Source organism: Psychrobacter sp. NPDC078929, assembly GCF_050267985.1.
Lineage (GTDB): Bacteria > Pseudomonadota > Gammaproteobacteria > Pseudomonadales > Moraxellaceae > Psychrobacter.
Genome location: NZ_JBNNFX010000001.1, coordinates 1 through 115,343, shown reverse-complemented (window position 1 = coordinate 115,343; position 115,343 = coordinate 1). Strand labels below are relative to the sequence as shown.

The following is a 115,343-nucleotide window of genomic DNA, read 5'->3' as shown; positions in this document are numbered from 1 at the left end:
TGATGGCACGATCTTTTAGCTCAGGTGCTGCGTTTAAGATATTGTAGAACTTATCGCCTGTCCAGCGGATGTGCTCGTACATATCGTCTGAAGCTACATAAACTTGTGGATGCTTTTTTAATACTTCAGCGATGGCCTTTAGCTCATCTAATGTATAAATCATACCCGTTGGATTCGATGGGCTATTTAATACCAACAATTTAGTCTTGTCAGTGATTGCTTCTTCTAGCTGCTCAGGAGTAATTTTGAAATCTTGTTCAGCTGGGCATTTGACGATGACTGGCACGCCTTCTGCAATGATAACCATGTCAGGATAGCTGACCCAATATGGTGCTGGTATGATGACTTCGTCGCCAGGATTGATAAATGCTTGAGCAAGGTTAAAGAAAGACTGCTTACCGCCGACCGATACTAATATTTCATTTGGCTCATAGCTGATGTCGTTGTCGCGCTTGAATTTCTCGATGATGGCTGTTTTTAGCTCTGGCGTACCATCGACAGCCGTATATTTAGTAAAGCCATCATTGATTGCATCGATTGCTGCTTTTTTGATGTGTTCAGGGGTATCAAAATCAGGTTCACCAGCGCCCAAACCGATAATATCTTTACCAGCTGCTTTTAGCTCTTTGGCTTTATTGGTAATCGCTAGCGTAGGTGATGGTTGGATGTTGTTGACGCGGTCAGACAGTTGCAACTCGCTCATGAGAGATCCTTTTTTATATGAGGGTGGGGTTGGTGAAAATCTGATATTAATTATATAACGTTTTCATTGCTATCAGGACAAGATGTCAGATAGTTTTAAAAAAGATAGCGTTATCTTACCGTGATACGGCGGTCATTCGACTATAGACGATGGTGATGATGCTTCGGCAAACGACGCGATTGCTAATTTTTGCATTGTAGCATGCTGATATTGAGCTGTCTTATGACGCTAGTAACAGAATATTGTGTTGTTGCTTGTGATAGCAGGGTACTTGTGGAAATGACAAATAACACGCTGAGCTTAAGCTTAAGCCCATATGATTGCGAAGACACAACAATAAACCTATAGCTGACCACTACAATTATTTAGATTTGTTAAATAAAATGGCCTATAGCTTAATGAAATGCGCCCAATGATATCTGCGAAGAATAATGATAATAGCTAGCTGTTATCAAAGATTTAAGCTTTCATTCAGCAAACAGTTTAAGAGCATTAATGCCATATTATGAAAATACTTAAAAAGATAAGAATACTCAAAAAGGATATTTACGATGACAGATTCTACTGAAAAATTACATATTCTCATTACTGGGGCGACGTCAGGCATTGGTAAGCAGTTGGCAAAAGACTATCTGCTAGCAGATCATCATGTATATGTAGTTGGCCGTGACGACGAAGCGTTGGCTGAACTTCAGGCGTTAGGTGCAGAAACGATTGATTTAGACCTAATGGAACGAGAAAAAGTCATCGAAGCTTTTGAAAAAATCGACAATGTTGATTTAGCGATTTGCGGCGCTGGTATGTGCGAGTACTTAGATATGCCGAACTTTGATAGCGGTGTGTTTATGAAAGTCATGTCGGTAAATATGGGTACGTTGTCGCATGCGATCGAAGGAGTGCTGCCAAAGCTAATTGCGTCTAAAGGTCGCTTGGTCGGTATCGGTTCAGCGTCTGCTTATGTGCCTTTTGCGCGTGCTGAGGCCTATGGTAGCTCAAAAGCTGCTATCCATTATCTAATGAAGACACTACAGATTAGCCTTGCTCCGCATGATGTGTCAGTCAGCTTAGTCGTACCTGGTTTTGTTGAGACACCGATGACCAAACAGAATGACTTTCCGATGCCATTTATCCAGACGCCAGCGCAGGCCAGTCAAGCCATACGTGACGGTATCGAAAGTGGGCATGACGTGATTGAATTCCCAAAAAAACTAACCATGCCTTTAAAAGCATTGGGTACGTTGCCTGATTTGGTCTGGCAGCAAGTTAGCGAAAAACTTAATAAAAAATAATCTACCATTAATAGAACTCTTAGCCATCATATCGACAGAAAAACACAGAAGGGAATGCTTTTATGCCGTTTACTCGTTTCAAGCGTGCAAGTAACCAAAAAAATGCTACCAATGCTGCAACAGATTCTGACCATCAGACTACCCCAAAACGTATTGCTATCATCGGCTCAGGTGTGTCAGGACTGACATGCGCCCATTATTTAGGTACGCAACATGATGTGACGGTATTTGAAGCCAATGATTATATCGGCGGGCATGTAAATACGATTGACGTGGCACTACAAGACGGTAAAAAAGCAAAGAGTAGCAATGTAGAGAGTAGTGCGATAGATACAGGATTTATTGTTTTTAACGAGCGCACATACCCGAACTTTTTTCGTTTGCTTCATGAGTTGCAGGTGCCATTTCAGGCAACGGATATGAGCTTTTCTGTCAAGAATACTGCACGTCATTTTGAATACAACGGTCATACGCTCAACACTTTATTATCACAGCGCAAGAATGTACTCAATCCAAAATTCTGGCAGTTTATCAAAGATATTCTGCAGTTTAATAAGCATATCAAACAGCTACGCCAAGATTACGATAGTGCGCGTTCTCAAGGACAAGATGTCAGTAGCTACGCAGAGCAAACGCTTGGCGGTTATTTGGCACAAAAAAAATACGGTCAGCTATTTACCGATAACTATCTACTGCCAATGGTCTCGGCTATTTGGTCAACCAGTCTAGATGAAGTACAAGAATTTCCTTTGGTGTTTTTTGCACAGTTCTTTGACAACCACGGGTTGCTGGATGTGGTCAATCGTCCGCAGTGGTTTACGATAAAAGGCGGTTCAAAACAGTACGTCAATAAATTGATTCCACGCTTTATCAAAGCGGGTGGCAAGATACGGGTCAATAGCCCAGTACAGTCTGTAGTTCGTGATGGTGAGCAAGTAACTTTGACAGTACAGAATGCTTTGACAGTGCAGGATAAAGGTAACGCTGACAACCGTAGAGAAAAACTTGTATTCGACGAGGTTATTTTTGCTTGTCATGCAGATACCGCACTAAAGATATTAAAGGATGCGAGCACCGATGAATCTGAAGTATTAGGTCATTTCCGCTTTACCAAAAACACGGCTGTACTGCACACCGATACCAGTGTTTTACCTAAAAAACCACTGGCATGGGCAAGCTGGAATTACTTAATAGATGAAACAGTTTCAGGCAATGCTAAGGATGAGCAAGCGTCTGGAAACGCACAGATACCTGCAAAGCCAGTGCTGACTTATCACATGAATATCCTGCAACGCTTGACCAAAAAACACAATTATTTGGTAACCCTAAATCCAGCTGTAGACAATAAAAGCGTCGATGATAAGCAGATAATTAAGAGCATTGATTACAGTCATCCAGTGTTCGATCTTGCGATGATTGATGCGCAGACTAAATGGTCGAGTATCTCTGGTAACGGTTTGCACACGCATTTCTGCGGGGCTTATTGGTTTAATGGCTTTCATGAAGATGGCGTACGCAGTGGATTACGTGTCTGTCAGGCGCTTGGTCTTGATATTGATATAAAAGACGAGGTTGACCCAGCTCATTTACCTGATGTTGATAGTGCGCATACGCCGTTTCGTTATAAAGATCTACCTATAAAAGGGGATACCAAATTACGTAAACTGAACAAGCGCGAAGTCACCATAGCGACGACCAATCAGGAGCTGGTCGAGTATGCTAATCGTTTGCAGAGTTCAACTGCTGATACGAGCCAATATAAGAAACGTGGCTTATTCGGTCGCCGTAAAACCAAATAATATGAGGATTAATGCCGTTATGTATTCTAAGTATTTTGAAATATTCGCCATATAAAAAGTACGCCGTTACCCAAGAGACTATTTATGACCACGTTCGCTCAAGATACCAATGCTATGCCAAGTCATGAGTATTCTTATGATACCACTGCATTGCCGCATCAGCTGTTTGAGGGTACGACATGGCACAGTCGGTTGCTACCTAGTGTGAATAAATTCGTTTACTCTTATCGCTATTGGGGCGTCAATATTAGTGCACTGGCGGCAGGGCAAGAACTTCCTGAAATTAGTACGGCAGCATTTGATGAGAGTAAGTTTTTAGAAAAATTACCATTACGTAAAATATTGCCGAAAAAGCTGCTAGCGAAAGGTCTACCTCTATTTTCAGCAAAGAAAAAGGCGCTACAACAATTCTGTCCTGATGACTATTTACAGCATATTAATCTACAGAGTAATAATAGCCTAAGCGATGATAGAAAACCTGATAGTAATGGACAGTCTGTTCAAGCACTAGAAAAACGCCTAAGCCGAGCATTTGAAAAACATGCAGGAAGCGCGCCTGAAGGCGATATGTTGGGACTGCTTGTCTGCCGTAATGCGGGCATGTACTTTAGCCCAGTTAATTTTTACTTGGGGTTTGATGCGCAGCAGACGCCAACTCATCTGCTGGCTGAAGTGTCTAATACGCCTTGGGACAAGCGTCATTATTACGGGTTTCTATTAGAAGGAGAGGATACTGAGTTCTGTCATGACAAGGATTTTCACGTATCACCTTTTAACCCTATCGATCAGCTGTACCGCTGGCAGGTAACGGTAAAACGTACAAAGACAGACGATCAACCTAACGCTGGATTACAAGTTCGTATTGCTATCAATATCAGTGATGAGCGCGGTGAAGTGCTAAAAACTGGTATAAAGATATCAGGCGTACCGATGACAGAAGAGGCTGTTCGTCATAGCTTGCGAAAAAATCCTCTGATGAATATAACGTCCTTAACACGTATTTATTGGCATGCGTTTAAGCTCTATGCGATAAAAAAAGTGCCATATATCAACTACGATGAAAAGTTGGCCGACAGTCAACAGAAAAGCGGCCATCAGAAAAGTAGACAAAAGGAAAGCAGCTAGCAGTATCGAGCGCAAAAAATGTCTTATAGTTCTAGCAATTTTTGAACATTAAAAATCTTGTCAGTGTATGACTGAAAATGAACCACTAAAAAATAAAGCATTTAAACAAGGATAAATACACGATGCCAGCACGACCGACCGATCGAGCACCAGTCACAAAACTAGAGAAGTTAACTGCTCGTGTGAGCAAAGTAGTTAATGAAAGTGCTGTACTACAGCCAGTCAGCAATAGTGTGAACAACTTAGCTAGAAAGCTTATATTTCGTGCGTTACAGCATGTTCAGTTTGGTAGCCTCACGCTGATTGAAACGTTTGACGAGCAGGAACCTAAGACAAGAAGTTTTGGTAAAGTAGCTACTAACGATGCTAGTAGCTCGGCGGTTGGTCGCCATTCGCTACATGTGACGCTACAGATTCATGATAGCGCTGTCTATCGTCAGCTATTACTTGGTGGCTCTATCGCGCTAGCAGACAGTTATATCAATGGTGAATGGGATGCGGATGATCTAACAGGTTTGATTCGTTTGGCGGCTCGTAACTTAGCAGTGCTCAATAAACTAGAAAATCGTTTTGCTGGTATTAGTAAAGCATTTGAAAAAGCGAAGCATCAGCTTCGTAGCAATGACAAATCTGGCTCCAAATCCAATATCCTAGCGCATTATGATTTGGGTAATGACATGTATGAGCGGTTTTTGGACGATACGATGATGTACTCATCAGCAGTTTATCCTACACCTGACGTGACGCTTAGCGATGCTCAGCAGCATAAACTATCGCTTATATGTCAACGTTTACAGCTTAGTGCTGATGATAATGTGATCGAAATCGGTACAGGGTGGGGTGGCTTTGCTATCTTTGCAGCCAAGCATTACGGCTGCCATGTGACCACCACGACTATCTCTGATGCCCAGTATGATGAAGCACAGCGACGAGTCGAGGCAGCAGGTCTGTCTGACAAAATCACACTGCTCAAACAAGACTACCGCGAGCTGACAGGTCAATATGACAAGCTAGTCAGTATCGAGATGATTGAAGCGGTGGGGCATGAGTATTTACCGACTTTCTTTGCCAAGTGTAATAGCTTGCTCAAGCCAACAGGTCTTATGGTATTGCAGGCCATCACTTTTAATGATCAAAATTATCAAGACTATATCGACTCGGTTGATTTTATCCAAACGCATATTTTCCCAGGTGGTTGCCTGCTTTCAAACCAAGAGCTGACGACCCAATTCACTGAACAGACTGATATGGTTGTCAAACAATTGCATGATTATGGCTTTGATTATGCGTATACGCTGCGTGACTGGCGTGCTGCGTTTATGGCCCAGCGTGCAGAGATTCAAGCGCTTGGCTATGACGATGCCTTTATCCGCCTGTGGGAGTTTTACTTTTGCTATTGCGAAGGTGGCTTTTTGGAGCGCACGATCGGTGTGGTACAAGTCACTGCGGTGAAGCCTAACAACATCGACACGCTACATTTTTCCGATTTGCCATCTGCCGTCTTAAATCATGAAACGGTTTTGAACGATGAGACATTTAGTGAAGATAGAACAGACACCGCGTCAGTATAAGTCTGATCATATAGATATGGTTTGTTCATGACATTCATAGGGTCTCATACTGCACAAACAGTTTGGGACCCATATGTTGAGAGGTTGTACATCGAAAGGTTCTACGATGCTTGCAGGGCACGCTTATCACGTAGACCTGAATAGCGTGTGACCGCTAGTGCCATTAAAGAGATAACAGCGCCGATCCAAGCTGTGTCTTGCAATGACATATTTTCAACCACGCTACCACCGATGATTGAGCCCAGTGCAATACCGATATTAAATGCAGCAATATTCAATCCAGAAGCGACATCGACGGCATTTGGCGTATATTTTTCAGCTTGCTTAACCACATAGATTTGTAGACCTGGTACATTACCAAAGGCAAAAGCACCCCATACCAAAATAGTCAGCACTGCGGCAATCTTGGACTGCATAGTAAAGGTGAACAGTAAAAGAATGACACTTAAGGCGCTGAATATAATGCTAAGCGCACTAATAGGGCCGCGTTTATCTGCAAGTTTTCCGCCCCAGATATTACCGATAGCAACGGACACGCCATATACGAGCATGATGAGACCGATGGCTGATGGCGCAAATTTGGTCTGCTGCTCTAAGATAGGTGCTAGGTAGGTAAATGCCGTAAACGTACCGCCATAACCAAGGATCGTCATGAGATAAACCAGCAGTAACTGTGGTTTTACAATGACTTGTAATTGCTCTTTGAACGTTGCAGGGATAGATTTTTTTAGGTTTTTTGGTACTAATATTGCGCTACCAATTAAAGCAATTAAACCCAGTACTGAGACGACCAAAAACGTAGCGCGCCAACCGAAATGCTGTCCAATCCATGTACCTAAAGGTACGCCAGTGACGAGCGCTACAGTAAGCCCAGTAAACATAATGGCAATTGCGCTGGCTTCTTTCTCTTTACTAACAAGGCTAGTAGCAATCATGGAACCAATAGAGAAAAACACACCATGTGCCAGACCGGTCAAGATACGGGCAAGTATTAAGGTTTCATAACTGGGTGCTTGCCAAGCCAGCAAGTTACCGACGACAAACAGACCCATTAAGCTCATCAGTACGATTTTACGGTTCCAGCGGCCAGTGAGTGCGGTAAGTATAGGGGCACCGATGGCAACACCGACAGCATATAGGCTAACGAGTAACCCTGCTGAAGGTAAGCTCACGCCTAGATCTGCGGCAATAGTTGGTACCAGACCAACGATGACAAATTCGGTTGTCCCAATTGCAAATGCGCTTAGAGTAAGCGCCCATAAAGCGAGTGGCATAACGACATCCTAATAATTAAATGATGCGCGTAGTTTGACGGATTTATAGTTTGCAAAAAACAGCACAAATGACAAAATACCTTTGTCGATTTTGTAAAGGTAATCATGATGATGGGACATGCTAAAACAGAAGACATAGAGATATTTTTGACGGTAGTAGACACGGGTAGCTTTACTGGCGCTGCCAACTTACTGAATCAGCAGGTTGCCAAAGTATCTCGTGCGGTGTCCAGACTCGAAGACACGCTGCAATGCACGCTGCTAAATAGAACGACACGGCGCTTGGAGCTGACGGAGGAAGGGCATGTCTTTATAAGATATGCGCGTGAGAGTTTAAATACGTTATATACCGGTGAAGAAGCGATTAAGCTGTTAAAACAAGCGCCGAGTGGGCATTTACGGATTGACGCCGCGAGCCCGTTTGTCTTTCATCAACTGACGCCTTTGGTTGGTGATTTTGTGGCGCAGTATCCACATATCACTCTCGACCTTACCTCGCATGACAATATTATTGATTTGCTTGAGCATAAGACGGATCTAGCTATCAGAATTGGCGACTTAAAAGACTCAAATTTGCATGCACGTCTATTAGGTAAAAGTAAGCTGCGGCTAGTAGCCAGTCCTGAATACTTACACCAGCATAATGAAGTGACTCATATTGATAATTTGAATGTTGATGATTTAAGCACTCATAAATTAATTGGCTTTAACTATGCGTCAAAGCTAAACAGTTGGCCGTTAAGAACACCAGTGAAGCTCAATTTTCACATGACAGCCAGTAGCGGCGAGACCTTACGTCAGCTATGTTTGAATCATCAAGGTATTGCTTTATTGTCACACTTTATGATTGGTGAAGATTTAGAATCTGGACGATTGGTTGAGGTGTTGCCTGAGGCGATAGTCAGACCAAACAACCGTGAAGCCATACAGGCGGTATATTACAAAAACAGTGCCGTATCTTCACGTATTCTGGCATTTTTAGATTTCGTTCAACCAAGACTGACATTATAACTTTTATCCGTTTCTATTCATTTTATAAGAGGTAATATCATGGGTTACGTTTTTATTTATCTCGCCGCTGTGGTTATCTTTTTGGGTATCGATGCTGTCTGGCTAACGACCATGAAAGGCGCCTTTTATGAGTCGCGTATCGGGCATCTATTGGCTGATGAGCCGAACATGATGGCGGCTGGCGTGTTTTATATGTTTTATATATTAGCGCTTTGTATTTTGGTTCTATATCCGCAAATCAAAGCTGGCGCATCCGTTGGTCATATCTTCTTACTCGGCGGGTTAATTGGCTTGATGGCTTATGGAACATACGACTTTACCAATTTGGCACTGTATAAGGGCTTTACGCTAGATACAGCGTTGGTTGACTTTGTATGGGGTGGTATTTTGACCGGTTCGGTTAGCGCCATAGTAGCGTGGCTTGCGTATCGCTTTCACTGGTTAAGCTAATGCTTATATCTTGGCCTATATAACGCTGTTTAAATAGCTCCAATTTACACAATTTAGACTGTCTAATGACAGAGGTCTGTTTGTGCTAGACGGCGACCTGCTGTATAAATGGTAGACATAATAAATAAGTGTCAAACCATTAAGGAATATTATGCCGCAATATAATACCAGCTCCACTGCCAAAAAAGCCCCATTAAACCATGAACTATATATGTCAGTACTTATGACGCCCGATATGGCGAATTTCATTGGCAACGTGCATGGTGGAGATTTGCTGAAGATGCTTGATCAGGTCGCTTATGCCTGTGCCAGTCGCTATAGTGGTAACTATGTGGTGACACTGTCTGTCGATCAGGTGATGTTCCGTGAGCCGATATATGTGGGCGAGTTGGTTACTTTTGCAGCCAGTGTCAATTATGTTGGTAACACCTCAATGGAAGTAGGTATCCGCGTCGAAGCAGAAGATGTGCGTGGTCGTACCGTCCGTCATACCAATAGCTGTTACTTTACGATGGTGGCTATCGATGACAATGGTAAACCAACCTCCGCACCGCCACTCGATATCAAAAACAAGATGCAGCAGTGCCGTGCCGATGCGGCTAAAGAACGAAAAAAGCTGCGTATGGAAAGCTCGCATCGTCCTAGTTGCGACTTCGAAGAAATTAACAAGCAGTTTAGCGAACACGAAGAAAATGCCGAGGTGGAAAAGTAGCCCAAGTTATTCAAAGCTATCTAAAATTGTATAAAGTTATCTAGTTTTATTAAATTAATAATTCATACAACGACTCACTAAAAAGACACTGTTATTGTAGAGCGCTTATTTTAAGCTGATATAGATTTCAAGCCATTCATCTATGGCAAAATTCTACTATCAATACGTTATCTCAGTGAGTCTAGCATGAGTCTAAAGCCATCTATTGCTAATCCCCAGCGCCATTTACCAGCCTCTCCTAAAGCGCAAACACCTCGCGCGCGTGGGGCGGGTAATCCTAAAATTTCAAATGACCCTGAACTAAAACATACCCTTAATCAAAGCCCTGAAACCAATGATGAGCATTCAGGCTCACTGATCACTGTGTTGATTGCGGTCGGGGCCAATCTGGTTATCGCTATCGCAAAAACTGTTGCCGCCTTTATGACAGGCTCAGCCTCTATGATTGCGGAAGCAGCTCACTCATGGGCAGATGCTGGCAATGGCACATTGCTCATCGTCGCAGAAAAAAAATCCATCAAACCTGCTGATAAAAGCCATCCGTTAGGCTACGGCAAAGAGTCTTATGTTTGGTCGATGATTGCGGCTTTTGGTGTATTTACGGCAGGTTCGATTGTCTCTATCTATACCGGTATCAAAGAATGGAACGCTACTGAGTCTGAAGCTAACTATACGATTGGCTTTATCGTATTGGCAGTGGCATTTGTGCTCGAAGGAATCTCATTGATTCAGGCTTACAGACAAAGCAAAAAGCATGGTGAAGCGCTCGATATCAGTGCACTTGGCTATGTTGTAGATACGTCTAACCCAACGTTGCGCGGTGTATTCTTTGAAGATTTAGCAGCGGTCATCGGTTTGGTGATTGCCGCTGCTGCTATGGGTATGCATGCTTATACGGGCGAACCGTATTGGGATGCGTTAGGGTCTATCATCGTCGGTCTACTACTGGGCGTCGTCGCCATATTCTTGATCAGTCGCAACCGAGATTTCTTAGTCGGGCATAGAGTCACTGACCGTATGCATGAATATGTTTTAAGCGAGCTGCTAAATCATCCAGATATCGATAGTGTGTCCTATCTGCACCTAGAGTGGGTCGGTCCAAAGAAGATATTTATGGTGGCGGCAGTAGATATCGCAGGCAATCAAAAAGAAGAGCATATCGCACAGAAGTTTGAAGAGATTGAAAATTTATTCAGAGGTAATCCAGTCTTTCAAGAGGCTATCTTGACACTGTCTGAACCTAACGCTGAGCTCCTAAGTTTAGAGAATATTTGATATAAAGGTTTAATAGATTAAGTAGGTGGTAGAGGAATCATATTGAATGCTTTTAAGTATTCTTTTTAAATTAACAAAACGCTAAACACAAAAAAGCCGTCAATCATGACGGCTTTTTTTATAACTTTATAACTCTAGTACTTAGTGACTAGTCGAATTAAATACTATTAGTTCTTTGGTGCGTTTGCGCCGATGAACCATGCATCTTTATCGACAATGCGACTAGCTTCTGTGAATAAGTCAGCGGTGTCTTCATCACCTGCATCGCCAGCAGTAGCAATCGCTTCACGCAATGTCTCGGCTACTTTCTTGTAGCGGCTTGTTAGCTCACGAACATGCTGATCTACCTCAGTGATGTCGGTTGGGTAGTCATCTAGGATAGACTCTTTTACTACTCGACTTGCTAAACCGTTTGGTTGGCCACCTAGGATTACAATACGCTCTGCGATAGTATCTGATACTTCAAGGATACGATCTGACGTCTCATCTAGTAATTGATGCACACCGATAAAGCCAGTACCTTGTAGATTCCAATGGCACTGTTTACCATCTAAGGTTAAATCGATAACGTTTGCTAGGTTAGCGTTTAGCAAATCAATCATTTTTTTCGCAGTTTCGTCTGAAATACCACTTGCGTAACGTTCTCTCATATTTTACTCCGTCATTTATTTAAAATTATTATATTGAATGAAAGTTCAATGTATTTTTATTGGTCTTCTATTCGATGACAATCAATTCAAAACTAATCATAGGAATTGCTATAAAGCTATCCATTCACTAATACTGATCATTAATACTTGAAAGTCATCAACTTGTTAACTCAAGAACGATAATAGCAGCTTAACTCAGTGTTGGAACCCTTGAGTGTTAGGCTTTGTTGAGTGGTCGTGTAACGAGTTTGTTAACCGTGAAAAGCTTTGTAAATTTATCGAATACTGTGTGCATTTTTTATAACGATGTAAGTTTTATCCGCTAATATTAGGCCTTAACTTTTAATAAATCTTACCTTTATATACTTATATTTTGGGCAGCGAGACAGCGTTTCGACTATAGGATAAGACTCCTTATTCTCCTTTAAAAACCGCTGCTCAGACCCCATATTGTTATAAACCTTAAGAAGAAGAAAGCCATTATGCGAATGCCTGAACCGCGCTCATCGCGTCAGTTAAATCAATTGGCCACTCAGCTCCAAGGCGAAGCTGAAATTAGTGGTGTTAATGCGTCAGGGACGCAAATATCAAGCCGTGCCTTTGAGATGGTTACTGACTTTGAGCCAGCAGGCGACCAGCCGCAAGCCATCAAAAAGCTAGTCAACGGCATCAATTCGGACATGGACGAGCAGTTGCTACTAGGTGTGACTGGTTCTGGTAAGACCTATACCATGGCGAAGGTCATCGCTGAAACTCAGCGTCCGACCATTATTATGGCGCACAACAAAACGCTAGCCGCTCAACTATATGGTGAGTTCAAATCGTTCTTCCCTAATAATGCGGTCGAATATTTTGTCAGCTATTATGATTATTATCAGCCAGAAGCGTATGTCGCTGCTAGTGATACCTTTATCGAAAAAGACAGCGCCATTAACGATCATATTGATCAGATGCGCCTGTCAGCCACGCGTGCCTTGTTAGAGCGCCGTGATGCGATTATTGTCGCTTCGGTATCTTGTATCTATGGTTTGGGTGATCCAGAGAGCTATCTTAAAATGCTCTTGCATGTCGTTGTGGGCGATAACATTGATCGTACAGCAACCATCAAGCGTTTGGTTGAGATGCAATACACGCGTAATGAGCTGGATTTTGGCCGTGGTACCTATCGCTTGCGTGGAGAGCTGTTAGATATCTATCCTGCTGAGTCTGAGCAGCTAGCCGTACGTGTGCATTTATTCGATAACGAAGTCGAGAAGATTACGTGGTTTGATCCCTTAACGGGTAAGACGGTACGCAGCGTGCCACGTATTACCATTTATCCAAAGTCGCACTATGTGACGCCGCGTAATAAGTTAGAAGCTGCCAGCCATACGATTCGTGCTGAGTTAGAGCCGCGTTTAGAATACTTCCGTGACAACAATAAGTTGATTGAAGCACAACGTCTCAAAGAGCGTACTCAGTATGACTTGGAGATGATTCAGCAGCTTGGTTACTGTAACGGTATCGAAAACTACTCACAGCATCTCTCTGGCCGTCCATCAGGGGAAGCGCCGCCAACGTTATTTGATTATATTCCAGAAGATGCCTTACTGTTCCTTGATGAATCACATGTGACGGTTTCGCAGATTGGCGCGATGTATAAAGGCGATAGATCACGTAAAGAAAACTTGGTCAATTATGGTTTTAGATTACCCAGTGCGATGAATAACCGCCCGATGAAGTTTGAAGAGTGGGAACGTATCAAGCCCAAAACCATTTATGTGAGTGCCACGCCAGCCCTATATGAGCTTGAACACAGCGAGCAAGTCGTTGAGCAGGTCGTTCGTCCTACAGGACTAATTGATCCTGAGATTGAGATACGTCCTGTCTTGACGCAAGTTGATGATGTGCTATCAGAGATTACCAAACGCCGTGAAAAGGACGAGCGTGTACTGATTACTACATTGACCAAGCGTATGTCAGAAGATTTGACCAGTTACCTCAAAGAGTATGATGTAAAGGTTGCCTATCTACATTCGGACATCGATACTGTCGAGCGTATGCAGATTATCCATGAGCTCCGTACTGGCGTGCATGATGTGCTGGTCGGTATCAACTTATTACGTGAAGGCTTGGATATGCCTGAGGTATCACTGGTAGCGATATTTGATGCTGATAAAGAAGGCTTCTTGCGTTCAGAGCGTTCGCTTATTCAGACCATTGGTCGTGCAGCGCGTCACTTGAATGGTAAAGCCATTCTCTATGCTGATCGCATTACGCCAAGTATGCAAAAGGCGATAGACGAGACGGATCGCCGCCGTGATAAGCAGATTGCCTTTAACCTTGAGCATAACATCACGCCAAAAGGGGCTCGTCGTAGTATCACGGACAAGATTGATACTGGTGAAAGCTTGGATGCCAATGACAATCAAGCTATCCCAGTTAAGAGTAACTTGCCAGATGTGGATATCAATATCTTGCGTAGTCCTGATTTGCTTGCCAAAGAAATCAAACGATTAGAGAAGCAAATGCAGCAAATGTCTCGTGATTTGAAGTTTGAAGAAGCAGCAAAAACGCGTGATAAAGTGCTAGAGTTAAAAGCACATTTAATCTGATCGCTTGGGTTAAATGCTGAGGCTAAAAAGAGGCTAAACAATAGCGAAGGTGAGGTGCTTTTTGAGTACCTCACTTTTTTGTGGTTTATTCAATATCGGAATGTGTAGAAGGCTTGTAATACAGCGCATTGCCACTTACCATATCCGCATAAACCTCACCATCCATATAACATTTCAAAAATTTAAGTCGTAAGCTAATAAGCCGAGCACGTGTGATGCTCTATTTGGGCTAGGCTTGTTGTTCTCATAGATCACACTGTCAACGTCAACACAGACTAAATTTTTGGAATGGACATAATCTAGGCGTATTATTCACTGTGCTTACCAACAACTTAATAGAATTAAACTCTAACGAAAACTCACTCGGCATGTCAGATGCTGCCAAACAAGCTATTATCGACTCTCTAGACATTGGCTTTCGTTATCCTGATGACCAACGTGCGGCGCTGATTACTAAAGTCGCTGAGATAAACGGTGTGATAGAGAGTCAAATCTCACTGGGCAGTGGCTCTAGTGAAAACATCCGTACTGTCGTCCAAATGCTACAAAATCAAGCATTAGTAGCAGGTAAAAAATTCCAAGTTATCGTGCCGCATCCAACCTTTGCCTATGCTGAGTTATATGCGACATCTATCGATGTACCTGTGGTCAAAGTACCACTGACGACTGAAAATTACGCCTTTGACTTGCAAGGTATGCAAAAAGTGGCTGATGACTTTGACGGTATTAGCTTGTTTTATCTGTGCAATCCAAACAACCCAACGTCGACTATTACTGACACAGTAAATCTCAAAGAATGGGTAGGAAATGCAACAAGTAACCATTACTTTTTATTAGATGAAGCTTATTCGGAATATGTGACTGATCCAAGTTTTGAGAGTGGTGTCGCATGGATACGAGAGGAGTACTCAGAAAATATCGTTGTAGTGCGTACTTTCTCAAAACTATGTGCACTCGCTGGCATGCGTGTCGGCTATGCAGTTGCTAGCCCGCAAACGATAGGCAAACTAGAGGCTTTCATCTCAATTGATAATACCAACTTGGCAGGTGCCGTGGCTGCATTAGCGACTCTCGATGATGAAGCGTTTCTAGTATTGAGCTTGTGTATGGCCAATCAATCGCGTCAACTGGTTGAGCAAACATTAGATGAGCTTGGCTTACGCTACTTGCCATCGCAGGCAAGCTTTATATTTCATGAGATACAAGGCGATGTGCAAACCTATATCGACAGAATGCGTGAGCATGGTATTGCTGTCGGGCGTGAGTTTGCGCCAATCAGTGGCTTTAATCGCTTAACACTTGGCAGACCTGATGAGATGGCAGTATTTGTAGAGGTACTCAAATCATTTCGTGAGAAGGGCTGGGTCTAGCTAAATTAGTTAATGCAGTTCAATAATAAAAAAGGAAGTTGCTTGTTGGTAGCTTCCTTTTTTGTTGAGTCTATTTTTCTAGTTCTATTTTATTGGGTCTATGTCACATCCAAAATCAATCGCACATTTTTACCAACATCAAACGCAGTTTTACATATCGCACCTTAAATAATCTAACGCTATCTTATAGGATAACTGAGTAAAGCATGACCCGTTAATCACACAGATGAATACTGGGTAACAGTCACAGTGCTCGGCATGCTCACGTATCTTATAATTATAAAGTTAGGGATGTACCTATGTTTGATATCAAATCATTTTTTAAACGAGAAGTAGAGAAAAAGCTTATCAATGTAGATGACTATATTTTTATGCCAGAACGCGTAGAGATGGAAATTGAAGGCGGACTATTAAATTGTGTGTTGAATAGTGATGGTCGCGTAGATATTTTTTATAGTAAAGACGGTGTCACTGAAGTGGGTTCAGCGTCGCGCAAGCACCCATTTACAGCATTTGAAAAAGAGCTATATCATGGTATTTATGATGACGTGATTAATGATTTAATTAAGGAAGTAGATAAAATTATTGATAGCACCTCGAAGTATTTCCGTCGTAGCCAATCATTACCTTTTACGGCCTCTATAACGTCTCAAGCATCTGACACAAATAAATTTTAGGCTAATTAATTGAACTAATCTATTAGCAATAAAAAGGGTGCATTATGTATAACGCACCCTCTTTATTATTTTTTATTCTAATAAATAACTTAATTGTTCTATTGAACAAAGCTTGTATAGCAGCTCTGTAGAGATTTGGCGACGACTTGTGCGACTAACTGAGTACGGTACTGAGAGTCAATCGCGGCATTGCCCAGCTCAACAATCGTCACTTGCTGTGGCGCTTGCTCACTCACACAGCCACAAACATTGGTTTTAACAGATTCTTGCTGTGCTTCTGTCATGGCGACGCTTGCAACACGCCATGCGTTTTGTTTTTCAATTTGGCTACGGCATTGGTTGTCGATCGCAGCTCTAAAAACATTCATGCCGATCTCGTTTGCGGTACCGATTGCTGTACCTGTACCGTTGTTTGTAGTACCTGTTGAGGTACATCCCGCCAAGGCAAAAGTCGCTAGCATCATCGTTGAAGCCAAGATTTTTTTCATAAGTTAGTCCTTTAAGGTGTCTGTCATAAATAAAGCTGTATTTTATCAGTAAAACCTAGCAATGACATCATTAACCACAGGCGCATTTTATTTTAGAACTCTATAACCTATATGTATTAACCACAAAAAAGCCAGCTAAGTAATCACTTAACTGGCTTGATATAGACTAAGCTATTCGGCTTATTTATACGTTTTTGCCGTGTTCTTTTTGCTGAATATCTTTCGCCAATTTATAGCATTCGTTGATATGGTCATTAGCGATTTTCTTAAAAATCGTATAGCCCATAGTCGCAGCAACCAATTGACCGCCAAGTGGGATAAACTTAGTCACTTGTTTGGCAGCGATACGACCACCGAAACCTTGAATGGTTTTCTTAACGATACCGCGTGTTGCCATGAGTCCAGCGAAATCTACAGTACGATCTTTTACTGCGCTCCAATGCACTTCGCGAGATTCCAAGTTAATGGCTGATTGACGGTCTTCAATGAGACCAAAACGCTCACTAATCTCTGGAATCAACTGCGTCAACATCCCCGCGTCAACTGCCACATCAAAAAATGGTACTGGCACAACTGCTACACCAGCAGAAACTCTAGCGCGTCTTTTTACCATTCCCTGACATTCTTTTTTAACCTTCTCAAGGTCTAGGTTAGGGTCGATCGTATTTGGAAGTTTTTCAGCAAGTGGCGTGGTTTTCATAAAGTGTCCTTATAAATAATTAAAATATAAATGATAAAAAGTTCAATGAACAACAAATTCTTCAGTTGCTTACTATTTTATGGATTTATGCGTGGCTTACAATCATTGCTTTGTAGCAAAATGAATGAAATTACTCATACTGTGCACCTTTTTTGTAAGTGATTAAACGAAGGCAGTTTACATGAGCTATAAAAATGGCAGTATCAATTATTGCTAATTTACAGGCATTATTCATCAGGTTGCACAATGCCTAATGATATACAAAGGTAGTATAAATTGTCATTGTGAGCCTCTGCTAAAGCCAGTAGAATACGCTCATGCTAAATTTAACCCCCCGTTATACCAGCACTCGCATCGACGAGTTGCCCGCCGCGCTGCAACCATTTGCCGCTCAATCATTCACGCTTGCCCGTCTGTATGCAGGGCGAGGTATCACTGCGCCTGATGAGCTGGAGACTAGCCTGTCAGGTCTATTGCCTGCTGAGGCCCTGCACGGTGTCACTGAAGCCGTGCGCTTATTAGATGTGGCCATTGATGAGCGTCAGCGCATCTTGATCGTTGGTGACTTTGACTGTGACGGTGCCACCAGTACAGCCTTAATGATGCGCGCGCTCACAAAGATGGGTGCGGTCGTTGATTTCCTAGTACCAGATCGTTTTAAGTACGGTTATGGCCTGACGCCAGAGATTGTCGAGTTAGGTATTGAGACTTTTCAGCCAGATATGATAGTGACGGTTGATAATGGTATCTCAAGTCACGAAGGGGTGGCACGCGCCCAAGCTGATGGTATTACGGTGATTATCACAGACCATCATCTCACGACCAAAGAGACGCCACCTGCGGAAGCGGTAGTCAATCCCAATCAGCTAGGTTGTGACTTTGCTAGTAAAGCACTGGTTGGAGTTGGAGTCGCGTTTTATGTGCTCGGACGCTTAGCAAAGCTACGCCGCGAAGCTGGCAAGTCTACGGTACAGGTGAGCCAATATTTAGATTTAGTCGCACTTGGGACGATTGCAGATGTTGGGGTACTGGATAAAAACAACCGTATCTTGGTACATCACGGTTTATCAGCTATTCGTCAAGGCCGCTGCTGTATGGGAATATTGGCATTGCTTGAGCAAGCGGGCCGTGATCCTAAGCAGCTTCATGCGCAGGATTTCGGTTTTGTATTAGGCCCACGTATCAATGCAGCTGGGCGTATGGATAATATGCGCATCGGTATCGAATGCTTATTAACTGAAGACTGGAGCACCGCACAACGTTTGGCACAAGAGCTTGAACAGCTGAATCGTACGCGTCGTCATGTAGAGGGCGAGATGCGTGCGCAAGCTGATAGTATCGTACAAGCACTGGTTAATAAAGATAATAACGACGATAGTACGAATGGTGATAGTGATGATAATGGCAGTAACGATGACACAATTACTCAAGCACTTGTTACTCAGAATGTGGCTACTCAAGCTGTCTCTACTGCTAAGGTCAACAATACAGGTGCTCGTAGTATTATTCTGTACCAAGATGACTGGCATCAAGGAGTCATTGGCATTGTCGCTGGTCGCTTAAAAGAAAGCCATTATTTACCCAGTATCGTTTTTGCACCAGCAGACACTGAACAAATAGATGAAGATAGTGCCATTAAAGGCTCTGCACGTTCTATCGCTGGCGTACATATTCGTGATGCGATTGAACAAGTTGCTGAGCGTCATCCTGACTTAATCAGTCACTTCGGTGGACATGCGATGGCAGCAGGTCTGACCCTCAAGCGTCGTAACTTTGAGGCATTTGTCACAGCTTTTAACGAAGTGATGGCTCAAATGGATGATGAGGTATTTGCAGAGCAAAAATTCACCGATGGACCTTTGCAAGCGAGTGACTTCAGTTTATGGTTTGCCGAGCATTTAGCCGATGCCAGTATTTGGGGTCATGGATTTGCACCGCCAATATTTGATGGCGTGTTTGAGGTTCTGAGCTTTAAGATTTTAAAAGATAAACATCTTAAGTTATCGCTGCGCTATCCAGACGTTCAATATCCGATAGAGGCCATTTGCTTTAACTTCGATAATGAGGCTTGGGATTATCGTGCTAAGCAAGTCCATTTATTATTTCAGCTAGACATCAACGAATGGAACGGCAAACAAAGCTTACAGTTGATGGTCAAGGATTTGGCTGTGGTAGAGCAAGGGTAAAGCGAAAATGTTAAATCGATAATACTAAAAGCCCTCAAATATGGGCGCGTTGGTATTATCAACTTTAATTTAGTCTAGGGCGTGTCTTCAATTCACCCGATAGTCATCTAAATGGGCTAAAAATGGTTAAATCTTGCCAAACAGCGTCAAATAGCTGGTTAATATCCCGATATTATCTGCGCTATTTTTCTTGTTTGACGGCAATTTATCTCATTTTTATCACCATTTTTGAAATGAAGACACGCCCTAGTATCAGTATTTCCACTCTAGTGTGGGGAACTGCCAATCGTAACGAATAGCAAGCATACGCAAAGTAAAAATCGTACTCATCGTAGAGATGTCAGCTACCCAATCTGTCACGCCTAAATTCTTTAGAGCAAAGTACAGCACGCCACCCGTCAACGCTGCCGTGATATAAATCTCTTGCTGTAGTACCAATGGAATCTCATTGCAAATCATATCGCGAATGATGCCACCAACCACGATAGTAATTACACCTAATAATAGCGCTACAGGCACATTGGCGCCCATACTGTCAGCGACTTTGATACCGATCAGTGTAAATGCTGACAGACCAATGGTGTCAGAAAGCTTGAGGAACTTATCCACTCGTCTAGAGTTTGGATGAAAAAATATCTGCATCGCTAGCGATGAAATCGTAATAAGGGTCAGATAGCTCATATCTACCATCCAAAATAACGGATGGCGATCGAGAATGACATCACGTACCGTGCCGCCGCCGATAGCAGTGACAATAGACACGAGAAGACAGCCGAAGACGTCGAAGTTTTTGTGCTTGGCAAGTATCGTGCCCGAAACGCTACAGGCGATAATGCCAATCATATCGAAGAAATATATCAAAGAGCGCGGGTCAAAAGTAGTGATCAGTACGGTAGGGTCCAATACGATAGCCAACATGGGCAGTTCTCACTATTTTCAATTATTGTCAGTCAAACAAAGGCTATCTCAGCAGAGTCTTGCTCAATCAATCAGTCTACGAGTCGAATAGAAGGCAGATGCCAGTCGAATCTGAGCGCGAGCATACGTACTGCAAAGATGACAAACAGCATAATAAATTCGTTGAGACTGGCGTCCACCCCAAAATACTGTAAGCATAAATAAGTCACAGACCCTGCGATACTGGCAGTAATATAAATCTCACGCTGTAGTACCAGCGGAATCTCATTACAAATGATATCACGTAACAAACCACCAATGATGGCGGTCCAAACACCCATCATAATAGCAATAAGGGGAGACATGTCTAGGGTTAAGGCCACCTTAAAACCAATGACACTAAAAGCGGCCAACCCAATGGCATCAAAGAGCTTTAACGCATTATCAATCTTATGATAAAGGTGAAAGAAGATTTGTAAGATAAGGGAGGTCACCGTGATAACGATCACGTAATTAAGATCAGTCATCCAAAATAGAGGGTGACGGTCGAGAGCCATATCGCGTAATGTCCCACCGCCGATGGCATTGACCATCGCTACCAAGATACAACCAGCGATATCGAAGCCTTTATGCTGCGCAAGCAAAGTCCCTGCAATCGCGCAGGCAACAATGCCAACCATGTCCAATAAATATAATAGAATATCAGGAAAAATCAAAGCATTGCCCATGGTTATATTGCCAAATCGAGATCATCAAAGTGATAGGTGTTTTTTAGGTGGCTATTCAATGCATAACTGTGACGAAATGGGCGTAGTGTTATAGTGCCATTTAGCCGTCTTTTGCAAATAATATCAGCCCTACCATAATAAGCCCTATACCGACCAGTCCCATCGCCGAAGGTATGGCGTTACCTAACAATAATATACCCCCAATCAAGGCAAAGATAACCTCACTGGCTTGGGTTGAGTCAACGCCTGCAACCTCGCTTGAAGTAACAGCTTGCTCGCGCGCATACAAAAATATAGTGGTCGCTGCCACGCCTGCTAATAGAGCAACGAGCAACGTATTGATTATTTGTGAGGCGTGGGGCTGGTCAGGGCGCACTATAATGCCCAAAAACAGCCAAAATGGCAAACACCCGAGAGTCATTAGCCACACTTTGTTAAAGGCATTTTGCAGTAGCGTGGTTTCGATAGAAGGAATACGAGCAATTAGATTTTGTAGGGATGAGGTTGCCGCAGTGTTGTTACTTTGAAGTACGCTATCGAGGTCGGTAGCATCATATGTCGTAGCTGGCAAATCATAAGCTTCGGATATGAGTGGTTCATTCTGCTCACTGATATCAATACTAATACTGATGCTAGCTTTTTGATCGTTAAACTCTGCTGCCTTCTGTAATTCAGTATTGCGCTGGCGGGCATTATGAGAAGCCTGCCAAACCAGCTGGTTACCAATTGGGTAGCTAAAAGCAGCGATAAGCGCAGGTAGCGCACCGTAGAGCAGCATGTCAGACATTGGGACGGTGTCGGTTATAGCAGCAGCATGCAGACCTTCACTGATATTGACGAGTGCCACACCGATAAAGACAATGACAGCATATACGATGAATTTTTTATCAAAACGTTGACCAAATGCCAATAGTACAAGTAAACTGGCGACGACGGTAAACATAAAGGTAGCCGCTACCACCCATCCCGCAACATGATCTGCGGCATAGCAAATACCGGTATAAAACAGTCCAAACCCGATACTGCCAGTAATGCACCAAAAGCCCCAATGCTGAAGAAAAATCCTCATTAGCGCTTTAATACGACCAAAGCCATGTTGTATCGCAATAATGACGGTAATAATTAACAGCATAAAGACATAGCGTAGACTCGCTGACCAAAACCAATGTCCACCTGCGCTACTCATAAGCTCATTTAAGATAAATGTCGAGCTAAAAAACGCACCTGCTAGCAAGCCCAATAAAATGAGTTTGATCATACCGCTACCTTATCCATGGCACTCAACGTGTTCACACTTTTTGTTTGTTACTTGCTGATAATTACTTGCTGATAGTTACTTGCCTTTGGCATCTGCCCAAATGATTTTGTGCAATTGCAGCTGAAAGCGAACTGGCAAGGCATCAGCCAACATCCATTCTGCTAGCTCGCGCGCCAATACAGGTACTTCAGGGCTGAGCTGTTCATCGACATCATTTGCGACATTAAACATCGGAGAGAACCATACCGTACCGACCAATTCGTTTAGCTTATACTCGGTCAATTTAGCTTTTGCCCAGTCGTAATCTGTACGATTCATAATGACAAACTTGATTTGGTCATGCTGAGTGAGATAGTCGAGGTTTGACCATAGATTCTTATCGACTTCACCTGAGCTTGGTGTTTTGAGATCCATTACCTTGCTGACTGCTGCTGGCACGTTTTCTACCGTGAGTGCGCCTGCGGTCTCAAGGGATATCTCATACCCATCGCTCAGCAAACGTTTCATCAATTCAATGGCATTTGGCTGTGCTAATGGCTCACCACCAGTCAGACAGATACGCTTGCACGGATAACCTTTGATGGTTTCTATGATGGTTTCTAATGATTGACGTTCGCCGCCAGTAAAAGCATATTCGGTATCACAATAGACGCAGCGCAGCGGACAGCCCGTTAGACGCACAAATATCGTCGGCAAGCCTGAAGTGATTGCCTCACCTTGTAAGGAATAAAAAATCTCAGTCAGACGTAATCCTGCTTCGGGGTCAGTAACAGGGATAGCGGCGGTGCGTAATGATGATTCACTCATAATATTTCAAATACAGTTAAAGGTCGATAAGGCGATGAAGCGCTTATCAATCGTAATAAAAAGGCAGGGGATGGTACGAATGATTTTGTGTTTGTATAAAGACAAACTAAAAGAGGATTATAACGTAACGCGTTATATTAAGCTGCAAAAAAGATGCTGGAGTCATCCCCCAGCATCTTCATATAAAACAATATTATGTACCAAATAATGGTACGTGCCAAATATTTAGGCTAGGCGTAATAGCTCGTTTACTGATGTTTTTGCACGAGTTTGCGCGTCAACTTTTTTCACGATGATGGCAGCGTACAAGCTGTGCGTGCCATCTTCTGACGGTAAGCTACCTGGTACAACAACAGAACCTGCTGGTACACGGCCACGATGAATCTCGCCAGTTTCGCGATCATAGATGCGCGTCGATTGACCGATATAGACACCCATAGAGATGACAGCGCCTTCTTCAACGATAACGCCTTCAACGATTTCAGAGCGTGCACCGATGAAGCAGTTGTCTTCGATGATAGTAGGGTTTGCTTGCAATGGCTCTAATACACCGCCGATGCCAACGCCACCTGATAAATGCACGTTTTTACCGATTTGAGCACATGAACCAACGGTCGCCCACGTATCAACCATCGCACCTTGATCGACATAGGCACCGATGTTGACGTATGACGGCATCAATACTGCGCCTGCTGCGATGAAAGAACCTCTACGTGCGACAGCTGGTGGTACAACGCGTACGCCTGCTTCTTTAAACTGCGCTTCGGTCCAGTTAGCAAATTTAGTTGGAACTTTGTCATAGAACTGTACGTGTTCGCCAGCGGCTTGGACGTAGTTGTCGTTTAGACGGAAAGACAATAGTACGGCTTTTTTGGCCCACTGATTGACAACCCATTCGCCATCTTTCTTTTCTGCTACGCGCAGGCTACCGTTATCTAGTTGCTCAAGTACTTGATTGATAGCATCACGCACGTCTTGTGGCATATTAGCTGGACTGTATTCGTTACGGTTTTCAAAAGCTTGTTCGATGGTTTGTTGTAATGACATAAAGGTTCCTAAAATGAATGAAAGGGAGGGTGATCTTAATGTTATGGTTAAAGACTTATATGACCCAGCCTAAAGAAAATTCAAGGTATGGCTTGGTCCAAAAACTTGCTTGCCGTATTGTCGCTAATTTGACCGCTTTTAGCAAACGCGTTGAGGGTCTTATTGTGACAATATTGAATGAGTTGTTTTCAGACATCCTCTCAAAACAACTCATTTATCATAATTTAATTGTCTGCCGTGTTGGTCTCTATCCACTCTAAAATATCTTGATAAACGGTCTGTTTATCCTTTTCGTGCAGCACTTCATGGCGCATATTAGGATACAGCTGAATATCGACATGACTGAAATGACGTTTGTCCAGACGCGTGACAACCCTACGTATACCGCGACCCATTTCACCAATCGGATCATCTTCACCGCTGATAAACAGCATTGGGAAGTTTTTGGCAATAGTGGTAGCCCAATTTTTATTTAATCCAGTATCCATGAGCGTGAACAATGTCATAAAGCCATTATTGGTAAAGTCAAAACCAGTCTTAGGATCGGCTTCATAGGCTTCAATGTTTGCGGTATTTTCACTGAGCCACGCAAACTGTGAGGACGAATTGCGATCAGATAGTTGGCTGTTAAGGACTTTATTCATCACCTTGGCAAAAATTGTATTCGGTTGTCTTGGAGCAACTCTGGCCAGTAGCTTGTTAATAGGTAATAAAACCTTAGCCAGTGGGTTGGCGTCTGCGGAACCCATTAGGATGGCACCTGTGAAATTATGCGCATGATGCTTGAGTACATTGCGTACGATAAATGAGCCCATCGAGTGACCCATCACAAAATGCGGGACGTCTGGATGACGGTCTTTTAGGCTATCGGCCATCACAATCACGTCTTTCAAAAGTGACTGTACCGGATGCTCCTCACCAAAAAACCCAAGATCGGCCTCAGTCTTGATCGTCTGTCCATGACCCAAATGATCGTAAGTCGCCACAGCAATACCATTATCTGCCAAAAACTGTGCAAAATCGCTATAGCGACCGCTGTGCTCTGCCATGCCATGCACAATCAATAAAGTCGCGCTAATCTCGACGTCTTTGCTACTTGGTTCAAAAAAATTATGATGCAAGTAGTGAATATTGTCAGAAGACAAAATGTGGTCGTTACTGGTATCGATATTGGTACTCATGTAATGTTCCTTGATTACTTATAATTTTCATTAACGTTTTTGACGATGTTGCTCAAGTAATGGGTCAAGCAGCGCAATTTATCATGCGGCTCTTATAATGTCCTATTGTACTGGGCGATGATAAATAATTTCACCTTATTTTATGATTTTAATTCAGGTGTACAAAATATCATTCTACTAATAACGGTTGACGCAGTGACTATCGCTGAATCCGTATAAGTCATTTACGCTCTTACTGTTTACCCGCAATAGACTGGTCTTATTTATATGATACTTTTAAATGAGTTTTTAAAGTCATTTATATCAATCAACATTCGATCAAACACTAATAGCAACTAACCGCCTTGATAAAATCATCTATGACAAAATTTTCATCGAAAAAGACACTACTATTGGCAGGCGCAGGTCATGCTCACATTGGCATGTTGCGCCGACTTGGCACAGCGCGTTTAAAGGACACCGATACGATAGAGGCAGACATTCATTTAATTAGTGAGCAACCGCAAACTATTTATTCTGGCATGTTACCTGGTTGGATGGCAGGACATTATCAATTGCATGATATCAGTATCGATATCAAATCGCTTTGTGTACGAGCAGGCGTGCGCTTTATTCAGCAGTCGCTTGTAAAAGTAAACGCAGCGTCAAACAAGGTGGTTACGACTGGCGATGAACAAACGGATTTTGACTACGATGTCTTGTCTTTAAATACTGGCGCAGATACAGACATGCGTTGGCTATGTAGCCACAATGACTACAACGAGCACAGAAGCGATAGTGACGATAACAATACTGGTGCTGCTAATACCGACGTAATTGTCATACGACCGTTATCAACATTCATCACACAATGGCAGCGGATTCTAAAAGATGCTCAACAGTCTGAAAGGTATCAATTGGCTATTATTGGGGCAGGCGCTGCGGCAATAGAATTGGTGATGGCCGCTCAAGTCGCGCTACGGAACATCAATCGTAATCATCAGGTGACATTAGTATGCGGTGAGAATCTATTGTCAGGGTTTAATTCAGGCTTTCGACAACGGGTCATTAAGCAGTTACATCGTCATGGCATTACGATAATTCGAGAACGAGCGACCGATTATCGTGACGGTAAATTATCGACCACCCATAAATCATTGCCCATAAATGCTGTCATCGCTGCGACTGGCGTCATAGGCTCGGCATGGACGGCTTCTACGGATTTGGAGATAGAAGGTGATGGGTTTGTCGCGGTAAACGATAAGCAACAGAGCGTCTCTCATTCTAATGTGTTTGCGGTTGGTGATGTGGCGACACGAATCGATAAATACGTGGCGCACTCGGGGGTTCACTCAGTGCATGGTGGTGCTATCGAAGCTGATAACTTATTGGCCTATCTGGGTGACAACGTAATGAAGAGTTATCAGCCAAAGTCGCGCACGCTATATCTGCTGTCTTGCGGTGACAAATATGCCATTGGTAGTTGGGGTAATGTAAACCTACAAGGTCGCTGGGTATGGCATCTCAAGAAATATATCGATAAGCGTTTTATCGAAGTTGATAAGAATTGACGAAGCTGATAAGAACTAACGAAGGTTAATGCTCATTTAGAATAAACCATAAAATCCATATGATTAGTTGTCAATGCTTATTGATAATCAGGTATGATTGATTAGATAAACCGTAAAGTGAGCAATCAGGTTTTACATTGTCAAACTTGAAAATAAACAGTAAAAGCAATGCGCTATCTGTGTTTTCTAATATTTAATGTTACGTTGCTATCCTTTTTTAGTTGTACTGCTAACAGGATTTTAGACCACCATGAAATCAACTATCGAGTTACTTGAGCATACTGATTTTCCAGCGATAAAACGACGTCAATTGACGATATTACAAGTCAATATGGGCTACTTATGCAATATGTCCTGCGTACATTGTCATGTGGCTGCAAGCCCTTATCGTACTGAAATGATGTCACGTGAGTTGGTTGAGCTGATACCAGAGGTATTGCAAGCACAAAACATCGATATGCTTGATTTGACCGGCGGTGCGCCTGAAATGCATGAGGATTTTAAGTATTTGGTTAAGGCTGTTCGGGCATTAGGTGTCAAAGTAATAGACCGCTGTAATCTGACTATCCTTATGGAAGAGGGTTATGAGGGTATGGCGCAGTTTCTAGCAGATAACCAAGTGGAAGTGGTGGCTTCTTTGCCTTGTTATTCCTTAGAAAATGTAGACAAACAGCGCGGTAAAGGCGCGTTTGACGACAGTATATTAGGATTACAGAAGCTCAATCAGTTAGGGTACGGCAAGCCTGATTCAAATTTAACATTAAACTTGGTTTACAACCCACAAGGCGCGACGCTGCCGCCCAATCAACAACAGCTTGAAGCAGACTATAAGCGTGAGTTAAAAGCGCACTTTGATATTGAGTTTAATCATTTATTTGCCCTAACCAATATGCCGATTCAGCGTTTTGGGGCGGTGCTGTTGGCAAAAAACCAGTTCCACCCGTATATGGATTTGCTCAAAGCTAATTATATGGCTGCCAATTTAGCCGAGGTCATGTGCCGTTCGACCATTAGTGTCAATTGGTTGGGTGAGCTGTTTGATTGTGATTTCAATCAGCAGTTAGAGATACTTGTCCCAAACAAGTCACGGCGACACCTAAGTGATTTGTTAACGCAAAACCCGTCTGGTGATGACATTGCCATTGCTGAGCACTGCTATGGCTGTACAGCAGGACAGGGCAGTAGTTGTGGCGGCGCGTTAGAAGAAGAGGCAGTAGAGCCAGTGCTAGCAGACACGCCTTAGCCGTTCTAATGTAAGTGCTTTTAATATAAGTACTTTTGGTATAGATAAAAAACAATCAGTATAAACGGAGTAAGCCTTATGTCAGTATCTAACTTTTCAGCGAAGACATTTTTCGCCCAACCAGTGATTGCTACGACTATTTTATTAGCAAGCGTGGCCGCTCATGCTGACTTTAACCATCAGAGCTGGGATAGCTTATTAAATAAGCATGTGACCATGACCAACGGTGGCAAAGCTTCAGTGGTCAATTATGCTGGTATGAAAGCAGATCAAAGTAAGCTGACAAGCTATCTGGAAGCGACAAGCAAGGTATCTCAATCAGAGTTCAATCGTTGGAGTAAAAATGAACAGTTAGCATTTTTAATCAACGTTTATAACGCTGGTACGGTAGATTTGGTATTAACGAAATATCCAAATGTTAAATCTATCAAAGATATCGGCGGACTGTTTGGGTCACCATGGAAGCAAGAGTTTGTTTCGCTACTTGGTAAGACGCGCTCACTTGATGATATTGAGCACAACCTGATTCGTGGTTCTAAACGTTACAACGATCCGCGCATTCACTTTGCGGTCAATTGTGCCAGTATTGGTTGCCCAGCACTGCAAGATGATGCCTTTACTGGCAAGCGTTTAGACAGTCAGTTAGAGCAGGCAACGTCTAAGTTTTTAGCAGACAGTAGCCGCAACAGTCTCAAAGGCGATACGCTTAAAGTATCACCAATTTTTAAATGGTATAAAGAGGATTTTGCAACCAACTGGCGTGGCACCAAAGATTTAGCAGGGTTTTTGGGTCGTTATAACTCGTCACTAGGATTGAGTAAAGCTCAGACAGCAGAGCTAAAACAAGGCAAGATAAAAATAAGCTATACCGACTACAACTGGAATTTGAACAAAAAATAAGCCAGTTTTTAATCTTACTCGCTGATTAACGTGACGGTATATCCATTGAAACTCTCCATCATCATTCCATTGTTAAATGAAGCGGACAACTTGCCTGAGCTTATCGCTCATATTGCCAGTCTCGATCCGGCACCGCAGCAAGTGATATTGGTCGATGGTGGTTCAGTGGATGGTTCGGTTGCTATCGCCAAAAGTGTGCTCAAAAGTACAGAGATTGCTCAATCAATCATTGATTGGCATATTATCGAATCTACGGTAGGGCGTGCACAGCAAATGAATGCGGGCGCTATGTTAGCAACAGGTGATGTGTTGCTATTTTTACATGCCGATACCGAGCTGCCAGCTGATGCGATAGATAACGTTCAGCAGGCAATAGCTCAGTATGACTGGGGACGATTTGATGTGCGCTTAGACAGCTGTGAGCCATTGTTAAAAATCGTCGGGTTCGTGATAAATAAGCGCTCACGCTTAATGAGTATCGCCACTGGCGATCAAGCAATTTTTATCAAAAAATCCATATTCGAGCAGATTGGTGGCTATCCTGATCAGCCATTGATGGAAGATATTGAGCTCTGTAAACGTCTAAAGAAGTTTGCTCGACCAGCTTGTCTAAAAAGTAAAGTCATAACATCCGCGCGGCGTTGGCAGCAATATGGTACATGGCGGACGATTTTTTTGATGTGGCAGTTGCGCTTTGATTATTGGCGCGGCGTATCGCCTAATGTTTTAAAGCAACGTTATTATAAGTAGTGAGATTGTTTGATTTATAAATATGATAGACAAAAGAAGAAAGAGCTCGTCCTTGTACATTTGACCAATTGAGAGACCGTTATAGTGACAGCTGATTTATCTGCAAGACAGCAAGATACCTGCATCATTCTTTTTGCAAAATATCCAGCGCGCAATAAGGCAAAAACCCGTTTGCAGCCAGCGCTAGGGGTAGATGGCGCTGCACGTATGGCAAGGCAACTCTTACTGCATAGTATTGAGCAGGCCGTTGATACGGGCTTTGCTGTCGAGCTATGTGTGAGTCCAGCACCAACAGATCCATGTTGGCAGGCGCTTGATTTGCCTGACTCGTTGCGCTGGTCTGCGCAGGCCGAAGGGGATTTGGGTTTGCGTATGTTGATAGCCAGTCAGCGCGCATTGCAACATTTTGACAAGGTTGTGTTAATTGGTACGGACTGTCCTAGTCTTACGACAGCACGTATTCAGACATCGGTACAGCAGCTAAATCAACACGATGCGGTTATGATTCCAGCAACTGATGGTGGGTATGTGTTGTTAGGATTTAAACAAGTTAATGACAGCATGTTTTCGGACATTGTTTGGAGTACGGCTAGTGTAGCCGCTGTCACCAAGCAGCGCATGGCGGCATTAGACTGGACACTTGCACTATTTGACCCTTTGCACGATATTGATGAGCCTAAAGATCTAGTACATTTGCCGTCAGGCTGGCTAGATTCTTACATCAATATTAATATCAAAGTGGATAACTACTGATAACCGATAAGTGACAACTAGGTTGATAAACTCACTAATGTAGTTGCATATTCTAAGATGATTCACTAAGAATTTTAACTGGATGGCACATTCAATAAGGATATTGTTATGCATGACGTCGTGCAAAATTACTATGGAAAAGAGTTACAGAGTACCAATGATCTAAAGACCTCGGCTTGTTGTGATATTAGCAATATGCCTGAGTGGCTCAAGCCCTTACTCGCAAATATTCACGATGAAGTATTGAATCGATATTACGGCTGTGGTCTGGTGTGTCCAGCACTGCTCGAAGGCTGCCGAATTTTAGATTTGGGCAGTGGCTCAGGCCGAGATGTCTACGCATTGGCGCAACTGGTTGGTGAGAGTGGCCACGTAGTCGGTGTTGATATGACCGATGAGCAGCTAGCCGTTGCCAGACAGCATCAAGCCTATCATGTTGATAAGTTTGGCTATGATAATGTGACATTTTTGCACGGCTATATCGAGAAACTAGATGAACTAGAACTTGAGGCTAATAGCTTTGATATTATCGTCTCCAATTGCGTTATCAATCTATCACCAGATAAAGCCGCGGTTATGGCCAGTGTACAGCGTTTGCTGAAACCTGGTGGGGAGTTTTATTTTTCTGACGTCTATGCCGACCGCCGTATCCCGCGACACTTAATCGATGACCCAGTCTTATATGGTGAGTGTTTAAGCGGTGCATTGTATTGGAATGATTTCAACCGTTTGTCACGAGATGCAGGATTCTTAGACGTACGTTTGGTTGAAGATCGCCCACTTGAGATTACAGATCCTGCTTTAGCAGCCAAAATTGGTGATATTCAATTTTTCTCTGCGACTTATCGCTTATTTAAAATCGACTCGCTTGAGGATGCTTGCGAAGATCATGGACAAGCGGTGATATACAAAGGAACTATCGAGCAGTCACCGCATCGGTTTGATTTAGATAAACATCATGCTATCGAAGCTGGTCGGGTATTTCCAGTATGTGGCAATACGTTTCGAATGCTGAAAGAGTCGCGCTTTGCGCCGCACTTTGAGTTTATCGGTGATGACAGTCGTCACTACGGTATTTTTGCAGGTTGCGGTGAATTAATGCCATTTAATCAACCTATGATGCTGGCATCTGGTGCAGGTGGTTGTTGCTAACATTAAAGTGGTGTATTTAGCATAAATTTAAATATATATGCTTAATTATGAAAAAGGCCATTATTTTAGATAATGGCCTTTTTTGATTCAATGGGAAACAGCTTGATTAAAATTGAACCGATTAGCAGTAATTAGTTTAAAATGGAAAAGACGCATTACAATCATGTTAGTAAGGCGGCCAGTCTGATCTTGGTATGTTCGTCCATCGCATCTATAGGTGTGACTAATGCTTGTGCGATAGCATTGTGAGCGATTGACTCAGGTAATTCGGCAGCAATTAAAGTCACTGCTTCTCGTATCACTTTTTGAGCATTGTCCGCATTTTTCATTAGGTTCTGTATAGCATAGTCGGCACTAACGGCTTCTTCCGTCGGATGCCAGCAGTCGAAGTCTGTCACCAGAGCTAACGTGGCATAAGCAATACTGGCTTCACGTGCCAATTTGGCTTCTGGCATATTGGTCATGCCAATGATATCTGCCTCCATCTGACGATACCATTCTGACTCTGCCCGAGTTGAGAACTGAGGGCCTTCGATGCAGACATAAGTTGCTTTAGAATGACTGCTAGCTTCTGCAATATCTGCTTGGTCATAAGCGCGCGTCAAGATGTCTGCTAGGGCAGGACAAAGCGGGTCAGCCATCGACACATGAGCGACGGCACCTTCACCAAAAAAGGTACTCACTCGCTGCTTGGTCATATCGATCATTTGATCAGGCACGACCATATCTAGTGGCTTAAGATGCGCTTGCAATGAGCCAACTGCTGATACGGATACGATATAGCGTACCCCAAGCGTTTTTAGCGCATAGATATTGGCACGATAAGGCACTTCGGACGGGGTCAGTCTGTGGCCCTGACCATGCCGTGTTAGAAATGCGACGGTCACTCCCTCAAGCTCACCTAAGACAATATCATCAGATGGACTACCATAAGGCGTCTGTATCGTTATACTGCGTTTGTTGGTCAGTGATGACATTTGGTAGAGACCGCTGCCACCGATGATAGCAATATCAGCAGATAACGTTGCCAGTACTTCCGTGTGGGGTATTGTCATAAGGACTATCCGAATGGGTTAATAAAAGAGAGACACAGGCTAGTGCCATGTAATATCCTGAACCAAAAAATAGCTCAGATAAAATATAGCAGAACTTTTGCCCTTATAGTTATAAATCGAGAATTCTCATTAATTTGCTATATCTAAAAATTCCTAAGAAATAATGCGATATGGCGATATTTGCTAGATATCGATAAAGGTTTACAATAGCGACAATTTTTGTTTTAATATTTATTAAATGAAACTTTGTTTCGCATAGCAAAACATACATATATATTAGTACAATTGATGAATGACCTATATTTTCTCTAATAGCTTTAAATATAAGGTATTGAAAGAAAAATAGAAAGTAAGCTAAGGTTTATTTATTGACAGAATTGCTATATTATTACTCGTCTGTAACGTATTTATGTATAAATACGGATATTGTTAAACGTATAAAACCGATTACTTCAAGGATGAATTCAATGCTTAATTCTTTAAAATCCCCATTACTTTTGTCAGCTATGTTGAGTGCTGCGTTAGGTCTAACTGCATGCTCATCTCCAAGCTCAGAGGGCAGTGATACTGCATCTGCAGATAGCGCGGCAACAGATAAGCTTGATACTAAGTTTTTGACCATCGCTACTGGCGGTGCGTCTGGCCCTTATAACATCATTGGTACTTCATTGTCTGAAGTCTATGTCAAAACCTTTGGCGTAAACTCAAAAACTCAAACCACTGGCGCATCAGTTGAAAACGTCAATCTACTGACCCAAGGCAAGGTCGACATGGTCTTGGCACTGAGTGACGTGGTTACGGATGCTGTCGAAGGTAAAAACAACTTTGAGCAGCCAATCACTAACATTCAGCAGATTGCTGTTTTGTACCCTAATGTGGTGCAAATCGTGACTTCGAAAAAATCTGGTATCAAAAATATTGAAGACTTACGAGGCAAGCGTATTGCGGTAGGCGATCAAGGATCTGGTACAGAAGTCAATGCTCGTACTTTACTGGAAGGGTTTGGTATCACGTATGATGATGTCACCGTTGATTATCTAGGCTTTGCTGAAGCTGCTGATGGTATGAAAGCAGGTAAGATCGAAGCGGCATTCTTTAGTAGTGGGCTACCAAACTCATCTTTGATGGAGTTAGAGCAAGGTTTAGATTTACAGATTGTCACTATCAACCAAGACAAGCTAAAAGAAATCATCGCGACCAAGCCTTACTTCAAAACCTTTGAGATTCCTGCTGGCACGTATGGCAATGAAACAGCCGTACCAACTGCCGCAATCATGAATGCATTATTGGTTAGCTCTGATCTATCTGAAGCGGATGGTTATAAACTAACCAAAGCATTGTTTGATAATTTAGATGGTCTAAAAACAGCTCACCAAGCGGCCAATGATATCAGTTTAGAAACCGCTCGTGATGGCATGGTAGCCCCAATCCATCCTGGAGCTAAAAAGTACTATGACGAACAAGCAGCCAAGTAATTCATTATGGTTATCAACTGGCGCGGCATTTATTGCAGCGCTGGTTTTTTTTACGCTATGGTTAGGCTTTACGCTTCAGTCTGTCGTTGAAGTGCGAGTCGCAGGCGTAGACGGTGCTGATGATAAGGTTTGTTACTTCACTGAGCCTGACTTTCAGCTACGTTGGATACATTCTGTAGAAAAACAGTGGTGGGAAGAGCAGTATCAACGCATAGACGGCAGCAGTACAGAAGGTGCGGAGCTGTTATTGACCACGACCTATTTTGAAGCGTTCGGTGCGGGGACACCCTCCACCGAAATGCTCGCTCCTATACAAAAGCCTGGCTATCTGGGTTATCAAATCAACGAAAAACTGCCTCGCCTTAATTGGGTCGTATCTAGACTGACCAAAGGGGAAATGGATTATGGTGGTCATCGTGTCTTGATTCACCAGTGGGTGCCAGACTATTCTGAAGTGGTGATCATGCCTAAGACGTATGATTTAATTGATAGATTTAAAAAGGACTTTTGTCATGAACTCCCAAGTGACGGATCAAGGTAGTGTGACTACCATGCCAGATGCTCAAGTTGATAACGATGCTGAGGCGGATGCGGTCAACCGAGCAGTATTGGAAAAATATGACCGAGAGTCAATCACGCGTCATATCACTCAAGGACCAGTGAAGTATTTTATCGCTGGCATTTGTATACTCTATTCACTGTTTCATTTATACATCACTTTTAATCCAATGCCAGCATTGTTACAGCGCTCTGTGCACGTGGGTGTTGGTTTTGCATTGATATTCCTAATTTTTCCAGCCAGCAAAAAAAGCAGTCGCAAACGAGTGGCATGGTATGACTGGATTTGGTTTGCCCTGTCTCTATCCGGTATGGGTTATCTCATCTATGAATATCAAGATATCGTGACCTCGCGTGGCGGCATGGCCAATCAGGTCGATGTGATATTTTCCTTGATTACGGTAGTCTGCGTACTAGAAGGCAGCCGCCGTATCACTGGTTGGATTTTGCCAATCTTGGCAGGCATATTTTTGGCCTATCCATTTGTTAGCCATTTAGACTTTATGCCCGATAGGCTACTGACTCGTCCTTATGATATGGGTGATATCTTTGGTCAATTATTCTTAAAAACAGAAGGTTTGTACTCTGTTGCGATTGGTGCATCGGTCACCTTTATCTTCTTATTCATTCTCTTCGGTGCATTCTTAGCCCGTTCGGGAATGGGGCAGTTGTTTAATGATTTGGCATTGGCCATCGCTGGTCATAAAAAGGGCGGACCTGCAAAAGTAGCAGTCATCTCTAGTGGTTTTATGGGTAGTATCAATGGCTCAGCTTTATCGAATGTGGTTAGTACAGGTGCCTTTACCATTCCGTTGATGAAAAAGGTCGGCTATCATAAAGATTTCGCAGGTGCAGTTGAGGCCAGTGCTTCGGTTGGTGGACAGATCTTGCCACCGATTATGGGTGCCAGTGCCTTTATTATGGCTGAGACAACAGGCTTGCCGTATAGCACGATTGCCTTAGCAGCATTATTACCAGCGATATTGTACTATTTAGGCGTCATCGCGCAGGTGCATTTCCGCGCTGGACGTCGTGATCTAAAAGGTATTGCTAAAGAAAATCTACCAGCGGTAAAAGAAGTATTAAAAGCCCGCGGTCATATGCTATTGCCGATTGTCTTCTTGATTTTCTTATTAATCAGAAACGTACCTGTAGGATATGCAGCAGCTTATACCATTGGTTTTACTGTTGTTATCAGTATGCTACGTGCCGAAACGCGCATGAGTTTTTCTGATATTTTAGGTGCATTAGAAGATGGTGCGCGCCAGTCGCTAGCGGTTATGGCTGCTTGTGCGGTCGTTGGTATTATCATTGGGGTGGTGAGTCTGACCAGCTTTGGTACGGTGATGACGTCATCTATCGTCACGCTAGGAGCAGGATCGCTATTCTTTACCCTTATCTTAACGATGTTGGCATCAATGGTTTTAGGCATGGGATTACCATCTATTCCTGCCTATATCATTACGGCGACCATGGCTGCGCCAGCATTGGCCGGTTTTGATATTCCAATTTTGTCAGCGCACATGTTTGTTTTCTATTTTGGTATCTTTGCCAATATTACACCGCCTGTGTGTCTTGCAGCCTTTGCGGGTGCAGGTATATCCGGTGGAGATCCAATGAAAACAGGGTTCTTATCTCTCAAACTTGCCCTCGCGGGATTCATCGTGCCGTTCATGTTTATCTATAATCCAACGATGTTGATGATAGATCCAACTGGCCTAGCAGTTACGGCAAAAGATTTCCCGCTGCCACCTATTGTAGATATCATTACAGTGGTAGTGACTTCGGTAACGGGTGTTATTGCGCTGAGCTCGGCACTTGAAGGCTACTTTAGAGGCGGTATGAATACGGTGACTCGTGTCATTTTAGCTATTGGTGCTTTGCTATTGATTTATCCTGAGATTACGACTGGTATCGCAGGTGGTGTGATCGTCCTTGGTATTGCTGCATTCAATATAAAAACAGCTGGAAAGCCGACGCCAACTTTAACCGTGTAAAGCGTTAGGTTTAATCATTCTTAAATCTAACAAAGCTCAAAAAAAGGGTGAATAACAAATTTGTTATTCACCCTTTTTAATATTCTCGAGATGTCGTAATAACTGTCTTAGCTACTGTTCTTCACAATTACTTTCACATCACTTTATTACTAAATTAGCAGCCAAGTTTGCCTTCAGCTTCTAATGCTTTTTTGCTACGGATAGGTGCTGGGCAATCTTCGCCATAGTATTGACGATCTGCAAAGTAGCTTGAGCGTACCATTGGACCTGCCCAAATGCTAAAGAAGCCAATCTTTTTACCGTAGTCCATATAGCGTTGGAACTCGTCTGGATGGACATAACGATCGACAGGCGCATGGTTTTTACTAGGCTGTAGATACTGACCAATCGTGATCATATCCACGTCATGAGCTTTTAGATCATCGAGTAGCGCATAGATCTCTTCTTCTGTCTCACCAAGACCAACCATAAAGCCGCACTTGGTGGCGATATCAGGACGACGCTCTTTATAAATCTTAAGCAAATCTAGCGAATGCTGATAATCAGAACCCGGACGGAAAGCTTTGTATAGACGTGGCACCGTTTCGATATTGTGGTTAAACACATCTGGTGCAGTCTCTGTCAATAAATCCAATGCGATATCCATACGGCCACGGAAATCTGGTACTAGGATTTCAATCAAGCAGTTTGGGCTAAGTGCTCTTGACTCGTTTAGCACTTCCACAAAATGTCCCGCACCGCCGTCTTTTAGATCATCGCGATCGACAGAGGTGATTACGGCATATTTAAGCTGTAGACCTTGAATGGTCTCAGCAGTATGACGCGGCTCATCCTTGTCTAGCTCATTAGGGCGACCATGGCCTACATCACAGAACGGGCAGCGACGCGTACAGATATCACCCATAATCATAAAGGTGGCTGTACCATCAGCGAAGCACTGTGGCAGGTTAGGGCAGGCCGCTTCTTCACAAACGGTATAAAGCTTTTGCTCACGCAAGGTTGCTTTGATACGAGCGACTTCAGCAGGCGAGGACATTTTTACCCGAATCCAATCAGGCTTTTTCTTTGCCTCGACAGTCGGGATCACCTTAATTGGGATACGGGCAACTTTGTCATAGCCACGTAGCTTTTCACCTTGGATGGCTTTTTTTGGTTTGGCCTTAGCAGCAGGTACATGTGTTTGTACGGCAGTTGTCATAATGGAGTTATCTCTTAACCCTTTATATTATAAGGGTTTATGGAATTATCAGAATGTTTTATGAGTGCAGACATTATAGCAGAAATTTGGTCGTCAATTTTTAAACAATATTGTTAAGATTACTATGATTGCTCGGACGACCATAGTTTTAAATATCTATATCGATTTCCAACTCATTCAGTATATCTATGGCAGCGCGAAACGCTTCTTGAGTAGCAGGTGCACCGCAGTACGGCAAGCTGTGCATGAGCACTTCTCTAATCTCGGCGACACTGGCCCCGTTGTTAATGGCACCGCGTATATGACCTTTCAACTCATTTGGGCTTTTTTGAGCAATTAAAAAGGCAATAGTGATTAATGAGCGATACTTGCGTGGTAATACTGAGTCATCTTGCCAAGTGCTGCCCCAAGCGTGTTCAATAATCCAGTCTTGCAGCGGTTGGGTAAATCCTGTGGCCGCATCAAGCGAGCGTTTGACATGCTGCTCACCCATCACCTCAGTGCGTACCTTGAGACCATTATCATAGTTAGGATTGTTGTCCGTATTGCTATCAGTCATATCGTCGTCCTTAATATTTTTACCAAAATGTTTTTACCAAATCGACTGTTAATACATCGATATTGCTACATTTCTTTAAGCGAGATTTTATCGAAGTTGTTTCTTACAAAATCGTATATCAGTCATATGGTGTCTGCTCAGTCATAAAGCAAGCGCTTATTGATAAGCGTAATCAGACAAATGCCAGTTATAATGAGCACTACAATCATATTATTGATGGCACTATTTTTATAATAAATGTTCAATATGGCCTTACTATGCGCCTTTTCAGAGCTGAGCCATTAACATTTAAAGCGTTTTAAGCTATGATTGCACGGATAATTATTTCATATAGTATATAGACGCAGGCAGTCATGCTGACTACCCACGTAATGTGCTACACCCCAACTGACGAGGACGACTATTGTGTTAGAAGCTTATCGTAAACATGTCGAAGAACGTGCTGAGCTAGGAACTGTACCCCTACCACTAAATGAAAAACAAGTAGTAGAGTTGGTTGAACTGTTAAAGAACCCGCCTGCAGGCGAAGATGCGTTCTTGATGAACCTATTAGAAAACCGTATTCCTGCTGGTGTTGACCAAGCAGCATACGTTAAAGCGGCATTTTTGGCTGCTATCTTAAAGGGTGAAACATCATCACCACTTATCAGCAAACAAAAAGCGGTTGAAATTCTAGGTACTATGCAAGGTGGCTACAACGTTCAGCCATTAGTTGCTGCACTAGATGATAGCGAAGTTGCACAAGACGCTGCTGAAGCACTAAAGAAAACTTTGCTAGTATTTGACGCATTCAATGACGTGACTGAAAAAGCTGAAGCGGGCAACACCATTGCTAAAGAAGTTGTTCAATCTTGGGCTGACGCAGAATGGTTCTTGAATCGCCCTGAAGTACCAAAGAAAACCACTTACACGACGTTCAAAGTCACTGGCGAGACCAACACGGATGACTTATCACCTGCGCAAGACGCATGGAGCCGTCCTGATATCCCATTGCATTCACTAGCCATGCACAAAAACTCTCGCGACGGCATCAATGCTGACGAAGAGGGCGTTGTTGGCCCAATGAAGCAAATCGAAGCACTGAAAGAAAAAGGCCATCCGCTAGCCTATGTTGGTGATGTTGTTGGTACTGGTTCTAGCCGTAAGTCTGCGACCAACTCAGTATTGTGGTTGATGGGTGAAGATATCCCTAACGTGCCAAACAAACGTGGCGGCGGTCTCGTACTTGGTAACAATATCGCTCCTATCTTCTTCAACACCATGGAAGATTCTGGCGCATTGCCAATTGAAAAAGTGGCAGTTGATAACCTAAACATGGGTGATGTATTTGACATCTATCCATACGAAGGCAAAATCACTAAGCATGATTCTGACGAAGTACTATCAACGTTCTCACTAAACTCACCAACATTGCTTGATGAAGTTCGTGCTGGCGGCCGTATTCCATTGATCGTTGGTCGTGGTTTGACTAACCGTGCTCGTGAATACATGGGTCTTGGTCATTCAGACATCTTTGCTAAGCCAGAAGAGCCAGCTGATACTGGTAAAGGCTTTACGCTTGCACAGAAAATGGTTGGTAAAGCTTGTGGTCTGACAGGCGTACGTCCAGGTATGTACTGTGAGCCTAAGATGACGACTGTCGGCTCTCAGGATACCACTGGTCCGATGACGCGTGATGAGCTAAAAGACTTGGCATGTTTGGGCTTCCAAGCAGACCTAGTGATGCAGTCATTCTGTCATACTGCGGCTTATCCAAAGCCAGTTGACGTTGAGACTCAGCACACACTACCTGACTTTATCATGAACCGTGGCGGTGTAAGCTTACGTCCAGGTGATGGTATCATTCACTCATGGTTGAACCGTATGCTACTTCCAGATACCGTTGGTACTGGTGGTGACTCGCATACTCGTTTCCCAATGGGTATCTCGTTCCCAGCGGGCTCTGGCCTAGTTGCTTTCGCAGCGGCAACTGGTGTAATGCCACTTGATATGCCTGAATCTGTTCGTGTTCGTTTTGTTGGTGAGCGTCAAGCTGGTATCACTCTACGTGACCTAGTACATGCGATCCCTTACCAAGCGATCAAAGAAGGTTACTTGACGGTTGATAAGAAAGGTAAAATCAACGAGTTCAACGGCCGTATTCTTGAAATCGAAGGTCTAGAAGATTTGACCGCTGAGCAAGCGTTTGAATTGTCTGATGCCTCAGCTGAGCGTAGTGCTGCTGGTTGTACCATCACTTTATCTGAAGCGTCAGTGACTGAGTACCTAAACTCAAACATCACGCTGCTTAAGTGGATGATCTCAGAAGGCTATGGCGATGCACGTACGATCAGCCGCCGTGTTGAGCAAATGCAAGAGTGGTTGGCTAACCCAAGCCTCATGCGTGCTGACGACGATGCTGAATACGCGATCGACATCACTATCGATATGAGTGAAATCAAAGAGCCTATCCTGTGCTGCCCGAACGATCCAGATGATGCAAAAACGCTAGCAGACGTGGCTGGTGATACGATTGATGAAGTATTCATTGGTTCATGTATGACTAACATCGGTCACTTCCGTGCCGCTGGTAAATTGCTACAAGACGTACCAGCAGGTAGCCTGAAGACTCGTCTATGGATTGCACCACCTACTAAGATGGATGCACGTCAGTTGATGGAAGAAGGGTACTACAACATTTATGCACAAGCCGGCGCTCGTACTGAAATGCCAGGTTGTTCACTATGTATGGGTAACCAAGCACGTATCGCACCGAAATCTACTGCGGTATCGACCTCAACTCGTAACTTCCCGAACCGTCTAGGTCAAGGCGCTAACGTATACCTAGCTTCTGCAGAGCTTGCAGCAGTCGCAGCGGTACTTGGTAAATTGCCGACTAACGATGAGTATCAGCAGTATGCTGGTATGCTAAACAGCATGGGTGATGAAGTCTATCAATACATGAACTTCGACCGTATGGAAGACTATACTGAAGAAGCAGACAAGATTAACGTTGCTCAGTTGACCTAATCTTGAGTATATAAGCTTTTAAAATTAGAGGCTTTATACTAAAAACTTTATACATAAAAAATAACCCCGTATCGTCATGATGCGGGGTTTTTTATTAATGACTCTAAGAAAACTAGTATTCATTTACAAACTTTTATTGAGTATCTATAATCAAAGCCAATTGTTGATAATTTTCACTGACTATTTCTACTTTTCACGACTGAGATAAAAAGCCCTATGGAAAATAATATTAAGCTCGATAAAGCAACACCGCCGCCATTGCCCAGATCTACGATGGCTAACAATCATAGCGCTGAAGCAAATTATGGCATCATTGACTGGTTTAAAAAGGGCATGAGAAATTACACGAATTTTTCTGGTCGTGCGCGCCGTAAAGAATATTGGTATTTTTTTCTAGTGCAAATGGGGGTGATGATCGTTGCAATGCTGCTAGACGCAATAATATTCAGCTCAGAGACAGGTTTATTTTACATAGTAGCGGCACTTGGTTTATTTCTGCCTGGTCTTGCCGTGACTATCCGTCGCTTACATGATACTAGCCGCTCAGGATGGTGGTTTTTGATAGGGATAGTGCCACTTGTAGGCTCTATTATATTGCTGGTATTTCTAGTGAGTGATACCAAGCCTGAAACCAATAAATGGGGTCTACCGGCGAAATAGTCCGGTTAAAACAGGCGGTAATCGTTAATAAAACGGCTTACGCCTGTTTACAAATGTCCTCACTGATTTTTGAGTCTGGTTTCTGTATAATATAGGGGCAGGCGGAAACCGTGGCTCTGTACTTTATTTATCTTTTCTAATTCGGGACGGACCGATACTTTGATACGCACCTTGCTGTTTAAATACAGGTGCTTTGGAGTCTTGGTTGATGACCTTATCACCGCTTAAACGTCGCTTAATTTATGTGACCGCCTTCGAAATTATCGCGATTATCTTATCTACCCTTATATTGATGAAACTCAGTCACAGTGATGCATCAGAATCTTTACCAATCGCCGTAATGATGTCGGTAGCAGCCGTCGTTTGGAACTTCATATATAATACCGCTTTTGAAGCGTGGGAACGTCGCAGGCGCATTGTACGTCGCACATTATGGATACGCAGTGTTCATGCTTTTGGTTTTGAAGGTGGGCTGGTGTTGATCTGCTTGCCACTATATATGATTTGGTACGATGTTGGTCTAGTAAAAGCCTTGATGATGGAAGTGGCGCTACTGCTGTTTTTCTTAGTTTATACGTTTACGTTTACTCTGATTTTTGACAAGATATTTACTTTACCTCATCATTCTAAACCCGCTACCGCTTCTTAATTAAAGGCATTGACAAAAAAAGGGCTACCATATTGGCAGCCCTTTTTTGATTGTATCGTTATTTAAGTTATTATTTACCTTGATATACAGGCTTACGCTTTGCTATAAAGGCGCTAACCCCTTCGATAAAGTCATCGGTTTTTGCCATTACGGTCTGTTGCTCAACTTCCGTATCTAACGCTGCGCTCAAACCAGCGAAGGCGTGTACGTTGAAGCTCTCTTTCATAGCGGCCAATGCTTTGCCTGGCAGCTGGCTCAATCGTAGCGCCAATGCTTGTACGGTGGCTTCTAGCTCGTCAACACTTACCACGTTGTTCACTAGGTTTAAGCGCGCCATGTCTTCTGCTTTTAATTTGTCACCTAGCATTACAAGCTCAGTGGCTTTTGCTGCACCTACCAATTGGTTTAATAAGTAAATACCGCCAGCATCTGGAACTAGGCCGATATTAACAAACGCTTGTACAAACTTCGCATTGTCTGCGGCAATGCGGAAGTCACAAGTAAGCGCCAAGTTCATGCCAGCACCTGCCACAGCACCTTCTAATTTGGCAATAATCGGCTTATGGATATGACGTAATTTTAAGCTGACTTCGCCTGCACCTTCTACCATGCCTCTTAATTTGTTTGAAACAATATCCTTGTCTAATCCTTCAGACAACATCTCTTTTATATCGCCGCCGCTTGAGAAGTTACCACCAGCCCCTTGTAAAATAATCACCCGTACTTGATCATCTGCGGCCGCTTTATCTAGCGCTATCAAGACTTGGTTTTTTAAGGGTGTGCCAAAGGCATTTAAGCTTTTTGGATCGTTAAAGGTAATGGTAGCAATGTGCTCTGCAACTTGATAATCGACGAGAGACTGTGACATTTGAGACTTCCTTATTTTAAATGACGGTTTTAATATTCTGTATCAATGACAATACTTTGAGATAAAGGTAAAAATGGTTCAATGCTGATTACTATAGCAGCTTGCTATGATTATAAAAGCGTGTTTTGTGGGCGCTTAAGACACATCTACATACTGGTAAACTTTCCTATTCTATCGTAAAAGCTGATGCTAGCTAATGAGACAAAACGACTGGCTCGTAAAAAGGCTATGACCTAAGGGGCTAATGGATTATGCTAATATGCCAGGTTGAGCGTAAAAGAGTCGTAAAAGACACAAGGGTACGCTCGAACTTTTCATTGATCAAACAAGGATGTGGTTATGCCAACTATCACTGTAAATAACGCTGATATTTATTACGAAGACAGCGCACCGAATGACACACAAAAGCCCGTTATCGTATTTGCTCACGGTCTACTGTGGAGCTCACAGATGTATGATAAGCAAGTAGAGCACTTTCAAACAGACTATCGTTGTATTGCTTTCGATTTTCGCGGGCAAGGTCAGTCTCAGGTTACCAAATCTGGCTATGATATGGAGACGCTGACTGAAGATACGCTTGGCTTACTTGCAGCGCTTGGTATTGATAAATGTCATTTTGTTGGGCTATCTATGGGCGGGTTCGTGGCTCAACGTATCGCGCTTAAACGCCCTGAGCTGCTATTGTCGTTAACGCTGTTAGAAACCTCTGCTGACCCTGAAGATCCAAAAAACATCCCTCAGTATCGCAAGCTGGTGAAAGCCATTCGCTGGCTAGGTATGAAGCGTGTGAGTAACAAAGTGATGCCAATCATGTTTGGCAGTACGTTTTTGGCAGACAAGCTGCGCAAATCTGACCGTAAGCAGTGGCTAACAATGCTACAAAGCAATCGCAAAGGCGGCGTGGTCAAAGCAACAATGGGCGTGATTGAGCGTACAGGTACTTATGAGCAGCTGGGTGAGATTACAACGCCAACACTGATTGTGGTTGGTGATGAAGATGCCGCCACGCCTTATGCCAAATCTGAACGCATGCATTTTGCTATCGCTGGGTCCAAGCTTGCTATTATCAAAGGTGCCGGTCATACATCGACAGTAGAAGAGCCTGATCAAGTGAACCAAGTACTTCGTCAGTTTTTGGAAAGTTGTGCTTAATATAGATATTGTTCGAGAGCTTTGAAGCCTTATATCTATAGAAGTCCTAAGCAAATCTCTATATAAAAAAGCCGCTACCTGTATTTGATAGCGGCTTTTTGTATGGTGCAATTTGTTAAATGGCAGTCAGCCATCATCAGAGATGAAAGCTACATTCGTGAGCTGTATTGGCTATGTCCGTCATCAATGGTACCAAAGGCTTCTGCACGATTAACAATTTCAGTCGCCCAAGCACGGTGCGTCGCAGGCTCTAGCATCGTATTATTGTACTTAAACACTGCTTTGGCCTCAGAGTGAAGGATCGCTTGTGCTTCATCCAGTGTACTCAATGGCACGCAATAAGCTTGCTGTACTAGGGCGATTTGGCTTGGATGAATGACAGTTTTGCCTACCATCCCTAAGCTGACGTCTCGGTTCAGCTCTTGCATAAACAGCGTCGGCTGATCCAAGTACTCAAATACTGGCGCGGTAAGATAAAAACCATGCGGTACAAAACAGCCAAGCATTTGATAAGCCAACGTACCGATAGGCGATTCATAGACAATACTGTTCTTTGGGCGGCGTAAGCGCAGTGCTGCGAATAAGTCATTACCGCCGATACGCAATGCAAAAACTGGTTGGCTAAACGCTTCTTTAAAAGCGATGGCAAGCTCTTGATTGTGATGCGGATTGAATAGCGCTGCGGTTTCGAGCGTCGGCATAAGTAGTTGATCTACTTTTAGGTTCTGACAAGCCATGCGCCAGTTAGATAAGCTATACATATCAACTTTTGGCATAACGAAACCATCGATAAGATCGATATGGGTGTAGTCAGCCAGTTGCTGTAGCATCATCGGGCTACGTGGACGTATAAAAACCAATGGACGTGTCGGGTGCTGAGCATGAATTTTCGCCGATTTAGATGGCGCATTAATGCTATTCACATGCTCAGCCCATGTATCGAGCAGGGTGCGCAAACGCTCAAGCGCCAACTCTACATCCTGCTGACTGACCGCATCCTCTAGACAGATAATAATACTATTAATCGTCGGTAATTTATCTCGCTTGATGACTTGCCAAATATCTTGGCGAGTCGCAGGCATGTATAAGCTAGCACCGAGCTGATATGGATGGTGCGTGTGTGGTTTGACCATCGCATGACGCTCAGTGATCAGATGCGCATAAGATTGGGTATCATTGTAAAGGTCTGACTCGGTTTTTAGCATATCTGACATAATTGGCATCATAAGTAGAGAGTATAAGAGAACGAAAAAGAAAGTATTTAATACCGTTAAATGTATTAAGTGTCTTGGGAGCGCTGCTTGATAAGCGTGATGGCTTGATAAGGCAGTATTCTATCACCTAATACACTGATAGTGATATTTCGTTGCGCACATAAGTGGCGTAGCAGTACGGTATCAGGGTGCTCAGCAGTGGCGAGCAATATACGCTCTGGATCACGGCGTAATATGGCACGTGTTGCCTCGGCAATAGTCGGCTTAATACGGTTGCGATTGATAATCTTATAGTCTGCGGCCAACGTCTCTATCAACGCCGCAGTCTGGTAGCGTGGCTGCTGGTAAGTCGGTAGACGCACTGGAGTAGTAGCCAATGATCGTTTCGCGGCATCGATATGCTCGACGAATGCCAAACTGTGATCTACCTCAATTAAATCATCATAAAAGACACTGCGATGCAGGCCTGATGATGGCTCTGTATACAAGCTACGTGAAATTAATCCCGATACGGTGCTATTTAACAAACCCGATGGGATCAACCAGTCTTCTTCACTTGCCGCGAGCCAAGCAACGCCAGCCGGATCGGCAAGAGTCAGTAACGGAATGACGTCAGCGCCTTGATGGAAAATGTTGGCAAAATTAACATGAGTAGAATCGCTAAACGTCTCTAGACTGCGAGCCAACTCTTGATATATGGCACCTTTACCTGTCCAGCCATCGACGAATACGACTGGACTGTTTGGATAAGCCTCTAGTAGCATTTGCAGGGCCACTGGATCAAGACCACGATCGCGAATGATACTGATGCCATAATGTACACTTGGCAAGCGATAGCTACTGTCTGTATCCGACAGCGCACGCTGCAATAACACACCAATTGGCAGACCAGCTCGCACCAAACTGACCAAAACCAGTGGATGCTCATCACTCACGTCCTGCTGGAACAGCTGATGTAGCGTATGAGACAAATGAGCGATATCAGTCGCGGTCCTTGTTGACCCTTGCTCTAACGCCTGTATGTATAGCTGCTCATGCATTGCAGTAGGTGCTTGCTCTAAGGTCAGCATGTCAGAGTAATGGCGTTGTCCGCTTTGGATAAGTGCTTCTTTTTGACTGACGGGCACATCGGCAACCGCGTCCTTATCTACCATATCGAGTAGGACAGTGACATCGCTTGCAAGATAGCTGCCTGAGCCATAGTTTTTTAAATCGGCTCTTTTTATCTGTATATTAGGTAAAGTCATAGTATGAATAGTAGCACTCTTGATGATAACAGTGGATTTGCGTGGCTGCAGTTTAAACTCGTGGTTTAGCCTGACAATTTAGACTGGTATTGCTCATGCAATTGGCCATGATTGGGCATACCGTACCAGTCCAATAACTGTAAGAAAGGCAGGTCAGCTAAGCTATCACCAAAACCAAAACTGGGACGCTGATGGTCTAAATGATGCTCTAATAAAAACTGTACCGCATGACGCTTATGAACCGCATGGGGCAATATCGCTAGGTTATTGGCATTCACATGAACATAGAAATCTTGATCAAAATCACGTATCAGAGTGGGCAGTTTCTCAGCTAAATCTACGAGCGCTTGATGATCTTTCTGCGCATGTTTGACAGCCAGATAAATGGTTAGCTCTTCATCAACAGAACCATTGTTAAAGCTATCGATATGCGGTGTGAATACTAAATGACTTTGCTCGCTTTGACTATGACTGGCAAATAATTCGCTTAACTTATTAAGCTTATTTTGCAATGGCGCGAGCTTACTATACATATGCTGCTGCCAACTGCTTAGCAGCGCTCCATCAGACGTTAAAATAATCGCCCCATGAGTTAATACTTGCCAACTATCAAAGGGCAGCTTAACGCGTTTGATTTCACTACGATCCCGTGCCGTCACTACAATTAATTCAGTGCTAGCAAGTAACCAATTAAAAAAGGTTGCTTGGCGCTGGCTCATAAAGCTCAAAGGCTCGTCTTGCTTATTGACTGTTGCACATACCAAAGATTCAGGCTCAGTAGTGAGCAAATCCCAAGCGTCGATTTTGCGCTGGGTTTGGAATAACGTATCATCCAAATCCATCAAGGCATAAGGCTTAATAATGTCTGGGCTAGCTTTAAAAAATGAGGTAGTCATGGTGTCGTCCGTAAATAATAGGTTTGAAAGTTAGAGAGCAATTTAAAGACTAGGGCTCACCACCAGCACGTTATCCAAACCTCGCCACATAGCATCCACACTATCAGCTGATGTTTCTACACACAACACTATCAAATCCCAATCACTAGGCTCAACGTTATAAGCAAAATTGGTCATACCAAGCCCGTAATTGTCGCTAAAGCTTAGCATCGTAGTAATCGCTCCACCAAGCGCAATCGGTGAGCGGGTTAAAGCGCTAAAATTAACCATGGACGCTGTATCGTCGTTGAGTTTGTCTGACTCTGTTTCAAGCCATTGAGCCAATAAAAATGGCAACCAAACAAACTCATTGCTACCCAATACTAAGATTCTTTTTGGTAGCTGAGTAACATCAAAGTTTTCTTGGCCATCGAAGCGCGTAAATGCAGTCTGAAAACTTGAAAGATAGTTAGCAAAACCCTCTGTACTGTCTAGCGTTGGAAAACGCCCCCAGTTGCCCGTATCACCGAGCGCCTGACTACCAGCGGCAGTAGTATCAACCGATGGCATCGTGATGGGTTCAGGATTGGGTGCATCTGTCCATTGCCAGGCACCAGACAATAAATGATGGCGATGAAACTCAATACTAGCGAGACGATCGGCCATACGTGCAGGCTTAGCATCTGACTGTGGGTGAGGTTTTTCTTGATCTAATGACCAGTCGACCAATGTTGTTAGATGCACTTGCTCTAACTGGTTCAATCCTGCTTCACGTAGGGCCGTGACGACATTCACACAGGTATTACCCGTTGAGGCTTCATCATCGACCATAATTAGTGTTTTACTGGCCAGTAGCTGCGCTTGAGTAACGCTATCTTTGCTCTGATAAATCAAATGCTGGCTGGCATGGCTGTGATCTTCACAAAACGTCGTCAGTAAAGAGTCGGTATCATTGGCATCACTACCATTTGCATTGTTACTCTCATCGTGCTGTGCATGACGCGTAGAGTTCAATAGCAGAGCTTGAGGATAGCGCGTTTGTAGCGCTTGATGGACACCAGCAGATAGACCAACAGCGGTCTCTGCCATACCAATGACTAGCACTGGTTCGGCCAAGTCACTAGGCACTAAATCAGCCAAATCAGTAAATGCGTTTCGCATAGTGCTTGGCGCAACGGGAATATGACGACCTAGCACTTTTGAGACAAACAGAAACGCCCGTTTTGGATTAATACGCTGTGCAAATCCTAGCAAATCTTCTAATTGATAACGGTCGCGTTGTTCTACGCCATTTTTATTAGTGACTGATTTATTAGTGGCTGAATTGGTTTGGTAAGTCAGATCTAGCGTACCACGGGGTAGGGTGATGGTCGTACTGTGTTGCTCATTTAACATTCATATTCCTTGGCGCTTTTATTTGTATGTCGTCGTAGATTTTTAACCCTGACAGCCAACTAGCCATAAGGCACTGCGACTTTGCTTGCTTAGCTGAGGTGTTGTAAGAGGCGTAGAACTGGTCAAATCAGTCGTGTTCTCCAAACTGATGCCAGCGCTCGCCAGTAGGGCAGATAATAACTGAAATTTCACCGCATAGTTCATATTTTGTGCATGTTCATGAACCAGACTTGATGTGACCATACCGACTACCTCTCCAGTCAGCAATAATAAAGGACTACCACTAGATCCAGGCTGAATGGGTGCGGTGAACTGTATATGACGGATATCGTTATTTAAACCTGTCAATCCTGATATACAGCCTTGAGTGACTTGCAGTTGGCTACTCAGTCCTGATAACGGAAACCCCAGTGTGGTAATGGTCTCACCCAATATATCAACACATTGCTGCGCCAATGGGAGGTAGCTAGGCAAAGGGTCGCTAACTTTAATAATAGCTGAATCGCTTCCGATATCGCTGAATACGACTTGTGCCTCGCGATCAGGCTGACCTTGCTGACGTATGCCAACCATTGCTGCTGACTCAATCACATGATAGCAGGTCAGCAGATGATAGGGATCAATAGCAAACGCTGTTCCTGTCCAAGTCTCGCCTGCTTGTACATGACGGGGAGGGCGAGCTTCGTTGTTTGGTTGAGTACGCTGCTGCTGTTGCGCTTCTTGAATAAGTGTATGTGTGCTAGGTGGACGAATATCCAGACTAACCTGTACATGATGTTCAAGGCTCGCTAAGCCTTGGGTTGATGCCTCGCCAAGCGCACGACATTTGAAATGTCTATTACGTTGATATATTTCTAATATAATCGCCGCTTTGACATGCCGCTCGTTCGTTGTGAAGTTATAGCGAATATCCCCGTTGTTGAGCGTGAGGCTTACGTCATTTAACTCTACCGCTGGCAAGTTTAGGCTTGGATCATGATAAACATAAGCAATCAGTTGTAAGAAACTAACATTATTTTTATCAAATAACTGGGGTAAATCTAACTGCCATGTACTTGGATTATCCTTGCTATCGAGCTGAGCCCAGTCTTTAGACTCATGTAAATAAGCAGGACTACAAACTGCTTTACGATTGGCATCTAATGGCAACCACAATAGTCCAAGCTGCTGTCCAAACTCTAATGATTTAGTAGTAGAAAATGCGATCGAACACTTTGTATTTTCGATAACCGTATTGGCTCCTAGCACTAATTCGACTTGCTTCAACATCACATTTCCTTAGTTTATTTGCGTGATTATAATTATTTTTATTGTTTAATGATTTTATCCTTGAGACTAAAGTCTGACTATACAAAGGTTTTTGATTTTATTTCGAACCTACCATTCTACAAAGAGAAAACATTAATAGATGTTTTAATATACAGTTAAGATTAATTGCATAATAGATATATCAAGATATATAGGTTTAAATAGTTTTGGAATTCCTTTTAATAATTAATTACTTTTAGAAAATAATGATGGGGTTTTATAGTCTAGCCATTTGTCGGCTAATGGAGCCACTTATCGGACAAAGCCATATAGTGTATTGCTACAAAACAGGATTCCGGTGATAATACAATCAAAATCTATTGCTATTTAGTAACTCTACTGTGACCAAATGTTATCTGTAAAGTTTAAAAATAGGATCTGATTCAAAACTATTAATTCTAATCTTATTTTCAAGCTTGTTACTGTTTCGCGATTAATGAATTTCTAGTAGTTAGAGCACTTGTATGCTTAATAACTATAAAAATCGAAATTTCATCTACTGAATATAGTTCATTTCTTATAATATAAAAGATATACAAAAACTATTGTGTGGTTGATGTCTGAATATTTTTTATATTGTGAGAAAGTCAGTTGGTGGACCTTTGAAACGTTATTCACATTAGCTTATCTAGATAGCTTGATATAAGAAAGCGTAACAGTATTTTAAGAAAAGGAGTGCTCTGTGAAATTCTCTTGTGCATTAGAAACGTCTTCTGAACGTATTCGTCTGGTCAATGTTATTTCGCCGCTTATCAAAGCAGGTTATCAGCTAGTCTCCCAAAAGCAAGAACCTTCAGAGAATGGTGGTAATATCATTCATGTGATCGCAAGAAGCCTGGGCTCTAAAACGCAGGAAGATCTAATCGATGACTTGTCTTCAATTGAAGGTTGTACGCTTTTTAATCTAGAAATAGAAGAAGAAGGCGGATCGTCAGCTGCCCCTGCAAAAAAGACATTGGATGAGAAAAGCGTCTTATCAGCCATTGGTGCTTATTACCCTAAAATAGCAGATATTGTCAGCCAGTATGAAGATAGTTTGCCTATTGAGCGACGTGTGACGGCATTGCAAGAATTGGGTCGTAAGGTTGGTGGCGGCATTTACCAGCGTGATTATTCACTTGGTAGTCCACTGAAGATGCCTACTACGATTACTCGTGAGCTTGTGCCAGCACTAAAAGGCCTATCTAAAGTTAAAGCAAAAAACAATGTAATTTATTTAATCAAATGTCCGTTCTGTAAGTCGTCAGATCATACTCACTCAGGATGCCATTTTATTGTAGGTTATATAGAAGGCTTTTTGGCAAGCAACCCTGCTATAGATGTGGTTCAAGTTGAAGAGACTAACTGCGGCGCAGGCAGTACCAATATTTGCGAATTTACCATTGGGTAAGAAAAACTGTGTGTAGATAATTTCATGTCTATGCAAAAAAATCAACGAGTGAATGACGCACCGTGTTGCAATAAAAGTAACGTTATTTGACTCAATTCTTATGATAGATAAAAGGCAAAAAAATGATGGAAGTTGAATATAACTTACTTTTGGTGTTGGTCTCATACGCCATTGCAGTATTTGGTTCTTATGTTGGCTTAAACCTTGCCATTCGAGTACCTTCTGCCAAGCCAGGAACAGATTTGTATTTTTGGGTAGCGCTATCATCGATTGCTATCGGTGGTGCGATTTGGTCTATGCACTATATCGGTATGATGGCAGTAGATATGAAAATGCCTGTGACCTATGACTTAGGGTTAACAATTGTCTCAATGCTACTCGCGATTTGTTTCGTTGCAGTCGGTATTGTCATCGTAGGTCGCGGTGAGCCAAGCGTTGCTAAGCTAATCGGTGGCGGCGTACTTACTGGACTGGGTGTTGCAGCCATGCATTATACCGGTATGGCCTCTATGCAGATGGACGCTACCATGTCGTACAATATACCGCTGCTTATCCTATCGATTGTGATTGCTATCGCAGCTGCTATCGCTGCGCTATGGTTGGCATTCAATCTACGTGGTACATTACAGCGTTTTGGTAGTGCCTTCATCATGGGTCTTGCCGTTTGTGGTATGCATTACACTGGTATAGCCGCGATGGAAATGACGATGACTGATCACACAATGCCTATGGATTATACCCATGCAGGTGCCATCTCTTCATCTATTATGATCTTCATCGGTTCAGCAATCGTATTGAGCTTACTATGGGTCATTGCTTCTAAAAATGCACCTAAGCAAGCGACACTAGCCTTTGGCGAGTAATTTTAAACGCTCATTTTTGATACTTTTCAAGAATGAAGATAGTAAAAAAGGTTTTTAGATATTAATCTAAAAACCTTTTTTTGTGCCTATTCAAATCATTTACTAACCACGTGCATGCCTAGCGGACCATTCATTCGTCATCCTTTTCAATTTTGACACTCATCATAATAGAGCGTACTTGGCATGGTTCAATATGCTGAATATTGGTCTCTAAGTTAGGTTTCTCTGATAGCCCCAACCAATAAGAAAATCCGACTTGCGTTAAGTCGATCCCACTATGAGAAGTATAACCAATACCACCTGATGGACGGCTATTAATCTCAAGAACTCGGTGTTGACCACTATCATCAGCTTTGGTTTGTACACTGACGATGCCATCACAGCCAAAAGCCCTAATCAGTGGGATTACGACATCCATGACAGACTGCTCATAACCAACGTGTTGTATCTTTCCTGTTTTATGACGAGTGACAGCAGCTAGGACTTCGCCATATTCACAGACTACATCGATAGAGTACTCTTGCCCTGACAGATAAGGCATTAGCAGCATTGGAATAGGGCGCTCGTGTACCATTTGGCTGTTGGTATAGGCATTCACAAACTGAGCTGTGTTGATTTTTTTCTCTTCAGTGAAATATAAGTGCTCAAAGCTATCGTACTGCTCGTCATATTCTTTACCAGTGTCTAGTCGCCAAAACCCTTGTGCAAAAATACCGACAACAGGTTTCACGCATAGAGGTTGGTCACCATATTTGGCTAATAAATCCTCAAGCTCCGCCGTATTATTAAAACGCCATGCGTCTGCCGCTGGAATGTTATGAGTGTGACAATGCTGCATAAAAGCAAATTTATCATCGATTGATTCTAGTGCTGTTACGCTGGTTGCGCCCGTCAATAAGCGAATACCAGCAGCGTCAAATTTCTCACGATGCACTTCATAATCAATACCATTGCGCCCAGTCAGCAGTACTTTTACGTTATGCTTTTGAGCTTGCTCCAATACGAACTGCCAGCGTGGTATGGCAGTTTCATCAGTCATTTGGATATCAGTATCTATAATCGAGTCAGATGGCTCACGATAAATCATATCGGCGAATTCGAAAATCTCAGGTCTATCATGACGGTGTGAGGCAAAAACTTGAAAGGGCTTATTTGATCTGCTCTTTAGACTTTGTAAGCTCTTTAACATATCACGCTGGCTAGATTGGCCTTCAGCTAACCACGCTACTACTGGTATTGAAGGGTTACTATTGTCAGCAAGATTATTCATAATTCTCTCAGCGTTATCGTTAGGTGTAGGGGAGTGGGCAAGTCAATATTGCTACTGTAAATCTAGTAGTAGTAGCAAAGGTATACGGTTTAATAGGACGTATTATATACAAATGATATGCGTTATAAACGCCTCTGATAAAATAGTCATAGGGATTTGTAAGGATGACTTTAGCGATTATATCGCGATTGTCTGGTTCAAAATTTTCATAATATCCATGCTACTATATGATGATAGTCGGCATGACAATGACAACAGCATAATAAATAATCTAAAGGACGTATGATGAGTCAAAACCAACCTCAAAAACTAATTGCAGGTGCCAATGCGCCACTACCGACTGACAATATTAGCATTCGTATTTTAAGCCAAAACGCCATTGATTGTGCCGCTTATCGCCTGACTAATGACGGCAAAGTACGCGGTGATGGAGACATGATATTTTATGGTCAGACACGTAGCGATGATGGTAGCCTTAGCTTTCGCGGTCATGACAGTGATGGGTTTTTTGATATTAATTTGTCTGCACAGCCTGCAAGTATTGAGAAAATTGCCCTAGCGTTCTCTAGTGCGCAAACACTATCGCAAGTTGGCGATGTGGATATTCAAGTATTACAGGGCAGTCAAGTGCTGATGACCTGTCAGCTGAGTAGCGCTGGACGTAATGAAAAAGCCATTATATTGGCTGAATGCTATCGCAGACAAGGAAACTGGAAATTTCGTTTTATCGCCCAAGGGTTTGAAGGAGGGTTAAAACCTTTGTCTGAGCATTTTGGTGTGGAAATCGCTGATGACGCACCTGCCCAAAACCATAACCCTGCACAAAGCCAGCCTCAACCTATCAACACGCAGCGACCAATCAATACGCAAAAAGCAGGCAGCATGTCTCAAGCTAACAACCCGCCACCGATTCCTGCCAGTCCTTCGATTAACTTAAGTAAAATAACCTTAACTAAAAACCAATCTAGCATTAATCTAAAAAAACGTGATGACTTTGGCAAAATTTCAGTCAATTTAGACTGGAACCAACGCCCTCAAAGTGATAAATCAGCACCCAAAAAAGGCATACTGGGAGACCTGTTTAAGCAGCATCAATCAAGCGGTATCGATCTAGATGTCTGTGCTATGATTCATCTAAAAAATGGTGAAAAAACCCTGATTCAAGCGTTGGGCAATCGCTTTGGTAGTTTACAATCAGCGCCTTATGTTTGCCTACGTGCGGATGATAGAACGGGGCAGGTAAGTGGCGGTGAATGGCTGGATATCAATGGTCAGCAATGGTCGCAGATTGAAGAGGTATTTATCTTTGCATTTATCTACGAAGGCGCACCTAACTGGGAAAAAACCGATGGGGTCGTGACTATTCATGTCCCAGAGCAATCACCGATTGAGACACGTTTGACCGAAGGTGCGGGTAATCTACCAATGTGTGCCATTGCCCGTTTGGTCAATCAGCAAGGCAGTATCAATGTTGAGCGTATCAACCAATACTTCAAAGGTCACCAAGAAATGGACAAAGCGTTTAATTGGGGCTTTAGCTGGAAGCGTGGACGTAAATAGTATTCTTAACTATAGATAATAAGCATAAAAGAGCGGCCCATCTATTGATAGATGGGCCGCTCTCTTTTGAAATAAACTACTTAACTAGATTGGTAATAATCCAGTTCAAGTCTCAAGTCAATTATGCATGCGGTGTTATAGCAGGCATTAAGTCGTGGAAAGTACGGCCAGAAGCTGTCTCGCCAATCGCATGCATTTTCCACTCATTATTATGACGATAGACCTTTGCCATTACCATCGCTGTATGTCCACCTTGGGCAGACAAGTTATAACGTGCTACTTCGCTGTTATTATTGGCATTAACGATACGGCAAAACGCATTTTCTACTGTCTCAAATGTTTGACCAGTAAAGCTATTGACCGTAAATACCAATGAAACCACATTGGCAGGTACTCTTGAGAGATCGACATTGATGACTTCATCATCGCCATCACCGTCGCCAGTACGGTTGTCACCCGTATGGACGATACTGCCGTCTTTCGATTTTAGCTGACTGAACCAAATGGCATCAACTGCTTGCTTATTGGCATCGAACATGATGCATGAAGCATCTAAATCGATAGAGTCGCCGCCAGAACCGCCGCCGAATAACTTTCCTAGGAAACCACCTTTTTTATCTTGTGGCCCTTGCGCGACATCCCAGCCTAGACCCAATTTAACTTGAGTTAGCTCGCCGCCAGCTTCTTTGCTTAGGGAGATTTTTTGACCTTTTTGAAGACTAACTGCCATGTGAGTATCCTTATAATAATTGTGAGTAAAACCGTTTAAAAATAATGCTAAAGAGTATTATAAATTGCGAAAGGTGTTATAAGATATTATCTAAAAAGCCACCGCCGCCGCCACGTCCACCTGAGCTACTACCTAGAACGCTTTGTATCCAACCTTGATAACTGTCACGATTGCGCGAGCAAATAATGACTTTACCACTTCCTGAGAAGTTTAGAACCATACCTTCGCCACTGGTAACGGAGTTGATGATATTGCTCATGATGCCTTTTTTCTTACTGGTCGAAACTGATAGTTTGTATTCAAGATTTGAATCCCAGCAGACTACATGACCGTTATCAATGATGACGTCTTTGTCTGGTGTGACATCAATCTCAAACAACGAACCAAAACCAGATACCACGACTTGGCCTTGACCTTGGGTCTGCATCACCATAAAGCCGCCTGTATCACCAAACACTGCACCGCCTAAATTGCGCTGAATATTGGCTCTGATATCGACACCAGTTTGGGCTGCGACAAACGCACCATCACTCAATGTATACTGCTGCTTGCCAACTTCTATGATTTGCATATCCCCATCAAGCGTGGGCGCAAGCAAACAGTCGCCCTCACCATTAACCGCTTCAATCTGCTGTTGGAACAATGATTCATCGTTTGCAAAGCGGCGCATCAGTGACTGCATCAGCCCACCTTGTAGCTTACCTTTCAGCTCAAGATTGGACTCCATCATCACCATTGCATTGGCTTCACAATAAATTGAATCGCCTTTTTTAAGATTACAATGCAAAAAAGGTTCAATAGTACCGATTAAACTGAATGTTGCGGCCATGGCTTGCAAATCCTTATTCTAATATCTTTGTTAAGTACTCTTAATATGTGCGTGTGCTTTTAGATGCTCTATAGATTTTAATGATAAGCCAGTTAAATTTAAAGCCATCAAATGCGTTAAAGGGGCACACTTGATGGCTCATTGGATCATAACCAGACGTCTGATTATGATAACTGGCTTGCTAAAGGTTTACGTTGGTTCTAACGTTAAACATTTACGCCATAAGAGGCTGCTAATGGTCCAAGACCACCGCTGAAGCCTTGACCTACAGCACGGAATTTCCAATCACCGCTGTGACGATATAATTCACCAAAAATCATCGCTGTCTCAGTGCTGCCGTCTTCTGATAAGTCGTAACGAGCGATTTCAGATTCGCCATTGTCGTTTACAACACGGATATAAGCATCACCAACTTGACCGAAGTTTTGGTTACGTGCTTGGCCTTCGTAGATGATGGCACAGATAGCTACTTTGTTGACATCAGCTGGAATGCTCGCAAGATTGATTTTGATTTTCTCATCATCGCCATCGCCTTCGCCAGTACGGTTATCACCAGTATGCTCAACAGCGCCGTTGTCTGATTTTAGGTTATTGAAAAAGATAAAATCTTGGTCGTTACGGACTTTGCCTGCTTCGTTAATCAAGAAACCGATTGCATCTAAATCAAACTCTTGGCCGTCAGTGGCACGTGGATCCCAGCCTAGACCGACTGTAATGTTAGTTAAGCCTGGCGCTTCTTTTGATAAGTTTACGTTGCCGCCTTTTGTTAAGCTAATAGCCATACAAATATCCTTTGGATTAATAGTTAAGTGGATTGATTGATAAAAAATAAACTAAAAGTTGTGCAGTGACTGATATTTCAGAGCAAATAATAAAAACTTACCTGTACGCTATGCCCTGCATATCATTAGGTTTTACTATACTAAGCGTTTGCTCACTAAGCAAGGCGTATTTTGTGCACTTACTATATGCTTACTAAGGGACATAATACTTCTGTATCTTTGATAATTTCTAATCAACTTAGCAATAGTCGTTAAGATATTGTTATGAAAAGTAATGTTTCATACAAAAGGGATTTAGCACAAAGGTCGCTTAGATAAAACAATCGCTTTAAAAAGCACCGACTGACTATATGGGCTTAGAATAAACCAACTCATGGCTTCGGTATGCTTCGCAGCTAGTATGAGAGCTTGGCATTATATAAAAAACCTATTTAGACAAATATACATGTATATCTTATTCTGCAAAAACCGACCAGCCAGTTTTTTGTACGAAGCGCTCTAGTGCTTTTAGTCCAAGCTTAGAGTTACCTACATGATCAAGCCCTGGTGACCAAACAGCGATGGATCCTTTACCCGGTGCTATCGTCAAAATACCGCCACCAACACCACTTTTGCCTGGTAAGCCCACACGGTAAGCAAATTCGCCAGAACCATCATAATGACCACACATCATCATCAATGAGTTAATACGGCGTGCTCGTTTTTCATTGATTACACGTACTCCTGAGTGCTTATCAACTCCGTTAGACACTAGATAAAGACCGGCACTGGCCAACTGTTGGCAGTTCATTGCAATCGAGCACTGATGAAAATACGTACCTAATACATTATCCACATCGTGTCTTAAACGACCAAAGGATTTCATAAAGTGCGCCAGAGAGGCATTTCGGTCCTTGTGCGCCATCTCAGAAGCCGCTACTTTATGATCAAAGCGAATTGACTCATCATCTGCAATGAGGTGAACAAACTGCAGGATTTCACCCAGTATTTCTTTGGGTTTATGCCCCATCATAATAGCATCCACCACGGCAATGGCACCAGCATTGATAAAAGGATTGCGCGGTCGGCCAGACTCGTGCTCGAGCATCACAATTGAATTAAAGGGATCGCCAGATGGTTCACGCCCGACATGTGTCCAAAGTGTATCGCCTAGCTTGCCAAGACCAATGGTTAAGGTAAATACCTTAGAGATACTTTGGATGGAAAACAGAGTGCTTGCATCACCTGCTGCATACATATGCCCATCAGGAGTCGCTACGGCTATACCGAACTGGTTCGGGTCGACATGAGCCAATTGCGGGATATAATCTGCTACTTTGCCGCGGGCAGTTTCTCTTGCCATCTCTGCGGCAATATCATCAAGAATTTTTTGCATATCGTTTATAGGGTCTTTTTTCGACAATTTATTTAAGGATGAGGATTTTAACTGAAGATAGGGTAATAGTAACAGGGCAAACGTAATTTTAACCATTGATTGTCTTAATTATGGGTTATTCCGATATTTTGGGGCTTCAATATGACTTAACAGTAAGGCAAAAATAGTATGACAAAAAACAGGCCATACCTGATGATATGACCTGCTTAGATGTATAACTAAACCAAATACAGACTACACTGAGAACATGCCCTAGTTCAGGCTTGCTTTCTCAGCTTTACGATGCTGAAGTGACGCTAGCAGCGCCCAACCAATAAAGGCAATACCAATCAGACCAGTGATAATCTCTGGTACATGGAACTTCACTGACAATAGCATAATCAGTGCCAATGCGCCGATAGCATAATGTGCGCCGTGCTCAAGATAGATAAACTCGTCAAGCGTGCCTTTGTCTACCAAGAAGATAGTCATAGAACGTACGAACATCGCACCAATCGCAAGACCTAACATGATAACAATCACGTCATTGGTGATTGCAAATGCGCCAATCACACCATCGAAACTGAATGAGGCATCTAGGACTTCTAAGTATAAGAAACCAATGATACCGCCTTTCATAATGGCACTGGTCGCCGCAGCGCCCGAACCATTCTCTTCGTTTTCTAGGTCTTCTTCCAGATCGCCCTCAAGCATACCTGATACAACCTGTACGCCCAGATAAACCAAGATACCCCAAACACCTGCGATTAGGACAGCGCTTGACTGCTCTGCATTAGCCCACGATACCGCAATCATCAAGACGATAAGCGCTACAAATACGCTCATGGCATCGACTTTACCTAGCTTGGCTAAACGGCTCTCAAGCCAGTCAAACCAATGTACTTCTTTGTCATCAAAAATAAAGTTCAAGAACACCAATAGTAAGAAGATACCACCAAATGCTGAGATTTCTGCATGGTGTGCCATCAGTCTTGCTGAGTACTCTTCAGGGCTATATAAAGCCAAGTTGATGACTTCCATCATACCAAGGTCAGCAGTAACCGCGACGATGACAATAGGGAAGACCAATCGCATACCGAATACGGCGATTAGGATACCAACGGTTAAAAATATCTTTTTCCAAAATTCGTCCCAGCCCTTAAGGACTGAAGCATTGACCACCGCATTATCAAAAGATAATGAAATCTCCATGACGGCCAAAATAGCGGTAATAGAAAGAGTGGCTATCATGCCACCCATACCGCCATGTGAATATCCCCACCATGCTGCTATTGCCAAAGCAATTGCGGTAAAGATAAAGTCTAAATAAAAATGTCTCATGACACATCCTGTATGGTTGCGTAAAGCTAAGGTCTACCTAGTATAGGCATGAACCGCAAAAAAGCGGTTATTACTAACCACTTTTTATGCATAATTTTAAACGAAACGTAAAGCATTACTAGTCATTTGGCCATTAAAAATTGTGACTATTTGCAACGATGGCAGTTTACTGTTTTGGACGTGATGACGGTGACTAATAACTGACTAAATACCAGTAAATAATGGTTTTAGATATCAACACCGTATTGCTGACACATCGCTTGCAAGCCGCCTGAATAGCCTTGACCAACAGCACGGAATTTCCATTCGCCGTTGTGACGATATACTTCGCCAAACACCATCGCTGTCTCTACAGAGTAATCTTCTGCTAGATCAAAACGTACGACTTCAGTGCCTGTTTCTTCATTGACGACACGGATAAAGGCGTTTGCGACCTGACCAAAGTTCTGGCTACGCGCAGCCGCGTCATGAATAGTCACTGTCACGACTACTTTATCTACATCTGCAGGTACTTGAGTGAGATTTACTTTGATAACTTCATCATCACCGTCGCCTTCGCCAGTACGGTTGTCACCAGTATGCTCAACAGCGCCATTGTCAGACTTCAGCTGATTGTAAAAGATAAAGTCGTGATCACCGCGTACTTTACCCGCGCCATTTAGCAAAAAAACGCTAGCATCGAGATCGAACTCAGCACCAGAGGTGGCGCGCTCATCCCAGCCAAGACCGATAAGTAGCTTGGTTAAATTTGGGTCAGTTTTCGTTAGCGATAAATTACCGCCTTTATTAAGTGATAAAGCCATGGTGTTATCCTTTTTATTAGACGTTAGTGGTTTTATAAGGTCATCGAAAAAAGGCGATGCTTACGCAATAACTGCGCAAATCTATCGCCTAGTAACGCTCTATCATAGCAACAAAAAATGGCCCAATCAAAGCTGATTGGGCCATTGTTATATTTCATATACATTCGGCAAAAAACAGAAGTTTCAGGTACTTATATTGCCCTTATAAATCTATAGTCTTATTTATCAAAATCCTGTTTACGGACTTTAGATTCTAAGCTTTAAATTTAAAACTTCGAATTATAGACTTTGACGATGACGAATCTCAAAGCTTTGATGAATCGGCTTTTTGATATTGAAATCAAAGCCAATGGTTTTTTGCGTGATATCAATGATGTCATAACGCTGAGTCAACTGCTCATCTAACTCAAAACGCGTAAAGTTGTTAGAAAAGTACAAGACACCATCAGAGGTTAGACGGTTCATCGCACGATTAATCAATGCAGCATGATCACGTTGCACATCAAAAGTACCTTGGAATTTTTTAGAGTTTGAGAAAGTCGGCGGATCAATAAAGATAACATCGAACTGTTCGGTATTGTCTTTAATCCACTCAAAGATATCGGCAGCAACGAATTGGTATTTATTGCGGCTAACGTCCAAACCGTTCAAGACAAAGTTTTGTTTGCCCCAATCTAGATAGTTCTGTGACAAATCGACGCTAGTGACTTTTTTCGCACCAGCAAGCGCTGCATGCACACTTGCGGTACAAGTATAAGCGAACAGGTTAAGTACTGCTTTACCGCGACTGTTATCTTTGATACGAGCACGCATATTACGGTGATCGATAAACAGACCAGTATCTAAATAATCTGTAAAGTTGACATACAGGTAGGCACCATCTTCGCGCGCAACATGAAACTTGCCACGTTTTTCTGTGGTGTTCTGCTTGCTGTACTGATCGTTACCAGACTGACGAGCACGCGTTTTGATAAAGATCTGTTCACGGTTAATATCAAAGACTTCACGGATACCCATCAATGCCAAGTTAAAGCGTTTCTTTGCAGTTTCAGGTGGGATGGTCTTTGGCGGCGCATATTCTTGCACATGCGCATAATCACCGTATAAGTCGATCGCGACTTTGAAATCAGGTAAATCAGCATCGTAAACACGAACGTTGCTTACATTGTCTTTTTTGGCCAGTTTCTTGAGTTTAGCAAGGTTTTTTTGCAGACGATTAATAAAGTCTTGACCATCTTCTACTTCGATCTCGCGTTTCTCAAAACGACTAACAAGATTGCCCGTTTGCCCAGCGATAAGCGTTCCGTAGCGGAAATAGACGGTGATAGCACCATTATGACAGCGTAAGGTTTTTGGTTCTTTAATCGGTAGAATATCTACTTGTTCAACATGAGAGGCCAATATGCCAAGCATCGGGTCAATGCCACTACCGGCAAAGCTGTCTTGCAATATCAGCCCAATCGCTTGATACAACGGCTTAATCATTTCCTCATCACCCAAACGCTCACCATATGGTGGGTTGGTAATGACCAAAGGGTTGCTCAATCGACCATCATTAACCAATGGCTTGAGCACGTTGCTGAGTTGGTCAAGCGCACGATGTTCGATATCGAGTAGCGGTAAAATGTCCTGTAGACCTGCGGCAATTAAGTTCTTTTCTGTGGCAAGAATCGCACCACTATCAGCATCAAAGCCTAGCATAAGTGGCAACGTATCAGGCTGCTCGTTGGCAATCTCTAATGCTTCGCGGAAACGCGTTTGAGCATCATCAATCATCTCTTGCCATAGCGTCTCGTCATGATGCTGCCACTGGTAAAAGCCAAATTGATTGGCAGCTTTGTCGATACCCACGGCATAGTCGCAATGCATCAATAGCGCTTCAATAAGGAACGTTCCAGAGCCGCACATTGGGTCGATTAACGCATTATAGAAAGGTGCGTCGCCAGCTTCATTTTTCTTGTGCCAACCAGCGCTATAGAGTAGGGCGGCTGCCAAGTTTTCTTTTAATGGTGCTTCTGTCATGGCCACACGGTAACCACGGCGATGCAAACTGGTACCAGATAAATCTAAATACAACTCAGCTTGCTTGTCATTGATGGTTGCAAAAACAGAGAAGTCTGGGTTTTTGCTATCGACGTTAGGACGGCTATCGTAAACTTCGTTAAACGTATCGGCAATTGCATCTTTGATACGTAGCATCGCAAACTGCTGACTGACAGCGACACGCTTATCGACAGACAGACGAATAGCAAAGGTTTGCTCTAGGCTAAACTGCTCAGTCCAATTGACCGATTTTGCCAAGCCGTATAGCTGCTCTGCAACGTCGTATTCTGCATTGATGTTTTTACGTTTAATCAGCATCAATACCCGCGAGGCCACGCGTGACCATAGGCAGATGGTATATAGCTCACGCAAGCCACCAGTTACGGCTAGACGGCCGGTACTTTTGATTTCGCTGTCAATGCCAAAACTGGTTAGCTCAGTCTGAAGTGGTGCCTCAAGCCCATCGGCACAGGTAATAATAAGATCAAGCGACAACTCTGGTGAAGCTGCTGTTAGAGATGCGGGCGCGGTTTGTTCGGTCATACGGGTACCTGTGGGCTAAATTGACAAAAAAGCAAATAATAAGATAATCGGTGTAACCGGCAATTTTACCATAATTCACAGTAGGATGGTTCAAAGTAGCCGTGTTTAAGATTTTAAGATGCGATAGTCAAATACGGGAAAACAAATTCTCTACTCACCTTTCGTCAGTGGTAATTCCTCTGGGACGATTTGAGTAGTGGTTGCAAAGGGTTTAGTCGCGATAGGGTAGTCAACATCCTTTGGCATCAGCAATCGCATATGCGGATAGGGCGTAGAAATGTTGGCAGCATCAAATGCAATTTTAATTTCTTCTTGCAGCACTTCTTTGATTTTGGGGATGCGGGCAACGGCTGCTGGTTTGACCCAAAAACGTACGATAAAGAACACCCCGTACTCGCCAATTTCTGCCACGGTCGCTGAGGTCTCAGGACGATTAAGCACCGCATCGGTATTGCTGAGTACTTGCAAAATTTCCTTACGAGCCGTCTCAATATCATCTTCGAACGCGATACGCACACGAATATCAAAACGGATAAAGTTTTTGGACGTCAGGTTAATCACCTCGGAGGAGGCAACGTTGGAGTTTGGGATAATGACAGTGATATTGTCTCGAGTGAGGATATGAGTGGTGCGCAACGCGATAAGTACTACGCGCCCTTCATTGTCATTGATATGAATCCAATCACCGACCTGAAAAGACTGCTCAAGTAAAATAGTGATACCAGCGATAAAATTAGCAAGGGTAGACTGAGCGGCGAAGCCAACCGCCAAACCAACAATACCCAAACCCGCCACTAACGATACAATGTCGAAGCCAAATTGCGCCATGACGCTGGCAAGCCCGAGTACCAATAGTAATACAGATAAAATATTTTTGAGTAGCTGCTCTATGGAAGCATTGAGCCCATAGTGCTGCAGGACTCTGTGAATGATTTGTCCTGATGATGCCCAAAGTACGTAATAGATGCCCGCCCAAGTGCTTGCCTTTGCGGTGGCTTTGATGGTCTCTGGCTCAAAGTTTATCTGACTCATAATCGCTATCAGACTGGCGACAATCCAGACATAGCGCAAAACTGAACGGACAATCTTAGTGCGGCGCTCATTTAGTCTAATTTTGGCTTGGCTTTGTCTAAGAATATAATTGGCCAACCAATAAAAAAATCCCAATACCGCAAGCAGTATTAGGATTTTGATGCCAGTGCTCGCCAATTCTACTGCTTGAGAGGACCAATTAAGTGACTCTTCATCTATAGAGCCGCCGAGAGCAAGATATAGGCTAGTATGTAAGTCGCGAACGATCTCTTCAAAAAAGTCGGTAACACTAGCGATTGGCATTTTTTCGTCCATGCAGGATGTGTTTGTACAAAAAGTTGTAAACGAATATCTATTTATAAATTACCTCAAGTCGTCAAGGCAATCAAATAGGGGCAAGGCTTCAAACTCATTAGTGCCAGTTTGAAATTATTACTGACTTGAGGAACTAACCAATTAGTAGATTAAAAATTGTTTTCTTGAGCATCTTGAGATTGGAAAGGTATCTCCATTTTGTACTGTACATCACGTAGAGCCGTACGTAGTCCCTCTAGTATCGTTGGATGATAAAAAGGAGTGTCGAGCATGTCTTTGATACTTAGGTCATTGGTAATTGCTGTAGCAAGTATATGACCGATATATTCAGCGTCAGGGCCGACCATACTAGCGCCTAAAATTCTGTCTGTCTTTTTGCAACCATAGATATGTAGCAATCCGCAATTGACGCCCATCACACGGCTGCGTCCTTGATTATCAAAGCTCACGCTACCGATAACGAATTCGAGTTCTGAATCTTTTTGAATCTCTGGTAAAGACATACCAACATTGACGATTTGCGGTGAGCAAAATACGATAGAAAAAGGTGTCGCAGGTGGGCGAATATAAGCCGCTTCTGTATTTTCGCAGACCATACTGCCTGCACTATACCCTTCATCGCTAGCCACATGCAGTAACGGAATATTAGCATTGGCATCACCAACGATATAGACGTTTAAGTCGCCAATCTGACCTGTTTTTTTACTCAAGTTTTTTGGACGGTTCTTATCGTCTAGCTTAACGCCTAAGTTTTCGACACCTAGCTGCTTAATATCATTGCGACGACCAGTAGCAACTAAGACGTACTCACCTTGCCATTGCTGAGACTCACTAGCACTATCTTTATATTTGATAAATGCACTTTTATTACCGTCATCTGCTTGTGTACCTACATCGGTAATTTCGCTGCCTAGATGCATGGTCAATTCATGACTTAAGCAATCCATGGCTTTATTATTAATATCATCATCTTTTAGACCAGCCACTTGTTTGGCACGGTTTAGCAGCGTGACTTCTACACCCAAGCGTGTGAATGCTTGTGCAAGCTCTAGACCGATGGCACCAGCACCGACGACAGCCATCGTTTTTGGTAAGTCTTCAAGCTCAAAGACACTATCAGAAGTGAGCATAGTATCACCAAGCTTCTCCGCCCATCCATCAGGAATAAACGGCGAGCTACCTGTGGCGACAATGATTTGCTCAGCAGCAATCAACTCATCATTGACCTCGATTAGCCCTTGCTCATTAATACGAGCACGACCGTCGATTTTCTTATGATCAGGCCAGCTGTCTACTTGTTTTTTAATGTAACTGGCAAAATGACTGCGTTCGTCACGCACACGCTCCATGACTCGTTTGCCATCGACTTGCGCGGTTGCATGAATACCAAATTCAGCAGAATGGTTGGCATCGTGTGCGCGATCAGCAGCTGCAATTAGCAGCTTACTAGGCATACAGCCGACCGCAATACAGGTCGTGGTCCAAAACCCTTCATTAATAATGACCACATCATCTTTGATTTTACTTGCTTGGCGAAAAGCATTTTGACCTGCGGTACCAGCACCAATAATAGCGACAGATACTTTGCGCGTGACTTCTCTCGGCGTATCGTCAGTGGTAGTGCCAGATTGTTTATTCATATTATTCTCTAATAGGGTAAAGGTTATATTCAGTAATAGACTAAATTCTCGGCTTATATTTTTTTATTCTATTTTTATCGTTCTTATGATGAATATTGACTTAATTATAGTGCCAATAATACTGATTTAAGTACATAACCAGTAATTATGGCGCCAATATAGTCAGTAAGCGACTGGTATAGTCTTTAGCACGTAAGTTACGCTGAGCATGAGTCAGCTCACTGTTTTTATCGAATACAAATGCCGAACGTACAAGGCCTAACGTAACTTTGCCGTACATATTTTTTTCTTTGATAACATCAAAATACTGGCATAGCTTTTCATCAGTATCACTGATGATTGGAATCTGTAAGTCATATTTGTCGATAAATTTTTCATGAGATTCAACACTATCACGAGAGACGCCAATAATGTCGTAGCCCAATTCATCAAAGTCATGAAGGTGCGAGGTAAACTCTGTTGCCTGTGTGGTGCAGCCTGGCGTGTTGTCTTTGGGATAAAAATACAGAATAAGGCCTTTATCGGTATTGGCGACCATTTCTTTTAAATTAATTTCATCATGGATAAAATTACCAGCAAGCTTGCGTACTATGGTTACTGGAAAATCAGGTAGGTGAATGGTTTCTGTCGTTGGCTTGGCCATTGTAAAATCCTTATTAATTTTAGTTATGTGTACTGGCTTAATGATGGTTCTATTTATAGTGTTCTTATTATAAGCAGATTAGTAGAAATAAATAATCAGTTTTACACTTTGTCCATTCATTGGCAACAAAAAAGACTGGCAATGGCCAGTCTTTTGTATATCAAACGATTAGAGGTTACGCAGGTTTTTGTGGCTTCTTCAAATCTAAGCCAACGGTGCACTGCTGCAGATCTTTTTGCATCGCTTTCACATATGGCAGGTTAGAAGGGTCTTTCTTGTCTTGTGCGTAGCTTTCGATTTCCCACATTTGACCGATAGTCATGTTGCTGCGCACACCAATAGTACAGTTACATAGTTTGGTTGCGTTGCTTTTGTCAGCGACTTTATACTTGACTGCGCCATTGACACATGAATTGATATTGTCTTGCTTAATGTCAGCAGCGTTGGCTTGTGGCAAGGCAAACAGGGCCGCTAAGGCTAGGGGTAGTACTGGCAACAACTTCATAAATTTCCTCTTACGGGTAGCGTCAATTTTTTGTCTTTTACTCAATGCAAAGTCAACTCATCAATATATGAGTGACCGATATCGTCAGTTACATCTTTCGATAAATATAATCGTTCATACGATAGCAAGTATGTCGATTAGAATACAAGAACGACGTGCTGTGTTAATGCAAGCGAATGTTGCGCGAATGTTGATGGGTATCATCATACCACGCAACATTTAGCGTTAATGCATAGTGGGTTCGATATGATTTAGACATAAGGAAGGATAGTGGAATAAGTGCGCCTTATACTGTATCCAGTCTATATAGGACCGACTAAAATTAATTAAGACTGATAATGAGTAGGGTCAGTTACGCCAGCTTGGGCGAAGCCCTGACGACGTAATGCGCAGCTATCACAAACACCGCAAGCAAGGCCATTGGCATCTGCACGATAACAAGAAATCGTCTGTCCGTAATCGACACCTAATGACAGACCAAGCTCAATAGTTTGGGCTTTTGACAGTTGCTGCAATGGCGTTTGAATCGATAAGCGATGACCAGTAACGCCTGCTTTTGTCGCAAGGTTGGCCATATGTTCAAAGGCAGCTATATACTCTGGGCGACAGTCAGGGTAGCCAGAATAGTCAACTGAGCTGACACCGATGACGATATGGTTGGCATCAGCGACTTCGGCGACTGCTAACGCGTATGATAAGAAGATAGTATTACGCGCAGGAACATAGGTATTTGGGATAGCGTCGTTATCGATTTCGTCGCGTTTTTTGCTAGGGAATTTGTCCGAATCACCGTCTGGCACGATCATGCTGTGGTCTGTTAATGATGAACCACCCAGTTGTGCGATATCAATATCGATGATTCTATGATTGACGCCTGCTGTCTCAGCGATGGTCTTTGCGGCCACAAGTTCACTATTATGACGCTGACCATAGTTAAAGCTGACTGCTGTCACTGATGCATAGCGCGCTTTTGCCCAATATAAGCAAGTCACCGAATCGAGACCGCCTGATAAAAGGACAACCGCATTTTGGCTTTTGGTAAGAGCAGCTAAATCAGCATCTGATACTTGATTGGGGGTGTCTTGCAAAGTAACGTTAGTCATAGTGATATCTATTATTGGTTTACGAAAACGGCTATTTTAGCAAAAATACGTCTACTACAGAACCACGAAGCGACCAATCACCCGTCACTAAGCTAGTTTACATAGCACTGCAATAAAATAAAGTCGGTATTACTGTCATCTTTTCAATCTGTTAGCAATATTTGTTATAATCGCAGCTTTTAAAGTATCAGTCACATGACATTGGTGATAACGCTTTAAAAGCCTTATCGCAAATCGCTTTATAGTAAAATCACCCTTATAAAGATATTGAGTAACTTATGACCGCAGCAACCTTATTTACGCCGAATATTCCTTCTCAAGCTGATGATGTATCTGATGCAATGAGCTTTGATAGTCAGGCTTTGGAGACCGATACTGATAGTAGAGAGTACGATGACGTCTTTGAAGAGGGCAGTGATGAGGACATGATTGACGAGCAGTTTGCCGATGCGAAAGCACCTACCGAATCAGCGTACTTTCGTAAACTACAAAAGAAGCTGCGTCGCCAAGTCTCTTGGGCAATCCGCGATTTTAATATGATTGAAGATGGCGATGTGGTGATGGTCTGTGTTTCGGGTGGTAAAGACAGCTATACCTTACTCGATATTTTATTGCTGCTAAAACGCATTGCACCGATTCATTTTGATATCGTCGCGGTGAATCTTGATCAAAAGCAGCCAGGCTATCCGGAAGACATTTTACCTGCGTATCTAAACGAGCAGGGCATCGCTCACTATATTTTAGAAAAAGACACATATAGCATCGTCAAAAGCGTGGTGCCAGAAGGCAAGACTTATTGCTCTGCATGCTCACGTCTACGCCGCGGCTCACTATATGGCTTTGCCAAACAAATTGGTGCGACTAAAATTGCCCTTGGCCATCATCGTGATGATATGCTGGCGACCTTCTTTTTGAACTTATTCCATGGTGGTGCGCTCAAATCCATGCCGCCCAAGCTACTGAGTGATGACAAGCAAAATATGCTGATTCGCCCATTGGCCTATGTCGAAGAGAAAGACATCATTGAGTACGCCAAATTAAAGGAATTCCCAATCATTCCTTGTAATCTGTGTGGCAGCCAGACTAATCTACAGCGTGCCATCATCAACGATATGCTGCGTGAATGGGATGACGCTCATCCGCAGCGTTTGGCTTCTATCTTTAAGGCAATGCAAAACGTTGCGCCATCGCAATTAGCTGATCGTGAGCTTTTTGATTTTGAAACACTCAGTCTTGATCGTGATAATGATGAGCGTTTATTTGAAGGCGACAATATTCAAGCCGGGCAGACAGAGAGTTTGGCTGAGATTGGTTTACCTGTATCGCCAAGGACGCAAACGTTCAATCCTAAGTTCGCTAGTGACAAGCCTTATTCCACAGAGACGGACAAAGCCGCGCAAAACGAGCGTAAAGCACAGAAAATCCCAACGATTAACCCTGTGATTTAGTAGTTATGAATCAGGGTCATATTAAATAGTACCTATTCATTAGTAGAATATTAAATAGCTCAAAAAAAACCAGCCGATCTCTGACGAGTGGCTGGTTTTTTTATGTCTGGATGCTACTAACAGCATTAACTTTTAGCAAAGACAGGTAAAGGTTTAAAGCTAACCTCTGAGCGCGGAAGCTTGGCGACATCTTGCATACGCCAATCGTCCTTGCCATCGTTATTCACTTGCAGGTAATATTTGGCTTTTACCGAATCAAGATCCACTTGGGCGCTGTATTTATTGCCCTCAACATGCTTTAGCACGACGTCACGGTCTTTTTTGATGTCGGTTGCATGCGAGATTGAAAGATCAAGCGTATCAGGATAAGTAAGTGGCTGGCCGTTCAATAGCTTGCCTGACTGCACACTTTGCTCAGGATAATTGAGATAAAACACAACATCGCCATTATCCGAAAATTGCATCTTGCCATGCAAGTCCAAATCATAAGCAAGCTTGTCACGTGATACGTCGTGATAGAGCGTTTTGCCATCCATATACCAGTCGTCACGTACCACGCTGTCGCGGATCTGGTAAGAGTAGTAAACAAACCAGATACAAGCGATCACGACCGCAGCTGGCATACCAATCACAAAGATCATAACCATGTAATTCTTGTACCATGGCTGAGTATCTTGATGTTTAAAATTCGGTGCTGGATTAGACATAAAATACCTATTCATCAGATACTTATTTATCAAAGATCTGCTTATCAGATATCGACAAATGGTATCAACGGACAATTTGACGGCTAAGCGCTGCCAGTTTAATCATAAATCATTCACCCGATAGCCTTTGACTTTCAAAGTCGCTGGCTACCGAATGACATAAAGGAAACTAAATAATCAACTCAGTGATGAACTACTGACCTTGAGTCGTAAAGACGTTTTGCTTACTGACTTTGTACTTACCGTCTTCACTGGTCACATTTAACGTCACTGGCGTTTGACCAAACTCAATCACATCAGGATCACCATAAATACTGACAGGCATATCGAAGCTTTCGCCTGCTTCTAAAGGTACATCGTTGAAGCGTAGCTCTAAACTCAAACCCTCTTGCGGTGCGAGCGTTATTTTATAATTGTGAGGCTCTTGGGTTTTGTTGGTCAGCTTGACGATATAGCTGTTTTCGATCATGCCTTGATTATTGATAGACGACAACTGATTACGGTCACGGCGGATATCAATCTCTAAGGGCACGCGATCGGTCAGCGCATATATAACACCGCCACATAGCACAGCTAACAATGTCAAATAAGCAAATAGTCGTGGGCGCAGTACGCGGCTTGGCTCTTTTTCTGCCAGCTGACGTTCGGTCGTATAACGAATCAGTCCACGCGGATAGCCGACCTTGTCCATCACTTCATTACAGGCATCGATACAAGCTGCACACTGGATACAGCCAACTTGCAAACCATCACGAATATCGATACCAGTAGGGCAGACCTGCACACACATGGTACATTCAATGCAATCGCCTAAGTGCTCTGGATTTGTGCCCTTTTTACGGGCACCGCGTGGCTCACCGCGTTCATAATCATAAGATACGATCAATGTGTCTTTATCAAACATCACACTCTGAAAACGGCCATAAGGACAAATCTGTACACACATCTGCTCACGCATGTAGCCTGCATTGGCATAAGTAGCAAAGGTGAAAATAAACATTGAGACCCATACCCATGTTGGCCAATCAGGGAACGGAATCATTCCTATTGACTGCCAGCTATGATATAGAGAGTCTGTTCCCGCCACGTAGCTGACAAAAGTCGCCGCTGTAATCACTGAAAGCAAGAACCAAATTGAATACACAACCGTGCGTTTGAATACTTTGCTCGCACTTAATGGCGCTTTATCAAACTTGATGCGTTTATTACGATCGCCAATCACCCATTTTTCAACATATTGGTATAGATGGGTCCATATCGTTTGAGGACAGGCGTAACCACACCAAACGCGTCCTGCATATACCGTCACCATAAACAGCGTAAACGCTGCAATAATGGCAAATGCAGCAATAAAATAAAAATCTTGCGTCAAAAAAGTCATGCCAAAAATATAGTAATGCTGCGATGGCACATCAAACCATATTGCTTGTCTATCATTATAGCGCAGCCATGGCAAAAGTAAAAAAGCCGCCAAAAGGGCATACATCGTGATGACACGAATATTTTGATAAAAACCTGTGACAAACCTCGGATGCACACGATGCTTGGTGGCATCAAGATCGACTTGTTGTACAGGAATTTTATTGGATTGTTGTGCTGACATAAACGTGCCTCTTTAAAAAAGAATCAGTCTGCTGGCATGATGAACAAACACCTCTAGCGTCGAGGTATATGAGTGTATGATGTTATCAATGTCAGTAAATAGCGGATAGGAAATTCGATGAAAAACCTTCTAATCTGCTTACCAAATGATCGATTGTAAATATAGTTGGTTCAACATAATCTTGATACAAGCAAAGGGGAGTGAAGGTACTACAAATAGTAGACTAAACAAACCTGCATCTAATTTATGTGAAGTTGACTATCGTGTTATGTGATTGAGTCAGAGCGATATAAAGCCGTGACCAATAGACTATTTTAAAAAATAGCTATTCTAACATTCTCCCTACTAATAATGGGGTAATAATCGTAAAAAGCAATGAGTATATGAGAACGATTTCTAGTATTTATAGCCGCTCATCACTGTCATTTTTAAATGAAAATCAATACCACTATACGCAAAAGGGAGAACTGCAATAACAGTTCTCCCTTCATTAAATCTCATCCATATTTAGTACAGTAACAACGTCTTAGTTAGCAGTTGCTTCTTCAGTTGCTATAGGCTGAGTAGCAGCAGTAACTGGTGCTGCTTCAGGTGATTTGCCTGTTTTATCTGATAGTGAGTAGATATAAGCAGCAAGTAGCATGATACGCTCATTACCTAGCTTAGTTTCCCACTGAGGCATAACGCCAGCACGGCCATAACGTAATGTATTACGTACAGTCTCACGCTCACCGCCATATAACCAGATATTGTCAGTCAAGTTCGGTGCACCTGCTGAAATCATACCTTTACCGCTTTCAGAGTGACATAGTGCACACTGCTGCTTAAAGATAGCTTCGCCTTGATTAACCAAAGTTTGATCAAGTTCACCGTTACTCTTACTACCGTTATTTGGAGATAGTGACAATACATACTCAGAAGCTGCACGAACACCGTCTTCGCCGATCTGATCGCGCCAAGCAGGCATGCCGCCGATACGACCATTGTGTAGTGTAGTCAGAATGTTGCTAGCTTCGCCGCCGTATAACCAATCATTATCGGTTAGGTTAGGGTAGCCTGTCGCACCTTTAGCGTTAGAGCCATGACATACAGAACAGTTCTGTAAGAACAAGCGGCTACCAACTTTTAAAGCATTTGGATTTTCAGACAGTTTTTCGACATAAGGAGCAAGTTCTGCAACTTTTTCGTCAATTTTAGTCTGTAGATCTGCTGGCGGGTTTTCGCTACGACGCATGGTCGCTTGTAACTCGTTTAGCGTACCAAGTGTCGCAGTCGCACCTGCAGCGTCTGCTTTTACCAAAATGCTTTTTTCAAAATTATCGGTAAATACTTTGTTGTTACTTTCAAGCTCACTGAACAACTCGTTTTTAGAGGTCCACGGTACAGTCTCACCGTCAACTTCTACGGTGGCGATACCTTTCCAATGTGCTGGGAACATAGCTGGAAAGAATACCCAGTACGCCACACCCCAAACGATCGAGCCAAAAAATATCACCAACCACCATTTAGGAAGCGGCTTGTCGTATTCTCGGATACCATCGTATTCATGACCGGTAGTACCGTCTTCCTCAACGTCTGGTTTGTATTTTAGTACAAACAACAGAACGCCAAGAATAAAAAGCCAGCAACCGAAACTGATTAGCGTGATCCAAGAACTCCAAAAAAATGTCATCATTTATCCTTATTGCGCTGCTCTTCAGACAGAGATTTTATATCCTCGTCATCAAGCGCAAGTTGTGCATCTTCTTCGAAGCGTTTTTTGTTTTTTGGCGAATACGCCCACCATGCAACGCCTACGAAGGCAATAAAGGCAGAAACGGTCGCAATTGTTTGTAATTCACCAATACCCATTAGCGCTGTCCTTCCATTGCGGTACCTAACTGCTGTAGATAGGCGACCAAAGCGTCAAGCTCAGTAGCGCCAAGCACTGCATCTGGAGCGCCTTCAATGTCTTCTTCAGTATAAGGAACACCGAAGCGATCGCGGAATAGACGCATTTTAGCTTGAATGTTTTCGCCATCTACTTCGTTAGTCGCCAACCAAGGGAAACCTGGCATAACTGATTCAGGCACTAGCGAACGTGGATTGATCAAATGTTGCTTTTGCCAATCTTCAGAATAACGGCCACCAACACGTGCTAAATCTGGTCCAGTACGTTTCGATCCCCATAAGAATGGATGATCCCACGTCGACTCGGCGGCACGTGAATATGGTCCATAACGTTCAACTTCTGCACGTAATGGGCGAACCATTTGAGTATGACAAACGTGACATCCTTCACGGATATAAATATCACGACCTTCAAATTCAAGCGCTGTCCAAGGCTCCATAGCAGGAAGGGGAGCGTTCACCCCACCTTCTTCAGGACCCTTGTTGTCATAGATCAATGGCACGATTTCAACTAGCGTTGCAAAACTAATAGCAATCACGATACCAATGACTAACAAGCCTGTATTTTTTTCAATAATTTCATGCGGTGTACCAGCCATGATCGCTCCTTATACGTTAGCTGTCGAAGGTTTTTCGACACTAGGTTCATGATCCGTTGGATCAGCGACATCTACAGGCTTACCTTCTGGCATTTTGAGTGTTTTATAGCAGTTATAAGCCATTACAAACATACCCGATACATATAAGAAGCCACCAAATGCACGGCCAATATATGGGAAATGCGAGAATTCAACAGTATCAACGAAGCTATATACCAAAGTACCGTCTGGGTTAGTAGCCAGCCACATCATGCCTTGGCCAATACCTGAGATCCACATAGACACGATATAGAAAATCGTTCCTGCAGTCGCAAGCCAGAAATGCGTGGTGATTAAGCTGATAGAGTACATCTTCGGTTTGTTATAAATACGTGGTAACAGTACGTATAGCGAACCAATCGTAATCATACCAACCCAGCCAAGTGCGCCTGAGTGTACGTGACCAACTGTCCAGTCAGTGTTATGCGATAGCGCATTCACTGTTTTGATAGACATCATTGGGCCTTCGAACGTTGACATCGCGTAGAACGACAATGCAACAATCATAAAGCGAATGATCGGATCGGTACGCAGCTTATCCCAACTACCTGATAGCGTTAGTACACCGTTAATCATACCACCCCAAGATGGTGCGAACAGGATGATTGAGAAGACCATAGCAAGAGACTGCGTCCAATCAGGAAGCGCTGAATAATGCAAATGGTGACCACCAGCCCACATATATGAAGCAATCAATGCCCAAAAGTGAACGATAGACAAACGATAAGAATAGATAGGACGGCCAATCTGTACAGGAACAAAATAATACATCATTCCAAGGAAGGCTGCCGTTAAGTAAAAACCTACCGCATTATGCCCGTACCACCACTGCACCATCGCATCAGTTGCACCGCCAAATAGCGAATAAGATTTGAACGCGCTAACTGGAATCGCCATGCTGTTTACGATGTGTAGTAGTGCAATCGTAATGATGAAGGCGGCAAAGAACCAGTTAGCCACATAAATATGTGAGGTTTTACGTTTGATGAGCGTACCAAAAAAGACGATGGCATAAGAGATCCATACCAAGGCAATTAGGATATCGATCGGCCACTCAAGCTCAGCGTATTCTTTAGTTGAGGTCAAACCTAGAGGAAGGGTAATAACAGCGGATACGATAACCGCTTGCCAACCCCAAAAGGTAAACCAAGCCAAATATGGCGCAAATAAACGCGTCTTACAGGTACGCTGAACGATGTAGTAAGACGTTGCGAACAGGGCAGAGCCACCGAACGCAAAAATCACCGCATTGGTATGCAGTGGTCTTAAACGACTAAAGGTCAGCCATGGAATGTCAAAGTTGAGTGCTGGCCATGCTAACTGTGAAGCAATGAACACACCAAGACTCATGCCGACGATGCCCCAAACGACAGCCATGATCGTAAAAAATCTTACGACAGTAATTTCATACTCACGGTCAACTGGGGCGACTGCTGTGTTTTGTAAACTCATTGGATGATTCCTTTACAGCCCGAATTATCAACAGAATTAACCAACAATCTATGTTGTCTGCACTATAAATACTCTCAAATTTGTATTTATACTAGCGCCAACACATGTTGTTTTTTGGCTTATTTAGCGCAATGACGTCATTAACTATCGATTTAGGCCCTTACTGTCTATTAGTTAATACTAATAAATAGAAATAGGCATTTCATACACCTTGCTCAAGGTCAATCGATAGTAGGATTGTTAATAGATCATCAAGGTAAATAAGAAGACGCGCCGTTTTGAGCATCAAACATCTCATAAGGCTAAATATGTATCTTAATTATTACGAAAAAATCTGTACTAATGAAGATAGATACCCATATCTATAGGGCTATTAAAACGCATTGACCATAGATGTATGCTAGCGGCGGCTGACAAAAAACACGATTATGTAATGTTTGGTTAAAACTCCCGACTCTGTTTAAGGGTATTGTAACGCAATCCTAATTAAATATCATCAGAACTATGCGCCAAAATACAAACTCTTTGGTATAAATGTTAGCGAGCAACTTATTATTGCTGTGCTACTCCTCTATTTTATACACAATTTTGTCACTATTCTAGATGCTCATCTTGATTGAATAGAGCAGGCGCTCGCTAAACATAAGCGTAGACCTGCAAAGAAGTTTTGTAACAATAACATTGCTGAGCCGATAAATAGGTTTTACTTCTTATCAAGTCGCCCTTTATAATGAGGCTGAACGTCATTAATGGCTATGTATTGCATAGGTCTATTGATAGCAATCATTTTCATAATTCTAATAGTTAGGCCAAGAGTGCCTCAAGGGATATTGGTCTGACAGAATATCAATTAAGGATAATATAATATGGCAGTTTTTTTGACAGATGAATGGTTTGAGCAAGTAGAAAAAATGGGCAACGAAGCAGGTGAGTTAAATTTACCACCAGTACTTGCCAATATGGTCGTCAACTTAAAAGTGGCTGAAGCTGATAAAACTATCGAAGCCAATTTTGCAAATGGTTTGCTGCATCGCGGCTTAAACGATAATGCAACGACGACGCTGCTACTAGATCGCGATATCCTACAGTCTATCATCACTGATTTTGATACCAATCAAATCATGGGTGCGTTTATGAGTGGTAAAATTCGTGTCGAAGGCGATATGTCACAGTTGATGGCAGTACAGACTGCACGTCCAAGCGCAGAGCAAAAAGAGTTATACACTCGCATCAAATCAATGACGACGATGGCTTAATCGCATATTTATACGACTTTTACGCTATGTTTTTAACTGTAAAATTTCATAAGACACAAAAAAGCCCCTAATTCATATTAGGGGCTTTTTTATTGCGTAATCAAATAGGCATAAAAAGCTGTGGAAAGCTTCTCAAACAGGTTAGCTAGCTTTTGATTGGTTTTCTTTGTATATCGCTGCTTGTAGCCATACGTTTGCTTGGACGTAGTCATGTACTTTAATGCTATTAGTCTCAGCAGTATTAAGCGCACCGACACGCACTACAAAAGGATCTGCATCCTGCTCACGTAATGTCACCACATCAAACAATATAATAGATTTACCATTAAATACGGTTTCTTGCTTGCCAAGCACTTGCCCCTGACACCAAGCTTCATCTTCTTGCCCTAGTGTATCGCCAAACAAGTAAGCGCACATATGGCCCAAGTTAATCTCGACAGGTGCCATTTGTTCTTTGGTCTCAGGTTTCCATTCGCTAATTTGCTCTTGTAGGTCATCAGGGATTTTTCCGTCATTTGCCGCCACGATGTCGTTAAAGGCACGGTGATAACGGATAGACTCTTGGTCTTCGACCATGATGACTTCGTTTTGCTCGCTTAGCTTAATTTCGTGCGCCCAAGCACTAAAGTTCACATAGTAAGAGGTGTCGCGTTGATAGAGATGGCGGTTGGTCGTATAGAGTTGATCAAACGCATAAATAATGCTGCCATCAGCAGTACGTAAGCGCAACACGGCATCGTGTGAGTTGTCATTGGCGATGACACGCTCAATTTTACAGTTCAATCCGTAAGGACTATCGACACAAGGATAAGCATTGATAAAGCATTCTGGCTTACCATCTTTCATCGCGAGCACTTGATTAATATGGCAAGGTTGGTCTTCTGATAAAAGCAGGCAGCTGTCTTTTGCACTGACGTTGTTATTCAGGCCTTTAGGCATCGCGGCGACTTCAATCATTTTTTGTAGCCATTCAGGCACATCATGACTCATATCATCGGTCAGAATACGCCAGTGATCGGCGTGACCTGCAGACTGCTCATCGGTCAACGTGATCTTGGTGGGAGATTGAATGTTTTTGTATTGATAATTTATGGTCATGAAAATACTCAAAATTAAGTCAGCGTGAGGTTTATATCTAATACTGTGTTTGCTTGTGTACCATCCAACATTTTAAATGATTGGTTTATGATGGTCAGCAGCCTAGCCAGTAAAAGATCAGAAACCTCAATGAGGGGTTAATGACAATTGTCTTTAGCATATAATATATAGGTATTGGTACAGCTAATAGCAAGTCCCCTATAAAAAATAATAACAAAACCCAGTTTTTTGGTAAAAAATACTCTCAGTTTTTGCTAATGACTGGCACATATCAGCTAGTTTGTGTCAAACTAGCTCCCTTTTGACAGCTGTTATTGGCTCGTCTGACCCCCTGTTTTTGTGTTTGATTTATATGTGAGTAGTAGCAACTGTATGATGCATTTACTACTGCTCGTTATGCAACCTATATAAAGTCGCACGTAGATAAGATAAAGAGTTTGAATATGTTTCGTCCTTTAGCGTTATTTATCGGCTTACGATATACCCGAGCAGAACGTAGTAATGGCTTTATCTCCTTTATATCACTCATCTCGATGATTGGTCTGACGCTTGGGGTTGCCGTATTGATTACGGTGCTATCAGTGATGAACGGCTTTGACCGTGAACTGAAAACCCGTATTTTGGGAATGGTACCGCAGGCTACTGTGGTCTCATCAGAAATTATTGGCGACTGGGAACAGCTCGCTGATCAGATCAAAGAAGACCCAGAAGTGGCAGCTGTGGCACCATTCATTCAACTGCAAGGGATGCTGACATCAAATGGTCAGGTCGCAGGTATCATGGTGACAGGCGTCGAGCCTGAATACGAAAAAAACGTCTCCATCATCAACGAGCACATGATTGAAGGTAGTATTGACACTCTGAAAAGTGGTGACTTCAGTATCGTGTTGGGCGAGGAGATGGTGCAGTCCTTGGGTCTGCAAATAGGGGATAAAGTGACGCTAGTATTGCCAGAAGCGTCACCATCACCAGCAGGCGTGATACCGCGATTTAAGCGATTTACTCTGACAGGTATCTTTACGATCAGCCCAGAAGTAGACAGCCTTATGGCGTTTATCCCGATGGGAGATGCGGCAAAGTTACTGCGTCTGCCAGAAGGCGCACAGGGCGTACGCATGAAGCTTAACGATATCTTTACTGCGCCGATAGCAGCAGAAAAAGCAGCTGCTATCGCACCTGAAAAGCTATATCCAAATGACTGGACACAAACTCATGGCAATCTGTTTGGGGCAATTCAAATGGAAAAAGCCATGGTCGGCCTATTGCTATTTTTGATTATCTTAGTTGCCGCTTTTAACATTGTTTCAAGTCTGGTCATGCTAGTGACCGATAAAAAAGCAGATATCGCAATCTTAAAAACCTTTGGTGCGTCTCCTCGTTTGATTACGCAAGTCTTTATGGTCCAAGGTGTGGTCATCGGGGTTATCGGTACTATCGCTGGTACGATACTGGGTGTGATATTTGCACTTACGGTCAGCGATATTTTAGGCTTTATTAATCAAGCCTTTGGTCTGAATCTATTTGATGCGTATTTTGTCAATTATTTGCCATCGCAATTGCGTTTGTTAGATGTGGTATTAATCACAGGTGCATCGTTTGTATTGAGCTTTTTGGCAACGATTTATCCAGCCCGCCGAGCGGCTAAGATTCAGCCTGCTCAAACGCTACGCTATGAGTAATCGCAAACGCCTAAATATCGAAATAAATACCGAAATAAATAAAATAAAGGAAGCGCTATGTCTGCCATTTTAGAGGCGACCAATATCAATAAGATATATGATGAAGGCGCGGTCAGTACACAAGTATTGACTGGTCTTGATCTGACTGTTCATGCGGGTGAGCGCATCGCTATCGTTGGAACCAGTGGTTCAGGTAAAAGTACGTTGCTGCATTTGCTTGGTGGTCTAGATACGCCAACCAGTGGTGAGGTTTGGTTGCATGGTCAGCTATTAAATAGTATGAATGAAACTGAGCGCGGTGCAATGCGAAATAAGCATTTGGGCTTTATTTATCAGTTTCATCACCTGTTGGCAGAGTTTACAGCAATCGAAAACGTAGCCATGCCGTTGCTCATGCGTCCAGAAGTATCAACGACTGATGCTCGTAAGCAGGCAGTTGAGATTCTAGAAAATGTCGGTCTTGAGCATCGTCTGATGCATAGACCAGGTGAACTATCAGGTGGCGAGCGTCAACGTGTAGCGATTGCACGCGCGCTAGTGACCAAGCCATCGCTTATTTTGGCGGACGAGCCAACAGGTAACTTGGACTATGACAATGCACAAAGCGTTTTTGGTCTGTTATCAGAGCTACAAAGCACCATGCAAACGGCGCTACTTATGGTGACGCATGATCGCAATTTGGCTGCTCTTGCTGATCGTCAGTTGTTGCTACGCAATGGGCATTGGGAGCAGTATTAATAATTTTGGTGGTGTATCAAAAAGTATGCTGATTAAAATTCGAACAATTTTTGAAGCCTTTAAAGCCCTATAGAATCAGGGAACTTAGCATAGATTTCTTATTGACTTTTATCGCTAGCATACTTTTTGATACACCACCATAATTTTTTATATTAGGTCGAAAAACTGACCGAAACGCCATCTATTGGCGTCTGTCATGGATATAGTGGCTGTCATATTGAAAAGTTATTGTTGTATTATTAAGAAAATATATCATAGAAACTAGCGATTAAGCGGTTGTGAGCCAGCCGCCTTATCTATTTTATAAGGATGCGTAAAATGCGTGAAGATGATAATCCAATTGCGGCTTTTGGCAGTGCGGAAGAGGGTGATGAGCCGTTAAAGCCTTACATCGATTCAACTTTGTTTGAAACGCTCGATAGACAGGCACAAACTGAGCTACTGACCCCTGTGTTTGATGCCATTACTTTAGCTGGGGTTGATTACGACCTAAAAGTTCAAGACAGCGCGACAGGTAAGCGTTATACGCTCTGCAAAAATGATGAAGTCATTGATATCGTACCGATGGATAGCGATTTTACTGACAAAGTCTTAAATGCTATAGAGAACAGTAAAGAAGAATAAGCTGTGCTAGCTTAGCTAGGGCGTAAGCGTTATAGCCGTATAAGAAAATAGATTGCCTTATAACTTGTCAGATTCGTCAGAAGGTTTTTGCTGACGTTTCTGCCAGCTCGCCACGGTCTTATAACGCCAAATAGCCTTAAATGCCAAACCGCAAATAAGACTGGTGACTACAGCTAAAATCGTTAGTCCGATACAAAATGCAGCAAGCGATACTGTACCGCGATAAGTAATGAACGGATTGGCACCGTTTGATAATGCCCATAAGCTAAAATCAGCAATCATTCTACCAATGAATCGTAAGCTAATCACAGGTGCATCAATGATCTTTGCACCGATATAATATCCAGCATAAAATATTGGCAAGCTAGTGACTGGGTTGGTAATCCATGTCAAACCAAGCGCCATAGGGACATTGGCACGAAAAATAAGCGAGCCAATAAGTGCCAGTAACATCTGTCCTGGCAGCGGAAAAAATGCACTTAGTACACCGATATAGACGGCCTTATTTAGGCTGTGTCGATTGAAATGCCATAACCTTGGATCAGCCAAGTGCGGTGCAAACAGCTTTAAAGTGCGACTTTCTAAGATTTTCTCTGGTGTAGGAAGTAGGTCTTTTAGACGTTTTTGGGGCACAGGATCGCCTTTAATCATTAACTACAGTCTACTCAATGGTATTGAGAAGCTGGTATAAAGTAATATATGGTGAGTAGGGTAAAGGTTAGAACACACAGAATGGTGGTGTCAGATAGTTACCACCTAATACGTTGCCTCAGTATAGGGTAATATAAATATAAATGCTATTGCATCACGTGTCATTTGCTATAGTAAGTAACCATATTTGGCCGAATAATATTTAAGTCATCAAGCAAGGAGTGCTGGTGTACTGGTTGATTGGTAGCCTCATAATTATAGTTATGATGGGCGTATTGGCAGTCGCAGATAATGTGATAATGCCAACCGACTTATTCTTGCTAGAGACAGTTGGTACGTCTAATCTGCCTTTGGCGCTGATTGTATTTGCCACTTTTCTGCTGGCGTTGGCTCAATTCAACATACCCTCGATAGACAGCCACAGCGCTGATAACAATACCTTTAACAACGCATCTCTGTATACTAAACTTCCTTTCCGTATTATTAGATATTTAGTCTTAGCTTTGTTAGCGACTGCGTTAGTGATAGGCAGCGCATTGCAAGCTTTGGTTACTCATCAACAAGCAGAAACCACTGAAATAACTGCACCGATACGAGTACAAGCACTCGTGCGTATCGAAGGGTTGAGCGACAGTGTTTATGATGCCACTACAGACAGCGGTTATCGCCAAGTAGCGGTGATAACGAATATCGCTCCATTAGTCGCTGAGCTAACGCCGACAGAATTAGCAACTAAAACATCCGACTACTTAGATGTAAATAAAAATAGCCTAAGCACTAATCCCAATGAAGTTAGTCTCAAAGTTAGCGAACACCGAGTCCTACTTAACGCCTATCCAAAAAAGTCTGCAAATGATAGCCAGTTTGCAGCCTTAAACGATTTGCAGCCTGGTGATGAGATATTCATGAGCCTAGCACTGGCACCGTTGGCTACTTCTGAGCAAGCAGTCAATAACCCTACTGGTTTTGACAGTTATCGCTGGTTGCGAGGTCGGCATATTGATGGCGTTGCAAATATTTTGGCCGTTAGCCCTACATTGGTAAATAGTAGCGAAATTAGCAATGAAATCAGCGATAAAAAATATTCGAAGCAGTCGCTAGACTCTGATTCATATCTTCAGCGCTTTCGTACTCGTATCGATCAGGGGCGTTGGCGATTACGACAGCATTTCTATCAAGACTGGTCAGCACAAACGACAGCAGAACAACAAGCGAAAGCCGTGACATTAAGTCTTCTCACGGGTGATCGTAGCTTGATTAATCGTGATACTAAGGACTTATATCAACTGGCGGGTATCTCACATCTGCTCGCTATTTCAGGCACGCACGTACTGTTTTTGGCTATTGTATTGGCAGGCATAGTTGTACTGCTGTTTGATCGTAATTATTCAGCGATTTATCGTCGTATTCCGCGTTGGCAAGTGCGCTGGTGGGTAATGATTGGTGCTGCTTTTATTTATGCGCTATTTACTGGTTTTGACGTGCCTGCTGCCCGTACGGCTTGGATGTTATTAGCGATTGGATTCGTTAGACTAACATTACTTCCTATCAGTACGATGCGCGTGCTATTAGCGCTAGCTGTATTGATGGCTTGGGGTGACCCTTACGTATTATGGCAGGCAGGGTATTGGCTGTCTTTTATCGCAGTGGCGTTATTACTCAAGTATGACGATACATCGTATCAGCACCAGACTACTGCTGCAACGACTGTACACGATAGTAAGCAGCATACTCTTATCAGTAATGCGCTATCTAGCCGTGTTTGGCGAATGGTCAAGCGTGTATTTAAACTACAGTTTTGGCTGTTTCTTACTTTATTACCCGTTACGTTGCTTTTATTCGGTAAGGCGTCGTTATGGGGGCTTTTTATCAATTTATTTGCTATTGGACTATTTGGTTGGGTGATTGTACCGCTCAATTTATTAGCCGGGTTGTGTTATCTTTTGGTGCCAAGTATCGCTGATATTCTTTGGGTAATTATTAGTACGATAGTTGGTCATCTACACGATTTGATGAGTTGGCTGACGTCATTGCCAGCGCTATCGGATGCGTGGCTCTATACACCAGTTAATATAGCGATACTATCGATGGCTTTGCTAAGTGCATTGCCTTGGCTGTTGCCACGAGGTTTACTCAGTCGTTGGTTGATGTTGCCACCATTAACGTTACTGATAATGACAGTGTATGCTAATCAGCAGTCATTCGTCACGGTACCGACCCTATATATTTTGCCAACGGGTGATTCATATATAACGGCAGCATTGCTGCAATATCCTACCGCCAATGAAGACAGTACCAATTGGTTGTTCTTAGCTGATCATAGACCAGCCTCTACACGAACGATGCCAAGCAGCCTGACAGCAGACAAGTTATTTGAAAATTTAAAGCAGCAATTGGGCAGTTTATCTGTGGATAAGTTAGAGAGTATTGTCGTACAGAGCAGCAGTATTGGCCTGACTGATACGTTAATTCCTGACAATAAGAGTATTGCTAATACCGAAAATTCTGAATTACTACCGATGACTGTTGCTCAATTAAATGACCGTTTAGCCATTAGCCAATATTGGCAAGCAGGGCGCTCTGATCGTTGGTCTGCATTTCAGCAAGCTTACAAAACAGTTAAGCAGTCTGAAGATACGCCCACTATCAGTGCCCAACGTTGTGAGCAAGGAAAAATATGGCAGTCGACTAACGATGAATTGTCAGTGCAGGTCATCACTGGTTGGACCAAGATAGGTGATACTAGCGTTTGGGACTGTACGATTGCTCTTGATACTAATTTGCTTATACGCGTTCTAAGATACAATGCGGCAGACCCACTTAATTCGTTACCTGTCAATTCACCTGACAATCCTCAAGCGCAAATAACCATCAATCAGTTAACTAGCAAACAGTCAGCGTCTTCTCAGTCGCGTTTGATTCTAGATACTGATACTCATCAACGCGTTTGGCAAATGTGGTCATTACTATGTTCAGCTGAATCGAATAATGAGAACATGCTATTCAAAAATACACGTTGGCTTGGTCACAGTGCCTCGCAGATTACAGGCGATATCATAAGTCGTCAGAGAGTTGATGAAGTTATAACCTATGATAACAAACCGTTAGACGCGGCATTATCGCTAAATAACATTGATAGCTTTTCCAATGCCGAAACTACTAACCCTCAAAAATAAGGCTTATATTATCAGCGTTACAATATAGTGATATTTCACAGTTATACTATTGAACCATTATCGAAATACCACCATACTTAGCAGCCTATTAATACAGGTCACTGACTATTAACATAGGTCGCAGATATGGTGAGACAGTATCAGGTATACATCACCGCTTTAGCTGTATTTCTCGACAACCTCATTTTATTGTTTTAGATTGTTTCTAACTTAGGAAGTTATATGCCCAACTGGCCACCAGACCCTAACAAACGTCCTGATAACTCGGCAAATCAGCCAACGCAACTGCAGCAACCAAGCCCGCCAAGTGGACAAGAATGGAAGGTGCTGGAAAACACGTTATTAGCGAGTGTGGTTGAGCAGCGCCGCGCTCGTCGTTGGAGTATCTTTTTTAAACTACTGACCTTTGGTTATATCTTATTGATATTTTTGACCCTTGGTCGTGGTTGCAGCAGTGCGCCAACAGGTATGGACGCAGTCGATACTAGCGATCCACATTTAGCAGTGGTCGAGCTGCAAGGCGTCATCAGTAATGACGATGTAGCGAATGCATATGATGTCAATGAAGCATTGAGAGACGCTTTTGCAAACAGTAACTCAAAAGCAGTGGCCTTAGATATCAACTCACCTGGCGGTTCGCCAGTACAGTCTGATGAGATTTGGCAGACCATGATGGACTTACGCCAAGAGTACCCAGACAAAAAGCTATATGCGGTGATTGGTGATATCGGTGCGTCAGGTGCTTATTATATTGCGTCTGCCGCAGATGAAATTTATGTCAATCCATCAAGTTTGGTCGGCTCTATTGGTGTCATTATGCCAAGCTATAACGTTAAAGGCTTGATGGATAAAGTTGGCGTAGAAGATCGTACGATTACGGCTGGTGAGTATAAAGATATCTTAAGTTTATCTCGTCCGTTGACTGATTATGAAGAAAATCATGTCGAAAAAGTACTAGCAAACACGCACAAGCATTTCATCAACGCTGTCAAAGAAGGTCGCGGCGACCGTCTGAAAAATCCTGAACAAAACAAACTGTTCTCAGGGTTATTCTGGACAGGTGAGCAGTCTATTGAGCTAGGCTTAGCAGACAAAACAGGTAGTATCACAAGTCTAAGTAAGCAACTCGACCTTGATACGATCATTAGCTATAGCCCAACCGATCCGTTCCAAATGTTTATGGACCGTTTTGCAGTGAAGTTAGGTGCAGGTATTGGCTCTAGCGTTAGTCTTGATGTATTGCCACAAGAAAGCAACACTGGGCAGATGCGTTAAGCGTTTTATGTTCTAGATATAATGTGTATGATTGTTAAGGCTGAGCATATAATTGTGCTCAGCCTTAATTGTATGCACTACCAAATAAAAACCTTGGTCTGAGTGATAGCCTGATTAAATTAGCTATACAACTGTAACCATCAAACACAGTCGTCAAACTTGTCATATAAACATGGTTGGTTTTGAAGGGATTAGTTTTGATGCTGTTGGTTTTGACAATAGTACAAGGTTCAATCATTAAAAATAATATATAACATAAACGTTCCCACGAGAGTCTGTCATGAGTGATGAAATAAATTTGCAGTCCTTTGCTAAACTGCCTGTCTCTAAAATAACCAATAAACCTGTGCTGCATTTTGCCCATGCTAATGGAATGCCAAGCGCGGTATATGAGCCATTTTTTGAAGGTTTATCAGAATTTTTTACGATTGAATATATTGCGATGTTGGGTGATACGCCCGATTACCCAGTCGATGATCATTGGCGTAGTCTGACGCAGCAAATCATTGATAGCGTAAACAGTGCCTGTGAAAAGCACAGCGTTGCACAAGTAGTAGGAGTGGGACATTCGCTTGGGGCCATGTGTACGTTACAGGCCACGTATCGTCAGCCTGAACTGTTTGCACAAGCGGTGCTTATGGATCCGCCTTGGATTTATGGCAAAGTCAGCTTGTTATGGCATTTGGCAAAGACAGCAGATAGATTACCGCTTATGAATAATCGTCTGATGGACAAACTATCACCAGCTGGCGTGTCCAAACATCGCCGTGATGTGTGGGATAGCCGGGATGAAGCATATGAAAAAATGCGACATAAAGGGTTTTTTAAGAGTTTTGATGAGCGTAGCTTTCAAGGATATATCGATCATGGCTTGCATGAGCGCGCGGATGGCAAGGTGACATTGGCCATCCCTAAGGCCAGTGAAGTCGCTGTGTTCCGTACCAATCCTTCTTGGTATTGGCTGGCACCAAACCGTGGCCCTAAAGTGCCTGTGACTCTAATCATTGGTCAAGAAAGTATCTTTTTGAAACGTCGCTTTCCGCAGCAGATAAAATCGCGCTTGGGTATTCCTTATGAGACTCACGAAGGAGGGCATATGTTCCCACTTGAGCATCCAGAGTCTGTCTCAATGCAGGTGCTAGGATTGATCAAGCAGCAATTGTCCAAATAAACGCAACATACCATCAGTCATGCTTGTAATGGATATGAGCTGCCAGAGTATTTTTAAGTGATACCTTTATGCCAAAGAACCTAACTGCGCCATCTAGTAAGACTGTCTCACCTAAGTCTCTGCCGCTATTTTCGCGCGTGGCTACATTCGTGCTAACAGTAGCAATGGTGCTTGCGTTTTTTATCAGTCAGTTGGTAGGTGTTTATGTCGCTGGCAAGCTGGTATTACCTGCCGATGAAAGGACATCGATAGGGCGTATATTCTATTTTGGTAGTAATGATGGAACGGTCGTGAGCCTGTCTATACTTATCGGCTGTGTATTGCTAGTGACAATTAGCGTGCTTACTATTCGTTTAAAAGGTGGCAGTCTGCGTCAATATCTAGCGCTAAAGCCGTTCTCACTGTCAGTGGGTATAGGGATGCTTGGGCTGCTACTGATATTTATGATTGCCAGTCAGACACTGACGTATGTACTCGATATGACACCACTGGTGTTTGTCGATCCTCTCTACCAGTCTGTCAGTTTGGTTTGGCTGTTAGTATTTGCTATGGTGGTCGTCGCACCAATTTATGAAGAGGTTATCTTTCGCGGTATATTGTGGTCAGCCATCGCAGAACAGTTCACAGCACCTTCATATTCAGCGAATCATGGGGCGATTGTCGCCAGCATTGTAACAAGTTTGATATTCGCTGTGATCCATGTGCAGTATGGTATCTATGAAATCAGTACTATTGTGGTTTTGGCATTGATATTTTGCTATGCACGGATTAAGTCGGGCTCGCTACTACTGCCAATCGTACTGCACATTGTCAATAATGGTGCAGCGATGTGGCAGTATATTGTGCAAGCGGCATAGATAAAAAGCTGACCACAACGATGGCTAGCATGTAAATTATATCGAGCCAGTCAAATATTTAAATTTGGCTACGCGTTAGGATTATGCATCAGGATTTAATAGTAGCACTTCATCGGCAGCTCGCTTGATATCATCAATCGTCAGCTGAGGTTTGCCGCTCAATGCTTGACGCCACTTACGCGCGCCCATCAGACCTTGGAAGAGTCCTAAATAATGCCGTGTCATCGTTGGCAACGCTTCGCCTTTTGCGAGTTGTTCTTCGAGATAGGGATAAAGCTGCGCTAAAATCTCTGAGCGCTTAGGTATTGTCTCAGGAGTTTCCTCATTCCATAAGCTATTGGCCTCTGCTAATAGATACGGGTTGTGATAAAACGCCCGACCAATCATCACGCCATCGATATGCTGTAGGTGCGTTCGGATGTCCTCAATTGTATCGATGCCGCCATTGATTTCGATATCTAGCTCAGGAAAGTCCTGCTTTAGACGGTACACATCATCGTAACGCAGTGGTGGTATCTCGCGGTTTTGCTTAGGGCTGAGCCCCTGCAACCATGCCGTACGTGCATGTACGATAAAGCGGGTACAACCTGCCGCTGCCACTGTCTGCACAAAGTCCACCATAAACTCATAGCTATCAAAGTCATCGATGCCAATACGATGTTTGACCGTCACAGGTATATCGACTGCAGCTTGCATATGCTTGACCAAATCAGCGACGGTCTGAGGTTCTGCCATCAGACAGGCACCTATCTTATTGTGCTGTACGCGATCTGAGGGGCAGCCAACATTGATATTGACCTCGTCATAGCCATATTGCTGAGCAAACTCTGCGCATTGCGTCATCTCATCGATGTCTGCACCGCCGAGTTGCAATACAAGAGGGTGCTCAAGCGTATCGAAGCGCAAGTGGCGTGCTCGATTGCCATGTATCAATGCGCCAGTACTGATCATCTCGGTATATAGATAGGTATGTGGATTAAATAGTCGTGCAAAATAACGATAATCTGTCGTAGTCCAGTCGATCATTGGCGCAACTGAGAGGCGTTTGTTGGTCATATCAACCATGGTCATCAAGCCTTAATATTTGTGTCTTAAATAAATGGATAAGGTGCAATGGATGAGACATACCATTGCACCTTATTTGCAAGAGTTTCCAGAGCTTCAAGCGTCATGCGAAACAGTGATTGACCAATTACTTATAAAATAACATGGTCAATTTTTTTAAATTCAGGCAAATTATAAAAATACAGCCCCATGATAATACCGATAAAGCCAATAAAGGCAATGTATAGTGCTGGTGAAAAGCTTACTAAAGTTGTGGCATAACCAAGACCAAAAGGTATCAGTACACCAACGATACCGTAGGTCACATTATAACAAAAAGAGATACCTGTGAGACGCACGTTGGTTGGAAACAATTGCACCAAGATAGCAGGAACCATACCGACAATACCAGCACAGAATCCCAAAAGCGCGTACATAATTAAAATGTAATCGCCACCTGCTTGTAGATGATAAAAGAAGGCTAGTATTTGAGCAATGAGGAGTATCGAACCAATTACTAGAACCTTACCAAAATTCTCATGATTAGAAATTATCCCATAGAATATACAGCCAAAAATCATAAATACGATGCCCAAGCTATGGGAGAATCCAAACAAATCGCTGTCTAACGTAAAGTTTATCTCTATCAAGTCTGGCAATAGTAGAACAACCACAGAGGTAATGCTAGAAATCACTAACGTCAGCACCATGCCGACAAACACAGAGTGTTTGCAGTGTTTAAAGAGTATGGTAAGCGGCTTGCCTGAGTTTTTGCCGGTATTTAATTTTGTAAGTGCCAGAAAAAAGGGTGTTTCTCCGATGAATCGCCAAAATAAGAGCGGTAAGAAACTAAGAGCCGCCGCTACTAAAAATGGTAAACGCCAACCATAATCAGTTAGCTCAGTCGTCGTCATAAAGCTAGAGAGCCACATAAAAAAGGCATTTGAAAACAGCACACCTACAAAGAAGCTAGCAGTCGCATAGCTACAGGCAACTGACAGATACTGTCTGGGCACATGCTCTGCTACAAATACCCAAGATAGCGGTACATAAAGACCAAACGCCATACCCTGTATGATTCTTAACAATATAAATAAGGCAGGCGCAGCAGCCCCCCATTGTGCATAAGTTGGCAAAAATGCCATTGCTAAGAGACTGCATGCGGTGACTATGATACTTAGCAATAAAACGGGCTTTCTACCTTTTATATCACCATAACGACCGATGAGAACACCTCCGATTGGACGTGCTAAATAACCGATAACAAAAAGCCCCATACCTTGCAGTTTAGCAACTCTAGGGTCAGCATTAGCAGGAAAAATCGCCGCTGAAACAATATCTGAGATATACAAGTAAATCAAAAAATCAAAAAATATCACAGCGCTGATGAAGCTAATGAACAGCACTACATTTTTGTCTTTAGTAGACATCAAGGCATGTTGGGAACGAGATGGCATAATAAATCACATATCCACGGAGTAAAATGGTCATTAAGACAATCATTATTTTAATGATCGACCATGATAAAAACTGGCAAATCGATATATAAATGACGATTTGCCGAAATAATAAGTTGGTTTTTGAGTAATGGATGGTTTACAAGTTAGCTCAAACAGATTTACAAGACGCCAAAGCCTAACTAACTGATATTTCTTATAATAGCCAGTCAATGGGCAACCAAGACATAATGGTTAACCAAACATGGTCAGCCATGTCCACTCGTGGCTCTGAGTCATAGACTACCTTTTCGCCTTTCTCCATGGTGTGCCATTGCAGGTTGCCATTTTCTAGTAGCTTGACTTCATACGCTTGATTTAATAGATCGTCGCTCAAAGCGCCATGCAGCTGCCTTGCTAGTTCATCATCATTAATGATTACGCCCATTTCGGTATTGATATTGGCAGAGCGTGGGTCAACGTTGTATGAACCGATAAAGACTTGATAATCATCTACTGCAAACGTTTTTGCGTGCAAACTGGTTGAAGATTGACTACGGGCCCGCCACAGTTTGTTGTCACGTTTTTCTTCAGCAGCGGTCGATTTAAGCTCATATATTTTGACGCCCGAACGAAGCAGGCGAGGTCGCCACTGGCTATAACCAGAATGCACGGCAGTCACATCGGTCGCATCAAATGAGTTGGTTAGTATCTTAATATCGACACCAGCTTCAGCCAGTTTAACCAACGTATCGACGCCATCTTTGGTCGGTACAAAATAAGAAGAAATAATCGTCAATTTCTTGGTTGGGCTACCAAGCAAGTTACGCAACTGATGAACCAAGTTGGTCTCAGATGAGACGCTTTTGGACAGCTTGCCAACATCGTCACTCAAAAACTGCATGTCTGTCCAACGAAACGGCACGCGTTTGTTGATCAGATCAGTGTCTATCGTCGAGTCTTTGATGGCGGCTTTATAAACCGTCAAGCTACTGCCTTCGTTATTTTCCTCATCTATACCCAGCTTGTCTAATGCCTTCAAAAAATCAGGCGTGACGTCATCGTCGAACTTGGCTAAAGTTTCGATGTCAAACGACAGCGGCGATGACCAGTAACTGGCAAAGCTATTATCAATGTCTGCGACGACTTTACCAATCAGTAAAACATCCAAATCCGCAAACTGGCTGCTTTGATCGTTACTCAGGTACTCATTACCGATATTACGTCCGCCGATAATGGTAATCTGTTTATCAAACGTCATGCTTTTATTGTGCATACGGCGATTGATACGCGGCAAACCTGTGACGTAGTTCAATGTTGAAAACTTACGGTGCATTAATGGGTTGATGATACGCACCGCGATATTAGGGTGGCTCGCAAAACGTAATAGGTGCTGATCAAACTTTGCACTGTTATTAAAATCATCCAACAACAAACGCACGATCACACCGCGCTCAGCCGCTTCCCACAATTCTTTTAATAGCAGTTGGCCAGCCTGATCATTATGCCAAATATAATACTGCGCATCGATATTGCGCGTGGCCATACCTGTTAACATACTACGGGCGGCAAACGCATTTGCCCCAGTGACGATCGGATGATAGCCTGACAAATCAGGATGAATTTCATTCTGCGCACTAACAGCGGCCACTAGATCAGTATTGTTGGTTGTAGTCGCTGTATTTTGCTCAATCTTTGGGCTGTCTTCTTGTTGGTATAAAGCATTGACTCGCGCTGATAATGCTTGACTCTCAGGCAGGTGAGGCTGTTTGGGTAGGCTCTGGCAAGCGCTCAGACCTAAAGTCAGCCCAAGTGTCAGACTCAACGATAAGCTGCTTGGTTCTATACTGAACATCGACATAACGAATTTACCTTGATGAGCCTAAATATACTGATAAATAAAATGCATGGATAAGTAATTTGCTGAAATTGTTCATCTATTTTTAAGGATGATAGCATTGATTGGACGGTCTATAAAAATATCACCAACGCCAAAATTCAAATCGTCGCTAAGCTTAGCAGCTGTTAGCATATCTGCCTATTATAAATACGTTATTTTTGTTAGGTTTGACGATGGATGTGGTCTGTTTTTAAGGCAGTTCAACCTGTCTGATACTCCTTATCCTGAATCGTTTGAGTCTGCAGTAGGCACAAATAATATGGAGAGGTATCTGAAAGCAGATGTTTGAAATAAGTCAGCATGTTATGATAACGCTGATGAATTTGCTTAATAATCAAAAAAATAAGCAGTCCTTTTATATCAACCAAAACACAGCAACGGAACGTCTATGAGTCAGTCGCAAACAAAAGATGAGAGTCACAAACAAACGCATTTAAACGATGGATTAGATCCAAACTGGCGCAATGATGCCTTAGATTTAGGGCTTGATTATGGTATGCAAACCATCGCCGTGCGCGCAGGTCAGCATCGTACCGATGAGGGCGAGCATTCAGAACCGATCTTTACCACCAGCTCGTATGTCTACCAATCAGCCGCTGATGCCGCGGCACATTTTGACGGTACAAAGACAGGAAACGTTTACTCTCGTCATACCAACCCAAGCGTCCGTACTTTTGAGCGTCGTCTCGCCGCGCTAGAAAACGGTGAGCGTGCGGTTGCAACGGCCTCTGGTATGGGTGCAATCCTGACCATGTGCTTGGCATATCTTAAAGCGGGCGACCATCTGCTCGCGGCCAACCAGTTATTTGGCTCATCTATCGGTCTATTCAACAACTATATGGCCAAATTCGGTGTTGAAGTCAGCTATGTTGATTGCTTCGACAATGACGCATGGGCCAATGCGGTACAACCAAACACCAAAGTGATCTATTGTGAAAGTCCAAGTAATCCATTGGCTCAGATTTGTGATATCGGTTATCTAAGCCAGCTATGCAAAGCCAATGACATATTACTCGTCGTCGATAACTGCTTTGCGACACCAGCCTTGCAGCGCCCATTAGACTTGGGTGCGGATGTGGTGATTCACTCTGCGACCAAATACTTGGATGGACAGGGTCGAGTGCTGGGCGGTGCGTTAGTTGGCAGTGATGAGCTGATGCAAGAAGCGTTTACTGTTGTGCGCTCAGGCGGTATTAGCATGAGTCCGTTTAATGCTTGGGTATTTACCAAGGGGCTTGAGACACTTAAATTACGTATGCAAGCACACTGCCAAAATGCCAATCAAGTGGCAGAATTCTTGGTCAATCATCCTAATGTGAGCACGGTACATTTCTCAGGCTTGAGTGATCACCCCGCGCATGAGCTTGCCACACGTCAGCATCATATGAAAGATGGCTATGGTGCTATCATGGGCTTTGAAGTTAAGCCATCTGCTAGCCTTGACTCAAAAGCGGCTGCGTGGCACGTGATTGACTCAACTCGAATGGTTTCTATCACCAATAATTTGGGTGATGCCAAAACCACGATTACCCATCCTGCGACGACCACACATTTTCGCCTGAGTGCTGAGGCGCGTGCTGAAGCTGGCGTTAAAGATGGCCTGATTCGTCTGTCGGTAGGTCTAGAAGATGTAGACGATATTATCAAAGACTTAGCACGTGGTTTAGACAGTTTGTAAAGATAACGGTATAATCTGCACTAACGCATTGCATTAACTTTACGTTGTTAATTATTCATTACTATACGCACTAGCATAAAATACAAACCATAAATAACAAAAGAGGCAACTATGAACATTCAAGCATTGATGCAACAAGCACAAACGATGCAAAAGAAAGTAGAAGCAAACGTTGAAAACGCTAAGAAAGAACTTGCTAATAAAGAAGTACAAGCAGAAGCGGGCAGTGGCTTAGTTAAAGTAACGATGACTGGTCGTCATGTGGTTAAGCGTTTGACTATTGATCCAAGTCTGCTAGAAGATGAGCCAGATATGATTGAAGATCTTATCGCTGCTGCTATTAATGATGCGGTTCGTCAAGCAGATGCACTATATGAAGAAACGATGGCTGGCGCGACTTCAGGTATGGGTCTGCCACCAGGTATGCAAGGCATGTTTTAAGCATTAAATACTTCATACTAAAGACAAAAATGGGGTTGTTATCGATACGATACGACCCCATTTTTATAGCTACGATTTATAAATTCAGTTAGATAAAGTCAACTAAAGGAAGCTACTTTGCTTACAGCCAAATTTGATCAGCTGGTCAAACAGCTGCGTATATTGCCAGGCGTCGGTCAAAAAAGTGCCCAACGAATGGCGCTACATCTGCTCAGTAAAAAACGCCCACAAGGCATGGCACTAGCCCAAGCACTAGATGAAGCTATGCGTGATATTGTTGAATGTCAACGTTGCCATAGCTTTAGTGATGAGGCTGTATGTCCGCTTTGCCAAGATGTTAGACGTGATGACAGTCTGCTATGCGTGGTCGAGACAGCAGCAGATGTGATGGCCATTGAGCAGACAGCTGGTTACCGTGGTCGTTATTTTGTGTTGGGTGGGCATCTATCGCCAATTGATGGTATCAGCGCTGATGACTTAAATATTGATCAGCTCGTATGGCGAGTGAAGCAAGAACCTGTCGAAGAGCTCATACTGGCAACAGGTACGACTGTCGAAGGGCAGACTACGGCGCACTTTATCAGTGAGGCTGTCAGTCGTCATGTCAATAAAGTGACGCGCTTAGCACAAGGCGTCCCGATGGGCGGCGAGCTTGAATATCTGGATAGTATGACGCTTGGTCAAGCCATGCAAAATCGTTCTTTTTTATAATATTTTGATTGCTTCAAAGTCTTACCCAATTCATTTCTTGGAATTGCTATAATTACTTTATTATTGTTTATTTTCTAATTCTATTAAGGCGCGGTTTAGCGTTTTATTTTCTCCTATTAATGCAGGTATCTGCCCGTGTCCAATAACGTTTCAAACGCCTCAGCTCAATCAAATGCTGCTGATATCAATAATGGCTCATTACAAGAAGCCGCTAATACTGAGCCAATGTCAGCAGCCACTTCATCTGAGCCAGTGTCTAATACTCCAGATGCTGAGGTGCTAGATATTGATGCACTATTGGATATTGCTGATGACGTTGCTATTACATGGGTACGTAAGCAAGGCGATTTAGACGAGGTTCTTGTTGCCTTAGCGACTTGTGGACGCGTAGCCTTAGATACTGAGTTTATCAAGCGTGACACTTATTATCCGCGCTTGGCACTGGTGCAGTTGAACACTGGCGATCATGTTTATCTACTGGATGCACCGCAGCTACAACTGTCTGAGCTGTGGGAAGCGCTACGCAAAGTAGATGTGGCTATCTGGCACGCCTGCGGCGAAGATTTGGGCATTTTTTATCTGTTGTCTGGCTGCCCACCGTTGACCAATATCTTCGATACGCAAATTGCGTTGTCTTATCTAACGGGTCAATTGCAAATGGGCTATCAGCAAGCATTGGCTGATCAGCTAGATATGCATATCGACAAAGAACACAGCCAGTCTGACTGGCTCCAGCGTCCGTTGACAGATGAACAAGAGCAGTATGCTATCGATGATGTGCGTTATTTGCCAGCGCTGTATCTCAGTATCGAGCATGCGCTTAAGTCGCAAGGCTTATATGATTATGTCTGGGCTGACTGTCAGCTCTATGCTAGTGATTTGTATGACTCGCAGCACGTCGAAGATGAAGCGATGTATCTAACGATGGCAGATTACCGCTATAACTCACAGCAAATGGCGATACTCAAAGGTGTGGCTACGTGGCGAGAAGAGCTAGCACGTGCGACCAATCAACCGCGTACCTTTGTCATAAAAAAACAAGCAGTGCGTGAGATAGTCACTGAAAAGCCAAACAGTATGCGGGAGCTGGCACATAAAACGACCATGCACCGTAGTATGCTGCGACTATATGGTGAAGAGCTGCTGAAAGTAATTAGAGATGCCAAGAGTCTACCGCCTACAGAGCATCCAGACTGTCTAGTGCCACCATATCGCTCAAAAAACAAAGTATTATCGAAAGCAGTGCAGCAAGCGATTGATGAGCATGCGCGCGAAATCGGTATACCTGCCAGTGTATTGATGCGTAAAAAATGGCTAGGACAACTTTATGAAGTGGTTGCTCTTGATAAAGACGTGAGCGAACTGCCGCAAGGGCTAAAAGGTTGGCGTAACGACTGGGTTGTTAAAACCTTAATTCCAGTCATTAGAAAGCATAAAACCGAACTGCAGCAGGGCATGGGTATTCGTGTTCAATAAAGCAGCGTTCGATAATGCGCTGTTTAATAAGGAAGCGTTCGATAAGACTGAAAACTGACCTTCAAGTATTCATACAGCTCTTAGCGTTTAAATCGTCCATGCTCTAAAAAGTATCGAGTCTGCTCGGCAACCTCGGGGTTCACTAGCATGCCAGTATGTGAGACTGGCATGATGATATGATCAGCTGCAGCCTCTATCTTCGTCTCCTCTATATATACTGTCCCGTCATGTACAAGCTGCTCGTTAAGGGGTGGCTTATCAGATTTGCGCAGTTTGCGATTATGATATTGTAAGAATAGCTGACCTAGACCATAAGGACGGTTGCCAGCGATAACGCCTAACGTCACGTGTTTGGGCAATGGCGCGACTGTGCCGTCCAGTGCGTCGACATATGAGCGACCTACGACAGCAGGAGTCAATCGCCAAATATAATCTGCACAAACACTTCCTATATGCGGTGTTCCTAGCGTCACGCAACGTCCGATTTTCCATTTTGGATACTGAGCGACAAAATCACGAATGATCAAACCACCTAAACTATGCCCGACCAAATCGATAGGATGATCTGGGTGATGGTTTGTTTCTAGCCAGCTATTTAGGCGGGCGCTATTGGTTTTGATACCATCACGCATACTACGGTAGCCGTACTGATGGGTATCAAATCCTGCTGATTGCAGGCGCTTGGCTAATGGTCGCATGATCCATGGGGTTTGGTGTAGCCCATGTATTAGAATGACGCGAGTTTTTTGTTTAGGCGCTTTATGTTGCATAGCAGTGTCCAAATGATTGCTTCAGAAATTTAGGATGAATAGCTTATTATCAATATAAGCTTTTATTACATTGAGTTCTTATCGTTTATTTTATTGATAATATTACCTGCTAACGTAATAGATAAAAAGTCAGACAAATAAAAACCTCCAAGTCAGCTGCTGACTTGGAGGTTTTTTACTACAGAGAATAACTATCCGAAATAATAACTACATATAGTTTTCGATACTTGGGCAAGAGCACATTAAGTTCTTGTCACCATAAGCATCATCGACACGAGCGACACTTGGCCAGAACTTGTTTGCACAGATGTACGGCAGTGGGAATGCAGCAGTCTCACGGCTGTAAGGATGCGTCCACTCTTCGCCAGTAATCATAGCAGCCGTATGCGGTGCATTGACTAATGGGTTGTCTTCTAGCGTCCAGTTATCTTCACCAGCTTTGGCTTTCATGGCTTCAGCTTTGATAGATTTTAGCGCACTGATAAAGCGATCCAACTCTTCTTTTGACTCAGACTCTGTGGGCTCAATCATCAGCGTGCCAGCGACTGGGAAGCTCATCGTTGGTGAGTGGAAACCATAATCCATTAAGCGCTTAGCGATATCACTTTCAGTGATACCAGTCTCCTCTTTTAACGGACGAATATCGATGATACATTCGTGAGCCACGCGGCCGTTTTTGCCTGCATACAGGACAGGGTAGTGACCTTTTAGCTCAGCTGCTACGTAGTTAGCGTTTAGCAGGGCAAGCTCGGTCGCTTTTAGCAGACCATCACGGCCCATCATGGCAATGTACATCCATGAGATAGGCAAGATGCTCGCTGAACCATAAGGCGCAGCCGATACCGCTGAGCAGTCTTTTTGTGCATTATGCACAGGGCTTAGCGTATGGTTGGCCATAAATGTTGCCAAATGCGCCTTCATACCGATAGGGCCCATGCCTGGACCACCGCCGCCATGCGGGATACAAAAGGTTTTGTGCAGGTTCATGTGTAGTACATCAGCCCCAACGTCTGCAGGCTGCATCATGCCTACCTGAGCATTCATGTTCGCGCCGTCCATATAGACCTGACCGCCATGTTTGTGGGTCAAATCACAGATATGACGGATGCCTTCTTCGAACACACCGTGCGTCGATGGATAAGTGATCATTAAAGCACCTAGGCGATCGCTGTACTCTTCACATTTGGCGGTTAAGTCGTCGATATCAACGTTGCCGTTTTCATCAGTTTTGACCACGACTACTTGCATACCCATCATCATGGCAGTAGCAGGGTTGGTACCGTGCGCCGACATAGGAATCAGGCAAACATCGCGATTGGTTTCGCCTAGTGATTCATGATAACGGCGAATTGCTAACAGACCAGCATATTCACCAGAAGCACCAGAGTTTGGTTGCATAGAGACATCATCAAAACCAGTAATGGCTTTTAATTGATCTTGCAAGCTATCGATCATCGCGATATAGCCAGTAACTTGATCACGCGGTGCAAAAGGATGCACATTGGCAAACTCAGGCCAAGTAATCGGTAGCATCTCACTGGTGGCGTTTAGCTTCATGGTACAGCTACCCAGTGAAATCATGCTGCGGTTCATCGCTAGGTCTTTGTCTTCAAGCGACTTTAGGTAGCGTAGCATTTCATGCTCGGTGTGATGCGAGTTGAATACTGGATGAGTCAAGATATCATCCGTACGCAAGTGTGCGCTATCTAGAGAGACGCGAGCGGTTTCAGGTAGGTCGTGTGACTTGTTGACGAATAGCTGAGTCAAGGTGTTGAAATCTTGCTGATCGCTGGTTTCACTAAAGGCAACGCTCAATTTGGTGTCGCTTAGACGCCATAAGTTGTAGCCAACGTTGTCTGCATTTTTGAAAATTTGAGTAGCAAGCTTCTCTGAACCACAATCAACCACGACTGTATCGAAGAATTGATCATGTACCACGCTCAAGCTGCTGTCATTAGATTCTGTGATAGCATCAGCAAACGCAGTGGCAAACGCATGAATACGAGTGGCAATACGCTTCACGCCGTCTGGACCATGGTATACCGCGTACATACCAGCGAGGTTGGCTAGCAATACTTGTGAGGTACAGATATTTGAGTTGGCTTTTTCGCGGCGGATATGCTGCTCACGCGTTTGTAGAGCCATACGTAATGCAGTATTGCCTTGTGCATCTTTTGAGACACCAATGATACGACCAGGCGCTGAACGCTTGGCTTTATCAGAGAACGCAAAATAAGCGGCATGTGGACCGCCAAAGCCCATTGGAATACCGAAACGCTGAGTACTACCTAGCGCTACGTCGGCACCCATATCGGCTGGTGATTTTAATAACACCAAGCTCATAATGTCACTGACGACACTTACATAGGTCTTGTTTTCTTTTACGGCACTGATGACGTCTGTTAAGTCTTTAACGTCGCCTTCAGCACCAACGTACTGGAATAGCGCACCGAAATAGTCGCCTGATTTAGCCGTTTCAAAATCACCAACAACGACTTCCCAACCGAAGTATTTCGCACGAGTATTGATAACATCCAGCGTTTGTGGATAGACACGCTCATCGACGAAATACTGTGTTGATTTGCTTTTGCTCACACGCTTTGACATCGCCATTGCTTCTGCCGCTGCCGTTGCTTCATCAAGCAATGATGCACCAGCCAGCTCAAGACCAGTCAAATCGATACATACTTGTTGGAAGTTCAGTAATGCTTCTAGACGACCTTGAGCGATTTCCGCTTGGTAAGGCGTATAAGCGGTATACCAGCCTGGATTTTCGAGCACATTGCGCTGAATGACAGCCGGCATACGAACAGGAGAGTAGCCTTGACCGATATAGCTCTTGTTGACAGTGATGTCGTCTGCCATCGTGCGCAGTTTGGCAAGTGCAGCGTGCTCACTCATCGCCACTGGCAAATCCAATTCTTTGTGCAAACGTACTGGCTCAGGCACAGTGTCATTGATAAAGCTTTGCATATCTTTATAACCAACAGCGCTGAGTAGGTCAGCTTGCTTGGTCTCATTCGAACCTAAGTGGCGATAGACAAATTCAGCTTCGTTGAACAATCCTTGAAAGGTATCAAACGATGGGTTTTGAGAGATAGTCATGACAATCCTTGGTTAAGGGAGTAATAAACAAAATAGCAATTAAGAAAACATTGTGAGCAGTTAAGGAAACACTGTGAGCGGTACGTTATACGTAATGCACAAACTGTTTTTGATCAAAGCGGAATTGGGTGTTGTAAACGCCATTGTCAGCACGCTCACCTGCGCCAATCATCATAACGATATGATGGTCGTCGCTAAGATTGAGCAACGCTTTCATGGCAGGCTCATCAAAGCCGCCCATAGGACAGCTATCAAAACCATGAGCACGTAGTGCCAACATTAGGTTTTCGGCGGCAAGCGCGGTGTTATTGGTTGCCCAGTTTTTGGTGTCTTCAAAGGTATAGTAAGGCGATTTGAGAGGGCCTTTGACGCGTCTGACCACTTGCGTGGCGCCCCATTTTGCAGCCGAAACCACGTTGGCTGGGCCGCGCAAAAAGTCCATCGTAACGACTTTGTTATAGTAGTCTTTCACTTTCTTAGGGACTGGCTGATCAGGGTATTCGCGCAATATTTGCTGAGCATGCTCATGCCAGATGTCGGTGCGAGCAACGATAGCGATTAAGCGCGCCGATGTTTTTGCCGCGTTTTGGTTCATACAGTTTTTGATGGCGCGTTTGCGATTGTCAGCATCATCGATAACATAAAACTCCCACGGCTGTAAGTTGCTAGAGTTTGGTGCTAGCATGGCCAAACGCAGACAGTCTGCCAGTACGTCGTCAGGGATGGGCGTGTCAGTAAAACGGCGCACGGAACGGCGTGATTCTACGATATCGCGAAAGGCTTGTAGCTGCGGTGTATGGTTTGGTGTGGCGATGGGGTCTTTATTATCGGTGTTGGCATTCATATTAGGATCCATGCTGAGAATTGGGTTATCAGTTTGCGTCGTTATTGATAGTACGTATTCATTGGAATTCGAAGAGGTGATCAATACGAGTCAATGAGATAACGCTTGAGAGCAATAACATCGGACGATAATGATTGTTGGAGATCTATATATAAAGCTGCTTTCAAATAACAAGCATGGTCACTAAGACAATACTTTTAATGAGAAAGGTTTTTAAATCGTTTAAATAGGGAGTATAGATACCAGCTGCTGCCAGTATCTATGTTGTTTAGTCGGGGCTAGTGCTTTGTACGAGCTAATATCTTACAAATGTTAATGTCTTGCGAGAGCATGATTAGCTTACGTGCTTAGCTTATAAATCGCTTTCGTACTCGTCAGCAGTCATTAGTGCTTCGTAGTCAGCGATGTTGTCAGGCTTCATTCTGAAGAACCAACCTTCGCCGTATGGGTCAGAGTTGATGATTTCAGGATCATCTTCTAGTGCTTCGTTGATAGCGATGACTTCACCTGAAATAGGGGCATAAACGTCAGACGCCGCTTTTACTGATTCAACAACTGAGATTTCGTCATCGACAGCGATGATATCGCCCACATCTGGTAGCTCAACGAATACCACATCACCCAATAGATCTTGAGCATGGTCAGTGATGCCAACAGTGATCGTACCGTCGTCTTCTAGGCGTAGCCACTCGTGACTCGCAATATATTTTAGCTCTGCTGGGATGTTGCTCATGGTCTCTCTCCTAAGTGATAGAGGTTAATTAACAAAAAGGTGGTGTATCAAAAAGTATGCTAGCGATAAAAGTCAATAAGAAATCTATGCTAAGTTCCCTGATTCTATAGGGCTTTAAAGGCTTCAAAAATTGTTCGAATTTTAATCAGCATACTTTTTGATACACCACCAACAAAAATAATGGAGGCTAGGCGTGTCGTCACTTTTATAATCGTATGTAAAATGACAACGCGCTCTAATGATAGAATTTATAAGACCTAAGAGTCAAACTGTTGCTTGCCGTTACGGACAAAAGGTAGCTTCAATACGCGTACATCGACGAATTTACCTTTGCCGCGTAGATCGACTTGTACACTGTCATCTTCTGATAAGCTGGCAGGCACACGGGCAATCGCGATTGAGTTTTTTAGGCTAGGGGAGAATGTACCACTGGTGATAATGCCGGTTTGCTCATTGTCAGTGCCTTGATTGATAGTCACTGTCATGCCTTCACGCAATACGCCACGCGTGGTCAATAGCAGACCCACTTGCTTCATAGCGGTGTTGTCTTCTTTTGACTGCTTACGTTTGCTGACCAATGCTTCGCGACCGACAAAGGCACGCTCATCTTTGAGCGCTAGCGTCCAGCCCATGTTGCACTCGTAAGGGATGATGGTTTCGTCCATGTCATGGCCATAAAGGTTCATGCCCGCTTCCATACGCAAAGTATCACGTGCGCCAAGACCGGCAGGTTTGATGCCATTTGCTTTTAGTTGTTCAAAAAAAGCAGGGGCATCATCGGCATGCATAATGACTTCGACGCCATCTTCACCAGTATAGCCAGTACGAGCCACAAACCAATCGGTGCCTTCGATATCGGTCAAGTCAGCACCAACGAAAGGTTTTAGTCCTGCTAAAGTATCTGCCCAGCTTGGTTTGGCTTGAGCCAGTTTTGCAATAGCATTTGGACCTTGCACGGCAAGCATAGCAAGCTCAGGACGCTCGGTAATCGTAATATCAAAGCCTTCAGCGACTTTATTAAACTGTGCTAAGTCTTTGTCACGAGTGGCTGCGTTAGAGACGATACGGTACTCAGTTTCTTCTGCGTTCATGAGGTAGACGATCAAATCATCGATGACGCCGCCTTGCTCATTGAGCATGCCAGAGTACAGCGCTTTACCAGCGGTAGTGAGTTTGTTGACATCGTTTGCGAGTAGCTTTTGTAGCCATGCTTTGGTATCAGCGCCTTTGATATCAGTCACAACCATATGTGAGACATCAAACATACCTGCATCTGTACGTACCGCTTCGTGCTCTTCGATTTGTGAACCGTAATGAATGGGCAATTCCCAACCAGAAAAATCGACCAGTTTGCCCTCACTATCAATATGAGACTGGTAAAAAGGGGTGCGCTGAGGGGCTTGGTTTTGAGAAGTAATGTCTTGAGAATGGGTATCAGTCATAACAAATCCTTATGTGTACATCAGTCGTACTCGGCAGAGTAAGGAGTGATGCGCAACGTAAAAGTAGCGAGAAGCAATATTGCAAGGTGCAAATATCACATCAAAGGGTGACACAGAAAGCAAAGATGAAGACGTAAGCCAAACAGACGCTATACGTCAGTTTGAGCTAAAGCCCTATCTGTCCTGTGACCTGAGATTTTCAACACGAATTATCATTCTTGGGCATTTATATGAGCCCTATCATCGATGATAGCGTATTTTCTCCCCTTCGGTGGGTAAGACGTCGTCCGTGCTTACCACTCTCCAGATTTGTTATGCCTTATGTTTGATAAAAAAGTAGTGCGCTATGAGCGTCATACTACTAAACATTATCAAACAACAGTGACATGCGTTTTTCAGTCCTTTTACCTGAGCGATTGGCAGGGTGGATGCGCCTTCGGTGGTTATCTAGCAATTGCGATAGTTGTATAACCAATAGGGTTCAATACAAAAACGATGCTGATAAACTCTCTCCTGAAAAACGCTTTTATTATGAAAGGTTCAAAGCGCTTTTACAAGTCATCAAAGCCATTAAAATAAATAAATTTGGCAAAAATGATGTTTTGATAGGGCAGTCTGTTAAATAGGTTATGTTTTACAACGATATTTTTATCGCTCATATCAGCGTTTTATCTGTGTGTTTTGACAAAAATTACCATAGCAAAACGCAAAGCGACTACTGGTATTTGCCTGAAATATGCTAACCTACGCCCATAGTTTCTGATAGGTGGTTTTTATGCATTGCGATATTTATAAATTTCCCAAACACGACGACATGTATATCTACATTGCGCGTCCTGATTATCCTGATGATACTGATGAAATCAAAGACTGGCTTGGTGTATTACCAAAAGATTTCCGTGCAGGTTTAGGCCGTAGTAAGTTCGTCATGCATCTGGACTTATCAACTAAAGATAAGCTCGCTCGTGTCGACAAAGAAGAAGTACTGGCAAAACTACAGTCTCAAGGTTACTTTGTGCAGTTGCCGCCGCAAGATGTGATGCGCCGCCAAGCAGAACTGCGTGCTCGTGAATCGCAGGACAGCATCTATAATTAATGGATTTGTCAGCAAGTAAGTATGGTAGGAAATATCAGTACGCTACCTTGAAAACAGCGTTGATAAAAACCTACGACACATTTGCTCACATGCATTTAAGTAGAAAGTCGTGATAAACTGACACCCTACGCAATGCATATATAAGCCTACATAATGCACAAGTTCATTATGTATTTGGCCTCATTCTGGTTCTACAGAACGCACATATACCGCTAGACACAGATTGTGTCACCGGCGATAAACGCAGGTAAATAAACACGCATGGACTGGTTAAAAAATATCTTACATAGCTTACCGCTAGAGTCTATCAGTGACATTCTCGGTGAGATTGCCATTTGGTGGGGCCAAATGGTAAAGGATGTCCCGCCCGCTGATTTGCCTATGTATGCTTATCTGGGCGGTGCTGTTTTGGTACTAGTACTATGGATACTCGTTGCTCGTGTACTGCCAAAACCATTGGGCGGTATGAGCTGGATGGTTCTGTTTGCAGTATTACTAGCACCAGGTACAGCGCTTGGTGATCCGAGCGAGCTTGCACCAGCCAGTATTAGCGTCGTCTATGCTGTGATGATGAAAGATTACGCAGGCGCGGTTGCCAATATGCTGCCGATATTGGTGATACTGGTCGCAGGGTTGTTCGTTGGTTTTGTATGGCAACTGATACGCAGTGCATTTGCATCAAGTTTGGACAAAGCCCGTAGCCGCAGCGCAGAAGATACGCAGGCCACGTTGCAAATGACCACAGGCAGTTATTTGCCAGAAGGCGCTACCGTAACCGAACAGCCTGACACCAATGTAAACTTAAAAAAAGACAGTACATTGGCTAAAAAAACAGATAGCGATACGTCTGATAAGTGATAAAAATAGGCTAGGCACTAAGATAGTACTATTGTTTTAGAATTTATTTGATACCCGAATAAAAAGACACCGCTGCGTGTCTTTTTTTATGCTCGACTGTTTATTAGACATATAAATAATTGCTCACTATACATTGCACATAACAATTGTTAATAAATGCGAACGCATGAGTATTTTGGCAATGCATCAGGCTGTGCTAATCTAATTTATTCTTTACTAATTTATCCTTTATTAGTCATTTATGTTTTAGACCTATCCATTTATAACAACTTATCTATAACAACAATCGAGATCTGATTATGACCACAGCTGACAATACTAAGAAAAACTTTACTGGTACCAGTAGTTATATTGCTACCGATGATTTGCAACTGGCCGTAAATGCCGCTATGACCTTACAAAAGCCATTATTAATTAAAGGTGAGCCTGGCACAGGTAAGACGTTGCTTGCCGAAGAAGTTGCTGAGAGTTTAGGTATGCCACTGATTACTTGGCATGTAAAATCGACGACTAAAGCGGAGCAAGGACTGTATGAGTATGATGCGGTATCACGCCTGCGCGATTCGCAGTTGGGTGATGACAAGGTTTATGACATTGCCAACTATATCAAGCCGGGCAAGCTGTGGGATGCTTTTACCAGTACAGAGCGTAGCGTACTGCTGATTGATGAGATTGATAAAGCCGATATCGAGTTCCCAAATGATTTGCTACATGAGCTTGATAAGATGTCTTTTTATGTTTATGAGACTGGCGAAACTATTACAGCGGCGCAGCGTCCAGTGGTTATTATTACCTCAAACAATGAAAAAGAGTTGCCAGATGCGTTTTTGCGTCGTTGTTTCTTCCATTACATTGACTTCCCAGAAGAAGAAACCATGCGCCAAATTATCGAAGTGCATTTTCCAGACATTCAGGAAAAACTGGTCAATGATGCATTGGATATCTTCTATAAACTGCGTGGTATTCAAGGTCTTAAAAAGCCGCCATCAACGTCTGAGTTGGTCGATTGGTTAACCTTGTTACTTGCTGATGATATGGCTCAGGACGAGCTAGAAGAAAATCTGCGCGGTGAGAAATCTATCCCGCCACTATATGGTGCGTTGCTCAAAAACGAGGCAGATGTGAGTTTATTACAGCGTTTTGCCAATATGATGCGTCGCTAATGTTTGCCGCTTGCATTGGCTTTAACCTTTTATATCCAATATCGAATGTCTGATGTAAAAGTCAACGCAAGCGCTCAACCTGTACCAATTAATGATATCAGCAATATCACCAGATAATAATATCAGCCAATAAGTGATACGACTCTTATGTTTATCAAACTATTCTATACCTTGCGTACTTATGGCGTGCCAGTCAGTACGCGCGAGCTGCTCGATCTCAATGCCGCGTTAGATAAAGGGCTGATGATGCAGTCGCATCCTGAAGATCCAGCACTGACTACTTTTGCTAGCCGCGAAGATATGTATCGGCTGATTCGACTGTGCATGGTCAAAGACGAGCGCCATTTTGATAAGTTCGATCGGGCCATGGCGGATTATTTTGAAGGTGTCGATAGTCTCAATATGGATGAGCTGTTGGCCAAGCTAACAGATGTGCCCAAAGAGTGGCTGGATCTGAAGCTCGATCCCAAAAATCTGACCGAAGAGCAAAGACGATTACTGAAAAAATATGGCTCGCTTGAAGAGCTGATGAAGGCGTTAGAGGAACGTTTAAAAGAGCAAAAAGAGCGTCATCAAGGTGGTAGTAAATGGGTAGGCACAGGCGGTACTTCGCCATTTGGTGCCTATGGCGATCATCCAGAAGGCGTACGTGTCGGCGGTGAGTCGCGCAAACGTAGCGCAGCAAAAGTCTGGGAGCAGCGTAAATATCGCAATCTCGATGACGATAATCAGCTCGGTACTCGCCAAATTCAAATGGCGCTACGCAATCTACGTCAGTTTGCGCGGACTGGCAGTGCTGATGAGCTTGATATTCATGAGACGATTAAGCGCACGGCAAAAAAGGGTGTGCTCGATATACATATGCAGGCAGAGCGCCGTAACCGTGTCAAAGTGTTGATGCTGTTTGATGTGGGCGGCAGTATGGATATCCATGTCGAAGCGCTCGAAAAACTATTTTCTGCGGCAAAAAATGAATTCAAAACCTTAGAGTTCTTTTATTTTCATAACTGTTTGTATGACTATGTGTGGAAGGACAACAATCGTCGCCATAGTGCGCCGATGCCAACGTTTGAGCTACTCAATAAATATGGCCGTGAGTATCGTGTTATCTTCGTCGGTGATGCATCGATGTCGCCTTATGAACTGATGACAGTAGGCGGCAGCGTAGAGTATATGAATAATGAAGCGGGCATTGTATGGCTGAAGCGTGTACTTGAGCATTTTGATAAAGTAACTTGGCTCAATCCTGAAAACCCGTCGTATTGGCAATATACGCAGACCATCGTTGAGATCAAAAAGCTATTCGAAAATAAAATGTACCCGATGACGCTACATGGTGTTGAAGAAATGACTCAATATATGGCGCGGTAATTTTAATATTTAACCTAACTCCTAAAACCTGTTAACACAGCTTAAATCCTTATAAAAACAGCCGTTATGACAACATAGCGGCTGTTTTTTTGTTGATGCAAATAAGCTCGATATTGATTGTATATTGGTATGCCTAATAAAGTGTGTTAACATTCATTTAAAATGAATGTTATAAGTATTTCTGAATTGCTCTGCTAAAAATTTTGATGACCACTGTAAAAAGGTCTGCTCATTATTGCCAGTTTAGACGGATTATTTTTAACATCTCAGTTTATCAATGCAGTTAATGACTAAGAGAAACAATATGGCCTCACCAAAAACGTTAGAAATCGTCACCGCAACTGTTCCTGTACTGGAAGAGCATGGCGTTGCGATTACCACTGTGTTTTACAAAAATATGTTTAACGAGCATCCTGAGCTGTTAGATATTTTTAATGAAACCAATCAAAAATTGGGAAGACAGCAGACGGCGCTAGCAATGACAGTATTGGCCGCTGCCAAGCACTTGGACAAGTTGGCTATGTTATTGCCACAAGTGACCCAGATTAGCCACAAGCATAGAGCCTTACAGATTTTGCCTGAGCATTATCCTATCGTCGGCAAGCATTTAATTGGGGCGATAAAAGAAGTGCTAGGAGAGGCGGCTACCGATGACATTATTGACGCTTGGACAGAAGCTTATGATGAAATTGCCTCAGTGTTTATCCAGATTGAACATGGTATGTATGAAGAAGCAATGTGGCAGGGATTTGCACCGTTTAAGGTAATTAAAAAGGAAGCGGTCGCTACAGATATCGCAGCCTTTACCGTGGTACCAGTCGATAAGAGTGAGAACAATAAAAGCAATGATTTAGCAAACGCTCAAGATATTGATTTAAGCAAGTTGACCTTAACTGCTGGTCAATATATCACGGTGAAAACAGATCCAGCAGACAGCGATCATATTGCGCTGCGTCATTATTCTTTATACTCTGCCAGTACCGAGGCCGGCATTCAGTTTGCTGTTCGACGTGATAACCGCAATGAGCATCATGGATTGGTCTCTAACTATATGCATGATCAACTAGAAGTCGGTGATACGGTTTTATTATCAGCGCCAGCTGGTGACTTTGTGCTCAATCAAGATTTGGTACAGCAGAATGAGATTCCATTGGTATTGATGAGTGCCGGTGTCGGGGTAACACCTGTGCTGTCTATGTTAGAGGCGCAAGTACTGGCCAATCCAAAACGACCTATTATTTGGGTTTATGCATGCCAAAATATCGCTCATCATGCTTTTTCTGATCAGGTAGAGGCATTGCTTGCTAAGGCTGAGAACGTAGAAAAGCATATATTCTACTTTGAGTCTGGGCAGATATTAGATGAGACATGGCTTGCTACCTTGCCTAAGCCTGCCGATGTCTATGTGTGCGGCTCGATGCCATTTATGGAGAGCATGATTGATGGGTTAGTAGCATTAGATCATGGTGTCGATAGCGTCCACTACGAACCATTTGGCCCCAAAATGAGTTTGGGTGGCTAGTTTTTAACATATAGTCGGTGAACTACTAAACCGCTACGTCGTTACCCTCCTTAGATGGACTATTTGTACTATTTGCAGTCGGCTGCCTTGTACCCATTTTAGAGTTCTTTAACTATAATACTCAAAATAAACGTTTATAAAAAAGCACTTAGCATGAAATAATCACGCCAAGTGCTTTTTTATGCAACATACTATGAGAAGAAAGAGATTAACCTAAAGATATAAAGACGTATTACTCTTTATTTTCAACCAATCCAATCATCACGCCCATCTCTTTTTTATCCTGCTTGTCGATACTAGGCGCATACAACGCTGAGGCAATACCACCGTCTAAAAACAGCGCGTTTGAACAACCCAGCTCATCCTTAAATAATTCTGCAAACTGATAAAAGGTCACAGGCTCATCGCTATTAACAAGCTGTATACTGCCGTCACGGCAAACGCCTGCACCATTACGCAGTTTGATTGAGCTGCTATCAGAGTTAAACTGTGGGTGTATCTCGTCATTGATGACCAACATAGGACCAGATTGCGTCGCATACCAAGGCTGCACATCACCATTTTTTAGCTGCTCATTTAACGCATTACTTTCGGTGATTTGCACTGTGCCAGCTTTGTCCCACCACATAACTCCATTAGGTAATAGATGAAAATTACCGCCACCTTCTCTTACATTTAACGATTTGAGTTCTTTGCCTTTGATGACTGTATAGCCAATCGGTGCATAGTTTTCATTATACATGCCTGCATTCATGGCAAAGTTAAGGGTCTTACTGTTCGGTAATGTGGCCAATAACGCATCAAAGGTTAGCAAAGGCTTATTGTTATCAGAAGATTGCCAAAACAGTTGTAATGAATAACGCTCGCTCGCTAACGCGGTAGCATCGACACGGCAAAAACTATAAGTAAAAGGCGTGTCTTCAGTCTGACATGACCAGCTATCGGTGTCGCTGCTAGCCGCATTGGTATTTGTCTGCTGGCAAGCGCTCAGGCCTAGCGCAAGCACTATCGTTGATAAGAATAAGTTAAAAATAGAACTTGGCATCAATCACGCGTCTTTTAATGTGTAAATTATTTGAGTTTGGTTACTATCTACCGCTTAATTACTTCTTCATCACTACTTTTTAAATACAACGATTTAGGCACTGATTCAGTCATTAGTAGGCGGAAAGTCACGGATTGTATTGTTCACATTACCAATTAATCGTCCACCATCGGTGAGATTGGTCAAGTGCTCAGAATTATACCCAGCGCTGTGTTCTGTTGGCGCGCCAGTTTCCTTGCCCTTATCACGCGAGTCTTTGTTATAAGCAATGAGTGCGTCATTATTGGCTAAGAAGCTATCAGGGTTTGCCATGACCCACATCTGGTTAAATACATCGGCACGGGCACTATGATCGAGCAATGCGCCTTTATCAGTAAAGTAGAAGAATTTGGATAACAGCTTAATCTGCCCATCGTCTAAGCGGCGTGCAATATGATACGGCTGTAATTGGCTAGGATGCTGTAAACCAACCGCACCTACGATACTGGCAAGCGATTTTAGCGTGTTTTTATGGAAACTTGCAACACGCTCAGCTTTACTAGGGACGTCGAGCGCCTTTTGACGATATGGATCTTGGGTAGCTACACCCGTTGGGCAAGTGTTGGTATGACAAGAGCGCGACTGAATGCAGCCAACCGCAAACATAAAGCCACGTGCTGAGTTACACCAATCGGCACCTAGCGCAATCATGCGCGCAATATCAAAGCCTGATACGATCTTGCCACTGACGCCAAGCTTAATTTTGTCACGAATACCTGCACCGACTAAAGTATTATGTACGAGCAAAAACCCTTCAACCATTGGCATGCCGACATTGTCCATAAACTCGACAGGCGCTGCACCTGTGCCGCCTTCTGCACCATCAATAACGATAAAATCAGGATAGTTATCCGTCTCTATCATCGCTTTGACAATCGCCATAAACTGCCATGGCTGACCAATACATAGCTTGAAGCCAACTGGCTTGCCACCAGATAACTCACGCAGCTGCTGCCAAAAGGCGACTAACTCGCGCGGGGTGCTAAATGCGGTATGCGAAGAAGGCGAGATACAGTCTTGACCCGTAGGTACTTGACGTGTGTCTGCAATCTCTTGCGTAATTTTGCTAGAAGGAAGGAAGCCACCTTTACCAGGCTTGGCACCTTGTGAAAGCTTGATTTCAATCATTTTAACTTGCGGATCGACGGCTTTTTCAGCGAAAGACTGTGGATCAAAGTTACCATCATTATCACGGCAACCAAAATAACCCGTACCCAACTCCCAAATCAAATCACCACCGAACTTACGATGATAAGGGCTGATCGCGCCTTCGCCCGTGTCATGAGTAAATCCGCCCAATTTTGCGCCTTGATTGAGTGCCATGATGGCGTTCGCTGAGAGACTGCCAAAGCTCATTGCTGAGATATTGAATACTGACATATCGTGTGGCTGCTGACAACGCTCACCGCCGACCATAATTCGAAAGTCTTTGTTCTCTAGTGGTGCACTGATGGTAGATTGCAAAAACCATTCTTTACCATGAGTATATAAATTGTCCAACGTACCAAAGGCATTGGTATCACTGACATTCTTAGCACGTTGATAGACTAGCGCGCGCTGCTGGCGTGAAAACGGTACTTGTTCTTTATCGTCCTCAAGCAGGTACTGGCGAATCTCAGGGCGAAAATCCTCTAATACATAGCGAATATGTCCAGCGATAGGGTAGTTGCTCAATATGGCGTGCTTAGACTGAATCAAATCATAGATACCAAGTGCCACAGCCAAACCACCGATCACAATCAGCCACCAACTTACCAATAATAAGCCCGCCAATAGAATTAAAATCGCCGCGCCAAACGTGCTATAGCGAAGTAATAATCCGATAAAGTACGGCGAACTGGTTTTGGGTTCAGGGTTTAGATTGGTACGAGATTCAGGCATAGCGAGGCTCAATAGTAATGATTGATATAGATAAGATGCTTACATTTGTCGCGTACATCATACACGCATGACGTCATTACGTCGGTATCAATGGGTAACAGTTTGGTCAGAATCACTTTCGTTAGGAGCTGCGTTAGTTCGGTTGCACAAACAAGTAATGACAGTATATGCAATAAAGTGATTAAAAATAGCTCATATGCTACTTTAGATAGCGAAAACCATCGAGCAGGGTAGCCATAATATTTTAAGAAGATATTTCGATGAAGACATGCTGACAACTATTGATCCATTTGATGCGGTGCAATTGGCATGTGTGATTGAGATTTGAACCGCCCCGACTTTATCGGAGGCTTATTTACTTGAGTCAGGCAGCAACACCTGACAGGATTAAATTATCATAATACTGCTTTTCAAACTCAA

97 protein-coding genes and 2 riboswitches (1 of these 99 running past the window's edge) are annotated in these 115,343 nt (G+C 43.2%); of the genes, 46 read left to right on the top strand and 51 right to left on the bottom strand.

What is annotated here, in order from left to right; translation table 11 throughout:
- On the bottom strand, window positions 1-703 hold the 5' portion of the coding sequence (locus ACQKCG_RS00485) for a pyridoxal phosphate-dependent aminotransferase (RefSeq protein WP_057760918.1). 500 nt of this gene lie to the left of the window's left edge; 703 of the gene's 1,203 nt are visible here — the first part of the coding sequence; its start codon is at window positions 701-703; the stop codon falls past the left edge of the window.
- Between the two features lie 551 nt (window positions 704-1,254).
- On the opposite strand from ACQKCG_RS00485, the gene ACQKCG_RS00480 reads away from it, so the two are divergent.
- The 4 genes from ACQKCG_RS00480 to ACQKCG_RS00465 all read left to right on the top strand — a co-directional run bounded on the left by ACQKCG_RS00480 (window position 1,255) and on the right by ACQKCG_RS00465 (window position 6,487).
- On the top strand, window positions 1,255-1,992 hold the full coding sequence (locus tag ACQKCG_RS00480) for an SDR family NAD(P)-dependent oxidoreductase (RefSeq protein WP_101206401.1): 738 nt from the start codon (window positions 1,255-1,257) through the stop codon (window positions 1,990-1,992).
- 62 nt (window positions 1,993-2,054) lie between these two features.
- Window positions 2,055-3,791, top strand: a complete 1,737-nt coding sequence (locus ACQKCG_RS00475; RefSeq protein WP_101206402.1) for an NAD(P)/FAD-dependent oxidoreductase — start codon at window positions 2,055-2,057, stop codon at window positions 3,789-3,791.
- Window positions 3,792-3,875: 84 nt separating this feature from the next.
- Window positions 3,876-4,916, top strand: coding sequence for a DUF1365 domain-containing protein (locus tag ACQKCG_RS00470; RefSeq protein WP_101206403.1), 1,041 nt, complete (start codon window positions 3,876-3,878; stop codon window positions 4,914-4,916).
- 122 nt (window positions 4,917-5,038) lie between these two features.
- The gene (locus tag ACQKCG_RS00465; protein ID WP_101206404.1) at window positions 5,039-6,487 is read left to right on the top strand and encodes an SAM-dependent methyltransferase; all 1,449 of its coding nucleotides are present in this window, start codon (window positions 5,039-5,041) and stop codon (window positions 6,485-6,487) included.
- A 101-nt stretch (window positions 6,488-6,588) separates the two neighbouring features.
- Here the strand turns inward: ACQKCG_RS00465 and ACQKCG_RS00460 are convergent, their stop codons facing one another.
- On the bottom strand, window positions 6,589-7,761 hold the full coding sequence (locus tag ACQKCG_RS00460) for an MFS transporter (protein ID WP_101206405.1): 1,173 nt from the start codon (window positions 7,759-7,761) through the stop codon (window positions 6,589-6,591).
- A gap of 105 nt (window positions 7,762-7,866) precedes the next feature.
- Here ACQKCG_RS00460 and ACQKCG_RS00455 point away from each other — a divergent pair, with 105 nt between their 5' ends.
- From ACQKCG_RS00455 to ACQKCG_RS00440, 4 genes are all read left to right on the top strand, one after another.
- Window positions 7,867-8,772, top strand: coding sequence for a LysR family transcriptional regulator (locus tag ACQKCG_RS00455; RefSeq protein WP_228706732.1), 906 nt, complete (start codon window positions 7,867-7,869; stop codon window positions 8,770-8,772).
- Between the two features lie 39 nt (window positions 8,773-8,811).
- Window positions 8,812-9,222, top strand: coding sequence for a DUF2177 family protein (locus tag ACQKCG_RS00450; protein ID WP_101206407.1), 411 nt, complete (start codon window positions 8,812-8,814; stop codon window positions 9,220-9,222).
- Window positions 9,223-9,373: 151 nt separating this feature from the next.
- Window positions 9,374-9,934, top strand: a complete 561-nt coding sequence (locus tag ACQKCG_RS00445) for an acyl-CoA thioesterase (RefSeq protein WP_101206408.1) — start codon at window positions 9,374-9,376, stop codon at window positions 9,932-9,934.
- A 186-nt stretch (window positions 9,935-10,120) separates the two neighbouring features.
- On the top strand, window positions 10,121-11,209 hold the full coding sequence (locus ACQKCG_RS00440) for a cation diffusion facilitator family transporter (protein WP_101206409.1): 1,089 nt from the start codon (window positions 10,121-10,123) through the stop codon (window positions 11,207-11,209).
- A gap of 167 nt (window positions 11,210-11,376) precedes the next feature.
- On the opposite strand, the gene dps is transcribed toward ACQKCG_RS00440, so the two are convergent.
- A complete protein-coding gene (gene dps, locus ACQKCG_RS00435) occupies window positions 11,377-11,859 on the bottom strand; it encodes a DNA starvation/stationary phase protection protein Dps (protein ID WP_101206410.1) in 483 nt (160 codons plus the stop codon).
- Window positions 11,860-12,341: 482 nt separating this feature from the next.
- Between dps and uvrB the strand changes: the two genes are divergently transcribed.
- From uvrB to ACQKCG_RS00420, 3 genes are all read left to right on the top strand, one after another.
- Window positions 12,342-14,453 carry an excinuclease ABC subunit UvrB gene (gene uvrB, locus ACQKCG_RS00430; protein ID WP_101206411.1) on the top strand — a complete coding sequence of 704 codons (2,112 nt, stop codon included), beginning with the start codon at window positions 12,342-12,344 and terminating at the stop codon, window positions 14,451-14,453.
- Window positions 14,454-14,770: 317 nt separating this feature from the next.
- Window positions 14,771-15,823, top strand: a complete 1,053-nt coding sequence (locus ACQKCG_RS00425) for a pyridoxal phosphate-dependent aminotransferase (protein ID WP_227522990.1) — start codon at window positions 14,771-14,773, stop codon at window positions 15,821-15,823.
- 299 nt (window positions 15,824-16,122) lie between these two features.
- Window positions 16,123-16,500 carry a hypothetical protein gene (locus ACQKCG_RS00420; protein ID WP_101206413.1) on the top strand — a complete coding sequence of 126 codons (378 nt, stop codon included), beginning with the start codon at window positions 16,123-16,125 and terminating at the stop codon, window positions 16,498-16,500.
- 98 nt (window positions 16,501-16,598) lie between these two features.
- On the opposite strand, the gene ACQKCG_RS00415 is transcribed toward ACQKCG_RS00420, so the two are convergent.
- A complete protein-coding gene (locus tag ACQKCG_RS00415) occupies window positions 16,599-16,988 on the bottom strand; it encodes a hypothetical protein (RefSeq protein WP_101206414.1) in 390 nt (129 codons plus the stop codon).
- Window positions 16,989-17,172: 184 nt separating this feature from the next.
- Complete coding sequence (locus ACQKCG_RS00410) at window positions 17,173-17,688, bottom strand: hypothetical protein (RefSeq protein ID WP_101206415.1); 516 nt, start codon at window positions 17,686-17,688, stop codon at window positions 17,173-17,175.
- Between the two features lie 317 nt (window positions 17,689-18,005).
- Between ACQKCG_RS00410 and ACQKCG_RS00405 the strand changes: the two genes are divergently transcribed.
- The gene (locus tag ACQKCG_RS00405; RefSeq protein WP_101206416.1) at window positions 18,006-19,874 is read left to right on the top strand and encodes a single-stranded-DNA-specific exonuclease RecJ; all 1,869 of its coding nucleotides are present in this window, start codon (window positions 18,006-18,008) and stop codon (window positions 19,872-19,874) included.
- A 252-nt stretch (window positions 19,875-20,126) separates the two neighbouring features.
- Here ACQKCG_RS00405 and ACQKCG_RS00400 read toward each other — a convergent pair whose 3' ends face one another.
- The 6 genes from ACQKCG_RS00400 to ACQKCG_RS00375 all read right to left on the bottom strand — a co-directional run bounded on the left by ACQKCG_RS00400 (window position 20,127) and on the right by ACQKCG_RS00375 (window position 25,792).
- A complete protein-coding gene (locus tag ACQKCG_RS00400; protein WP_057760888.1) occupies window positions 20,127-20,792 on the bottom strand; it encodes a trimeric intracellular cation channel family protein in 666 nt (221 codons plus the stop codon).
- A 71-nt stretch (window positions 20,793-20,863) separates the two neighbouring features.
- The gene (locus ACQKCG_RS00395; RefSeq protein ID WP_101206417.1) at window positions 20,864-21,499 is read right to left on the bottom strand and encodes a trimeric intracellular cation channel family protein; all 636 of its coding nucleotides are present in this window, start codon (window positions 21,497-21,499) and stop codon (window positions 20,864-20,866) included.
- 100 nt (window positions 21,500-21,599) lie between these two features.
- The gene (locus tag ACQKCG_RS00390; protein WP_101206418.1) at window positions 21,600-22,757 is read right to left on the bottom strand and encodes a multidrug resistance efflux transporter family protein; all 1,158 of its coding nucleotides are present in this window, start codon (window positions 22,755-22,757) and stop codon (window positions 21,600-21,602) included.
- A gap of 75 nt (window positions 22,758-22,832) precedes the next feature.
- Window positions 22,833-23,564, bottom strand: coding sequence for a 7-carboxy-7-deazaguanine synthase QueE (gene queE / locus ACQKCG_RS00385; RefSeq protein ID WP_101206419.1), 732 nt, complete (start codon window positions 23,562-23,564; stop codon window positions 22,833-22,835).
- Between the two features lie 225 nt (window positions 23,565-23,789).
- The gene (gene dapD, locus ACQKCG_RS00380; protein ID WP_057760881.1) at window positions 23,790-24,611 is read right to left on the bottom strand and encodes a 2,3,4,5-tetrahydropyridine-2,6-dicarboxylate N-succinyltransferase; all 822 of its coding nucleotides are present in this window, start codon (window positions 24,609-24,611) and stop codon (window positions 23,790-23,792) included.
- 224 nt (window positions 24,612-24,835) lie between these two features.
- Window positions 24,836-25,792, bottom strand: a complete 957-nt coding sequence (locus tag ACQKCG_RS00375; RefSeq protein WP_101206420.1) for an alpha/beta fold hydrolase — start codon at window positions 25,790-25,792, stop codon at window positions 24,836-24,838.
- A 359-nt stretch (window positions 25,793-26,151) separates the two neighbouring features.
- On the opposite strand from ACQKCG_RS00375, the gene ACQKCG_RS00370 reads away from it, so the two are divergent.
- The 6 genes from ACQKCG_RS00370 (at window position 26,152) to ACQKCG_RS00345 (ending at window position 32,140) form a co-directional block, all read left to right on the top strand.
- Window positions 26,152-27,342: an FAD-dependent oxidoreductase gene (locus ACQKCG_RS00370; protein WP_101206421.1), complete on the top strand. Its 1,191-nt coding sequence runs from the start codon at window positions 26,152-26,154 to the stop codon at window positions 27,340-27,342.
- A gap of 250 nt (window positions 27,343-27,592) precedes the next feature.
- Entirely contained in the window at window positions 27,593-28,585 is a 993-nt protein-coding gene (gene arsS / locus ACQKCG_RS00365; RefSeq protein ID WP_101206422.1) for an arsenosugar biosynthesis radical SAM (seleno)protein ArsS, read from the top strand.
- Between the two features lie 78 nt (window positions 28,586-28,663).
- The gene (locus ACQKCG_RS00360) at window positions 28,664-29,485 is read left to right on the top strand and encodes a DUF547 domain-containing protein (RefSeq protein WP_101206423.1); all 822 of its coding nucleotides are present in this window, start codon (window positions 28,664-28,666) and stop codon (window positions 29,483-29,485) included.
- A 45-nt stretch (window positions 29,486-29,530) separates the two neighbouring features.
- Window positions 29,531-30,235: a TIGR04283 family arsenosugar biosynthesis glycosyltransferase gene (locus tag ACQKCG_RS00355; RefSeq protein ID WP_227543648.1), complete on the top strand. Its 705-nt coding sequence runs from the start codon at window positions 29,531-29,533 to the stop codon at window positions 30,233-30,235.
- An 84-nt stretch (window positions 30,236-30,319) separates the two neighbouring features.
- Window positions 30,320-30,988: a TIGR04282 family arsenosugar biosynthesis glycosyltransferase gene (locus ACQKCG_RS00350; protein ID WP_101206425.1), complete on the top strand. Its 669-nt coding sequence runs from the start codon at window positions 30,320-30,322 to the stop codon at window positions 30,986-30,988.
- A gap of 108 nt (window positions 30,989-31,096) precedes the next feature.
- The gene (locus tag ACQKCG_RS00345; protein WP_101206426.1) at window positions 31,097-32,140 is read left to right on the top strand and encodes a methyltransferase domain-containing protein; all 1,044 of its coding nucleotides are present in this window, start codon (window positions 31,097-31,099) and stop codon (window positions 32,138-32,140) included.
- 161 nt (window positions 32,141-32,301) lie between these two features.
- On the opposite strand, the gene mtnP is transcribed toward ACQKCG_RS00345, so the two are convergent.
- Entirely contained in the window at window positions 32,302-33,195 is an 894-nt protein-coding gene (gene mtnP, locus ACQKCG_RS00340; protein WP_101206427.1) for an S-methyl-5'-thioadenosine phosphorylase, read from the bottom strand.
- Between the two features lie 467 nt (window positions 33,196-33,662).
- Between mtnP and ACQKCG_RS00335 the strand changes: the two genes are divergently transcribed.
- From ACQKCG_RS00335 to ACQKCG_RS00325, 3 genes are read left to right on the top strand one after another with little or no spacing between them, the layout of a single operon-like run.
- The gene (locus tag ACQKCG_RS00335) at window positions 33,663-34,670 is read left to right on the top strand and encodes a TAXI family TRAP transporter solute-binding subunit (protein ID WP_101206428.1); all 1,008 of its coding nucleotides are present in this window, start codon (window positions 33,663-33,665) and stop codon (window positions 34,668-34,670) included.
- Entirely contained in the window at window positions 34,648-35,211 is a 564-nt protein-coding gene (locus tag ACQKCG_RS00330) for a DUF1850 domain-containing protein (protein ID WP_101206429.1), read from the top strand. Before ACQKCG_RS00335 ends, ACQKCG_RS00330 begins: the two co-directional genes overlap by 23 nt.
- Window positions 35,212-35,221: 10 nt before the next feature.
- Window positions 35,222-37,225 (top strand): TRAP transporter permease, encoded by a 2,004-nt coding sequence (locus ACQKCG_RS00325; protein ID WP_057762540.1) that lies wholly within the window; start codon window positions 35,222-35,224, stop codon window positions 37,223-37,225.
- Window positions 37,226-37,379: 154 nt separating this feature from the next.
- On the opposite strand, the gene lipA is transcribed toward ACQKCG_RS00325, so the two are convergent.
- Together lipA and ACQKCG_RS00315 are read right to left on the bottom strand one after the other, a co-directional pair.
- A complete protein-coding gene (gene lipA / locus ACQKCG_RS00320; protein ID WP_057760861.1) occupies window positions 37,380-38,423 on the bottom strand; it encodes a lipoyl synthase in 1,044 nt (347 codons plus the stop codon).
- A gap of 148 nt (window positions 38,424-38,571) precedes the next feature.
- Window positions 38,572-38,982, bottom strand: a complete 411-nt coding sequence (locus tag ACQKCG_RS00315) for a carboxymuconolactone decarboxylase family protein (protein ID WP_057760859.1) — start codon at window positions 38,980-38,982, stop codon at window positions 38,572-38,574.
- Between the two features lie 405 nt (window positions 38,983-39,387).
- Here ACQKCG_RS00315 and acnB point away from each other — a divergent pair, with 405 nt between their 5' ends.
- The 3 genes from acnB (at window position 39,388) to ACQKCG_RS00300 (ending at window position 43,300) form a co-directional block, all read left to right on the top strand.
- Window positions 39,388-41,991, top strand: a complete 2,604-nt coding sequence (acnB, locus tag ACQKCG_RS00310) for a bifunctional aconitate hydratase 2/2-methylisocitrate dehydratase (RefSeq protein WP_101206430.1) — start codon at window positions 39,388-39,390, stop codon at window positions 41,989-41,991.
- Window positions 41,992-42,207: 216 nt separating this feature from the next.
- Window positions 42,208-42,651: a DUF805 domain-containing protein gene (locus tag ACQKCG_RS00305; RefSeq protein WP_227522991.1), complete on the top strand. Its 444-nt coding sequence runs from the start codon at window positions 42,208-42,210 to the stop codon at window positions 42,649-42,651.
- A gap of 208 nt (window positions 42,652-42,859) precedes the next feature.
- On the top strand, window positions 42,860-43,300 hold the full coding sequence (locus tag ACQKCG_RS00300) for a PACE efflux transporter (RefSeq protein WP_101206431.1): 441 nt from the start codon (window positions 42,860-42,862) through the stop codon (window positions 43,298-43,300).
- 70 nt (window positions 43,301-43,370) lie between these two features.
- On the opposite strand, the gene ACQKCG_RS00295 is transcribed toward ACQKCG_RS00300, so the two are convergent.
- Window positions 43,371-44,168: an enoyl-CoA hydratase/isomerase family protein gene (locus ACQKCG_RS00295; protein WP_101206432.1), complete on the bottom strand. Its 798-nt coding sequence runs from the start codon at window positions 44,166-44,168 to the stop codon at window positions 43,371-43,373.
- Window positions 44,169-44,507: 339 nt separating this feature from the next.
- On the opposite strand from ACQKCG_RS00295, the gene ACQKCG_RS00290 reads away from it, so the two are divergent.
- A complete protein-coding gene (locus tag ACQKCG_RS00290; RefSeq protein WP_057760852.1) occupies window positions 44,508-45,320 on the top strand; it encodes an alpha/beta fold hydrolase in 813 nt (270 codons plus the stop codon).
- A gap of 149 nt (window positions 45,321-45,469) precedes the next feature.
- Here ACQKCG_RS00290 and ACQKCG_RS00285 read toward each other — a convergent pair whose 3' ends face one another.
- The 5 genes from ACQKCG_RS00285 to ACQKCG_RS00265 all read right to left on the bottom strand — a co-directional run bounded on the left by ACQKCG_RS00285 (window position 45,470) and on the right by ACQKCG_RS00265 (window position 51,320).
- Window positions 45,470-46,534 (bottom strand): HpcH/HpaI aldolase/citrate lyase family protein, encoded by a 1,065-nt coding sequence (locus ACQKCG_RS00285; RefSeq protein ID WP_227522992.1) that lies wholly within the window; start codon window positions 46,532-46,534, stop codon window positions 45,470-45,472.
- A 65-nt stretch (window positions 46,535-46,599) separates the two neighbouring features.
- Window positions 46,600-47,781, bottom strand: a complete 1,182-nt coding sequence (locus tag ACQKCG_RS00280) for a cysteine protease StiP domain-containing protein (RefSeq protein WP_101206433.1) — start codon at window positions 47,779-47,781, stop codon at window positions 46,600-46,602.
- 65 nt (window positions 47,782-47,846) lie between these two features.
- Complete coding sequence (locus ACQKCG_RS00275) at window positions 47,847-48,677, bottom strand: HAD hydrolase family protein (RefSeq protein WP_101206434.1); 831 nt, start codon at window positions 48,675-48,677, stop codon at window positions 47,847-47,849.
- Window positions 48,678-48,719: 42 nt separating this feature from the next.
- The gene (locus ACQKCG_RS00270) at window positions 48,720-50,051 is read right to left on the bottom strand and encodes a phosphoribosyltransferase domain-containing protein (RefSeq protein ID WP_101206435.1); all 1,332 of its coding nucleotides are present in this window, start codon (window positions 50,049-50,051) and stop codon (window positions 48,720-48,722) included.
- A gap of 42 nt (window positions 50,052-50,093) precedes the next feature.
- Complete coding sequence (locus tag ACQKCG_RS00265) at window positions 50,094-51,320, bottom strand: S1 family peptidase (protein WP_101206436.1); 1,227 nt, start codon at window positions 51,318-51,320, stop codon at window positions 50,094-50,096.
- 721 nt (window positions 51,321-52,041) lie between these two features.
- Here ACQKCG_RS00265 and ACQKCG_RS00260 point away from each other — a divergent pair.
- Together ACQKCG_RS00260 and ACQKCG_RS00255 are read left to right on the top strand one after the other, a co-directional pair.
- Window positions 52,042-52,749, top strand: coding sequence for a hypothetical protein (locus tag ACQKCG_RS00260; protein ID WP_101206437.1), 708 nt, complete (start codon window positions 52,042-52,044; stop codon window positions 52,747-52,749).
- A 122-nt stretch (window positions 52,750-52,871) separates the two neighbouring features.
- Complete coding sequence (locus ACQKCG_RS00255; RefSeq protein WP_101206438.1) at window positions 52,872-53,612, top strand: MHYT domain-containing protein; 741 nt, start codon at window positions 52,872-52,874, stop codon at window positions 53,610-53,612.
- Between the two features lie 130 nt (window positions 53,613-53,742).
- Here the strand turns inward: ACQKCG_RS00255 and ACQKCG_RS00250 are convergent, their stop codons facing one another.
- Entirely contained in the window at window positions 53,743-54,882 is a 1,140-nt protein-coding gene (locus ACQKCG_RS00250) for an ATP-grasp domain-containing protein (protein ID WP_427584941.1), read from the bottom strand.
- A 285-nt stretch (window positions 54,883-55,167) separates the two neighbouring features.
- Here ACQKCG_RS00250 and ACQKCG_RS00245 point away from each other — a divergent pair, with 285 nt between their 5' ends.
- Window positions 55,168-56,442 (top strand): TerD family protein, encoded by a 1,275-nt coding sequence (locus tag ACQKCG_RS00245; RefSeq protein ID WP_427584940.1) that lies wholly within the window; start codon window positions 55,168-55,170, stop codon window positions 56,440-56,442.
- Between the two features lie 121 nt (window positions 56,443-56,563).
- Here the strand turns inward: ACQKCG_RS00245 and ACQKCG_RS00240 are convergent, their stop codons facing one another.
- From ACQKCG_RS00240 to queC, 12 genes are all read right to left on the bottom strand, one after another.
- Window positions 56,564-57,172 carry a TerD family protein gene (locus tag ACQKCG_RS00240; RefSeq protein WP_057760836.1) on the bottom strand — a complete coding sequence of 203 codons (609 nt, stop codon included), beginning with the start codon at window positions 57,170-57,172 and terminating at the stop codon, window positions 56,564-56,566.
- 76 nt (window positions 57,173-57,248) lie between these two features.
- Window positions 57,249-58,001: a TIGR00266 family protein gene (locus tag ACQKCG_RS00235; protein WP_057760834.1), complete on the bottom strand. Its 753-nt coding sequence runs from the start codon at window positions 57,999-58,001 to the stop codon at window positions 57,249-57,251.
- Window positions 58,002-58,207: 206 nt separating this feature from the next.
- Window positions 58,208-58,783 (bottom strand): TerD family protein, encoded by a 576-nt coding sequence (locus ACQKCG_RS00230; protein ID WP_057760832.1) that lies wholly within the window; start codon window positions 58,781-58,783, stop codon window positions 58,208-58,210.
- 454 nt (window positions 58,784-59,237) lie between these two features.
- Window positions 59,238-60,158 (bottom strand): glutaminase, encoded by a 921-nt coding sequence (locus tag ACQKCG_RS00225; RefSeq protein WP_427584938.1) that lies wholly within the window; start codon window positions 60,156-60,158, stop codon window positions 59,238-59,240.
- A gap of 252 nt (window positions 60,159-60,410) precedes the next feature.
- Complete coding sequence (locus ACQKCG_RS00220; RefSeq protein WP_057760827.1) at window positions 60,411-61,478, bottom strand: DUF475 domain-containing protein; 1,068 nt, start codon at window positions 61,476-61,478, stop codon at window positions 60,411-60,413.
- 227 nt (window positions 61,479-61,705) lie between these two features.
- Complete coding sequence (locus ACQKCG_RS00215; RefSeq protein WP_057760825.1) at window positions 61,706-62,281, bottom strand: TerD family protein; 576 nt, start codon at window positions 62,279-62,281, stop codon at window positions 61,706-61,708.
- A 279-nt stretch (window positions 62,282-62,560) separates the two neighbouring features.
- Entirely contained in the window at window positions 62,561-64,867 is a 2,307-nt protein-coding gene (gene rlmKL, locus ACQKCG_RS00210) for a bifunctional 23S rRNA (guanine(2069)-N(7))-methyltransferase RlmK/23S rRNA (guanine(2445)-N(2))-methyltransferase RlmL (protein ID WP_290175454.1), read from the bottom strand.
- A gap of 150 nt (window positions 64,868-65,017) precedes the next feature.
- On the bottom strand, window positions 65,018-66,202 hold the full coding sequence (locus tag ACQKCG_RS00205) for a mechanosensitive ion channel family protein (protein WP_427584936.1): 1,185 nt from the start codon (window positions 66,200-66,202) through the stop codon (window positions 65,018-65,020).
- Window positions 66,203-66,363: 161 nt separating this feature from the next.
- Window positions 66,364-67,854 carry a dihydrolipoyl dehydrogenase gene (locus ACQKCG_RS00200; RefSeq protein WP_427584935.1) on the bottom strand — a complete coding sequence of 497 codons (1,491 nt, stop codon included), beginning with the start codon at window positions 67,852-67,854 and terminating at the stop codon, window positions 66,364-66,366.
- 145 nt (window positions 67,855-67,999) lie between these two features.
- Window positions 68,000-68,497, bottom strand: a complete 498-nt coding sequence (locus tag ACQKCG_RS00195; protein WP_201569965.1) for a peroxiredoxin — start codon at window positions 68,495-68,497, stop codon at window positions 68,000-68,002.
- Between the two features lie 175 nt (window positions 68,498-68,672).
- Window positions 68,673-69,002, bottom strand: a complete 330-nt coding sequence (locus tag ACQKCG_RS00190) for a hypothetical protein (protein ID WP_427584933.1) — start codon at window positions 69,000-69,002, stop codon at window positions 68,673-68,675.
- A gap of 326 nt (window positions 69,003-69,328) precedes the next feature.
- Window positions 69,329-70,105 carry a 7-cyano-7-deazaguanine synthase QueC gene (gene queC, locus ACQKCG_RS00185; protein ID WP_201567452.1) on the bottom strand — a complete coding sequence of 259 codons (777 nt, stop codon included), beginning with the start codon at window positions 70,103-70,105 and terminating at the stop codon, window positions 69,329-69,331.
- A gap of 425 nt (window positions 70,106-70,530) precedes the next feature.
- Between queC and ttcA the strand changes: the two genes are divergently transcribed.
- Window positions 70,531-71,553 (top strand): tRNA 2-thiocytidine(32) synthetase TtcA, encoded by a 1,023-nt coding sequence (gene ttcA / locus ACQKCG_RS00180; RefSeq protein WP_427584961.1) that lies wholly within the window; start codon window positions 70,531-70,533, stop codon window positions 71,551-71,553.
- A gap of 125 nt (window positions 71,554-71,678) precedes the next feature.
- On the opposite strand, the gene ACQKCG_RS00175 is transcribed toward ttcA, so the two are convergent.
- The 6 genes from ACQKCG_RS00175 to ccoN all read right to left on the bottom strand — a co-directional run bounded on the left by ACQKCG_RS00175 (window position 71,679) and on the right by ccoN (window position 77,843).
- The gene (locus ACQKCG_RS00175) at window positions 71,679-72,260 is read right to left on the bottom strand and encodes a FixH family protein (protein WP_427584932.1); all 582 of its coding nucleotides are present in this window, start codon (window positions 72,258-72,260) and stop codon (window positions 71,679-71,681) included.
- 193 nt (window positions 72,261-72,453) lie between these two features.
- Window positions 72,454-73,863 carry a cytochrome c oxidase accessory protein CcoG gene (ccoG, locus tag ACQKCG_RS00170; protein ID WP_427584931.1) on the bottom strand — a complete coding sequence of 470 codons (1,410 nt, stop codon included), beginning with the start codon at window positions 73,861-73,863 and terminating at the stop codon, window positions 72,454-72,456.
- Between the two features lie 526 nt (window positions 73,864-74,389).
- Window positions 74,390-75,535: a c-type cytochrome gene (locus ACQKCG_RS00165; protein ID WP_427584930.1), complete on the bottom strand. Its 1,146-nt coding sequence runs from the start codon at window positions 75,533-75,535 to the stop codon at window positions 74,390-74,392.
- Complete coding sequence (locus ACQKCG_RS00160) at window positions 75,535-75,714, bottom strand: CcoQ/FixQ family Cbb3-type cytochrome c oxidase assembly chaperone (protein WP_057760804.1); 180 nt, start codon at window positions 75,712-75,714, stop codon at window positions 75,535-75,537. The genes ACQKCG_RS00165 and ACQKCG_RS00160 overlap by 1 nt, the downstream gene beginning before the upstream one ends.
- A complete protein-coding gene (ccoO, locus tag ACQKCG_RS00155; protein ID WP_057760802.1) occupies window positions 75,714-76,352 on the bottom strand; it encodes a cytochrome-c oxidase, cbb3-type subunit II in 639 nt (212 codons plus the stop codon). Before ccoO ends, ACQKCG_RS00160 begins: the two co-directional genes overlap by 1 nt.
- A gap of 9 nt (window positions 76,353-76,361) precedes the next feature.
- Entirely contained in the window at window positions 76,362-77,843 is a 1,482-nt protein-coding gene (gene ccoN, locus ACQKCG_RS00150; RefSeq protein ID WP_058024766.1) for a cytochrome-c oxidase, cbb3-type subunit I, read from the bottom strand.
- A gap of 866 nt (window positions 77,844-78,709) precedes the next feature.
- Here ccoN and ACQKCG_RS00145 point away from each other — a divergent pair.
- A complete protein-coding gene (locus ACQKCG_RS00145) occupies window positions 78,710-79,099 on the top strand; it encodes an SCP2 sterol-binding domain-containing protein (protein WP_057760797.1) in 390 nt (129 codons plus the stop codon).
- A gap of 141 nt (window positions 79,100-79,240) precedes the next feature.
- Here ACQKCG_RS00145 and ACQKCG_RS00140 read toward each other — a convergent pair whose 3' ends face one another.
- Entirely contained in the window at window positions 79,241-80,197 is a 957-nt protein-coding gene (locus ACQKCG_RS00140; RefSeq protein ID WP_427584928.1) for a hypothetical protein, read from the bottom strand.
- Between the two features lie 443 nt (window positions 80,198-80,640).
- On the opposite strand from ACQKCG_RS00140, the gene ACQKCG_RS00135 reads away from it, so the two are divergent.
- The 3 genes from ACQKCG_RS00135 (at window position 80,641) to ACQKCG_RS00125 (ending at window position 83,238) form a co-directional block, all read left to right on the top strand.
- Complete coding sequence (locus ACQKCG_RS00135) at window positions 80,641-81,876, top strand: lipoprotein-releasing ABC transporter permease subunit (protein ID WP_102092330.1); 1,236 nt, start codon at window positions 80,641-80,643, stop codon at window positions 81,874-81,876.
- Between the two features lie 57 nt (window positions 81,877-81,933).
- The gene (gene lolD, locus ACQKCG_RS00130) at window positions 81,934-82,614 is read left to right on the top strand and encodes a lipoprotein-releasing ABC transporter ATP-binding protein LolD (protein ID WP_057760792.1); all 681 of its coding nucleotides are present in this window, start codon (window positions 81,934-81,936) and stop codon (window positions 82,612-82,614) included.
- A gap of 318 nt (window positions 82,615-82,932) precedes the next feature.
- Entirely contained in the window at window positions 82,933-83,238 is a 306-nt protein-coding gene (locus ACQKCG_RS00125; protein WP_427584927.1) for a hypothetical protein, read from the top strand.
- 57 nt (window positions 83,239-83,295) lie between these two features.
- Here ACQKCG_RS00125 and ACQKCG_RS00120 read toward each other — a convergent pair whose 3' ends face one another.
- Window positions 83,296-83,871 carry a DUF2062 domain-containing protein gene (locus tag ACQKCG_RS00120; RefSeq protein ID WP_227522947.1) on the bottom strand — a complete coding sequence of 192 codons (576 nt, stop codon included), beginning with the start codon at window positions 83,869-83,871 and terminating at the stop codon, window positions 83,296-83,298.
- A gap of 245 nt (window positions 83,872-84,116) precedes the next feature.
- Here ACQKCG_RS00120 and ACQKCG_RS00115 point away from each other — a divergent pair, with 245 nt between their 5' ends.
- The 4 genes from ACQKCG_RS00115 (at window position 84,117) to ACQKCG_RS00100 (ending at window position 90,368) form a co-directional block, all read left to right on the top strand.
- Entirely contained in the window at window positions 84,117-87,065 is a 2,949-nt protein-coding gene (locus tag ACQKCG_RS00115; protein ID WP_427584926.1) for a ComEC/Rec2 family competence protein, read from the top strand.
- A 222-nt stretch (window positions 87,066-87,287) separates the two neighbouring features.
- Window positions 87,288-88,340: a signal peptide peptidase SppA gene (sppA, locus tag ACQKCG_RS00110; protein WP_201547820.1), complete on the top strand. Its 1,053-nt coding sequence runs from the start codon at window positions 87,288-87,290 to the stop codon at window positions 88,338-88,340.
- A 280-nt stretch (window positions 88,341-88,620) separates the two neighbouring features.
- Entirely contained in the window at window positions 88,621-89,511 is an 891-nt protein-coding gene (locus tag ACQKCG_RS00105; RefSeq protein ID WP_414559666.1) for an alpha/beta fold hydrolase, read from the top strand.
- Window positions 89,512-89,579: 68 nt separating this feature from the next.
- Window positions 89,580-90,368, top strand: a complete 789-nt coding sequence (locus ACQKCG_RS00100) for a lysostaphin resistance A-like protein (RefSeq protein ID WP_424510953.1) — start codon at window positions 89,580-89,582, stop codon at window positions 90,366-90,368.
- A gap of 81 nt (window positions 90,369-90,449) precedes the next feature.
- Here ACQKCG_RS00100 and dusA read toward each other — a convergent pair whose 3' ends face one another.
- From dusA to ACQKCG_RS00085, 3 genes are all read right to left on the bottom strand, one after another.
- On the bottom strand, window positions 90,450-91,433 hold the full coding sequence (dusA, locus tag ACQKCG_RS00095; protein WP_298807249.1) for a tRNA dihydrouridine(20/20a) synthase DusA: 984 nt from the start codon (window positions 91,431-91,433) through the stop codon (window positions 90,450-90,452).
- A gap of 131 nt (window positions 91,434-91,564) precedes the next feature.
- Window positions 91,565-92,869, bottom strand: a complete 1,305-nt coding sequence (locus tag ACQKCG_RS00090) for an MFS transporter (RefSeq protein WP_238069485.1) — start codon at window positions 92,867-92,869, stop codon at window positions 91,565-91,567.
- Between the two features lie 196 nt (window positions 92,870-93,065).
- Entirely contained in the window at window positions 93,066-94,709 is a 1,644-nt protein-coding gene (locus ACQKCG_RS00085) for a phospholipase D family protein (RefSeq protein ID WP_427584924.1), read from the bottom strand.
- Window positions 94,710-95,136: 427 nt separating this feature from the next.
- On the opposite strand from ACQKCG_RS00085, the gene ACQKCG_RS00080 reads away from it, so the two are divergent.
- The 4 genes from ACQKCG_RS00080 (at window position 95,137) to ACQKCG_RS00065 (ending at window position 99,054) form a co-directional block, all read left to right on the top strand.
- Window positions 95,137-96,426 carry an O-succinylhomoserine sulfhydrylase gene (locus tag ACQKCG_RS00080; protein WP_424511092.1) on the top strand — a complete coding sequence of 430 codons (1,290 nt, stop codon included), beginning with the start codon at window positions 95,137-95,139 and terminating at the stop codon, window positions 96,424-96,426.
- A 111-nt stretch (window positions 96,427-96,537) separates the two neighbouring features.
- Complete coding sequence (locus tag ACQKCG_RS00075) at window positions 96,538-96,867, top strand: YbaB/EbfC family nucleoid-associated protein (protein ID WP_045445429.1); 330 nt, start codon at window positions 96,538-96,540, stop codon at window positions 96,865-96,867.
- A gap of 117 nt (window positions 96,868-96,984) precedes the next feature.
- Window positions 96,985-97,578 (top strand): recombination mediator RecR, encoded by a 594-nt coding sequence (gene recR / locus ACQKCG_RS00070; protein WP_427584922.1) that lies wholly within the window; start codon window positions 96,985-96,987, stop codon window positions 97,576-97,578.
- 135 nt (window positions 97,579-97,713) lie between these two features.
- Window positions 97,714-99,054 carry a ribonuclease D gene (locus ACQKCG_RS00065; RefSeq protein ID WP_427584920.1) on the top strand — a complete coding sequence of 447 codons (1,341 nt, stop codon included), beginning with the start codon at window positions 97,714-97,716 and terminating at the stop codon, window positions 99,052-99,054.
- A gap of 80 nt (window positions 99,055-99,134) precedes the next feature.
- Here the strand turns inward: ACQKCG_RS00065 and ACQKCG_RS00060 are convergent, their stop codons facing one another.
- The 5 genes from ACQKCG_RS00060 to gcvT form a co-directional block, all read right to left on the bottom strand.
- The gene (locus tag ACQKCG_RS00060; RefSeq protein ID WP_427584919.1) at window positions 99,135-99,824 is read right to left on the bottom strand and encodes an esterase/lipase family protein; all 690 of its coding nucleotides are present in this window, start codon (window positions 99,822-99,824) and stop codon (window positions 99,135-99,137) included.
- Between the two features lie 207 nt (window positions 99,825-100,031).
- On the bottom strand, window positions 100,032-102,929 hold the full coding sequence (gcvP, locus tag ACQKCG_RS00055) for an aminomethyl-transferring glycine dehydrogenase (RefSeq protein ID WP_427584918.1): 2,898 nt from the start codon (window positions 102,927-102,929) through the stop codon (window positions 100,032-100,034).
- A gap of 85 nt (window positions 102,930-103,014) precedes the next feature.
- Window positions 103,015-103,773 carry a nitroreductase family protein gene (locus ACQKCG_RS00050; RefSeq protein WP_427584917.1) on the bottom strand — a complete coding sequence of 253 codons (759 nt, stop codon included), beginning with the start codon at window positions 103,771-103,773 and terminating at the stop codon, window positions 103,015-103,017.
- Between the two features lie 352 nt (window positions 103,774-104,125).
- Window positions 104,126-104,506 (bottom strand): glycine cleavage system protein GcvH, encoded by a 381-nt coding sequence (gene gcvH / locus ACQKCG_RS00045; protein ID WP_057760766.1) that lies wholly within the window; start codon window positions 104,504-104,506, stop codon window positions 104,126-104,128.
- A 257-nt stretch (window positions 104,507-104,763) separates the two neighbouring features.
- Window positions 104,764-105,948 (bottom strand): glycine cleavage system aminomethyltransferase GcvT, encoded by a 1,185-nt coding sequence (gene gcvT, locus ACQKCG_RS00040; protein WP_201570017.1) that lies wholly within the window; start codon window positions 105,946-105,948, stop codon window positions 104,764-104,766.
- Between the two features lie 168 nt (window positions 105,949-106,116).
- A riboswitch (glycine riboswitch) is annotated at window positions 106,117-106,265 on the bottom strand.
- 69 nt (window positions 106,266-106,334) lie between these two features.
- Window positions 106,335-106,474, bottom strand: a riboswitch (glycine riboswitch).
- A gap of 249 nt (window positions 106,475-106,723) precedes the next feature.
- Here gcvT and ACQKCG_RS00035 point away from each other — a divergent pair.
- The 5 genes from ACQKCG_RS00035 (at window position 106,724) to ACQKCG_RS00015 (ending at window position 111,958) form a co-directional block, all read left to right on the top strand.
- Window positions 106,724-107,044, top strand: coding sequence for a YcgL domain-containing protein (locus ACQKCG_RS00035; RefSeq protein WP_057760762.1), 321 nt, complete (start codon window positions 106,724-106,726; stop codon window positions 107,042-107,044).
- A 261-nt stretch (window positions 107,045-107,305) separates the two neighbouring features.
- Entirely contained in the window at window positions 107,306-107,902 is a 597-nt protein-coding gene (locus tag ACQKCG_RS00030) for a hypothetical protein (protein ID WP_201570019.1), read from the top strand.
- Window positions 107,903-108,201: 299 nt separating this feature from the next.
- On the top strand, window positions 108,202-109,065 hold the full coding sequence (locus ACQKCG_RS00025) for an AAA family ATPase (protein ID WP_101205695.1): 864 nt from the start codon (window positions 108,202-108,204) through the stop codon (window positions 109,063-109,065).
- 147 nt (window positions 109,066-109,212) lie between these two features.
- Complete coding sequence (locus ACQKCG_RS00020) at window positions 109,213-110,436, top strand: vWA domain-containing protein (protein WP_201570021.1); 1,224 nt, start codon at window positions 109,213-109,215, stop codon at window positions 110,434-110,436.
- Between the two features lie 304 nt (window positions 110,437-110,740).
- Window positions 110,741-111,958, top strand: coding sequence for a globin domain-containing protein (locus ACQKCG_RS00015; protein WP_427584914.1), 1,218 nt, complete (start codon window positions 110,741-110,743; stop codon window positions 111,956-111,958).
- 232 nt (window positions 111,959-112,190) lie between these two features.
- Here ACQKCG_RS00015 and ACQKCG_RS00010 read toward each other — a convergent pair whose 3' ends face one another.
- Complete coding sequence (locus ACQKCG_RS00010) at window positions 112,191-113,003, bottom strand: phosphodiester glycosidase family protein (protein ID WP_201570031.1); 813 nt, start codon at window positions 113,001-113,003, stop codon at window positions 112,191-112,193.
- Window positions 113,004-113,108: 105 nt separating this feature from the next.
- Window positions 113,109-114,923 (bottom strand): FMN-binding glutamate synthase family protein, encoded by a 1,815-nt coding sequence (locus ACQKCG_RS00005; protein ID WP_427584913.1) that lies wholly within the window; start codon window positions 114,921-114,923, stop codon window positions 113,109-113,111.
- Between the last annotated feature and the right edge of the window lie 420 nt (window positions 114,924-115,343).

What these genes read in the sequence shown, in the direction of transcription:
- ACQKCG_RS00050 (WP_427584917.1), bottom strand. Translation starts at nt 103,773, where the DNA reads ATGAATGCCAACACCGATAATAAAGACCCCATCGCCACACCAAACCAT.
- ACQKCG_RS00135 (WP_102092330.1), top strand. Translation starts at nt 80,641, where the DNA reads ATGTTTCGTCCTTTAGCGTTATTTATCGGCTTACGATATACCCGAGCA.
- ACQKCG_RS00025 (WP_101205695.1), top strand. Translation starts at nt 108,202, where the DNA reads ATGACCACAGCTGACAATACTAAGAAAAACTTTACTGGTACCAGTAGT.
- ACQKCG_RS00220 (WP_057760827.1), bottom strand. Translation starts at nt 61,478, where the DNA reads ATGAGACATTTTTATTTAGACTTTATCTTTACCGCAATTGCTTTGGCA.
- ACQKCG_RS00100 (WP_424510953.1), top strand. Translation starts at nt 89,580, where the DNA reads ATGCCAAAGAACCTAACTGCGCCATCTAGTAAGACTGTCTCACCTAAG.
- dps (WP_101206410.1), bottom strand. Translation starts at nt 11,859, where the DNA reads ATGAGAGAACGTTACGCAAGTGGTATTTCAGACGAAACTGCGAAAAAA.
- ACQKCG_RS00295 (WP_101206432.1), bottom strand. Translation starts at nt 44,168, where the DNA reads ATGTCACAGTCTCTCGTCGATTATCAAGTTGCAGAGCACATTGCTACC.
- ACQKCG_RS00325 (WP_057762540.1), top strand. Translation starts at nt 35,222, where the DNA reads ATGCCAGATGCTCAAGTTGATAACGATGCTGAGGCGGATGCGGTCAAC.
- ACQKCG_RS00225 (WP_427584938.1), bottom strand. Translation starts at nt 60,158, where the DNA reads ATGCAAAAAATTCTTGATGATATTGCCGCAGAGATGGCAAGAGAAACT.
- ACQKCG_RS00410 (WP_101206415.1), bottom strand. Translation starts at nt 17,688, where the DNA reads ATGAAAACCACGCCACTTGCTGAAAAACTTCCAAATACGATCGACCCT.
- ACQKCG_RS00080 (WP_424511092.1), top strand. Translation starts at nt 95,137, where the DNA reads ATGAGTCAGTCGCAAACAAAAGATGAGAGTCACAAACAAACGCATTTA.
- gcvT (WP_201570017.1), bottom strand. Translation starts at nt 105,948, where the DNA reads ATGACTGATACCCATTCTCAAGACATTACTTCTCAAAACCAAGCCCCT.
- ACQKCG_RS00085 (WP_427584924.1), bottom strand. Translation starts at nt 94,709, where the DNA reads ATGTCGATGTTCAGTATAGAACCAAGCAGCTTATCGTTGAGTCTGACA.
- ACQKCG_RS00060 (WP_427584919.1), bottom strand. Translation starts at nt 99,824, where the DNA reads ATGCAACATAAAGCGCCTAAACAAAAAACTCGCGTCATTCTAATACAT.
- ACQKCG_RS00415 (WP_101206414.1), bottom strand. Translation starts at nt 16,988, where the DNA reads ATGAAAAAAATCTTGGCTTCAACGATGATGCTAGCGACTTTTGCCTTG.
- sppA (WP_201547820.1), top strand. Translation starts at nt 87,288, where the DNA reads ATGCCCAACTGGCCACCAGACCCTAACAAACGTCCTGATAACTCGGCA.
- rlmKL (WP_290175454.1), bottom strand. Translation starts at nt 64,867, where the DNA reads ATGACCGAACAAACCGCGCCCGCATCTCTAACAGCAGCTTCACCAGAG.
- ACQKCG_RS00460 (WP_101206405.1), bottom strand. Translation starts at nt 7,761, where the DNA reads ATGCCACTCGCTTTATGGGCGCTTACTCTAAGCGCATTTGCAATTGGG.
- ccoO (WP_057760802.1), bottom strand. Translation starts at nt 76,352, where the DNA reads ATGGCTGGTACACCGCATGAAATTATTGAAAAAAATACAGGCTTGTTA.
- gcvP (WP_427584918.1), bottom strand. Translation starts at nt 102,929, where the DNA reads ATGACTATCTCTCAAAACCCATCGTTTGATACCTTTCAAGGATTGTTC.
- ACQKCG_RS00075 (WP_045445429.1), top strand. Translation starts at nt 96,538, where the DNA reads ATGAACATTCAAGCATTGATGCAACAAGCACAAACGATGCAAAAGAAA.
- ACQKCG_RS00445 (WP_101206408.1), top strand. Translation starts at nt 9,374, where the DNA reads ATGCCGCAATATAATACCAGCTCCACTGCCAAAAAAGCCCCATTAAAC.
- ACQKCG_RS00250 (WP_427584941.1), bottom strand. Translation starts at nt 54,882, where the DNA reads ATGAATAATCTTGCTGACAATAGTAACCCTTCAATACCAGTAGTAGCG.
- ACQKCG_RS00140 (WP_427584928.1), bottom strand. Translation starts at nt 80,197, where the DNA reads ATGACCATAAATTATCAATACAAAAACATTCAATCTCCCACCAAGATC.
- dapD (WP_057760881.1), bottom strand. Translation starts at nt 24,611, where the DNA reads ATGTCATTACAACAAACCATCGAACAAGCTTTTGAAAACCGTAACGAA.
- ACQKCG_RS00090 (WP_238069485.1), bottom strand. Translation starts at nt 92,869, where the DNA reads ATGCCATCTCGTTCCCAACATGCCTTGATGTCTACTAAAGACAAAAAT.
- ACQKCG_RS00300 (WP_101206431.1), top strand. Translation starts at nt 42,860, where the DNA reads ATGACCTTATCACCGCTTAAACGTCGCTTAATTTATGTGACCGCCTTC.
- ACQKCG_RS00480 (WP_101206401.1), top strand. Translation starts at nt 1,255, where the DNA reads ATGACAGATTCTACTGAAAAATTACATATTCTCATTACTGGGGCGACG.
- ACQKCG_RS00395 (WP_101206417.1), bottom strand. Translation starts at nt 21,499, where the DNA reads ATGGGCAATGCTTTGATTTTTCCTGATATTCTATTATATTTATTGGAC.
- ACQKCG_RS00405 (WP_101206416.1), top strand. Translation starts at nt 18,006, where the DNA reads ATGCTAAATTTAACCCCCCGTTATACCAGCACTCGCATCGACGAGTTG.
- ACQKCG_RS00160 (WP_057760804.1), bottom strand. Translation starts at nt 75,714, where the DNA reads ATGGGTATTGGTGAATTACAAACAATTGCGACCGTTTCTGCCTTTATT.
- ACQKCG_RS00190 (WP_427584933.1), bottom strand. Translation starts at nt 69,002, where the DNA reads ATGAAGTTGTTGCCAGTACTACCCCTAGCCTTAGCGGCCCTGTTTGCC.
- ACQKCG_RS00465 (WP_101206404.1), top strand. Translation starts at nt 5,039, where the DNA reads ATGCCAGCACGACCGACCGATCGAGCACCAGTCACAAAACTAGAGAAG.
- ACQKCG_RS00370 (WP_101206421.1), top strand. Translation starts at nt 26,152, where the DNA reads ATGACAAAATTTTCATCGAAAAAGACACTACTATTGGCAGGCGCAGGT.
- ACQKCG_RS00330 (WP_101206429.1), top strand. Translation starts at nt 34,648, where the DNA reads ATGACGAACAAGCAGCCAAGTAATTCATTATGGTTATCAACTGGCGCG.
- ACQKCG_RS00270 (WP_101206435.1), bottom strand. Translation starts at nt 50,051, where the DNA reads ATGTTAAATGAGCAACACAGTACGACCATCACCCTACCCCGTGGTACG.
- lipA (WP_057760861.1), bottom strand. Translation starts at nt 38,423, where the DNA reads ATGACAACTGCCGTACAAACACATGTACCTGCTGCTAAGGCCAAACCA.
- ACQKCG_RS00470 (WP_101206403.1), top strand. Translation starts at nt 3,876, where the DNA reads ATGACCACGTTCGCTCAAGATACCAATGCTATGCCAAGTCATGAGTAT.
- ACQKCG_RS00290 (WP_057760852.1), top strand. Translation starts at nt 44,508, where the DNA reads ATGCCAACTATCACTGTAAATAACGCTGATATTTATTACGAAGACAGC.
- ACQKCG_RS00450 (WP_101206407.1), top strand. Translation starts at nt 8,812, where the DNA reads ATGGGTTACGTTTTTATTTATCTCGCCGCTGTGGTTATCTTTTTGGGT.
- ttcA (WP_427584961.1), top strand. Translation starts at nt 70,531, where the DNA reads ATGATTGACGAGCAGTTTGCCGATGCGAAAGCACCTACCGAATCAGCG.
- ACQKCG_RS00345 (WP_101206426.1), top strand. Translation starts at nt 31,097, where the DNA reads ATGCATGACGTCGTGCAAAATTACTATGGAAAAGAGTTACAGAGTACC.
- ACQKCG_RS00230 (WP_057760832.1), bottom strand. Translation starts at nt 58,783, where the DNA reads ATGGCTATTAGCTTAACAAAAGGCGGCAACGTAAACTTATCAAAAGAA.
- ACQKCG_RS00285 (WP_227522992.1), bottom strand. Translation starts at nt 46,534, where the DNA reads ATGTCAGATATGCTAAAAACCGAGTCAGACCTTTACAATGATACCCAA.
- ACQKCG_RS00105 (WP_414559666.1), top strand. Translation starts at nt 88,621, where the DNA reads ATGAGTGATGAAATAAATTTGCAGTCCTTTGCTAAACTGCCTGTCTCT.
- queC (WP_201567452.1), bottom strand. Translation starts at nt 70,105, where the DNA reads ATGACTAACGTTACTTTGCAAGACACCCCCAATCAAGTATCAGATGCT.
- ACQKCG_RS00200 (WP_427584935.1), bottom strand. Translation starts at nt 67,854, where the DNA reads ATGAATAAACAATCTGGCACTACCACTGACGATACGCCGAGAGAAGTC.
- ACQKCG_RS00020 (WP_201570021.1), top strand. Translation starts at nt 109,213, where the DNA reads ATGTTTATCAAACTATTCTATACCTTGCGTACTTATGGCGTGCCAGTC.
- lolD (WP_057760792.1), top strand. Translation starts at nt 81,934, where the DNA reads ATGTCTGCCATTTTAGAGGCGACCAATATCAATAAGATATATGATGAA.
- ACQKCG_RS00240 (WP_057760836.1), bottom strand. Translation starts at nt 57,172, where the DNA reads ATGGCAGTTAGTCTTCAAAAAGGTCAAAAAATCTCCCTAAGCAAAGAA.
- ACQKCG_RS00265 (WP_101206436.1), bottom strand. Translation starts at nt 51,320, where the DNA reads ATGTTGAAGCAAGTCGAATTAGTGCTAGGAGCCAATACGGTTATCGAA.
- ccoG (WP_427584931.1), bottom strand. Translation starts at nt 73,863, where the DNA reads ATGTCAGCACAACAATCCAATAAAATTCCTGTACAACAAGTCGATCTT.
- ACQKCG_RS00215 (WP_057760825.1), bottom strand. Translation starts at nt 62,281, where the DNA reads ATGGCTTTATCACTTAATAAAGGCGGTAATTTATCGCTAACGAAAACT.
- dusA (WP_298807249.1), bottom strand. Translation starts at nt 91,433, where the DNA reads ATGGTTGATATGACCAACAAACGCCTCTCAGTTGCGCCAATGATCGAC.
- ccoN (WP_058024766.1), bottom strand. Translation starts at nt 77,843, where the DNA reads ATGAGTTTACAAAACACAGCAGTCGCCCCAGTTGACCGTGAGTATGAA.
- gcvH (WP_057760766.1), bottom strand. Translation starts at nt 104,506, where the DNA reads ATGAGCAACATCCCAGCAGAGCTAAAATATATTGCGAGTCACGAGTGG.
- uvrB (WP_101206411.1), top strand. Translation starts at nt 12,342, where the DNA reads ATGCGAATGCCTGAACCGCGCTCATCGCGTCAGTTAAATCAATTGGCC.
- ACQKCG_RS00335 (WP_101206428.1), top strand. Translation starts at nt 33,663, where the DNA reads ATGCTTAATTCTTTAAAATCCCCATTACTTTTGTCAGCTATGTTGAGT.
- arsS (WP_101206422.1), top strand. Translation starts at nt 27,593, where the DNA reads ATGAAATCAACTATCGAGTTACTTGAGCATACTGATTTTCCAGCGATA.
- ACQKCG_RS00235 (WP_057760834.1), bottom strand. Translation starts at nt 58,001, where the DNA reads ATGGCCGCAACATTCAGTTTAATCGGTACTATTGAACCTTTTTTGCAT.
- mtnP (WP_101206427.1), bottom strand. Translation starts at nt 33,195, where the DNA reads ATGACAATACCCCACACGGAAGTACTGGCAACGTTATCTGCTGATATT.
- ACQKCG_RS00010 (WP_201570031.1), bottom strand. Translation starts at nt 113,003, where the DNA reads ATGCCAAGTTCTATTTTTAACTTATTCTTATCAACGATAGTGCTTGCG.
- ACQKCG_RS00145 (WP_057760797.1), top strand. Translation starts at nt 78,710, where the DNA reads ATGGCAGTTTTTTTGACAGATGAATGGTTTGAGCAAGTAGAAAAAATG.
- ACQKCG_RS00420 (WP_101206413.1), top strand. Translation starts at nt 16,123, where the DNA reads ATGTTTGATATCAAATCATTTTTTAAACGAGAAGTAGAGAAAAAGCTT.
- ACQKCG_RS00035 (WP_057760762.1), top strand. Translation starts at nt 106,724, where the DNA reads ATGCATTGCGATATTTATAAATTTCCCAAACACGACGACATGTATATC.
- queE (WP_101206419.1), bottom strand. Translation starts at nt 23,564, where the DNA reads ATGAGTGAATCATCATTACGCACCGCCGCTATCCCTGTTACTGACCCC.
- ACQKCG_RS00175 (WP_427584932.1), bottom strand. Translation starts at nt 72,260, where the DNA reads ATGTCTAATCCAGCACCGAATTTTAAACATCAAGATACTCAGCCATGG.
- ACQKCG_RS00030 (WP_201570019.1), top strand. Translation starts at nt 107,306, where the DNA reads ATGGACTGGTTAAAAAATATCTTACATAGCTTACCGCTAGAGTCTATC.
- ACQKCG_RS00195 (WP_201569965.1), bottom strand. Translation starts at nt 68,497, where the DNA reads ATGGCCAAGCCAACGACAGAAACCATTCACCTACCTGATTTTCCAGTA.
- ACQKCG_RS00440 (WP_101206409.1), top strand. Translation starts at nt 10,121, where the DNA reads ATGAGTCTAAAGCCATCTATTGCTAATCCCCAGCGCCATTTACCAGCC.
- ACQKCG_RS00255 (WP_101206438.1), top strand. Translation starts at nt 52,872, where the DNA reads ATGATGGAAGTTGAATATAACTTACTTTTGGTGTTGGTCTCATACGCC.
- ACQKCG_RS00475 (WP_101206402.1), top strand. Translation starts at nt 2,055, where the DNA reads ATGCCGTTTACTCGTTTCAAGCGTGCAAGTAACCAAAAAAATGCTACC.
- ACQKCG_RS00280 (WP_101206433.1), bottom strand. Translation starts at nt 47,781, where the DNA reads ATGACTTTACCTAATATACAGATAAAAAGAGCCGATTTAAAAAACTAT.
- ACQKCG_RS00275 (WP_101206434.1), bottom strand. Translation starts at nt 48,677, where the DNA reads ATGACTACCTCATTTTTTAAAGCTAGCCCAGACATTATTAAGCCTTAT.
- ACQKCG_RS00360 (WP_101206423.1), top strand. Translation starts at nt 28,664, where the DNA reads ATGTCAGTATCTAACTTTTCAGCGAAGACATTTTTCGCCCAACCAGTG.
- ACQKCG_RS00205 (WP_427584936.1), bottom strand. Translation starts at nt 66,202, where the DNA reads ATGCCAATCGCTAGTGTTACCGACTTTTTTGAAGAGATCGTTCGCGAC.
- ACQKCG_RS00390 (WP_101206418.1), bottom strand. Translation starts at nt 22,757, where the DNA reads ATGATCAAACTCATTTTATTGGGCTTGCTAGCAGGTGCGTTTTTTAGC.
- ACQKCG_RS00005 (WP_427584913.1), bottom strand. Translation starts at nt 114,923, where the DNA reads ATGCCTGAATCTCGTACCAATCTAAACCCTGAACCCAAAACCAGTTCG.
- ACQKCG_RS00400 (WP_057760888.1), bottom strand. Translation starts at nt 20,792, where the DNA reads ATGTTGGCTATCGTATTGGACCCTACCGTACTGATCACTACTTTTGAC.
- ACQKCG_RS00125 (WP_427584927.1), top strand. Translation starts at nt 82,933, where the DNA reads ATGCGTGAAGATGATAATCCAATTGCGGCTTTTGGCAGTGCGGAAGAG.
- ACQKCG_RS00305 (WP_227522991.1), top strand. Translation starts at nt 42,208, where the DNA reads ATGGAAAATAATATTAAGCTCGATAAAGCAACACCGCCGCCATTGCCC.
- ACQKCG_RS00165 (WP_427584930.1), bottom strand. Translation starts at nt 75,535, where the DNA reads ATGACATTTTTTTGGAGTTCTTGGATCACGCTAATCAGTTTCGGTTGC.
- ACQKCG_RS00015 (WP_427584914.1), top strand. Translation starts at nt 110,741, where the DNA reads ATGGCCTCACCAAAAACGTTAGAAATCGTCACCGCAACTGTTCCTGTA.
- ACQKCG_RS00315 (WP_057760859.1), bottom strand. Translation starts at nt 38,982, where the DNA reads ATGACTGATAGCAATACGGACAACAATCCTAACTATGATAATGGTCTC.
- ACQKCG_RS00245 (WP_427584940.1), top strand. Translation starts at nt 55,168, where the DNA reads ATGAGTCAAAACCAACCTCAAAAACTAATTGCAGGTGCCAATGCGCCA.
- ACQKCG_RS00375 (WP_101206420.1), bottom strand. Translation starts at nt 25,792, where the DNA reads ATGAGTACCAATATCGATACCAGTAACGACCACATTTTGTCTTCTGAC.
- ACQKCG_RS00455 (WP_228706732.1), top strand. Translation starts at nt 7,867, where the DNA reads ATGATGATGGGACATGCTAAAACAGAAGACATAGAGATATTTTTGACG.